Source organism: Zunongwangia sp. HGR-M22 (assembly GCF_027594425.1).
In the GTDB taxonomy this organism is placed as follows: Bacteria; Bacteroidota; Bacteroidia; order Flavobacteriales; family Flavobacteriaceae; genus Zunongwangia.
Genome location: NZ_CP115159.1, coordinates 1,314,045 through 1,429,387, shown reverse-complemented (window position 1 = coordinate 1,429,387; position 115,343 = coordinate 1,314,045). Strand labels below are relative to the sequence as shown.

General features: G+C 34.3%; 89 protein-coding genes (2 of these 89 cut by a window edge). 38 read left to right on the top strand and 51 right to left on the bottom strand.

All coding sequences use genetic code 11. The features are described 5' to 3' along the window. The 15 genes from PBT91_RS06285 to PBT91_RS06215 all read right to left on the bottom strand — a co-directional run. A protein-coding gene (locus PBT91_RS06285; RefSeq protein WP_333474239.1) for a biotin-dependent carboxyltransferase family protein crosses the window boundary here: on the bottom strand, positions 1-293 show its 5' portion. The gene continues 559 nt to the left of window position 1, outside the view; only the first 293 of its 852 coding nucleotides appear in the window; the start codon lies at positions 291-293; the stop codon falls past the left edge of the window. Between the two features lies 1 nt (position 294). Next, on the bottom strand, positions 295-1,029 hold the full coding sequence (gene pxpB, locus PBT91_RS06280; RefSeq protein ID WP_270060923.1) for a 5-oxoprolinase subunit PxpB: 735 nt from the start codon (positions 1,027-1,029) through the stop codon (positions 295-297). Further along, positions 1,026-1,763, bottom strand: a complete 738-nt coding sequence (pxpA, locus tag PBT91_RS06275; RefSeq protein ID WP_270060922.1) for a 5-oxoprolinase subunit PxpA — start codon at positions 1,761-1,763, stop codon at positions 1,026-1,028. The genes pxpB and pxpA overlap by 4 nt, the downstream gene beginning before the upstream one ends. A 105-nt stretch (positions 1,764-1,868) precedes the next feature. Next, complete coding sequence (locus PBT91_RS06270) at positions 1,869-3,080, bottom strand: Nramp family divalent metal transporter (RefSeq protein WP_270060921.1); 1,212 nt, start codon at positions 3,078-3,080, stop codon at positions 1,869-1,871. Positions 3,081-3,084: 4 nt separating this feature from the next. After that, entirely contained in the window at positions 3,085-4,236 is a 1,152-nt protein-coding gene (locus PBT91_RS06265) for a DUF2891 domain-containing protein (RefSeq protein ID WP_270060920.1), read from the bottom strand. An 85-nt stretch (positions 4,237-4,321) separates the two neighbouring features. Then, a complete protein-coding gene (locus PBT91_RS06260; protein ID WP_270060919.1) occupies positions 4,322-5,857 on the bottom strand; it encodes a YifB family Mg chelatase-like AAA ATPase in 1,536 nt (511 codons plus the stop codon). 53 nt (positions 5,858-5,910) lie between these two features. Continuing rightward, positions 5,911-6,768: an N-acetylglucosamine kinase gene (locus PBT91_RS06255; RefSeq protein WP_270060918.1), complete on the bottom strand. Its 858-nt coding sequence runs from the start codon at positions 6,766-6,768 to the stop codon at positions 5,911-5,913. Between the two features lie 97 nt (positions 6,769-6,865). Beyond that, entirely contained in the window at positions 6,866-7,864 is a 999-nt protein-coding gene (gene gap / locus PBT91_RS06250) for a type I glyceraldehyde-3-phosphate dehydrogenase (RefSeq protein ID WP_270060917.1), read from the bottom strand. Positions 7,865-7,881: 17 nt separating this feature from the next. Then, entirely contained in the window at positions 7,882-8,868 is a 987-nt protein-coding gene (pfkA, locus tag PBT91_RS06245; RefSeq protein WP_270060916.1) for a 6-phosphofructokinase, read from the bottom strand. Between the two features lie 324 nt (positions 8,869-9,192). Continuing rightward, complete coding sequence (locus PBT91_RS06240) at positions 9,193-11,043, bottom strand: glycoside hydrolase family 13 protein (RefSeq protein WP_270060915.1); 1,851 nt, start codon at positions 11,041-11,043, stop codon at positions 9,193-9,195. A 173-nt stretch (positions 11,044-11,216) separates the two neighbouring features. Then, the gene (locus PBT91_RS06235) at positions 11,217-13,328 is read right to left on the bottom strand and encodes a glycoside hydrolase family 97 protein (RefSeq protein WP_270060914.1); all 2,112 of its coding nucleotides are present in this window, start codon (positions 13,326-13,328) and stop codon (positions 11,217-11,219) included. 10 nt (positions 13,329-13,338) lie between these two features. Then, positions 13,339-15,630: a glycoside hydrolase family 65 protein gene (locus PBT91_RS06230; RefSeq protein WP_270060913.1), complete on the bottom strand. Its 2,292-nt coding sequence runs from the start codon at positions 15,628-15,630 to the stop codon at positions 13,339-13,341. 8 nt (positions 15,631-15,638) lie between these two features. Beyond that, on the bottom strand, positions 15,639-16,298 hold the full coding sequence (gene pgmB, locus PBT91_RS06225) for a beta-phosphoglucomutase (RefSeq protein ID WP_270060912.1): 660 nt from the start codon (positions 16,296-16,298) through the stop codon (positions 15,639-15,641). 19 nt (positions 16,299-16,317) lie between these two features. Next, positions 16,318-17,688 carry an MFS transporter gene (locus tag PBT91_RS06220; protein WP_270060911.1) on the bottom strand — a complete coding sequence of 457 codons (1,371 nt, stop codon included), beginning with the start codon at positions 17,686-17,688 and terminating at the stop codon, positions 16,318-16,320. A gap of 141 nt (positions 17,689-17,829) precedes the next feature. Beyond that, on the bottom strand, positions 17,830-18,849 hold the full coding sequence (locus PBT91_RS06215) for a LacI family DNA-binding transcriptional regulator (RefSeq protein WP_270060910.1): 1,020 nt from the start codon (positions 18,847-18,849) through the stop codon (positions 17,830-17,832). Positions 18,850-19,084: 235 nt separating this feature from the next. On the opposite strand from PBT91_RS06215, the gene PBT91_RS06210 reads away from it, so the two are divergent. The 7 genes from PBT91_RS06210 (at position 19,085) to PBT91_RS06180 (ending at position 31,539) form a co-directional block, all read left to right on the top strand. Continuing rightward, on the top strand, positions 19,085-22,021 hold the full coding sequence (locus PBT91_RS06210; RefSeq protein ID WP_270060909.1) for a SusC/RagA family TonB-linked outer membrane protein: 2,937 nt from the start codon (positions 19,085-19,087) through the stop codon (positions 22,019-22,021). 9 nt (positions 22,022-22,030) lie between these two features. Then, positions 22,031-23,662 carry a RagB/SusD family nutrient uptake outer membrane protein gene (locus PBT91_RS06205; protein ID WP_270060908.1) on the top strand — a complete coding sequence of 544 codons (1,632 nt, stop codon included), beginning with the start codon at positions 22,031-22,033 and terminating at the stop codon, positions 23,660-23,662. Positions 23,663-23,675: 13 nt separating this feature from the next. Then, the gene (locus PBT91_RS06200) at positions 23,676-24,821 is read left to right on the top strand and encodes a SusF/SusE family outer membrane protein (RefSeq protein WP_270060907.1); all 1,146 of its coding nucleotides are present in this window, start codon (positions 23,676-23,678) and stop codon (positions 24,819-24,821) included. 51 nt (positions 24,822-24,872) lie between these two features. Beyond that, a complete protein-coding gene (locus PBT91_RS06195) occupies positions 24,873-26,312 on the top strand; it encodes an alpha-amylase (protein WP_270060906.1) in 1,440 nt (479 codons plus the stop codon). 357 nt (positions 26,313-26,669) lie between these two features. Continuing rightward, complete coding sequence (locus PBT91_RS06190) at positions 26,670-29,222, top strand: adenosylcobalamin-dependent ribonucleoside-diphosphate reductase (protein ID WP_270060905.1); 2,553 nt, start codon at positions 26,670-26,672, stop codon at positions 29,220-29,222. A 232-nt stretch (positions 29,223-29,454) separates the two neighbouring features. Then, a complete protein-coding gene (locus PBT91_RS06185) occupies positions 29,455-30,561 on the top strand; it encodes a hypothetical protein (RefSeq protein ID WP_270060904.1) in 1,107 nt (368 codons plus the stop codon). 102 nt (positions 30,562-30,663) lie between these two features. Then, on the top strand, positions 30,664-31,539 hold the full coding sequence (locus PBT91_RS06180) for a sterol desaturase family protein (protein ID WP_270060903.1): 876 nt from the start codon (positions 30,664-30,666) through the stop codon (positions 31,537-31,539). Positions 31,540-31,571: 32 nt separating this feature from the next. Here the strand turns inward: PBT91_RS06180 and PBT91_RS06175 are convergent, their stop codons facing one another. Beyond that, a complete protein-coding gene (locus PBT91_RS06175; RefSeq protein WP_270060902.1) occupies positions 31,572-32,459 on the bottom strand; it encodes a hydroxypyruvate isomerase family protein in 888 nt (295 codons plus the stop codon). A 100-nt stretch (positions 32,460-32,559) separates the two neighbouring features. Next, the gene (locus PBT91_RS06170; RefSeq protein ID WP_270060901.1) at positions 32,560-33,264 is read right to left on the bottom strand and encodes an NUDIX hydrolase; all 705 of its coding nucleotides are present in this window, start codon (positions 33,262-33,264) and stop codon (positions 32,560-32,562) included. Between the two features lie 125 nt (positions 33,265-33,389). On the opposite strand from PBT91_RS06170, the gene galK reads away from it, so the two are divergent. Beyond that, a complete protein-coding gene (galK, locus tag PBT91_RS06165) occupies positions 33,390-34,553 on the top strand; it encodes a galactokinase (protein WP_270060900.1) in 1,164 nt (387 codons plus the stop codon). Between the two features lie 21 nt (positions 34,554-34,574). Continuing rightward, positions 34,575-35,615 (top strand): UDP-glucose--hexose-1-phosphate uridylyltransferase, encoded by a 1,041-nt coding sequence (locus PBT91_RS06160; RefSeq protein ID WP_270060899.1) that lies wholly within the window; start codon positions 34,575-34,577, stop codon positions 35,613-35,615. Between the two features lie 278 nt (positions 35,616-35,893). On the opposite strand, the gene PBT91_RS06155 is transcribed toward PBT91_RS06160, so the two are convergent. The 7 genes from PBT91_RS06155 to PBT91_RS06125 all read right to left on the bottom strand — a co-directional run bounded on the left by PBT91_RS06155 (position 35,894) and on the right by PBT91_RS06125 (position 45,928). After that, complete coding sequence (locus PBT91_RS06155; RefSeq protein WP_270060898.1) at positions 35,894-37,576, bottom strand: sodium:solute symporter family transporter; 1,683 nt, start codon at positions 37,574-37,576, stop codon at positions 35,894-35,896. Positions 37,577-37,755: 179 nt separating this feature from the next. After that, a complete protein-coding gene (locus PBT91_RS06150; RefSeq protein ID WP_270060897.1) occupies positions 37,756-38,742 on the bottom strand; it encodes an aldose epimerase family protein in 987 nt (328 codons plus the stop codon). Positions 38,743-38,796: 54 nt separating this feature from the next. After that, positions 38,797-40,617 (bottom strand): DUF885 domain-containing protein, encoded by a 1,821-nt coding sequence (locus tag PBT91_RS06145; protein WP_270060896.1) that lies wholly within the window; start codon positions 40,615-40,617, stop codon positions 38,797-38,799. Positions 40,618-40,623: 6 nt separating this feature from the next. Further along, positions 40,624-42,477, bottom strand: coding sequence for a CocE/NonD family hydrolase (locus tag PBT91_RS06140; RefSeq protein WP_270060895.1), 1,854 nt, complete (start codon positions 42,475-42,477; stop codon positions 40,624-40,626). Between the two features lie 235 nt (positions 42,478-42,712). Beyond that, positions 42,713-44,023 carry a tRNA lysidine(34) synthetase TilS gene (tilS, locus tag PBT91_RS06135; RefSeq protein ID WP_270060894.1) on the bottom strand — a complete coding sequence of 437 codons (1,311 nt, stop codon included), beginning with the start codon at positions 44,021-44,023 and terminating at the stop codon, positions 42,713-42,715. Between the two features lie 61 nt (positions 44,024-44,084). After that, positions 44,085-45,395, bottom strand: coding sequence for an anthranilate synthase component I family protein (locus PBT91_RS06130; protein WP_270060893.1), 1,311 nt, complete (start codon positions 45,393-45,395; stop codon positions 44,085-44,087). Beyond that, entirely contained in the window at positions 45,395-45,928 is a 534-nt protein-coding gene (locus tag PBT91_RS06125; RefSeq protein ID WP_270060892.1) for an NADPH-dependent FMN reductase, read from the bottom strand. Before PBT91_RS06125 ends, PBT91_RS06130 begins: the two co-directional genes overlap by 1 nt. A gap of 159 nt (positions 45,929-46,087) precedes the next feature. Between PBT91_RS06125 and PBT91_RS06120 the strand changes: the two genes are divergently transcribed. Both PBT91_RS06120 and PBT91_RS06115 read left to right on the top strand, forming a co-directional pair. After that, complete coding sequence (locus PBT91_RS06120; protein WP_270060891.1) at positions 46,088-46,960, top strand: aldose 1-epimerase family protein; 873 nt, start codon at positions 46,088-46,090, stop codon at positions 46,958-46,960. A gap of 72 nt (positions 46,961-47,032) precedes the next feature. Continuing rightward, a complete protein-coding gene (locus tag PBT91_RS06115) occupies positions 47,033-48,376 on the top strand; it encodes a DEAD/DEAH box helicase (protein ID WP_270060890.1) in 1,344 nt (447 codons plus the stop codon). A 362-nt stretch (positions 48,377-48,738) separates the two neighbouring features. Here PBT91_RS06115 and PBT91_RS06110 read toward each other — a convergent pair whose 3' ends face one another. Both PBT91_RS06110 and lpdA read right to left on the bottom strand, forming a co-directional pair. Further along, on the bottom strand, positions 48,739-49,947 hold the full coding sequence (locus PBT91_RS06110; protein ID WP_270060889.1) for an alkaline phosphatase family protein: 1,209 nt from the start codon (positions 49,945-49,947) through the stop codon (positions 48,739-48,741). A gap of 132 nt (positions 49,948-50,079) precedes the next feature. Beyond that, the gene (lpdA, locus tag PBT91_RS06105) at positions 50,080-51,486 is read right to left on the bottom strand and encodes a dihydrolipoyl dehydrogenase (RefSeq protein ID WP_270060888.1); all 1,407 of its coding nucleotides are present in this window, start codon (positions 51,484-51,486) and stop codon (positions 50,080-50,082) included. Between the two features lie 317 nt (positions 51,487-51,803). Between lpdA and nhaC the strand changes: the two genes are divergently transcribed. The 13 genes from nhaC to PBT91_RS06040 all read left to right on the top strand — a co-directional run bounded on the left by nhaC (position 51,804) and on the right by PBT91_RS06040 (position 64,241). Next, positions 51,804-53,288 (top strand): Na+/H+ antiporter NhaC, encoded by a 1,485-nt coding sequence (gene nhaC / locus PBT91_RS06100; protein WP_270060887.1) that lies wholly within the window; start codon positions 51,804-51,806, stop codon positions 53,286-53,288. 160 nt (positions 53,289-53,448) lie between these two features. Continuing rightward, positions 53,449-54,087: a peroxiredoxin gene (locus PBT91_RS06095; RefSeq protein WP_270060886.1), complete on the top strand. Its 639-nt coding sequence runs from the start codon at positions 53,449-53,451 to the stop codon at positions 54,085-54,087. A gap of 107 nt (positions 54,088-54,194) precedes the next feature. Further along, positions 54,195-54,509, top strand: coding sequence for a thioredoxin family protein (locus PBT91_RS06090; protein ID WP_270060885.1), 315 nt, complete (start codon positions 54,195-54,197; stop codon positions 54,507-54,509). Then, a complete protein-coding gene (locus tag PBT91_RS06085) occupies positions 54,490-54,741 on the top strand; it encodes a DUF6952 family protein (protein WP_270060884.1) in 252 nt (83 codons plus the stop codon). Before PBT91_RS06090 ends, PBT91_RS06085 begins: the two co-directional genes overlap by 20 nt. Positions 54,742-54,879: 138 nt before the next feature. Then, positions 54,880-55,380: a thiol peroxidase gene (gene tpx / locus PBT91_RS06080; protein WP_270060883.1), complete on the top strand. Its 501-nt coding sequence runs from the start codon at positions 54,880-54,882 to the stop codon at positions 55,378-55,380. 1 nt (position 55,381) lies between these two features. Beyond that, positions 55,382-55,750 carry a diacylglycerol kinase family protein gene (locus PBT91_RS06075; RefSeq protein ID WP_270060882.1) on the top strand — a complete coding sequence of 123 codons (369 nt, stop codon included), beginning with the start codon at positions 55,382-55,384 and terminating at the stop codon, positions 55,748-55,750. A gap of 84 nt (positions 55,751-55,834) precedes the next feature. After that, entirely contained in the window at positions 55,835-56,830 is a 996-nt protein-coding gene (locus PBT91_RS06070) for an alpha/beta fold hydrolase (RefSeq protein ID WP_270060881.1), read from the top strand. A gap of 115 nt (positions 56,831-56,945) precedes the next feature. Further along, entirely contained in the window at positions 56,946-59,360 is a 2,415-nt protein-coding gene (locus PBT91_RS06065; RefSeq protein ID WP_270060880.1) for a DNA translocase FtsK, read from the top strand. Positions 59,361-59,376: 16 nt separating this feature from the next. Further along, positions 59,377-60,018, top strand: a complete 642-nt coding sequence (locus tag PBT91_RS06060; RefSeq protein WP_270060879.1) for a LolA family protein — start codon at positions 59,377-59,379, stop codon at positions 60,016-60,018. Between the two features lie 10 nt (positions 60,019-60,028). Then, on the top strand, positions 60,029-61,474 hold the full coding sequence (locus PBT91_RS06055; RefSeq protein WP_270060878.1) for an LptF/LptG family permease: 1,446 nt from the start codon (positions 60,029-60,031) through the stop codon (positions 61,472-61,474). A 35-nt stretch (positions 61,475-61,509) separates the two neighbouring features. Beyond that, positions 61,510-62,658 carry a 3,4-dihydroxy-2-butanone-4-phosphate synthase gene (ribB, locus tag PBT91_RS06050; protein ID WP_270060877.1) on the top strand — a complete coding sequence of 383 codons (1,149 nt, stop codon included), beginning with the start codon at positions 61,510-61,512 and terminating at the stop codon, positions 62,656-62,658. Between the two features lie 521 nt (positions 62,659-63,179). Beyond that, positions 63,180-63,809 (top strand): SanA/YdcF family protein, encoded by a 630-nt coding sequence (locus PBT91_RS06045; protein WP_270060876.1) that lies wholly within the window; start codon positions 63,180-63,182, stop codon positions 63,807-63,809. Between the two features lie 75 nt (positions 63,810-63,884). After that, on the top strand, positions 63,885-64,241 hold the full coding sequence (locus PBT91_RS06040; RefSeq protein WP_270060875.1) for a phage holin family protein: 357 nt from the start codon (positions 63,885-63,887) through the stop codon (positions 64,239-64,241). A gap of 237 nt (positions 64,242-64,478) precedes the next feature. Here the strand turns inward: PBT91_RS06040 and PBT91_RS06035 are convergent, their stop codons facing one another. After that, entirely contained in the window at positions 64,479-66,935 is a 2,457-nt protein-coding gene (locus tag PBT91_RS06035) for a TonB-dependent receptor (RefSeq protein ID WP_270060874.1), read from the bottom strand. Between the two features lie 209 nt (positions 66,936-67,144). Between PBT91_RS06035 and PBT91_RS06030 the strand changes: the two genes are divergently transcribed. Next, a complete protein-coding gene (locus PBT91_RS06030; RefSeq protein WP_270060873.1) occupies positions 67,145-67,936 on the top strand; it encodes an HAD family hydrolase in 792 nt (263 codons plus the stop codon). Between the two features lie 35 nt (positions 67,937-67,971). Here the strand turns inward: PBT91_RS06030 and PBT91_RS06025 are convergent, their stop codons facing one another. Together PBT91_RS06025 and PBT91_RS06020 are read right to left on the bottom strand one after the other, a co-directional pair. After that, entirely contained in the window at positions 67,972-68,646 is a 675-nt protein-coding gene (locus tag PBT91_RS06025; protein WP_270060872.1) for a hypothetical protein, read from the bottom strand. 112 nt (positions 68,647-68,758) lie between these two features. After that, a complete protein-coding gene (locus tag PBT91_RS06020; RefSeq protein WP_270060871.1) occupies positions 68,759-69,625 on the bottom strand; it encodes a L,D-transpeptidase in 867 nt (288 codons plus the stop codon). 505 nt (positions 69,626-70,130) lie between these two features. Between PBT91_RS06020 and PBT91_RS06015 the strand changes: the two genes are divergently transcribed. Next, positions 70,131-71,069: an oxidoreductase gene (locus PBT91_RS06015; protein ID WP_270060870.1), complete on the top strand. Its 939-nt coding sequence runs from the start codon at positions 70,131-70,133 to the stop codon at positions 71,067-71,069. Between the two features lie 87 nt (positions 71,070-71,156). Here the strand turns inward: PBT91_RS06015 and serA are convergent, their stop codons facing one another. Continuing rightward, positions 71,157-73,049: a phosphoglycerate dehydrogenase gene (gene serA, locus PBT91_RS06010; RefSeq protein ID WP_270060869.1), complete on the bottom strand. Its 1,893-nt coding sequence runs from the start codon at positions 73,047-73,049 to the stop codon at positions 71,157-71,159. A 325-nt stretch (positions 73,050-73,374) separates the two neighbouring features. On the opposite strand from serA, the gene sbcD reads away from it, so the two are divergent. From sbcD to PBT91_RS05995, 3 genes are all read left to right on the top strand, one after another. Then, positions 73,375-74,598 carry an exonuclease subunit SbcD gene (sbcD, locus tag PBT91_RS06005; RefSeq protein WP_270060868.1) on the top strand — a complete coding sequence of 408 codons (1,224 nt, stop codon included), beginning with the start codon at positions 73,375-73,377 and terminating at the stop codon, positions 74,596-74,598. 2 nt (positions 74,599-74,600) lie between these two features. Beyond that, positions 74,601-77,624: an AAA family ATPase gene (locus tag PBT91_RS06000; RefSeq protein WP_270060867.1), complete on the top strand. Its 3,024-nt coding sequence runs from the start codon at positions 74,601-74,603 to the stop codon at positions 77,622-77,624. 124 nt (positions 77,625-77,748) lie between these two features. Beyond that, positions 77,749-79,026, top strand: coding sequence for a carboxypeptidase-like regulatory domain-containing protein (locus PBT91_RS05995; protein WP_270060866.1), 1,278 nt, complete (start codon positions 77,749-77,751; stop codon positions 79,024-79,026). Positions 79,027-79,169: 143 nt separating this feature from the next. Here the strand turns inward: PBT91_RS05995 and trhA are convergent, their stop codons facing one another. After that, positions 79,170-79,841 (bottom strand): PAQR family membrane homeostasis protein TrhA, encoded by a 672-nt coding sequence (trhA, locus tag PBT91_RS05990; RefSeq protein WP_333474238.1) that lies wholly within the window; start codon positions 79,839-79,841, stop codon positions 79,170-79,172. 228 nt (positions 79,842-80,069) lie between these two features. On the opposite strand from trhA, the gene PBT91_RS05985 reads away from it, so the two are divergent. Further along, positions 80,070-80,306, top strand: coding sequence for a hypothetical protein (locus tag PBT91_RS05985; protein WP_270060865.1), 237 nt, complete (start codon positions 80,070-80,072; stop codon positions 80,304-80,306). Positions 80,307-80,354: 48 nt separating this feature from the next. Here the strand turns inward: PBT91_RS05985 and PBT91_RS05980 are convergent, their stop codons facing one another. From PBT91_RS05980 to PBT91_RS05970, 3 genes are read right to left on the bottom strand one after another with little or no spacing between them, the layout of a single operon-like run. Beyond that, positions 80,355-81,623: a glycosyltransferase gene (locus PBT91_RS05980; RefSeq protein ID WP_270060864.1), complete on the bottom strand. Its 1,269-nt coding sequence runs from the start codon at positions 81,621-81,623 to the stop codon at positions 80,355-80,357. A 1-nt stretch (position 81,624) separates the two neighbouring features. Further along, positions 81,625-83,472, bottom strand: a complete 1,848-nt coding sequence (locus PBT91_RS05975) for an ABC transporter ATP-binding protein (RefSeq protein ID WP_270060863.1) — start codon at positions 83,470-83,472, stop codon at positions 81,625-81,627. Positions 83,473-83,504: 32 nt separating this feature from the next. Next, a complete protein-coding gene (locus tag PBT91_RS05970; RefSeq protein WP_270060862.1) occupies positions 83,505-84,617 on the bottom strand; it encodes a glycosyltransferase family 4 protein in 1,113 nt (370 codons plus the stop codon). Between the two features lie 298 nt (positions 84,618-84,915). Between PBT91_RS05970 and PBT91_RS05965 the strand changes: the two genes are divergently transcribed. The 3 genes from PBT91_RS05965 (at position 84,916) to PBT91_RS05955 (ending at position 86,450) form a co-directional block, all read left to right on the top strand. Next, positions 84,916-85,467 carry a hypothetical protein gene (locus PBT91_RS05965; protein WP_270060861.1) on the top strand — a complete coding sequence of 184 codons (552 nt, stop codon included), beginning with the start codon at positions 84,916-84,918 and terminating at the stop codon, positions 85,465-85,467. Then, positions 85,467-85,877, top strand: coding sequence for a hypothetical protein (locus PBT91_RS05960; RefSeq protein WP_270060860.1), 411 nt, complete (start codon positions 85,467-85,469; stop codon positions 85,875-85,877). The genes PBT91_RS05965 and PBT91_RS05960 overlap by 1 nt, the downstream gene beginning before the upstream one ends. Before the next feature lie 120 nt (positions 85,878-85,997). Beyond that, positions 85,998-86,450 carry a hypothetical protein gene (locus tag PBT91_RS05955; protein ID WP_270060859.1) on the top strand — a complete coding sequence of 151 codons (453 nt, stop codon included), beginning with the start codon at positions 85,998-86,000 and terminating at the stop codon, positions 86,448-86,450. A 119-nt stretch (positions 86,451-86,569) separates the two neighbouring features. Here PBT91_RS05955 and PBT91_RS05950 read toward each other — a convergent pair whose 3' ends face one another. Then, entirely contained in the window at positions 86,570-87,673 is a 1,104-nt protein-coding gene (locus PBT91_RS05950) for an SGNH/GDSL hydrolase family protein (RefSeq protein ID WP_270060858.1), read from the bottom strand. Positions 87,674-87,837: 164 nt separating this feature from the next. Here PBT91_RS05950 and PBT91_RS05945 point away from each other — a divergent pair, with 164 nt between their 5' ends. Continuing rightward, on the top strand, positions 87,838-88,590 hold the full coding sequence (locus PBT91_RS05945; protein ID WP_270060857.1) for a hypothetical protein: 753 nt from the start codon (positions 87,838-87,840) through the stop codon (positions 88,588-88,590). 273 nt (positions 88,591-88,863) lie between these two features. Further along, entirely contained in the window at positions 88,864-89,922 is a 1,059-nt protein-coding gene (locus tag PBT91_RS05940; protein WP_270060856.1) for a succinylglutamate desuccinylase/aspartoacylase family protein, read from the top strand. Between the two features lie 83 nt (positions 89,923-90,005). Here the strand turns inward: PBT91_RS05940 and PBT91_RS05935 are convergent, their stop codons facing one another. The 4 genes from PBT91_RS05935 to PBT91_RS05920 are packed head-to-tail and all read right to left on the bottom strand — an operon-like array spanning position 90,006 to position 96,765. Then, on the bottom strand, positions 90,006-91,142 hold the full coding sequence (locus PBT91_RS05935) for a cytochrome-c peroxidase (protein WP_270060855.1): 1,137 nt from the start codon (positions 91,140-91,142) through the stop codon (positions 90,006-90,008). Between the two features lie 3 nt (positions 91,143-91,145). Next, a complete protein-coding gene (locus tag PBT91_RS05930; protein WP_270060854.1) occupies positions 91,146-92,738 on the bottom strand; it encodes a DUF6850 family outer membrane beta-barrel protein in 1,593 nt (530 codons plus the stop codon). Then, on the bottom strand, positions 92,739-94,088 hold the full coding sequence (locus PBT91_RS05925; protein ID WP_270060853.1) for a DUF4876 domain-containing protein: 1,350 nt from the start codon (positions 94,086-94,088) through the stop codon (positions 92,739-92,741). A gap of 16 nt (positions 94,089-94,104) precedes the next feature. Continuing rightward, positions 94,105-96,765, bottom strand: coding sequence for a TonB-dependent receptor (locus tag PBT91_RS05920; protein ID WP_270060852.1), 2,661 nt, complete (start codon positions 96,763-96,765; stop codon positions 94,105-94,107). 213 nt (positions 96,766-96,978) lie between these two features. On the opposite strand from PBT91_RS05920, the gene PBT91_RS05915 reads away from it, so the two are divergent. Beyond that, positions 96,979-98,559 carry a carboxylesterase/lipase family protein gene (locus tag PBT91_RS05915; protein WP_270060851.1) on the top strand — a complete coding sequence of 527 codons (1,581 nt, stop codon included), beginning with the start codon at positions 96,979-96,981 and terminating at the stop codon, positions 98,557-98,559. Between the two features lie 48 nt (positions 98,560-98,607). On the opposite strand, the gene PBT91_RS05910 is transcribed toward PBT91_RS05915, so the two are convergent. From PBT91_RS05910 to PBT91_RS05875, 8 genes are all read right to left on the bottom strand, one after another. Beyond that, the gene (locus PBT91_RS05910; RefSeq protein ID WP_270060850.1) at positions 98,608-99,030 is read right to left on the bottom strand and encodes a hypothetical protein; all 423 of its coding nucleotides are present in this window, start codon (positions 99,028-99,030) and stop codon (positions 98,608-98,610) included. 95 nt (positions 99,031-99,125) lie between these two features. Next, positions 99,126-99,767, bottom strand: a complete 642-nt coding sequence (locus PBT91_RS05905; RefSeq protein ID WP_270060849.1) for a response regulator transcription factor — start codon at positions 99,765-99,767, stop codon at positions 99,126-99,128. After that, complete coding sequence (locus PBT91_RS05900; RefSeq protein ID WP_270060848.1) at positions 99,767-101,668, bottom strand: tetratricopeptide repeat-containing sensor histidine kinase; 1,902 nt, start codon at positions 101,666-101,668, stop codon at positions 99,767-99,769. The genes PBT91_RS05905 and PBT91_RS05900 overlap by 1 nt, the downstream gene beginning before the upstream one ends. Before the next feature lie 475 nt (positions 101,669-102,143). After that, a complete protein-coding gene (locus tag PBT91_RS05895; RefSeq protein WP_270060847.1) occupies positions 102,144-102,812 on the bottom strand; it encodes a potassium channel family protein in 669 nt (222 codons plus the stop codon). A gap of 11 nt (positions 102,813-102,823) precedes the next feature. Beyond that, positions 102,824-104,383: a TrkH family potassium uptake protein gene (locus tag PBT91_RS05890; protein ID WP_270060846.1), complete on the bottom strand. Its 1,560-nt coding sequence runs from the start codon at positions 104,381-104,383 to the stop codon at positions 102,824-102,826. Between the two features lie 95 nt (positions 104,384-104,478). Continuing rightward, complete coding sequence (locus PBT91_RS05885; RefSeq protein ID WP_270060845.1) at positions 104,479-104,745, bottom strand: hypothetical protein; 267 nt, start codon at positions 104,743-104,745, stop codon at positions 104,479-104,481. A 155-nt stretch (positions 104,746-104,900) separates the two neighbouring features. After that, the gene (locus tag PBT91_RS05880; protein WP_270060844.1) at positions 104,901-105,578 is read right to left on the bottom strand and encodes a response regulator; all 678 of its coding nucleotides are present in this window, start codon (positions 105,576-105,578) and stop codon (positions 104,901-104,903) included. Then, positions 105,571-106,653: a sensor histidine kinase gene (locus PBT91_RS05875; protein WP_270060843.1), complete on the bottom strand. Its 1,083-nt coding sequence runs from the start codon at positions 106,651-106,653 to the stop codon at positions 105,571-105,573. Before PBT91_RS05875 ends, PBT91_RS05880 begins: the two co-directional genes overlap by 8 nt. A 472-nt stretch (positions 106,654-107,125) precedes the next feature. On the opposite strand from PBT91_RS05875, the gene PBT91_RS05870 reads away from it, so the two are divergent. Together PBT91_RS05870 and PBT91_RS05865 are read left to right on the top strand one after the other, a co-directional pair. Further along, a complete protein-coding gene (locus tag PBT91_RS05870; RefSeq protein WP_443089644.1) occupies positions 107,126-107,719 on the top strand; it encodes an alpha/beta hydrolase in 594 nt (197 codons plus the stop codon). 103 nt (positions 107,720-107,822) lie between these two features. After that, positions 107,823-108,659, top strand: a complete 837-nt coding sequence (locus tag PBT91_RS05865; protein ID WP_270060841.1) for a class I SAM-dependent methyltransferase — start codon at positions 107,823-107,825, stop codon at positions 108,657-108,659. A gap of 1,410 nt (positions 108,660-110,069) precedes the next feature. On the opposite strand, the gene PBT91_RS05860 is transcribed toward PBT91_RS05865, so the two are convergent. The 4 genes from PBT91_RS05860 to PBT91_RS05845 form a co-directional block, all read right to left on the bottom strand. Continuing rightward, positions 110,070-110,363, bottom strand: a complete 294-nt coding sequence (locus tag PBT91_RS05860) for a hypothetical protein (RefSeq protein ID WP_270060840.1) — start codon at positions 110,361-110,363, stop codon at positions 110,070-110,072. Between the two features lie 279 nt (positions 110,364-110,642). Further along, positions 110,643-112,676, bottom strand: a complete 2,034-nt coding sequence (locus PBT91_RS05855; RefSeq protein ID WP_270060839.1) for an ATP-binding protein — start codon at positions 112,674-112,676, stop codon at positions 110,643-110,645. Then, a complete protein-coding gene (locus PBT91_RS05850) occupies positions 112,669-113,961 on the bottom strand; it encodes an SIR2 family protein (protein WP_270060838.1) in 1,293 nt (430 codons plus the stop codon). The genes PBT91_RS05855 and PBT91_RS05850 overlap by 8 nt, the downstream gene beginning before the upstream one ends. 405 nt (positions 113,962-114,366) lie before the next feature. After that, positions 114,367-115,343 carry the 3' portion of a DUF3732 domain-containing protein gene (locus PBT91_RS05845; RefSeq protein WP_270060837.1) on the bottom strand. The gene runs 955 nt beyond the window's last position, so only the last 977 of its 1,932 coding nucleotides appear in the window; its start codon lies off the right edge, out of view; it ends in the stop codon at positions 114,367-114,369.

Sequence of the window (115,343 nt, the reverse complement as noted above, 5' to 3'; positions counted from 1 at the left end):
ATATCGCCATTAGAAATTTCTATGACTGTATTATTTTCAAGTTCATTATCATTCAATTTCGGACTAAGAAAAGCTCCTGAAATTACGATCTTTGTTGCGGCGGTAAATTCTAGTTTAGGCCCCATCATGGTAATTTCCAAAACTGCATCATTCGCATCATTTCGCAACATAAGGTTAGCAGTTCTTGCAGCATATCGATCCATTACTCCGCTTGCAGGAACGCCATATTTCATGTTCCCAAATCTTCCATAATCCTGAATGCTACTAAAAAGTCCCGGTTGTAAAACTTTCATTTTACCCATTTCGCTCTAGTTTTTTAAGTTGAAAATTCCCGTGTTTAATCTGCTCCTTTATTTGTCTATATTCTTGCTTATCTATACTCTTAAATTTGATGCAATCTCCCGACAAAATTTGCGTAGGAATATCTTCATTTTTATCAAAGAAAGTAAGCGGACAATTACCAATAATTTGCCAACCACCGGGGCTCACTTTTGGGTAAATTCCTGTTTGATTTTCACCGATTCCCACAGCCCCTTTTTCGATCTTCATTCGGGGTTGTGATTTTCTTGAAATCTGAAGTTTTTTATCAAGCCCACCCAGGTATAAAAATCCGGGTAAAAAACCCATAAAATAAACTCGATATTCTGGCTTTGTATGCAGTGAAATTATTTCTGAAACTTCCAGGTTTTTCTCTTTTGCAATAAGTTCAAGGTCGATACCAAAATCAAGATCGTAACACACGGGAATTTCAAAAACACGACTATCTATATTTTTTGTATTATTGTTATGCTGAAAAACCTCTTTAACGGCTTCTAGGTCACTATAAGCATCTTCTATAGCAACAAAGTAATTAATTAATATCGAGTTATATGTATTGATTACTTCAACTTTTTGTTTAACATAAAGCTGCTGAATCAATCTTTTATAAAACAATACTTTTTCTAGTAGTTTCTCGCTTATAATTTGGTCAAACTGAACCAAAATTGCGCTATCGCCTAACAAAGAAATTTGCGGTAATTCCTTACTCATGTGTTTTTAATCTTTATATTTTCTTCGGAAAATTTTTCATGTAAAAATCGTATAATTTCAACTGAATTTTTGGTGTCGCTGTGCAGGCAAAACGTAGTTGCTTTACAGGGCAAAATTTCACCGTTTTTTGCTGTAATTTTTTGCTCCTGAAACATGCCTAAAACATGATTAAAAATAGCCTCTTTTTGTTCGATTACGGCATTCGATTTAGACCTACTTACCAATGAGTAATCGGCTTCATAATTTCGATCTGCAAAAGCTTCAAAAATCATATTTATTTTACCTTTTGCAACTTCAGAAATAACAGAATTAAGTGGTACAAAAAGACTAAAATCAGTATCGATTTCCAGCAAACTTTCCACTACAATTTGTGCTATTTTTTCATCTTTTGCTGCATCATTATAAAGTGCTCCATGAGGTTTTACATGATGTAGTTTCGCTCCTTTTTCTTCAACAATATGTTGTAAAGCAGTGACCTGATCCTGAATACTTTTTTTTAGAGCTTCCGCAGAAATAGCTATCGATCTTCTTCCAAAATTTTTCTTATCAGGATAAGATGGATGTGCACCAATATTAGTTTTATTTGCTATGGCAAGATCTAATGTTTTTTCCATTATACTTAGATCACCAGCGTGGCCACCGCAGGCAATATTACAACTGGAAATTAATGGCATTAACAAATGATCGTAATCGCCACCCTCACCAAGATCGCAATTAATATCTATTTCTTTCATGGTCTTATTTTGCTAGGATTTTAATATAAAGTTTTTTCCGTAGAAAAGTGCAAAAGAAATGATAAGCCTTGAATCTTGCTAAGATTTGAAGTTTATAAGGCTATTTTATAAAACTGTGTAGATTGATTTTGCTCCCAAAAATACAGCTATAGCAATCACGATAAAACCAAAAATGTTTTGAGTAAGTGTATTTTTGTAATCACCTAATACTGAGGTTTTATTCACTACCCAAAATAGGAAAATCGCAATGACCGGAAGTAATATTCCGTTAGCAATTTGTGCAAACTGAATTAATTGTATTGGCTGAATCTTTAAAGACGAGCAAAATACGCCCAAAATGACCACACTTGCCCAGACTACCTTAAATTTACCCGACTTAAGATTAGTTTGCCATCCCAAACAACCTTTTACCACATAAGCGGCCGCAAGTGGCGCTGTGATCGAAGAGGTAATCCCGGCGGATAATAGACCAATAGCCATAAACCAGGAGGCAAAATCTCCAAAAACAGGTTTTAAACCTTCGGCCAGATCTACCGCATTGTTTACGCCTTTTAATCCAGAAGCTCCACCGCAAATTAAGATCGCCATAGAAACGATTCCGCCCAAAACTATCGCAATGATCAATTCGATTTTAGCTGTTTTAAGATACTTTTTTCCTTTCCATTTTTCACTAACCAACGAAGCGTGCAAAAACAAATTGTAAGGCACTACAGTAGTTCCTACCAAAGCGATGACCCCTAAAATTCCGGTAGAAATATTATTAGGTATAAATCCATTTAAAATTTCAGTAATATCAGGTTTTATGAATATAGAGGTAATAATAAATGCGAGGCTCATTAATATGACCAACGCGATAAAAATCTTCTCTAAAACTTTATAACTTCCTACCCAAAGAATTGCAAAAGCTACCGCTCCTATAGCGAGACTCCAAAGATTTACTTCAAAATTTAATAAACTTACATGTTGCTCACCAAAAACGGCCTCTAATCCCAAAACAGCTCCGGTAATATTACCGGCTTCGTAAGCTGCGTTACCAATAACAATTGCTGAAAAAATTAAAGCAAGAGCAAGGAATCGCGATAAAGGATTTTTAATCTCGGCTCGAATATTATCGCTTAATCCTTTTTGAGAAACTACACCCAACCTGGCCGCCATTTCCTGCAAGATGATACATGAAAAAATGGAAAGTAATAATGCCCAAAGTAAAGAATAGCCAAAGTTAACACCTGCCAATGTACAGGCCGTTACAGTTCCTGGTCCTATAAAAGCCGCAGAAACTAAGACTCCCGGACCTAGTTCTTTGAGATAATTCTTCAAATTATTATTTATCTCTGCTTAAAGCATAAATTGCAAAAGTTCCTAACCAGTGTCCACCTTCGTAAGAATCTCCTACCAAATTAGGAAAAGAATAAGATAAATGATTTTCCGCAAGCGAGCTTAAATGCCCAAATTTTTCTGGATAAGTATCGGCTAAACCATTAAAAACCCAGGCGCGACTAAAGTTTAAGCCATCTAAGTGTACAAGCTTACCATCACTCCTATCAGAAACTTCTCCTACTTCAATAGAAAAATCTTTTTCCATCAGTTCTGGCATAAAATCCTCTATCCATAGAAAAAATGCATTTTTAGGCATAATTCTTCTCATAATATCTACCTCTTCCAAACAGGGCGAAAAAAAATCATACCCACTAGGCTCCCAAGCAATGGGGCAATTATCATCTTTCAAATAAAAATCTTTGGCCCTTTTGGAAATAATTTCTTGCAGGTCTCTATTGTTAGCAGCTAACGCATAGTCATAAGCGAAACCTAAACCAAAAGCAGTGTTTGTGTGCTCTCCTACCCTAATTGGATAATTTAATTTTGGTAAAAATTCTAAATATCTTGAAACAATTAAGTCGGTAAGCGGTTGCAAATTTTTGTCGAGTTGAGTTGCCATCGGATCATCCCAGGTTTTTAATTCTTCTGCAAGTTTCAATAACCAAGCCCAGCCGTAAGTACGCTCATAACTCAAAGCCTGAGGTCTTTTAAAGTAATCGACTTCAGCTTTGATATTCTCGGATGTTAATGATGCTTTTAATTTTTCGCGAATTTCGTCTGCTTTATCAAGATTAGGAAAACGTTTTAAAAGTGCCACTAAAGACCAATGTCCATGTACAGAACTATGCCAATCGAAACAACCAAAAAATGCAGGATGCAATTCTTTAGGTTCTCCCATAGCTTCGGCATTTTCCAGCGTTTGGCTTAATTTATTAGGATATTGTGTTTCAACACATTCTAACGGAAGTTCAGCAAGACGATTTGCTTCTTCTAGCGTAAATTCGACAGTAGTTTCAGGGTTTATAGTTTCTGTAATTGCCTCTACATCAATTAAAGAATCAGATGAGGTTTCCTCTTTTTGCTCTGGATCACTAGCTGTTTCTTTTTTGCAGGAAAAAAGACTAAAAGCTGCAAAAACAAGCACTATTTTTTTCATGAATCGAAATGGATTGAAAATTCAGGAACAATTTATCAAAAATTAATTACAAAAATTTAAAGGTCTTGCTAAAAAGAAAAAAGATTTAGCCCAACCAACCCTCTCTATCTAAACTTCGATATTGAATGGCTTCGCTTATGTGCATTGCTTTAATTTCTTCGGAAGCTTCTAAATCGGCTATTGTTCTGGAGACCTTTAATATTCGATCATAAGCTCTTGCAGAAAGATTTAAGCGCTCCATTGCCGATTTTAATAAATCTTTTGAAGCCGAATCCAAACGACAAAATCTTGATATTTGCTTAGTTCCCATTTGCGAATTATAATGTATATTTTCGTACTCTAGAAATCTTTGAGTCTGTAGTTCTCTGGCTTTAGTTACTCGTTTTCTAATATCGATACTGTTTTCTCCTTTTCTTTCTTCGCTAAGTTTATCGAATGGAACCGGAGTAACTTCAATGTGAATGTCTATTCGATCCAAAAGAGGACCGCTTATTTTACTTAAATAGCGTTGCATTTCGGCTGGTGAAGAAGTTACCGGGGCATCTGGATCATTAAAATAACCTCCTGGGCTGGGATTCATACTAGCAACCAACATAAAACTGGAAGGATAAGTTACTGTAAACCTAGCTCTAGAAATGGTAACCTCGCGATCTTCTAAAGGCTGTCGCATCACTTCTAAAACACTACGTTTAAATTCGGGTAATTCATCTAAAAATAAAACTCCGTTATGTGAAAGTGAAATCTCTCCCGGCTGCGGATAAGCGCCACCTCCAACAAGTGCGACATCTGAAATTGTATGATGTGGACTTCTAAAAGGTCGCTGCGCCATTAAACCATGATCTTTTATTTTACCGACAACACTATGGATTTTAGTCGTTTCTAATGCTTCATGTAAAGTCATAGGTGGTAAAATGCTTGGTAATCTTTTAGCAAGCATGGTTTTACCGGCTCCCGGTGGGCCAATTAAAATGATATTGTGCCCTCCGGCTGCGGCAATTTCCATACATCGTTTGATAGATTCCTGTCCTTTTACATCGGCAAAATCATGCTCGGGATGATCTAAGTGATTATAGAACTCTTCTCGAGTGTTGATTGTGGTTTCAGGTAATTCTGTAGCTTTATCAAAGTGATCGCAAACTTCTTTAATATTATTGACGCCAAAGACTTTAATATCTGAAACTATCGCCGCTTCCTTGGCATTTTGCTGCGGTAAGATAAAGTTTTTAAAACCTTCTTGTTTTGCCTTTATGGCAATAGGAAGTGCTCCCTTGATGGGTTGTAAACTTCCATCAAGGGATAATTCTCCCATTATTATGTATTCTGAAATATTTTCGGCTTTAATTTGACCAGAAGCTGCCAAAATACCGATAGCAAAAGTAAGATCGTAAGCCGATCCTTCTTTTCGAAGATCGGCCGGAGCCATATTCACTATAATCTTTTTTCCCGGAAATTTAAATCCGTTATTTTGTAATGCTGCGGCAATTCTAAAACTGCTTTCCTTCACAGCATTATCTGGCAATCCTACTAAATGGTAGCCTATGCCTTTGTCTATATTTACTTCAACTGCAACAGTTGTTGCTTCTACTCCAAAAACAGCACTACCATAAACTTTTACCAGCATTTAAAGAAAGTTTCTTTAAATCTAGTAAAATATTCTTTTTAGCAAACTGTTATTTAAGCAGTTAACACATTTTTACGATAATGTTCTACTAAAGCATCGATAGGACGTCTAACGATATTCCCCACTTCTATACCGTAAGGTTGAAGCACGGCTTTAATAATATCCTCGCTAAAATAAGCGATAGTACCAATAAAATGTACCGGTGTTGTACGACATTCTGGATAACAAAGAACTCTAGAATGTATAAAATCGGTTAATCCTTCGTGTACTAGTTTGTAAAAATATCCATTTCTTTCATTAGCAAAAATGAATTCTGCAAAAGAGGCCAAATAAGTATTTGGATTGTCCTTCTGGTAGATATTTTTCTTAATTTCATCACTGGTTAAGTCAAATTTTTCTTCAAATTTAACCGCCAATTCAGGGGGCATTCTTTTATAGTAATAGTCACGGATCAATCTTTTTCCGAAGTAGTTACCACTAGCTTCATCCATCAAAATGTATCCTAAAGACGCCACAGATTGATGAATATTCTCTCCATCAAAATAACAAGAGTTAGATCCCGTTCCTAGAATACAAACGATACCAGGTTCTGTAGTAGCAGCGTAAACAGCAGCGACCATATCTTCTTTTACCATTACATCATCTGCATTGGTAAAGAAATTACCAATAATTCCTGCTAATAGCGCACTTGGCTTTGCAGTACCACATCCAGCACCAAAAAAGTGAACTCGTTGTACTTTGTCTTTTACTTCCCTTAGGTCTGCATTTTCTTCTATACGTTGTTCTAATACTATTTCTGGAAATACAGCCGGATTTAATCCTTTAGTTCTGGTTTTAAATATCTTTTCTCCGGAAGCGTCCATCAAAATCCAGTCGCACTTTGTAGAGCCACCATCTGCTATTAGTATCATTTGTTTAGGTATTGATTAGAGATAAAAAAGCCTGAAAAACTATGCAAATTCAAAATTCTGAATTAACGCATAACTTTTCAGGCTTAAAATTAGTTAATTATAGAGAAGCTACGTGAGCAGCTAAATCGATAAGTTTTGAAGAGTATCCATACTCATTATCGTACCATGCGATTAACTTGAAGAAGTTATCATTAAGTGCGATACCAGCTTCAGCATCAAAGTTACACGTATGAGCATCTGATACATAATCCTGGCTTACTACAGCCTCATCTGTATAAGAAATCACACCTTTGTAATCTCCATCAGCTGCTTTTTTGAAAGCTGCTTTAATTTCTTCGTAAGAAGTAGCTTTTTCAGTTTTCACTGTAAGATCCACAACAGAAACATCTGTAGTTGGAACTCTAAAAGCCATCCCGGTAAGTTTTCCTTTAAGCGAAGGAATTACTTTAGTTACAGCAACAGCAGCACCAGTAGAACTAGGGATAATGTTAGCCATAGCACTACGGCCTAATCTAAAGTTTTTCTTAGATGGAGAATCTACAGTAAATTGAGTTGAAGTAGATGCGTGTACAGTTGTCATTAATCCTTCTACTAAACCAAACTCATCATCAATCACTTTTGCAAGTGGTGCAAGACAGTTAGTAGTACAAGAAGCGTTAGATACGATATCCTGATCTGCAGTAACTTCGTTGTGATTTACTCCCATTACAAACATTGGAGCAGTTTTAGAAGGTGCAGAAATTACAACTTTTCTAGCGCCTGCTTCAAGGTGAGCTTTTGCGTTATCTAAATCTGTAAAGATACCAGTACAGTCTAAAACAACTTCTACTCCTGCATCTTTCCACTTAAGGTCTGCTGGATTTTTTTCAGAAGTTACTCTAATTGTTTTTCCGTCTACGATAAGACTTCCGTCTTTAACTTCAACAGAGCCTTTAAATTTACCGTGTACAGAATCATATTTTAAAAGATAAGCCAAATGATCTACATCTAATAAATCGTTGATAGCTACTACTTCTACTTTCTCACTTTGAGCTGCTATTCTAAAAGCAATACGCCCTATACGGCCAAAACCGTTAATTCCAATTTTTGTACTCATTTTTCTATTTTTAAAATTTAAACTGAAGTGATGTCTGCCACCCTCCTTAATTCTTTATCATATTTTGCTTCACCGTTGATAGCGGTGGTAAGTGGAACGCGAACAACTTTTTGATGGCTTAAACCAATCATTACCTTAGAGTCGCCGTCTATTAAAGCTTCTACAGCTCCTACTCCTAATTTACTTGCCAGAACACGATCAAAACAACTTGGCCTACCACCTCGCTGAATATGTCCTAAAACAGATACTCTTATGTCGTAACCCTCTAGCTGCTCTTCTACATGTTCTGCGAGCTGAAAAATATTTTTTCCACTCTTTTCACCTTCAGCGACAACGATAATACTAGAAAGTTTGCCGGACATTTTACTTTTTCTAAGCGATTCGAGCATTCGCTCCAAGCCTTCATCTTCTTCAGGAATTAGAATTTCCTCTGCTCCTGCTCCAATTCCACTATTTAGTGCAATATCGCCGGCGTCTCTTCCCATAACTTCGATAAAGAATAATCTATTATGAGAACTTGCTGTATCTCTAATTTTATCTATAGCTTCAACAACAGTATTTAAAGCTGTATCGTAACCTAAAGTAAAATCTGTACCACTTATATCATTATCAATTGTGGCCGGAATACCTACTATTGGAAGATCAAATTCCTGGCTAAAATATATTCCACCAGTAAAAGTACCATCTCCGCCTATAACAACCAAAGCGTCAATGTTATTTTTTGTTAATTGCTCGTAAGCTCGTTTTCTACCCTCTTTGGTTTTAAATTCCATAGAGCGGGCAGATTTAAGGAAAGTACCACCTTTATTTATGACGTTACGTACAGACCTGGCATTCAGCTCTTCGAAGTCTCCTTCCATTAAGCCCTGATAGCCACGATAAACTCCAACGCAGTCAATTTTATAAAAAGAACAAGCTCTAACGACCGCTCGTATTGCGGCGTTCATTCCGGGAGCATCACCTCCAGATGTTAAGACACCAATTTTTTTTATTTTATTTGCCATCACCTCAAATCTATTTTAAATCTTAATTATAACCTAATTTCAATCATAACTAAATCGATTGCGGTTAATAACTAATAAAAATAGTCTCAAAATGAGACTGTTTTTAGGATTTTGTGAATTTTATTATCAGTTTATTAAAATTTTATATTACTAAGGTAAATATCCCATATTATAGGATTTTTTACAATCCGAAAACTTTTTCGCTTTCCAAATATTTAAAATTCTTTGGCAATTATAGTTTGTAAACGTGAGGATTGAGTTTGAAGATTTTCTTTAAAAATTTAATAATTAAACTTATCCTCACTCAATATTGATCCCTATTATTTATTGTAATTGAATTAACATGGCGTCCTGAGCCTTAATGCGTAAAGTTTCATTTAGCTGAATGTTTTCTCCGGAAATAATTTCCTTCCCAGATGTCGAATCTTGGATTCCTTCAGCATAGTTTTTAAGATCTAAAATCTGGTCTTCAGCACTGTTATTGATTATCACCATTACACTGTTTTCATCATTATATCTGAAATATATGTAGACATTTTTTTCAGGTAAGAACTGAAGCATCTTTCCAAATTGCAGCACTTCATTTTCTTTTCTGAAATTCAACAATTTTGAAGTGAAGTCAAAATATCGATTTTGAATTTCTGTTCTTCCTTCCGCAGTAAAAGCAGATTGCTCATCGCCTTCCCAACCACCGGGAAAATCTTGTCGAATCGCACCATCACCTTTAGCTTTATCGCCACGCATTCCTATTTCATCTCCATAATACAATTGCGGCGTCCCTCTTACGGTAGCAATCATTGTTATCGCCATTTTGTATTTCTGGAAATTACCCTCAGAAATTTCATTAAATCTACCGGTATCGTGATTCCCCATAAAAACCATTAAATTATCGGTATCAGCATATAAAAAGTCGTTTACAAAATTCTCGTAAGCCTTTATCATTCCCCGATCCCAGCTGGCGTCTGGTTCATTAAACATCGACGTCATCGCATCATGCAAGGTAAAATCCATTACCGATGGTAAATTAGAATTGTAATCCTGAATCGCACCAATCGGGCTATCTTTTTGCCAGTAACTAATTTGCGCCTGATCGTGCATCCAAACTTCTCCAACAATATTAAAATATGGATATTCATCCATAATCGCTTTTGTCCATTTTGCAATACCTTTTTTATCATTATACGAATAGGTATCTACCCGAAAACCGTCTAATCCTGAATATTCGATCCACCAGATTGCATTCTGAATCAAATAATTTAACACTAACGGATTACTCTGATTCAAATCTGGCATTGTACCGGTAAACCAACCATCCACACAATAGGTAAAATCACGTTCCGACTTATGCGGATCGTATTGTGTGGTGATTCTATAATTTGAGTTTTCGTAACCCGGAAATTGATGTATCCAATCGTAAGTTGGCAAATCTTTAATCATCCAATGCTCGCTGCCCCAGTGGTTGGTTACATAATCCATAATTAACTTCATATCTTTTTGATGAAGTTCATCAGCTAAGCGTTTATAATCTGCATTGGTTCCGTAACGAGGATCGATTTTATAAACATCGCTTTGCGCGTAAGTGTGATATGAATATCCGGCATCATCGTCAGCTAATAAAGGCGTACTCCAAAGTGCTGTAACACCAAGATCATCTAAATAATCTAAATGATCGATAATACCCTGAATATCGCCACCATGGCGCCCACCTTGCTTAGAACGATCGGCTTTTTCCTGCATTTGTACTGAAGAATCATTTTCTGGATTTCCATTAGCAAAACGATCGGGCATAATTAAATAAATCGCATCGCTGGCATCAAAACCTTCTCGCAAAGCTGAACCTTCGGCTCGTTGTTTTAATTCAAAAGTTTTTGTGATGGTTTTTTTTCCTTTTTTACTGAAGGTAAATTCGTAATCTCCAGCAGCAATATCGCCTGAATTGATGGTTACAAACACATAATTTAAATTTTCGGTTTTGCGAATAGTATTGATGACTACTTCATCTTCTGAAGTAACTTCGTACGTACCGATATTTTTTCCGTAGAACATGATCTGAAGTTCTTGCAGCTTCATATCGCTCCACCAAAAAGGTGGTTCCATTTTATCGATTTGCGCTTGTATTACTCCTGAAAATAATAGCAAGAGTGCAACAAGACTAAGGCTTATATTTTTTTTCATTATTTACGTTTTAGCTAGCATTTTTTCTTCCTAAACTTCGGTTTATACATTTAAGCAATTTGTAGATCGTATAAATTCTCTTAAAATAAATCGTTTTTAAAGCACTATCCCGGAGCAAGCCCGGGATAGTATTTTTCTAATTTTATTTTTTGAAAACTTATATTTTAAAAAGACTATTCTTTCTCGAAAATACTTATGGCATAACCTCCGCCCGGTGCAGAAGTCAGTTTTAAAGTAGTTCGGTTGGTCACTGTTTTTTTAGTGATTTTGTAGGCTTGTGGATTGGTTTTATAATGCGCATTCTTAGCATCGGCATAAATAATGGCTTCATATTTTTTACCATTTTCTAAGAAATCAAGTTTGATTTTTGAAGTTCTTGATTCATTTCCATTCACATTTCCTACAAACCAATTTCCGGTTCCTTTTGCTTTCCTAGCAATCGTAATATAATCACCCGGTTCAGCTTCTAAATACAAACTCTTATCCCAATCTACCGCAACATCCTTTATAAACTGGAAAGCATCTGGAAAACGTTTATAATTTTCAGGAAGATCAGCAGCCATTTGTAACGGACTGTACATGGTTACATACAAGGCTAATTGATTGGCAATGGTAGCATTTAAATGAGAATTGTTATCAGGATTTAATTTACTAATATCCATTTCAAAAATACCCGGTGTATAATCCATAGGACCGCCAATTAAACGTGTGAATGGTAAAATAGTAACGTGATTAGGATTAGAACCACCAAAAGCTTGATATTCGGTTCCCCTAGCCGACTCGTTTCCTATTAAATTTGGCCAGGTTCTACGTAATCCGGTAGGTCGAGCAGCTTCGTGGGCATTTACCATAATTTTATAATCAGCTGCTTTTTTAACCGCATACAAATAGTGATTAACCATCCACTGACCGTAATGGAATTCTCCACGTGGGATAATATCGCCTACATAACCGCTTTTAACCGAATTGTATCCATATTTTTTCATAAACTGGTATGCTGTATCTAAATGACGTTCGTAGTTTCTTACCGAACTCGAAGTTTCATGATGCATCATCATTTCTACACCTTTCGATTCAGCGTATTCTTGAATTTCTTCTACATCAAAATCTGGGTATGGGGTTACAAAATCGAATACATAATCTTTCGATTTTCCAAACCAATCTTCCCAACCTTCATTCCATCCTTCAACTAAAACGGCATCAAAACCATTTTCAGCAGCAAAATCTATATATTCTTTTACGTGTTTAGTATTCGCTCCATGAGTTTTATTAGGTTCTACTTTAGAAAAATCGGTTTCTCCTAATTTTACCGATGGCAGCTCATTGGTATAATTCCAACTACTTTTACCGGTAATCATTTCCCACCAAACACCAATATATTTAATCGGTTTTATCCAAGAAGTATCATCAATTTTATTAGGTTCGTTTAAATTTAAGGTAATATTAGATGCTAAAATATCTCGTGCATCATCGCTCACCATAATGGTTCGCCAAGGCGAAACTGCCGGTGCTTGAATATACCCTTTGTTACCTTGTGCGTCTGGAGTTAACCAAGATTCAAAAATTAAATTTTTATCATCTAAGTTTAAACTCATTAACGAATACTCTTTTAAAGCAGCTTCATGTAAATTAATATACAAACCCTCTTTAGTTTTCATCATTAAAGCAGTTTGTACTCCGGTTTTAGAAAACTGTGTTTGCGAAGCATTAGAAGTCACTGCTCCATCAAACTTATCGCGTATTTCGGTTAATTTGGATTTTGTATAATCATACTCCTGCGTATCGTAATCTCCGGGAATCCAAAAAGCGGTATGATCGCCCGTCATAGCAAATTGTGTATGCTCTTCTTTAATCACAAAATACACTAAATTTTCTTGCTGAGGAAATTCATATCGAAAACCTAAACCATCGTTAAATAACCGGAACCGAATAATCATTTTTCGATCTTCTAATGGCTGATTTAACGTCACTGCCAACTCGTTATACTGATTTCGAATTTCAGATTGTTCACCCCAAACCGGTTTCCAGGTTTCATCAAAAGTTGACGTTTCTGTATTGGTAACTTCAAAAGAGTTTACTAATGATGTTTTATCATCTTTAAGTTCTAAACCTAATTTGCTGGGTTTTATAACTTCCTTGCCTTTATAAAAAAGTTGGTAGGTAGGAGAACCATCATCCTTCAAATTAAATTTCATTTTAAAATTATCGTCCGGCGACGATAATTCTTGCGACATCCCTAGCGCCGAGGCCAAAAAAATACTTACTACTACTAAAAAATTTCTCATAATTATATACTTAGGTGTTTTGGACATTTATTTCTTTTCCATTAAGCAAAATGCTTAATGGTTTATTTCCTTCAACCAAAAATGTGGTCTGTTTTTGACCAATATTAATGGTTACAATCTGATTTCTGAAATTCACTTTAAAACTAAAGCTTTTCCATTGTTTCGGCAATTTTGGGGTAAACGATAATTTTCCATCCACAACACGCATTCCTCCAAAACCTTCTACAATACTCATCCAGGTTCCCGCCATGCTCGTAATGTGGCAACCTTCTTTTACTTCGTGATTATAATCGTCTAAATCTAATCGAGAAGTCCGTAAATAAAAAGTATAGGCCTGTTCCATTCTACCCAGTTTTGCGGCCTGAATACTATGTACACAAGGCGATAACGAAGATTCGTGAACAGTAATAGGTTCGTAGAAATCGAAGTGCTTTTCTAGGTTTTCTTCGGAAAAATGATCTTCAAAGAAATAGAATCCCTGAAGCACATCGGCCTGTTTGATGTAGCAACTTCTTAGAATGCGATCCCAACTCCAATTTTGGTTAATTGGACGCTGGTTTTTTGTAAGCTTGCTAACCGGCTCAATTTCTTTATCTAAAAAACCATCTTGTTGAAGATACACGCCAAATTCTTCAGAATACGGGAAATACATATTATCAGCTACATCTTTCCACTTCGCAATTTCTTCTGAATTTAAATTAGTTTTGGCTAAAATTCGAGCATGATCATCCGCATATTCCGCTTTAATTTTCTCGATATTTTCGATACAATATTCGATACACCATTTCGCTAAATAATTAGTGTACCAGTTATTGTTTACATTATTTTCGTATTCGTTTGGTCCGGTAACGCCAAGAATTACATATTTATTTTTGTTTTTACTGAAGTTTGCGCGTTGCTGCCAAAATCTTGCAATCGCGATCATTACTTCCAGCCCCATTTCTGGCACATAACTGTAATCTCCTGTAAATCGAACATAGTTATAAATGGCAAAAACCATGGCTCCGTTACGGTGGATTTCTTCAAAAGTAATTTCCCATTCGTTATGGCTCTCTTCTCCATTCATGGTTACCATCGGGTAAAGCGCCGCTCCATTAGTAAAGCCTAATTTTAGTGCATTTTCTATTGCCTTTTCTAAATGATTGTAGCGATACGTCAACAGGTTTCTAGCCACCTGCTGATCTTTGGTTGCCATATAAAACGGAATACAATACGCCTCGGTATCCCAATAGGTGCTACCGCCATATTTCTCGCCGGTAAATCCTTTAGGACCAATATTTAATCGTTCGTCTTTTCCTAAATAAGTTTGATTTAGTTGAAAAATATTAAACCGAATTCCCTGTTGCGCCTTTACATCACCATCGATGGTGATATCGGCCATTTCCCAGATTCTTGCCCAGGCTTCTTTTTGCTCCTGAAGTAATTTTGCAAAACCTGAAGTTGTCGCTTTTTGCAATACATTTTTTGCCGCTTCAATTAACGAATCTTGCTTATGATTCATATCGGTTACATAACCGGCATATTTTTGAAGCGTAATTTTTTCACCTTTATTTACTTTAACAGAATATGAAATACTTACCTGATCTTCGGCTTTTTCTACTTCACCTTCAATCTGAAGTTTTTCACCATTCAAAGTGATTTCAGATTGCATATAAGTGCCAACATGATATTCGGTTTTTAGGGTTTTAGAGACTACAAACGCCTGATCATTTATAGCCTTAACTTCTAAAGTCTGCCAAAAACGCTCTTCCCAGTTAGCGTCACGGTTGGTGATCCCGCCATCCAGATAAGGCGTAAATTTTACTACCGCATCGGCATTTAGCACCTCAACTTCGTAGTTTATAGCACCTAACTCGTCGTCGACAATAGAAAGGAAACGAGTTGCGATTACTTTTACTTCAAGATCGTTTGGCATCACCGCAACAAAACTTCGTTGGTGATAGCCTTCTTTCATATTTAATTCGCGCACAAAATCTTTTACCGCTTTACAGGTATTAAGATCTAAAGCTTCTTCGTTTATAGCAACATTAATTCCTATCCAATTTGGGGCATTTAAAACCTTAGCAAAATATTCGGGATAGCCGTTTTTCCACCAACCCACTTTTGTTTTATCGGGATAAAAAACACCGGCGATATAATTTCCCTGAAAGGTGTCGCCAGAATATTGCTCTTCAAAATTGGCACGTTGCCCCATGGCGCCGTTACCAATACTGAATAAACTTTCTGAAGATTCGACGCGCGTGGCATCAAAACCCTCTTCTATAATGGACCATGCATCTGGTTTAATATAATCCTGATTCATTCGTTATTTTATTTATTTTGGAGTAGATTTTTTAAAAATTCAATCGAGATCTCTGTAAAATCAATGAAGATATAATCGGCTTCATAAAGTGTTTTTTCTTCGCCAATCCCAATGCTTATCATTTCACCTTTGTTCGCTGCCTGTACTCCGGCCACCGAATCTTCAAAAACGATACAGTTTTGCGGAGCGATATTCAGTTTTTCAGCAGCAATTAAGAAAACTTCAGGATCTGGTTTCGCTTTGCTTACGTCTGTACCATCTACAATTGCAGCAAATCCATCCTTTAAGTCTATTTTTTCTAAAATATGACGTGCATTTTTACTCGCCGATCCTAATGCATACGGAATGTTATTTTCTTCTAAATAATCCAAAACTTTTTGCACTCCCGGGAGCACCTCTCCTTTATCCATCTTATTTACATAAGACAGGTAATTCTCGTTCTTTAACTGCATTTGGCGATTAAACTCTTCTTCTGAAAGTTGTTTATTTCCCCAGTTCAGTATCTTTTTTAGCGAATCTACCCGGCTCACTCCTTTTAATTCTTCATTCTGCTCTTTGGTAAAATCGAAACCCAAATCATTAGCCAGTTTTTTCCAGGCTAAAAAATGGAATTTTGCAGTATCTACGATTACACCATCAAGATCGAATATGATAGCTTTTTCACTCATTTTAATGTTTCTTGAATTCTTAGTTAGTAGCAATATTAGATGAGACTTCTTCGTCATCGTCGTCTATTCTAAGGGTTAGAATCGCGGCAATAATAAAGGCAACACCACTCATCATTAGCGCATAAATAGGATCACCGCCATAAAGGTATTTTACCATTGGACCACCTATAAGCGCATTTATTATCTGCGGCACCACAATAAAGAAGTTAAAAATCCCCATATAAACACCCATTTTTCGAGGTGGTATCGCTCCGGCTAAAATAGCATAAGGCATCGCCAGAATACTAGCCCAGGCAATACCAATACCAACCATGCTTAAGATCACCCAATTTTCATCTGGCATTACATAGATAGAAAGCAAACCTGCTCCACCAATAAGTAATGAAATAATATGTGTTTTTTTACGGCCTACTTTTTTGGCAATTACCGGTAAGAAAAACGCAAAAACTGCAGAAACGGCATTATAAACTCCAAATAAGATACCAACCCAATCCGCTGCATCCTGATACGTCTCACTACTAGAATCTGAAAGTGGCAAACCATAGATATGATGCGCAATTGCCGGGGTAGCAAATACCCACATTCCAAACAATCCAAACCAAGAAAAAAATTGCACCCAGCTTAGCTGACGCATCGTGTGTGGCATTTTTACAAAATCGGTAAAAATATCGGTGATCTTAGATTTCTCTTCATCTGGAACTACTTCATCTGGTTTATCTTCCTGAGCGTGAAAATGCTCTAATTCTTCTGGGCTGTATTCTTTAGTTGTACATACTGTAATTAAGATGCTTACAATTAAAACCACAGCACCAATAATAAAAGATAAAAGAAGATTTAAAGGAATCTCCCCTTCCGCAGCTCTATTTGTAAATCCAAACCAATTGGTTAATACATAAGGTAACCATGAGCCTACTACAGCTCCAATTCCAATTAGTACTGTTTGAATACTAAAACCTAAGGTTCGTTGATCACTTGGAAGGTTATCGGCCACTAATGCTCTAAATGGCTCCATGGCTACGTTAAAAGACGCATCCATTATCATTAACATGCCGGCACCAACCCATAAGGATGGCATAATTGCGGTAAATAAATCGGCATTTGGCATTAAAACCAAACCAATGGCGGCCAATATTCCACCTGTTAAGAAAAACGGTCGGCGTCTACCCAATTTGGTCCAAGTGCGATCGCTATAATAACCAATGATAGGTTGAACGATCAAACCGGTAACAGGAGCGACGATCCAAAACCATGAAAGATGTTCGACCTCTGCACCAAAAACCTGAAGAATACGGCTTGCGTTAGCATTTTGCAATGCAAAGCCCATTTGAATTCCTAGAAAACCGAACGTCATATTCCAAATTTCCCAGAAACTTAATTTGCGTTTCTGCATATCGTAATTTTAAATGGTTACGATAAGCACTAAGACTTATCAAAACTTAATTTAGGTAGGAAGTAAAAATATAAGCTTTGATAAATTAACTAATTTGGGGATAAATATAATTAATAATTTAAAAATTGCTGCATTAAATCACTACTTTGTTGATTCGCGTTCTATTAAACCTGTATCTACGATGATAGTTTTATAACTTTCTTCTTCGTTAGGTGATTTTTCTAATTTTTCAATTAATAATCTTGCTGCTTCCTCTCCCATTCTACTCCCATGCTGACTAATAGTGGTTAAACTGGGAATAAAACGTTTCGACAATTCACCATCAGTAAAACCGATAACCTGAACATCATCAGGAACTTTTTGTCCTTTTTCCTGAACCGCACGTACAGCATCTGCTGCAAAATGTTCGTTTACGGCAAAGAGCGCATCAAAATCTCCTTCTTTTATAAAAGCTGAAATTTCCTGCTCTACCTCTTCCATATTCTCTATTTTCAGAATATTTCTTTCAATTACATCAAATCCATTTTCTTTAAGCGCATCGGTATATCCCTGAGTTCTTAATTTACCCACACTAATATAATCTACGGTAGAGATAATCCCTATATTTTTGGCTCCTTTATCAATAAGACATTGAACTGCCTTTTTCGCTCCTTTTATATCATCAATGATAACCTTGTCTGACGGAATTTGTTCTACCGAACGATCAAAAAGCACTAAAGGCATTCCCTGATTAACCACTTCGGTTAAATGATGATAATCCTCTTTTTGCATGGTTTCTTTAGCCACAGAAACTATAAAACCATCGATACTACCATTGGCCAGCATTTCCATATTCAATACTTCTTTATCAAAACTGTTGTCTGAAAGGCAAATAATAACACTATAACCACGCTCATTTGCCACATGCTCAATTCCGCTAATAACCGTAGTAAAAAAATGATGAATGATCTCTGGAATAACAACACCTATGGTTTTTGTTTTTCGATTTTTAAGACTTAGCGCAATATTATTAGGTTTATAATTATATAATTTGGCAAATGCCTGTACTTTTTTTCTGGTATCTTCCCCAATTTCAGGACTATCCCTTAAGGATTTTGATACGGTTGAAATTGAAACATCTAATTCTCTTGCAATTTGCTTTAAAGTAAGTTTTGGCCTCATAATATTAAATCTACATGATTTGCGCTCTTCCAATATTCCAAAAATACTATAAAATCATAGTTTCTTTTACGATTTAGAGATTTTCCGGGCGTAAAAGAGAAAAGTTTTCAACACTACAACGTTGTAGTGTACTTTCATTGACATATCCTCAAAAAAAGAAGATAAAATTTATATAATTTTAACCACAGGAAGTAAAAATATAAGATCTAACAAGTAAAATTAGATATTGAAATTTATGAAAACGATTACTAAAGGAATACTAGGTTTACTTTGCTTGTTGCCTATCCAGTTTTTTGCTCAGGAGCAAGTCTCGGGAACAGTTACAGAAGCCGCTACAGGAATGCCTGTTCCCGGTGCAAACGTGATAGTGAAAGGAACCTCTAACGGAACGATGACCGATTTTGACGGTTTATACACTATCGAAAACCTTGTAGTTGGAGATACCATTGCCTATTCTTTTCTTGGCTTTGAAACCGAAGAAATTGAATTTACCGGACAGAACGAAATTAACGTGTTACTAAAAGAAAATCAGTCTCAATTAGACGAAGTGGTAGTTGTAGGTTATGGTACCATTCGTAAAAAAGATGCAACTGGGGCGGTGAATCAAATTTCTACTGAAGATTTTAATAAAGGACAGGTTAACACCGCAAGCCAGTTAATAACCGGTAAAATTGCTGGTGTAAATGTAACTTCTGGTGGTGGTGCGCCAGGTGAAGGTCAAAATATTAATATTAGAGGTATTGGTTCTATTTCTTTAAATAGTTCGCCATTATTTGTTGTAGATGGAATTCCATTAAATAATGAAAGCATAGGAGGATCCAGAAATCCATTAGACTTTATAAATCCTAATGATATTGAAAGCATGACGGTTTTAAAAGATGCCTCTGCTACAGCAATCTATGGATCTAGGGCTGCTAACGGTGTAATTATGATTACCACTAAAAAAGGGAAAGGCCAAGAGTTTAAATTCAATTATTCTAGCGCTACTACCTTGTATCGTCCTACCGATTATGTTGATGTTTTAAATGCAGGTGACTTTAGAGAACTTGTAACCCAGATTGGTAGCGAATCGGCTATCGAATTATTAGGAGACGCAAACACAAATTGGCAAGATCAAATTTATAAAGACGCAATAGGTTTTGAGCATAATTTCAGTACTACCGGTAATATAGGTGGTTTTATGCCAACCCGGGCTTCTGTTGGTTATACAGATCAGGATGGAATATTAGATTCTGATAATTTCTCCAGAACAACTGCTTCGTTAAGTTTACGCCCTTCATTTATGGATGGTCACCTAAAAGTAGAAGTAAATGCCAGAGGAATGTATACTGAAAATACTTTTGCAAATAAAGATGCTATTGGTGCTTCAGTAGATTTCGATCCTACTCAGCCAATTTATGACGAAGCTTCTCCATTTGGTGGTTACTATACATGGCTAAACTCTGAAGGTTATCAGCAAAACCTGGCTCCCACCAATCCTGTAGCTTTGTTACGCTTTAAAGACGATACTTCAGAAATTAGAAGATTTATAGGCAATACCAAAGTAGATTATCGTCTTCATTTTTTACCTGAATTAACCGCTACCATAAACATTGGTTTAGATAAAACCAACAGCCATGGTCGCGTAATTACTTCTGAAGAGATGCCATCTTCAAATACCGACTGGGAAGGTTCTTTTACCAATTACGAAAATGAATCTACCAACAAATTATTAGATGCATATCTTACTTACGATAAAGATTTTAACGATAAAAACAATCTTAAATTAGTTGGAGGATACTCTTACCAGAGCTTTGAAACGCATAAATTCGATTATAATAGTTTACGCGAAAAAGACGGATTAAATCCTAATACCATAACTAAATATAAAAGTGTTCTATTATCGTATTTTGGTCGCGCTAATTATAATTATGACGATAAATATCTAGTTACCGCCACTTTACGAGCAGATGCTTCTTCTAAATTAAATCCTGATGACAGATGGGGCTATTTTCCTTCAGTAGCTTTAGCCTGGAATATAAGTAATGAGAACCTTTTCAATACTGAAAAGATCAATCAATTAAAACTGCGCATAGGTTACGGGGAAATTGGGAATGTAAATGGTTTGGGCGATTACAAGTATTTAACTCGTTATAACAAAAGTATTGCCGGGGCCGATTATCAACTAGGTGACAATTATTATCAAACCTATCGACCAGAACCTATCAATAAAAATTTACGTTGGGAAGTAGGAAATACGCTAAATGCCGGGATTGATTATGCTTTTTTTAATAGCCGCATTTCAGGATCTATTAACGCGTATATCAAAACAACTCAAGATTTAATTAGTAATGTAACAGTAGATCCTTTCACTAATTTTTCAAACAGAATTGAAAGCAATATTGGCGACATGGAAAATAAGGGGATTGAATTTGAATTAAATGCCATTCCTATTCAAACTGAAGATTTTACGTGGAATATTGGCTTCAACATGGCTTTAAATAAGAACGAAATTACCAATTTACCAGATCAAGTTGAGGTTGGTGGTATAGATGGCGGTACTGGTAACACGGTTCAACTTCATAAAGAAGGCTATTCACCGTTCAGTTTCTGGGTGTATAAACAAGTTTATAATGAAGACGGGAAACCTATCGAAGGTGCCTATGTAGATCGTAATGGGGACAATCAGATTACAGAAAAAGATAAATACTTATATAAAGATCCGTTTGCAGATATTACCATGGGCTTCAATACCAACCTGAATTACAAAAATTGGGACTTGGCAGTGGTTACAAGAGCTAGTTTAGGAAATTATGCATACAACAACATGGCTTCTAGCCGTGCTTATGAAACGAAAGCCACAATAAATGGAATTTTAAGTAATCTACATCGTGATTATTATTCAACAGGTTTCAAATCCTTAACCGATACTAATTTAAGAAGCGATTACTACGTTCAGGATGCATCCTTCTTTAAGCTCGATAATATTACCCTTGGTTATACTTTCAATCAAATTTTTGAAGATTCTAATCTACGCGTTTATGGTTCTGCTCAAAATGTGCTTACCGTTACCGATTACGATGGTTTGGATCCTGAAATTTATATAGGTGGTGATTTTCCAACCACGGGTATCGATAATAATTTCTACCCAAGACCACGAATATATACTATAGGTGTATCTCTTAATTTTTAAAAAAGACTTATGAAAACGATAAACTTGATAAAAAAATTGATGCTGGCCCTACCTATTACGCTGCTGGTATCCTGTCATGACGATCTGGATCAAGATCCTAAAATAGATCCTAATAATTTTACTGAAAATGATGTTTTCGCAAATGCAGATGAAGCAAGAGGTGCAATAGCCAAATTGTATGCAAGTTTAGCATTAACCGGCCAGGAAGGCCCTTCTGGAAAACCTGATATTACAAGTATCGATGAAGGTACTTCACAATATTCCAGAATGCTTTTTAATCTGAATGAATTAACTACAGATAATGCTGTGGTTAGTTGGGGAGATCCAGGTTTACCAGACCTTCACGCCATGAACTGGGAAGCGGGAAACATTTTTACCACCGCAATGTACTATCGATTAGCACAAGAAGTTTCTTTTTGTAATTCGTTTATTAATAATGCAGAAAGTTTAAGCGATAATAGCGAAGTTGGGTACTACATTGCAGAAGCTCGTTTTTTACGTGCCTTTGCCTATTATAACCTTATTGATTTATATGCGAATATTCCAATAGTAACTGAAGTTTCTACTGCTCTTCCTGCCCAAAATTCTAGAGAAGAGGTGTTTGATTTTGTGGAATCTGAATTATTAGATATTCAAGATCAATTAAAAGAAAGCGGTGCTAACGAATATGGCAGAGTAGATCGCGTTGCAGCATGGGCTTTACTTTCTAAATTATATTTAAATGCTGAAACATGGGTGAATGAAGACAGATATACCGATGCTATAGCTTATGCCAAACAAACCATAAATTCTTCTTACGCTATAAACACAACAGATGCTAACGGAAACGGATCTGCTTATGACGAATTGTTTCTTGCAGACAACAATAGTAATGGCGCCCAAAAAGAATTCATCTTTGTATTGAATTTTGATGGAAATAACTCTAGAACCTATGGCGGCACAAGCTTTTTAGTACATGCTGCTATTGGCGGATCGATGACAGCCTCAGACTATGGTGTTAACGGTGGTTGGGAAGGTTTAAGAACTACTAAAGCATTAGTATCTAAGTTTGATTATGCGATCACCGAGACCGATGAAGATGGTAATCCTATAGCCTGGAACGATAAAAGAGCTATGTTCTATACCGATGGTCAAAACCTTGAAATTAATACCATTGCAAATACTTTTAGTGATGGTTATGCCGTAGTAAAATTCAGCAATATAGACAGCCAGGGAAATAGTGGTAGTGACGAAGCAGGTAATTTCACAGATACCGATCTACCTTTAATTAGATTAGCTGATATTTATTTGGTATATGCTGAAGCTGTTACACGCGGTGGTTCGGGTGGAGATTTACAAACCGCTACTAATTATATTAATGAGTTAAGAGAACGTGCTTTTGGTAATAACACCGGAAATATTTCTTCTTCAGATGTTAATTTAGACCTTATTTTAAACGAAAGAGCTCGAGAATTATATTGGGAAGGACAGCGTAGAACAGATTTAATACGTTTCAATAAATTCACCTCTGCCAATTACTTGTGGCCATTTAAAGGTGGTATTCGCCCGGGAACTTCAGTTTCAGAATATAGAGAAATATTTCCCCTTCCAAGCAATATCATTTCCATAAATCCAAATCTTACACAAAACTCAGGATACTAAAATATTTAAAACTATGAGAAATTTTAAATACCTTTTAATCGCATTTTTAGGAATCTTCACTACTTTTTCTTGCTCAGACGATGATGATTTTACATTTGTCGCAAAAGAAGATCCTAACGGAATTTTATTTACCAATTCCGCTGCTGAAGTTTATACTTTAGAAACAAATAACGCTAACAATCTGGCAGAACGTTTTGTTTGGAATGCAGTAGATTTTGGTGTTCAAACACCTATTAATTATGAACTACAGGGAGCTACTTCTTCTACTTTCGATACCATAGCTGCAATAAGTGATGGTAAAAGTACTAATGCAGCAGTTACGGTTAAAAACATGTTAGAACTGGCAAAAGATGCCGGTTTAGATAACGATCCAGATACAGAAGCACCAAACTCTGGCGAACTTTATTTTAGAGTTCGGGCCTATGCCGGCAGTAATGGTGGCGGCAACTTAGTGGAGCAATATTCAGATACCTTAAGTGTTATGGTAATGCTTCCGGAAAATACTGATGCTTTAGAACTAAAAAGAGAACTTTATTTGGTTGGTGATGCTACTGCTGCAGGATGGAGTAATGACAATAATAACACCCCTCTTTTTAGAGATGCTGAAAATGATGACATCTATTATTTTGAAGGAAGATTCGCAGGAGGTGCCGATGTTGAAGGATTTAAACTTTTAGAAAATTTAGGCCAATGGCAGCCACAATGGGGAATTTCAGAAGAATTAGTAACCAGCAGCGAGGTTTTAGGTGGCGATCCTAATGCATTTAAAGTTAATGAGGATACCTACTATAGTTTAATCGTAAATGTTTCAGATGGCACTTATTCTATGGAAACTCTTGCAACTAATGATGCACCTAGTTACACAAGCATAGGAATCATTGGTGACTCAACACCAGGTGGATGGGATGCCGATACCGATATGACGCAATCTGAATTTAATCCTCATATATGGTATATAAAAGATTTCGTGCTTAACGATGGTGAGTTTAAATTTAGAGCCAACGATGCATGGGATGTAAGTTGGGGTATCGCTTCAGCAGCAATTAGTGGAGAAACTAATTTAGGAGGTGAGAATATTACTGCAGCTCCAGGGACCTATAATATCTGGTTTAATGATCTAGATGGACGCTACTTATTAATTCCACAGGTTGAAGAATAAAAACTACTAATAAAAAGGCTGCGATGGCAGCCTTTTTTAACTTCTTTTCTTATGAAAAAAATTACAAGTATTCCTCTACTCTATTTTCTGATTTTGGCTCTTATATTTAGTTGTTCTTCAGATGATGATATGGTTCTAGATTCAGAAAATGATAACGATGTAGAGCAACCCGAAACAGTTTCAGCATTGAACTTATCAGATTACGATAATGGATCTCGAGTAATGATGCAGGCATTTTACTGGGATGTAGAACCAAGATTTGAATGGTGGAATACCATCGCAGAACAAATTAGCGATTGGTCTGAAAATGGGGTAGATCGTATTTGGTTACCGCCAGCAAGTAAAGGGCAATCAGGCGGATATTCTATGGGCTACGATCCTTCCGATTATTTTGATTTTGGAGAATATAATCAACATAGTACGATACCTACGCGATTTGGAACTCGTGAAGATTTAGAAAGCTTAATTGCTGAAGCGCATGAAAATAATCTGCAAGTAATTGCCGATATCGTTTTAAATCATAATTCTGGTGGTGGTTTAGAATACAATCCTTATCGTGAAAGAGATACATACACGCTTTTCGACGAAACTCATGGCAATGCTTCAGGAATGTTTAATAGAAATTACGAAGATTTTTATCCTAATAGCGTAAGCGAGTACGATCCGCCAAGTTTATTTTATCAAGAAACAAACTTAGATCATCACAGAGAGCGCGTTAAGGACTGGTTATGGAAGAATGAGAATTCTGTTGCTAAATACTATAAAAACGTGATGGGATTTGATGGCTGGCGTTTTGATTATGTGCTAGGTTTTGAACCTTTTGTAATTAAAAACTGGTTAGATGAAGTTGGCGGTTTTGCAGTAAGTGAACTTTGGGACGGCAATCCAGATGTGCTGCGAAAATTTATAGACGAAACTGGCAGTAGTGTATTCGATTTTTCAACATTCTATAAATTAGAAGAAGCATTTGATAGAAATGACGATCTGCAAATTTTAGAGAATGATATGCTATGGAAAACAAATGCCGATAAAGCCGTCACCTTTACTGCAAATCATGATACCGAAAAGGATGATGACGAGAACAACGTAATTGCTGCCGAAAATAAATTGAAAGCCTATGCTTATATTTTAACGCACCCCGGCTATCCTTGTATTTTTTATTCCGATTACAAAAATGAAGCGTTCCAGCAACCTATTCAGGAACTGATTAAAATTCACAATAGCTTAGCCATAGGTGATGTCACAATTTTACATGTAGATGATGACGAGTACATCATGAAACGAAACGGAAATGCAGAAAATCCAGGTCTAATTTTATACATCAACACTAGCGCTAATAATAAGCGCCGAATTGTAGCTTCAGATTGGGAAAATACGATTTTAATGGATTATACCGGCAATTCTGCTTTTCAACCCAAATCAGAAAATTCAGGAAACGTGAGTATAGAAGCTCCTGCAAATTCTTATGCTGTTTGGTCTATTATGAAATAAATTAAAAATTGGCAAAATTTAAAAACTTCAAATTGAAGCTGAAGTAGAAAAAAATCCGACATATTTTAAGTCGGATTTTTTTGTTAAAATTCATAGTATTTTCATTCAAAAAAGTACTTTTGCAATCTCAACATTCGTTAATAACGAATCTATTAAATACCTCCTCTACATAAAGCAAAAAATAGATGTTTTTTGTTCACTTCTCCTTTATTCAAAAACAAATAAATAACTGAAAAACAATTTATTAACAACTTATTTTTGATAACTTTTATCAACCAGAAGAACAAAAAATCCTTAATATTTATTTACTTTTATCGCTCTTAAATTTTAGTTTTTTCATTTAACCGAAGCGATTTTATGCCTGTAGATACAACACCCAAAAAAGCTACTACTTACACTCAAGACGAAGCTTTTAAAGCTTCTCTAGAATATTTTAAAGGAGACGATCTTGCTGCCCGTGTTTGGGTAAACAAATATGCTCTAAAAGATTCTGATGGAAATATTTATGAGCTTACGCCAAACGATATGCATCGCAGAATTGCAAAAGAGATTGCAAGAGTAGAGCAACGCTATCCCAATGCGATGTCTGAAGATGAAGTTTTCGATCTTATAAAAGATTTCAAATATATAGTACCCCAAGGCAGCCCTATGGCCGGTATAGGAAATCCTCACCAAATTGCATCGCTATCAAATTGTTTTGTTATTGGTAATGATGGAAGCTCAGATTCTTATGGCGGAATCATGAAGATAGACCAAGAGCAGGTTCAGCTGATGAAACGCCGTGGTGGTGTAGGCCACGACTTATCGCATATTCGACCAAAAAGTTCACCGGTAAAAAATTCAGCCTTAACTTCAACAGGCATTGTCCCTTTTATGGAACGCTATTCTAATTCTACTCGTGAAGTAGCGCAAGATGGCCGCCGTGGTGCTTTAATGCTTTCCGTATCGATTAATCATCCCGATTCAGAAGATTTTATCGATGCTAAAATGGAACAGGGTAAAGTTACCGGAGCAAATGTTTCTGTGAGAATTGATGATGAATTTATGAAAGCTGTAAAAAATCAAACAGCTTACACTCAAAAATATCCGGTTTTTAGTGAAACGCCTAAATTCAGTAAAGAGATTGAAGCAGAAAAACTTTGGAAAAAAATTGTGCATAATGCCTGGAAATCTGCTGAACCAGGGATTTTATTCTGGGACACGGTAATTAACGAATCGGTACCCGATTGTTATGCCGATCTAGGTTATAAAACTGTTTCGACAAACCCATGTGGCGAAATTCCGCTCTGTCCTTACGATTCTTGCCGATTGTTAGCCATCAATTTATTTTCTTACGTTGAAGATCCATTTACAGAGAAAGCGAAATTTAACTACGAGCTTTTCAAAAAACATATTAGCGCAGCTCAACGAATCATGGACGATATTATCGATCTTGAATTAGAAAAAATTGACGCCATTCTTGAGAAAATTGAAGCCGATCCTGAAAGCGAAGAGGTTAAAGGAGTAGAGCGCAATCTTTGGTTAAATATTAAAAAGAAGGCACAAGAAGGAAGAAGAACTGGTATTGGGATTACTGCTGAAGGTGATATGCTCGCCGGTTTAGGAATAAGATATGGCAGCGAAGAAGGTGTTGCTTTTTCGACCGAAATTCATAAAAATATCGCACTTGCTGCTTATCGTGCTTCTGTAGATGCTGCAAAAGAAAGGGGTGCTTTTACTATTTTCGATTCTGAAAGAGAAAAAGAAAATCCATTTATACTTCGATTAAAAGAAGCTGATGAAAAATTATACTACGATATGTTGGAACATGGTCGTAGAAATATCGCATTGCTAACCATTGCACCAACTGGTACTACTAGTTTAATGACGCAAACAACTTCAGGAATAGAACCTGTTTTCTTACCAGTTTACAAACGCCGAAGAAAAGTAAATCCTAATGATAAGGATTCTCGCGTTGATTTTGTAGATGAAGTTGGCGATAGCTGGGAAGAATATGTGGTTTTTCACCATCGTTTTAAAGAATGGATGAAAATTAATGGGCACGACATTGATAAAAACTATTCTAATACCGAGTTAGATGAATTGGTAAAAGCTTCTCCTTACTACCAAGCTACCAGTAACGACGTAGATTGGTTAAGTAAAGTAAGAATGCAAGGAGCTGTACAAAAATGGGTAGACCATTCAATAAGTGTTACAATTAATTTACCTAATGATGTAAGCGAAGAACTTGTAGGCAAATTATATCTGGAAGCATGGGAAGCGGGATGTAAAGGTGTTACGGTTTATCGTGATGGTTCCCGCTCTGGAGTATTAATTTCTAATGAAGACAAAAAAGAAGAAAAAAATGATACTCAAGGAATATTCCCCACTAAGCGTCCTCAGGTTTTAGAAGCTGACGTTGTACGTTTCCAGAATAATAAAGATAAATGGATCGCCTTTATTGGTTTGATCGATGGCAGACCTTATGAAATTTTTACCGGATTTTCAGATGATGAAGACGGTATTCTTATTCCTCGCTGGGTAAACGAAGGATTAATTATTAAAAATAGAAATGAAGACGGTTCTTCACGCTACGATTTTCAGTATAAAAATAAAAGAGGTTATAAAACAACCATAGAAGGCTTATCACATAAGTTTAATCCAGAATTCTGGAATTATGCAAAACTTATTTCCAGTACACTAAGACATGGTATGGCGATCGATAACGTGGTAAATCTTGTAAATAGCTTGCAGTTGGATACCGAATCTATTAATACCTGGAAAAACGGAGTCGCGAGAGCCTTAAAACGCTTTATCGAAGATGGTACCGTTGCGAAAAAAGAAAAATGTAGCAATTGTAATTCTTCGAATCTTATCTATCAGGAAGGCTGCCTAACCTGTAAAGATTGTGGTTCTTCCAAATGTGGATAAACAACTAAAAAGTTAAGTTATAAAAGAGCTGCCTAATGGCGGCTCTTTTTGTTTTTGGTTCACTCCCCCTAACCTTCTGAAAATTTAATATTTAGCACTTTTTTTTTATAATTGTATATCAAGAAAATTATATACATTTAACCGTTATTTATAAATAATTTTTTATTCATTATTAAATCACAAAATATATCGATTAAACTTACTTTTTGGATTCTGCAATCCATTATCATTAATGAAAATTAAACATTTTTGTATCATCATCTACTTCGCTTTTGTAGGGGTACACAGTCAGGTTTCCAGAAAAGACTGGAATGAAGGAAATTTAACCTGGAATGATTTTCAGGAACGTGAAATTGCTTTTGAACATTCTATTTCAGAATTAAAATATACCATTGGGTATACTACGGAAAAACAGAAACGCAAGGATACGGTAATTTTAAGATTACAATCATTTTGTTACATCGATCCGCAGATATCCTGGGTGCATCCAGATTTTAAAACTGAAGAAAACCTAGAGTACAATCAGATTATATTTGATATTGCTGAATTATACAGAAGAAAATTACAATACGAACTAGATAGATTAGGCTCTTATTATTCAGCTGAAACCGTTTTTCAGAACATTTATCAGAACTTAAATGATGAAGTTGCCATGTTCCAAAAACAAAGTGACTACGGAAGAAACTATGCTGTAATACTACAATGGAAACCCAATATCGAAGACCGGCTGGATATTTACAATAATAATAAATTGCCGGAGTACGAGAAAGCAAACTTCGGACTGGGATTTAACGTAGGCGCGCTCTATAGCTTTCGTAACGGCGAGGTTAAAGAGCATTTCGGTAATTCTATAAGTTTTTTGTTTGGATTCGATTTAGCATTTAAAAATTCGATTTTGAATATTAACGGAGCAATATCTGGAGGACGCGTAGAAGATGAATATCTAGGGAACATTTATTGGGAACAAAGAGAACGATTTTCGGTGGCTTTGATAGATATTTCTTACGGTTACGCCATTATTGACAATTCGAAATTGAAATTAACTCCTTTTGCCGGTTTGGCAATTACAGAATTTTCAGAAATAAATTATGATGGTGAAGAACACGATCTAATTATGACTGATTTTAATTTTCTATTTGGGTTAAGTGCCGATTTTAAACTTAGAACTCATATCAATACCATTCCTAATTTGTTTCTGGGTAGAAAAGATATTTCTTTTAGCGCAATTAGAGCGAAATTATTCGTTTCTAAGAATGATTTTTATGAAGATTTAAATGGATATTCTGTAAATTTATCTATAGGTTATTCTTGGTTTGGAAACATGCTGAAGCCAGATTAGAAGGTACCTTATCGCCAATTGTTAAAATTTAAAAATCTTGTGATTTAAAATTTGTTGATGGGGATAATTTCTATTATCATTCATAAAATAAAAATTACCCCCATGAAAAAGGAAATCACATTAGACAGTGTTGTTTCCAGTGCCCCCGATTTAATTTTATATGCCGCCCCGCTAATGATTGGCTTGGCACTTTTAGAATTTTACTACAGCTGGAAAACAAAGCGAGAATGGTACGAGAAAAAAGACTTTCTCACATCACTAAGTATAGGTTTGGTATATGTCCTACAGGGACTTGTAACCAAATCTATTATGTTTGGATTAGTGCTGTGGGTTTATAATATTGTCCCTTGGAGCATTCCAACAAATTGGTTTACGAGCATTTTATGTTTCGTTATTTTAGACTTCTGCAGATATTGGGCCCATCGCTATGGCCACGAAATAAATTTTTTATGGGCCACCCATGTGACGCATCATAATTCTGAAAAGTATAACTTATCGACTTCTTTTAGATTATCCTGGACGCAACAAATAAAAGTAATATTCTTTATTCCTATTAGTTTTTTAGGATTCAACCCTATTGTGTTTTTTATCTGTCACCAAATTGCAGTGTTATACCAGTTTTGGATTCATACAGAATTAATTGACAGAATGCCTAAATGGTTTAGCTTTTTCTTTGTTACACCTTCTCACCATCGCGTGCACCATGGTCGTAATGAACAATATTTAGATAAAAATTACGGCTCTACATTTATAATTTGGGATCGTTTATTTGGCACTTTTGAGCCTGAAAGAGAGAAATCTATTTACGGAATTATAGATCAGCCTAAACACTTTAATCCAGTGAAGCATGTATTTCATGTTTGGGTAGATATTTTTAGAAATATGCGACATGCAGATAGTTTTAAAGAAGCAGTAAAAATCTTTTTTGGGCCACCAAGCTCTCTAAAAAAGATTCCGAAGCAAACTAATAAAAAATAAATAGTTGAAATATGTGATGTGTGATTGATATATTACACATCACATATTTTGATTCCTTCTTTCAAAGCGGCAAGCTTATCATCATAGGTAGGAACAAATTCTTGAGCAAGATAACCGTCAAAGCCAGTTTCTACAATAGCTTTTACAATCGCAGGATAAAATAATTCTTGAGATTCATTAATCTCATTTCTACCTGGCACTCCGCCGGTATGATAATGATTAATGTATTTGTGATGCTTTTTTATAGTTGCAATAACGTCACCTTCCATAACTTGCATATGGTAAATATCATATAACAATTTAAAATTTGGCATTTCTGTGCGTTTTGCCAGTTCCACACCCCATTCGGTATGATCGCACATGTAATCGGGATGATTTACTTTACTATTTAAAAGCTCCATCACTAAATTTACATTGTATTCTTGAGCAATTTCCAACAATGGTCTTAAACCAATAACACAATTTTTAAATCCGGTTTCATCATCCATTCCTCTACGATTCCCAGAGAAAACAATGACGTTTTTGATACCACGCTTACCCGCCTTTTCAATTAAAGTTTTATAAGATGCTTGTAATTGTTTATGATTTTCAACCTCATTAAATCCGTTTTGAATATCTGCAAAACTATCGGTAGCCATCGAACATTGTAATCCATATTTTTCGACCGTATCCCATTCTTCGGGTCTTAAAAGATCTATTCCTGTTAATCCAATTTCTGCAGCTTTTTTAGCAAACTCATCTAAAGGAATATTCTGGTAGCACCATCGGCATGCTGAATGCTTAATGTTGTTGTTTAAGCGCTTTACATTTAAAGCGGTTCGCTTAGTTTCTGCTTGTAAAGCAGAAAACGAACTTAAACCCAAAGCCCCGGCTCCAAGCGTAATGGTTTTAATAGCTAATCTTCGATTCGTTTTGCTCATTTTATCAAATTTAAAAATCTATGTAAATTAAGAATTCTAAATTAAATCACTTTTAAAAAAATTATATTTATAATGAAATAACCATATAATAGAAAATATATTAAGCAATTTCAAAATTATACCCAGATTTTGCTAATTTTTGGTAATTGGTATAATCAAATTTATAAAGAAAAGCCCCACGCCTAGAACCCGATTTATCTTTCTCATTCAATTTAATTAGCAATCCAAGACTCATCAGTTTTTTCCGAAAATTGCGATCATCAAGCTTTTTCTGATAAATCGCTTCGTATAAACTTTGTAGCTGCGGAATCGTAAATTTTTCAGGAAGTAACTCAAATCCTATAGGTTGATATCTGGCTTTTCGTTTTAATCTGGCCATGGCATCGATAACCATTTGGTTGTGATCGAGCACTAGATCGGGCAATTCTTCTAACTCAAACCAGTGCGCGCCATGCTTTTCGGTTAATTCTTTGTCGTATTCATCGATTCTTATTAGAGCATATTGAGCAATAGAAACACAACGATAACCGGGATCACGATCTGCTAGCCCATAAGCTTTAAGCTGCTCCATAAAAACATTATCTAAACCGGTAATCTCGGTAAGTACACGTTTTGCTGCGTTGCTCACATCCTCTTCCATTTTCACAAAACTTCCTATTAAAGACCAAGTTCCTAGAAATGGAGCAACCCGGCGCTTAAAAACAAGTAGTTTTAATTTGCCTGCATCAAAACCGAAGATAATACAGTCGGTTGCCACATACATTTTGTCTTTTTGAACATATTGATCTTTTAAAGCTGGGGTCATAAGCGTATTTTATACAATTTTTACATAAATATAGGGAAATAGTTGAAAAATAATCTATTAAAAAGATGAATGTAAATTTTACGTTTATTATATTTGATTTATAATTTTCATTAAAAATAAGCATATTGAGTACTTCAGCAAACGCACATAATTTACCAGAAGCTTTTACCAATTTTAAGCCTGAAATTAAAGTCGCTTCACCAGGAAGAATAAATCTAATAGGAGAACATACAGATTATAATAATGGATTTGTAATGCCTACGGCTATCGATAAAAAAATCTATTTCGAATTCAAAGAAAATGGTACCGATAGTACCTGCCGGGTTTTTAGTGCTACATACGATGCCTATCTAGAATTTGATCTTAAAAAGCTAGCTATAAGCAACAAGTCTTGGGAAAATTATGTTTTAGGTGTAACAAATGAGATTATTACCTTAGGAAAATCTTTAAAAGGTTTTGATTGCATTATAAAAAGTGATTTGTCTACAGGTGCAGGAATTAGTTCTTCTGCAGCACTAGAATGTGGTTTTGCCTCAGGCTTAAATGCGCTCTTTAATCTTGAATTAAGCAAAACTGAAATTACCAAATTATCTCAAAAAGCAGAACATAATTTTGTAGGTAATAAATGCGGAATTATGGATCAATATGCTTCAGTAATGAGCAAAAAAGATCATATTATACTTCTGGATTGTGAAAGTTTAGATGCTGAATATATTCCGGCAGATTTTAAATCCTGCAAATTATTATTACTAAATACTAATGTTTCCCACAATCTTGCCGATAGCGAATATAATACCCGTAGACAGGAATGTGAGGCTGCCGTTGAAGTTATTCAGAAAAAATATCCGGAAGTAAAAAGCTTACGTGATGTAAATCTTGAAATGCTCAAAGAATTCAAAGAACAATTACAGGAAAAACAGTATCAAAGAGCTAAATATGTTATCGAAGAAAACGAGCGTGTAATAAATGCCACTACTGCCATAAAAGCTGGTGAACTTAACGAATTTGGTGATTTAATGTATGGATCTCACGACGGACTTCAGTATAATTATGAAGTAAGTTGTCCTGAACTTGATTTTTTGGTTGAATTCTCCAGAGATAAAGATTACATCTATGGTTCCCGCATGATGGGTGGTGGTTTTGGCGGTTGCACCATTAATTTAATTGAAGCAGATAAGATCGACGAATATGTTGCCGAAGCTGCCGAAGCTTACTTTAAAAAATTCAATATAAAATTAGATACTATTGCCGTTTCACCAAGTGAAGGGACAATTGTAGAAAAAGTATAATACTAATAGAAAACTTAAATTATGAGTCAGGATATTAATTCGATTCCTCATAGACGATATAATATTTTAACGGGCGAATGGATACTTTGTTCTCCGCATCGTACAAAACGACCATGGCAGGGAAAAACCGAAAAGGATACTACGCCTAAAAAAGAAACTTACGATCCTAGCTGCTATTTATGCCCGGGGAACACAAGAAGTACAGGGGATAAAAATCCAGATTATAAAGAACCATACACTTTTATTAATGACTTCTCTGCCCTTTTAATCGATAGCCCGGTTGAAACTCACGAAAACGGATTGATGAAGGCTGAAACTGAGGTTGGCATCTGTAAAGTAGTTTGTTTTTCTCCAGATCACTCGCTTACGCTTCCTCTTATGGAAGAAAAAGATATTACCAAAGTGGTGAAAACATGGAAAAAGGAATATGCCGAGTTAGGAAGCCAGGAAAATATCAATTACGTGCAGATCTTTGAAAATAAAGGTGCCATTATGGGTTGTAGTAATCCACATCCACACGGGCAAATCTGGTCGCAAATGTCTATCCCAACTGAAATTGTAAAAAAATCAAAGCATTTTAAAGAATATTGGGATAAGAACAAGAGTAGCTTACTAGGCGATTACATTGCACAGGAATTGGAAGCTAAAGAAAGAATTATTGTTGAAAATGAGCATTTTGTTGCACTTGTTCCGTATTGGGCAGTTTGGCCGTACGAAATTATGATCGCTCCAAAAAAACATCAACAACATATTGGGCAGCTAAACGAAGAAGAAGAAAAAGCTTTTGCTGAAATTCTTAAAAAATTGACCATAAAATATGATAACTTATTTGAAACATCATTCCCCTATTCTAGCGGAATTCATCAAATCCCAACTGATGGATCAGATTATCCAGAATGGCATTGGCATATGAGTTTTTATCCACCGCTTTTACGTTCGGCTACGGTTAAAAAGTTTATGGTAGGTTACGAAATGTTTGCCGGCCCACAACGTGATATCACCGCAGAGCAGGCTGCAAAAACATTACAGAATCTAAGCGAGATACATTATTTAAAACAGTAAACTATCTAAGGACAAACCAATGAGGTAGTTATTAGAATATTTTTTATTATTTCTAGGCAAGCCTCAGAACATTTAATCTCGATTATCGAGTAAATAATAGTTTCCAATTAACCACCAGTAAGTTTCTCCGGGGCAAGCCCACGGAGCATTTTAGCTGAACGCGTTTTCAAACTTTAAAAATTTACTAACGAGACAAGTCTCGGGGTATTTACCCTCCTAGAATAAAAAATCCCGAAGTTTTAAACTTCGGGATTTTTGCTTTTATAATGATCTATTTTTTACCAGAACATAGCATAAAGCATCGCAACAATTAATATGATTACAAAACTTCCAATATTAAATATTGGTCCTGTTTTAAATAATCCTCTAGATAATACAATTGATTTCTCCTGAATTTTACCACCGGTTTCAGCATAAGTGATAATTGCCATGATAACCATGGTAAGAATCCATGTAGCCATCATTTGATGCATAAAAGGCCATGTAATAAATAATGGAGAATCGATCCATCCATTAGGCCCTATTTTGAAATAAAGTGCAATTGGAATAGAAACTAAAACTCCCCAAATTGCAGCATTATTTGTAGTTTTTCTCCAAAATAATCCAAGCATAAATACCGCTAAGATTCCCGGACTAACAACACCGGTATATTCTTGGATATACTGAAATACCTGTCCTAAACTCTTTAATTGCGGTGCCAAAATAATCGCGATGATCAAAGCAATGGTTGCGGTCACCCTACCTACATTTACCAGTCCTTTTTCTGAAGTTCCTGCTTTTTCCTGAAAGAAAGGTTTATAAATATCCATGGTAAAGATCGTAGCGGTCGAGTTTAACATCGAAGCTAAAGAAGAAACAATTGCTGCTGCTAGCGCTGCTAAAACAAGACCTTTTAGACCTGCAGGAACAAATTCTTTAATTAACCATGGCGCTGCATTATCGTTTATTATTTGGCCGTTTTCGCCAAAGAAAGAAGCACTGGTAACACCTTCAGTAATCGCACCACTAGCATCCGTATTCATTACAAAAGCAATAATTCCAGGGATTACAGTGATAAGCGGAATTAAAATTTTCAAAAATCCTGCAAGTACTATACCTCTTTGAGATTCTTTTAAACTTTTTGCCGCCAGCGTTCTCTGAATAATATACTGGTTGAATCCCCAATAGTAAAGGTTAGCAACCCAAAGACCACCAACTAAAACAGCGATTCCTGGTAAATCCCACCATGCATCTTTACCGTTTGGTGTAATAATTTCGCCTTTATCAAGGATCATAGAAAATTTTTCTGGTACCTGCTCAAAAACTTCTGTCATTCCAGTGAAAATATTTCCATCACTAGAAACATGTTCTAACGCAATATAAGTGGTTATTAAACCACCTATTACAAGTAATACTACCTGAACTACATCTGTCCATGCTACAGCAGATAAACCACCATAAAGTGAATATGCGGCTGCAAACAGAGCAAGACCTATAATGCATTCCATAAAAATGGCTCCGTCTCCACTACCAATAATAGTATCTAAAGCCGTTGCTCCTAAATATAGAACCGAGGTAAGGTTAACAAAAATGAATAAGCAAATCCAAAAAATCGCTAAAATCGTCTTTAGATTTTTACTGTAACGAACTTCAATAAATTCTGGAATAGTATACAGCTTCTTTTCTATAAAAATGGGTAAGAAAAATTTACCAACAACAATTAAAGTTATCGCGGCCATCCATTCGTAAGAGGCAATTGCCAGACCCAGCGCAAAACCAGAACCCGACATTCCTATAAATTGTTCTGCGGAAATATTAGCTGCAATTAAGGAAGCTCCAATGGCCCACCATGGCAAAGATTTACTTGCCAAAAAATAATCTTCTGAAGTATCCCCTTTTCCACGAGAAACCCATAATCCTACACCGATTATAAGTAGCGCGTAAGCAACGAATACTATTACATCCAGTAATTCAAATTCCATAAAAATTAGTTTAATTTATTTTTTGAGAAAATATCGAGTGTTATTTATACATCAATGTAATTATCATATTTTAGAAAATCACACCTTAAATCAAATGAAATAAAATTTTCACAATATTATGCTAAAGATATCACTTTTTTAATTTATAAATGTAAAAAATACAGTTATAGTCATTTCTACTATTTTTTTACACTGAATTTAAAGCTAATCCTGTTATAATAATCTTCTCCTGGTTCTAAAACAGCACTTGGGAAATTTCTAAAATTTGGTGCATCAGGAAAGTTTTGCCCTTCAAAACAAATCGATGGAAATTCAGATATTCTTGTTTGATAAGTTAGATCTTCGGGCAAAGCTTCTGGAGCATAAACCACTACGCCGGGCTGATTGGTAGACATATCCAGCTTAATTCCCGTAAGCGGTGCAAAAAGCTGAGCAGCTAACTCGTTTCCGTCACTATTCAATACAAATGTATCGTCAAGATTTCTGTTACCAATCAAACGATTATGACCAAAATCTTTAGCGTGCCCTCTAAGATTATTAAGATTGCCGGTTGGTAGTTGTTTCTCATCTATTTCGAGAATCTTATCGGCATTAATTTTTAGAAAGTGATCACTAACACTACCTTCTCCGTTTAGATTAAAATAGGCATGATTAGTTAGGTTTATTACTGTTTTTTTGTCGGTTTTGGCCTCGTATTCTATTACCAAATTATTATCCTCGTGGAGTGTATAGGTTACAAATACTTCGAGATTACCAGGATATCCTTCTTCGTTATGCTTGCTAAAATATTTTAATTTAACCGATGGATTTTCGTCGTGATTTTCTTCTACAAACTCCCAGTATTTATAGTGAAAACCATTTTCCCCACCGTGAAGATGCACTCCATTTTCCTGATGTAAACTGAATTCTTTTCCGTCCAACTCAAATTTGCCTTCTGTTATTCTTCCGGCATATCTTCCTATAGAAGCACCAAAACATTGATTATGAGCTTTATTTAGGGGCGATGGCAAATCTTCAATTAATGGTGATACAATAACGTTCACCATTTTTTGATTTTTATCGTAAAACTTTATACTACCAATGGCAGCTCCAAAATTTACGATGCTCACTTCGGTATTGGCAGCATTTACCAATTTTACAGTTTTTAACTCGGTCTTATTTTCCAATCCTATTTTATTTAAAGAAAAATCGTTCTACAAACTTGCAGAACGATCTTTTATTTATTTGTTGTTTGCAATCCAGTTATCTATTTTGGTTTCTAACACATTAAGCGGCAAAGCCCCATCTAAAAGCACTGCATCATGAAATTCTTTGATATTAAATTTATCGCCCAAGGAAGCTTTAGCTTTTTCTCTTAAATCCAGGATTTTTTTCATCCCTATTTTGTAAGCAGTGGCCTGTCCCGGCATTACTATATGGCGCTCTACCATTTTAATACAGTCACTTTCGGCATTTGGTGTATTCGCCTTGTAGTATTCGATTCCTTCTTCCCGTGTCCACTTTTTATGATGAATTCCGGTATCTACTACTAATCGACATGCTCTCCATAATTCCATAGCCAAACGACCAAAATCCGAATACGGATCTTTATAAAAACCTATCTCTTTGGGAATATATTCACTGTACAATCCCCAACCTTCTACATAAGCTCCATAACCTCCAAATTTTCTAAATTTTGGAATACTGTCTAATTCCTGAGCAATGGCAATTTGCATGTGATGCCCAGGTATACCCTCGTGATACGCCAGAGCTTCCAATTGATAGGTTGGCATGGCCTGCATATCATACAAATTAACATAGAAAATTCCTGGTCGAGATCCATCTGGTGCTGGTTGTTGATAAAATGCTTTGCCGGCACTTTTTTCACGGAATGTCTCCACCGCTTTTACTTTAATTTTTGCTTTTGGTTTTGTCAAAAACAAATCGTCTAAACGACCACGCATTTTATTGATAATTCCCTTGGCGTCTGACAGATAAGTTTCTTTTGCCTCTGGAGTATTATCATAATAAAATTTCTCGTCGGTTCTCATAAATTCAAAGAAATCTTGTAACGAACCTTCAAATTGAACCTCATCCATGATGTTTTCCATTTCTCCATGAATTCTTGCAACTTCGCTAAGACCGTATTCATGAATTTCGTCTGCAGACATATTAGTGGTTGTCGTTCTTTTAAGCGCTAACTCGTAAAATTGATCTCCTTTCGGAAACTTCCAGGCTCCATTTTGTGTAGTGGCTCGTTTTTGCTGAGTTTCTAATAGATCGATTAAAGACAAATACGCCGGCTGAACATGTTCTACTAAAGCTTTCTCTGCTTCAGTAATCAATTGCTGCTTTTTGCTATTTTCAATTTCTAATTTTTCCAGTTTCTTCTTAAAATCTGCTAAAAGTGTACTGGCATTTTCAGATTTTTCGAAAGGCTTTCCTTTTATGATATTTCGACTATCATCGATAACTTTCTCGAAAACAAACTTGGGGGGAACAATACCATTTTGTTCTCTAATTTTGATCCCGCCAATTACTTCATCAAAAGCTTTTGTAAATCCTTTTAATCTAGAAATATAGGCTTGGGCATCTGCAATCGAATCGATTCTGTGATTATTGATAAGAAAAGCAGGTAGATCGGCATGATAGCCAAACATTTGGTTTACCGGATAATTGTAAAAACGAAATTCGTAATCTTCAATTTCATTTTCTACATTTTGCTTATATAGTTTATAGCTAAGATTGGTCTCTGGATTTAACGAATTTGGATCTATATTATCGATATAATTTTTACGCTCTCTTGCCTGTTTTAATTCATCGGCGTATCGTAAATGAGAAAAATCATCCCACTTGCCATAGTTCGTTTTTCTGCCCAGCTGGGTTTGCATCATTGGGGATTCCTGAACTTCGATCTCAAACTGATCTTCAAAATAGCGATTCAGTTTACTGGATGCTTCTGCGATTTCTTTTTCAGAATAATCTCCCTGTTTCTCGTTATTACAAGAAGTAATCGCTAAGACTAACAAAACAGTTCCTGCAAATCTAAAATTTCTGAACATTGGTTCTTATTTTTTTAATACCGAAAATTTAATAGCTGAATCACCAAAAACAGTATGGGTTTGTTTCTGAAAATCTTCTTTTTCAGCCTTAAAAATATTATCCACGTAAGTTTGAGGATTAAGATCTATTAGTGGGAACCAAGTACTTTGAATCTGAATCTGCATCTTGTGACCTTTCTTAAAGGTATGGTTTACACCCTGAAGCGTAATATTTACATCTGTTTTTTTATTTGGTTCAAATGGTTCTGGCTTAGAGAAATCATTTCTAAAACGACCTCTCATCACTTCGCTACGCACCATCATGTGGTAGTTACTCATTTTTAAATGATCCATAGTTTCAGGATAATTCTCGGCGTCTGGAGGATATACATCGATTACTTTCACCACCCAGTCGGCTGCACTTCCTGTGGTAGCGACCTTTAACATTGCTTCAATTTCACCAACTACAGATAAATCTCCATCTAATACCTCGGTTTCATAAACCAAGACATCCGGTCTTCGAGCAGCAAAACGTTGATCGCCCGTCATATATTCCCTTGGAGTAAAAACCGTTTTAATTTCGTTATTATAAGAAACAGGCTTTTCTGGATCACTTACAAATTCCTGCTTGCTATCTTCAGGTTGGGTAGTTAACTCCTGATTGTCTCCTAAATAAAAAGTTTTTGAAACGGTATTTTTAGGCGGCCATTGATTATAATCTGTCCATTCTCTTTTTCCAGTATCATACATATGCGCTTCAGCTAAGTCTAGCGCACCTTTACCGTTTTGCTTTAAAAAATGATTGAAAAATTTTGTTTCGTAATCTTGCTGAAATCTAGTAGAGATACTATCTCCAAAATATACATTTCCTACTGCTTGTCTTCCACTTTCTCTAGCCCAATCGCCATGACTCCAAGGTCCGTAAACCAAAATATTATAGGTATTGCTGGTTTTCTCTATCTTTTTATATTCATTAAAAGGACCGTAAAGATCTTCGGCATCAAATAAGCCACCAACAACCATTACCGCTGGTTTTACATCTTCCAGGTGCTGAATAATCCCTCTAGATTCCCAAAATTCGTCATAATTAGGATGATCTTTTAGCTGTTGCCAAAATTCGTTGTCTTCCTTATAATATTCATCTAAAGAACTTAGAGGAGTGTGATCCAAGAAAAATTGATATTGATCCTGAGTTCCAAGTCCGGGAAGTTCGTACCAACTTTCTGTAGTTGGCGTGTCTTTTTGATATCCAAAAAGTGCTGTTACTCTCCAATAACTTAATAAGTAAGCGCCATTATGATGAAAATCGTCAAAAAAGAAATCTGAAATTCCTGCTTGTGGAGAAACCGCTTTTAAAGCTGGATGTGAATCCACTAAAGAATATACAGAGTAGAAACCAGGGTAAGAGATTCCCCACATTCCAACGTTTCCGTTATTGTTATCTACATTTTTAACCAACCAATCGATGGTATCGTAAGTATCACTAGATTCGTCAAATTGCTTCCCTTTTTTGTTTGGAATATACGCACGCATATTATCGTACTTTCCTTCGCTCATCCAGCGACCACGAACATCCTGATAAACAATAATATTGCCTTCTTTCATTAAATATTCGTTCGGACCAATCTTAGATCGCATTTGCCCTTCACCATAAGGTCTGGAGCTGTAGGGCGTGCGCTGCATAATCATTGGATATTCCTGAGAAGTATCTTTTGGCGAATAGATAGTGGTGTGAAGTTTGGTACCATCCCGCATGGGAATATCTACTTCAGTTTTTGTATAATGATCTTTAATGTTGTAATCGCTGCTGTTTTGTGCGGTTACATGAAATACAATAAAAAGTAAAAATGTATAAAGCAGTGAACACTGATAGAAATTCATTCGTTAGTTGTTATTTTTTAATCCATAAAGATAGAAATTACACACCAAATCATAAAGGATTTTCTTTCTTAGCTATGTGCTATCAGTAATTACTGCTGATTTTTCGAAGATTATGGTTCTATAGTTATTTCAAAAAATGTTTAATCACTCTAACTTATTCCATATTAATCTTCACATTTGCAATAAATAACAATTGAAATTCACAGCGATTTTTATATCCTCACGCTACTTTTGTTTAGTGCGAAACAATCTTTAAAATTCTTTTACTTTTAGAAGTAATCGCAAAACGATTATCGGCCCGTTGGTTAACAACCCACACAATTTTATCGCCAGAACAAAGAAGCCAGGTGTTTTCTTTTTCAGGTAGAGAAAACTTATTGTCTTTAAAAAAATCGCTAATTTTTTTACGCCCCTTCATTCCAAAAGGATAAAAAACATCACCTTCTTCCCATCGCCTAAGAGTTAATGGATATTGCAATTTTTCTAAATCGACATAAATCGTATGATTATTTTTTTCCAGTATTTTATCAACTTCAGAAAAACTAAAAGAACCAGATGGGATCATAAAATTATCTTCATTCTGCTGAATTTCATAAGTTTTTTTCAGGTGTGATTGGTCGATTTTGGTTAAAATCAGTTCATCGCGATCTTTTACTAAACGATGGGTACTAGAAAACACCATTTTACCCGATTGTGCTTTAAGCAAATGATGTACATCATCCCATTCTGTAAATCCAAAACTTTTTAAAAGCTGATATAAAACTGCTTTATTATTTGGAAGACGCTCTAAAAAAAGTACATCGATAGCATAACCATATGCTACTTTTTTTACTGCTTTTTTATAAATAAGCTCCGTATAATCTTCTACTAAGTTAAGTTGTTGCCTCAGATATTCCTGAGTATTACTGAAACCTTCCAAAAACTTTGGATTCATTTCTTCTAAAAGAGGAATAACCTGATGCCGTATTTTATTCCGTAGATATTTTGTCGAAGCATTACTACTATCTTCTCGCCATAAAATTTTATTTTCTTTGGCATAATTTTCTATCTCTTCCCTACTGAAATTTAATAAGGGGCGTCGTATTTTTTCATTTTCTTCTTTAATACCTGCCAAGCCTTCAGGACCGGTACTTCTAACCAGATTTATTAGAAAAGTTTCCAAAGAATCGTTTGCATGATGTGCCACCAAAATATAATCGGCACCTTCAGAAGATCGTAATTCTTCAAACCATTGATAACGCAACTCTCGCGCTGCCATTTGTATGGAAAGCTTATGTTCTTCAGCAAATGCTTTTGTATTAAAGTTTTGGATATGCACTTTAATATTCAAGTTTTGCACCGCTCTTACCACAAATTCTTCGTCGCTATCACTTTCATTATTTCGCAGATTAAAATTACAATGCGCCACTGAAAAATCAAGTTTGGCTTTTTTACAAAGATGCATTAAAACCATACTATCTACTCCCCCGCTTACCGCAAGAATAAGTTTGGAATTAAATAGATAAGGAAAGTTTAATTTTAGATGATTTTTAAAGGCTTTTTCCATAAATCAAAGATACGAAAATCGATAAGCCAAAATTTTAAAGTTTACTATTTTGGGTCTAATATTAGCTTTGAGATTCTAAAACCTGTCGCATGGCTTTAGCTTTAACCATACATTCATTGTATTCTTTTTCTGGATTAGACTGCGCGGTTATAGCACCGCCTACCGAAAATGACGCATACTTTCGTTCAGCATTATAAAGAATACTTCGAATTACCACATTAAAATCGAAGTCGGATTCAGGCGTAAAATAACCAATTGCGCCACTGTATAAACCACGTTTTGTTTCTTCTAGATCTTCGATAATTTTCATTGCTGAAATTTTAGGAGCACCCGTCATACTACCCATAGGAAATGTAGTTTTTAAAACTTCAACAGCTGGAATCTCTTCTGAAATTTCTGCTGAAATTGTCGAAATTAACTGGTGTACCTGTTTGAATGAATACAATTTACAAAGCTCTTCTACCTTTACACTTCCTCTTGAAGCTGTTTTCGAAAGATCGTTCCGCACTAAATCTGCAATCATGATATTTTCTGAACGTTCCTTATCATCTTCAGAAAGCTTTTGTGCAATTGAAGCATCAATTCTAGGATCGCTATCTCTCGCTGCAGTTCCTTTAATAGGTTGCGAAATAACGTGATTCCCTATTTTCTGAAGGTAACGTTCCGGTGAAGTGCACATTGCGTAGTAATCTTCTAACTTTAGAAAACTAGCAAAAGGCGGATTCGAAATCGCATTTAATTGATTAAAAACCTGAATCGGATTTAAATCTATATTTTCAACATAAAACTCCTGACAAAAATTAGCTTCGTAAATATCACCACGACGGATATGCTTCAGCATCGCTTCTACTTTCTCCAGATAAGCTTCTTTAGAAAGCCTAGATTGAATATTAGCCGATTTTTGTTGATTTTCAGTACCTTTTTCAGCAATTACAATCTCGTTAATTTCAGTAAAATCTAGTTCGATTTCATCATCAACCATTCGTAAATACTGCACTTCAAGCTTATTCCCTTTCAGTAAAAATAACTTTTGAGGCTGAAAAAAGTACAGCTCCGGAAAATGAAGTCCGTCGCTATTCTTACTTTTCAAATATTCCGTATCATTCTTTAAATCGTAAGAAAGGTAACCAAAAATCCAATCGGCCGTGGTTTGCTGGTATTCTTTCAGTTTCTCAAAAGCATTTTGTGTATCGGTCTTTATTGCCGTAAAAGCTTCTACTGCCAAAACTGCATCGTACTGTCGATAGGTATCTGGATAAGCATTGCTGTCTAACCATACCAATTCTTCGCAACAGGATGCCCAAGACAGCAATTGTTGTTTAAATAAAAGAGGATCTGAAATATCAAATATCGCTTTTGTACGCACGCTCATTAAATTTGTTGCGCAAAAGTATTTAATTTTGAAGTAATTTCAGATTCTATTGCAGTATTGGTTATTTCTCCTTCTTTAAAGTTATCGTAAAAGTTTGGAAAACTTAGCGTTGCCACTACATCTCCTCCAAAAATCCCAAAAGCCGTTTTAGCATAGGCCATTGCAGTTGCGGCTCCACTTCCGCCAGGTGATGCTGCTATTAGCAGTATTTTTTTATCGCTCAAAAAACCACGATTATGCCTAGAAACCCAATCGATTAAGTTTTTAAAAACTGCTGAAAGACTTCCGTTATGCTCGTTAATTGCGATTATAACGGCATCGTTCTTTTCGATCTCTGCAGCAAAATCTTGTGCTTTATTAGGAATACCTTTTTCGTTCTCTAGATCTTCTCCATAAAAAGGCAATTCGTAATCACGAATATCAATTTGATTGGTTTCAAAATCAGACGAAAGTCGATTTAATAAATTAGCCACCAATTGTGCATTTATGGATTTACTGCTATTAGATCCTGCGAATCCTAGTATACGTTTCATAATATTGTTTTTCTACCACAAATTTACTTTTAATATAGCACCTGGCGTATTGCTTTTAAAAGAAACATTCTATCCTAATTATAAGAAATATTTATGGTTTTATACTTCTTAATAACCAAATAGAGGTTTTATATTTATCTCCTAAACTAACCAAAGACAATGTATACTTTAAAAAACGATCAATTAATAGTTGGTATTCAGCATAATGGCGTAGAACTTTGCAGCATTAAAAACCTGGAAAACAATAAAGAATATATGTGGCAGGCAGATCCCGAAATTTGGGGAAGCCACGCTCCTAACCTTTTCCCGGTTATTGGTGTTTTGAAAGATGGAAAATATAAATTTCAAGGGAGTTTTTATGATATGCCCAAACATGGCTTTGTAAGAAACAATGACAATCTTGAAGTGAAAAATCAAACTGAAACTTCTATTACTTTTATTTTAAAAAGTTCTGAAGAGCTTGTAAAAATATATCCTTTTAAATTCGAATTTGAGCTGACTTTTACGCTGAACGGTAAAACTATTGAAATTCACCATTTAGTGAAAAATCTAGATAATCAAAAAATCTACTTTCAAGTAGGTGGACATCCTGCTTTTAACGCACCTCTTTTTGAAAATGAAGCTTACGAAGATTACTATCTAGAGTTCGACCAAGATTTAAATCTGGAATCTTACATTTTAGGAAAAAGCGGACTGGTAAGCGATCAAACCAAAACGATTACCGAAAACGATAATAAAATTCAGCTAACCAAAGATCTTTTTAATGAAGATGCTTTAATTTTTAAGAATATAGCTTCTAAAAAAGTAAGATTAAAAAGTAGTAATCACGGTGAAATTTTAAGCGTTTCGTATAGCGACTTTAAAAATCTGGGAGTTTGGGCAAAACCTGGCGCTCCTTATGTTTGTATCGAACCCTGGTTAGGAGTTGCAGATATAGAAGGTACCGATCAAAACATCGAAACTAAGGAAGGAATTATAGCGCTTGATGCCGAAAAGGAGTTTAACGCGACCTATAAAATTAACATTGCATAATATTTATACTGCAAAAGGGGCTAAAACTTTGGGATTCATAACCTACCTTTGCAAAAAATTAAACCTCTCGTTGTGAGTTTTCAAGATCTTAATTTAAATACACCTTTACGTAATGCGCTGGAAGATTTAAACTTCCAAAAGCCTACGCCAATCCAAGAACAGGCATTCGCACCTATTATGTCTGGAAAAGATGTGGTTGGTATCGCGCAAACCGGAACCGGAAAGACCTTTGCGTATCTTTTGCCTATGCTAAGAATGCTAAAGTTTTCTACACAAAAGAATCCGCGTATCCTAATAATGGTACCAACGCGAGAACTGGTTGTGCAGGTTGTAGAAGAAATTGAGAAGTTAACCGCTTACATTAATGTAAGAGTTGCTGGTATTTACGGTGGCGTAAATATCAATACACAACAACAGGAGTTAATGCGCGGCCTGGATATAGTAGTCGCCACACCTCGTAGACTTTACGATTTGGTTCTACGAAGAGCGGTGCAGTTAAAATCTATTCAGCGATTTGTGATAGACGAAGTTGATGTAATGTTGGATCTTGGATTCAAATTTCAGGTAAATAATATTGTAGAATTACTTCCTGCCAATCGCCAAAGTATTATGTTTTCGGCAACGATGACGGAAACTGTAGAGCAGATGATCAGCGAAAATTTTAAATCTCCTGAGAAAATTTCGATAGCCGTTAGTGGTACTCCGCTTGAAAATATCGATCAGCAAAAATATCTTATTCCAAATTTTAATACAAAAGCAAATCTTTTAAAACATTTACTTGCCGATAAAGAAACCTATAAGAAAATTTTGATTTTCATCTCTGATAAGCGAATTGCAGATCGACTTTTTGAAAGTTTGGGACAAAAATTTGCGGGAGAGGTAAGCTTGGTACATACCGGGAAAAGTCAGAATTACCGACTTAAAAACGTAAGTGATTTTAATGAAGGTTTAAGCCGAATAATGATTGCAACCGATGTTATGGCCCGTGGTCTCGATATCGAAGATGTTTCTCAGGTAATAAATTTCGACACACCAAATTATCCTGAAAACTATATGCACAGGATTGGTAGAACGGGAAGAGCTGAAAAAAAGGGACAAGCCATTTTATTTACTACGGAAAAAGAATTGGATTCTTTAAAAGCCATCGAAGATTTAATGAACATGGAAATTCCTAGCATGGAAATTCCTGCTGAAGTTAAAATTTCTAATGAATTAATTCCTGAAGAACGTCCACGAGAAATTGAGATTAACAATCCTAACAAACAAATTGATGAAGCTGGACCCGCATTTCACGAGAAAAAAGAGAAAAATAAAAAAGTAAACCTTGGGGGTTCCTACAGAAGAGAAATTGCTAAAAAATATAAAAAGCCTAAAACTCGTGGCGATAAAAATGCCAACAGAAGAAGAAAAAAATAGAAAAAGGAGCAAATTTGCTCCTTTTTATTTTTAGAGATGAAATTATTGTTTCTAACCTACTAACTTCTGTTTTTCTTCTTCGCAGCTTTTGCCGCTCTCTTTTCTTTTAGACTCAAAACCGGTTCTTTTTTTGCCGAATTTTTTGAGGGTGACTTTTCTTTTGCCATAATTTCTAATCATTAGAATGAATAGCTAAAAGTAGTATATGTTATCTTATAAAAATCATAATTTTTCAATTAAAAAACTTAGAAATAAACTGGTATTCTAAACAAGAAGAATAGAGATCTTGAAGTTGATTTCTATTTGGATCGCAACGAAGAAAAAGATTTTAAAAAACGGCTAAGATTAGCTTAAAGCATTTTCTATTCTGACTTATAGAAATCTTTAATATTCTCAAATTCGCCATCGATTTCTGGATTTTCAAAACCCAGAATTTTAGTGATTAACGGGTATATATTCACGTTTTCTAAAGATTCAGTTTTTATGCCTTTCGTTATATGCGGTCCTTGAGCATATAAAATTCCATGCATTTCTTTAGATTTTGAAGGATCATAACCATGCACACCGCCAGTTTTTACCAAATTGCGATTATTAAATATAAAACCTGGATCGGTAAGAATCACCAAGTCTCCGATTCTATAATGATCGTCATAGTGCCAAATTTTCGGCATTTCGCCTTTTTTATAAACTTTAAAATGAGATTCTAACCTCTTCAATTTCGAATAGGTTACTTGTATTTTAATTTTAGGTAAATAAATTTGAGTAATAATTTGGCCTGGTACCACTGTAGCCTCTTCTGGAATCAATTTAAGTAAATGTTGAGGATCAACACTATTTGTTTTTGGCTTCACTTCTTTCATTCCGTGATCTGAAGTAATTATTACATCCACTGGAAGATCTATTTCTTCTAATTTATTCATCAAAAAACCAACAAGCTTATCGGCTTCTTTCACCTTCCTAGCCAAGGCCTTAGAATTCGGTCCGCTGTGATGCCCTTCAGAATCTACTAGAGAAAAATATAAAGAAATAAAATGTGGCCGCTCCTGCTCTGGCAACTCAAGCCATTTTACAACCTGTCTTATTCGTTTTTTATTGGGAACTTTACCATCATAGGTGAAATAATAATCCGGAAAACTTCCTTTTATTGGCGCCTCAGAGCCAACCCAAAAATAAGAAGCTGCTTTATAACCGTTTTGTTGAGTTAATTGCCAAAGTGGTGTGCCTCTATAATAAAATGGATCTTCTACTAGTTCTCGTTTTCCTATTTTGTAGGTTGTATTTTTAATACTGTCATAAAAAGAATTGGCTACCAAACCATGATTTCCAGGATATAAACCGGTAACAATACTGTAATGATTGGGAAACGTTTTACTGGGGAAACCAGGAATTAGACTTTCGGCTGCGGCACCTTTCTTAATAAATTCCTTCAGATTCTTTGCATCATATTTTTCTACATAATCATGCCTAAATCCATCAAAGGAGACCAATAGAACATAACCCGGCTCTGCCTGCTGGCCAAAACCACTTAAAAAGTTTAATATTAAAATGCCAAAGATTAAAACTGACTTCATTATATAGGCTTTGATACTTGCAAAATTAAAATTACATTTAAACATGTAGCTTATCAAATTATTAATTTATGCCAATAAAAAAGCCGCTACCTAAAATTTTAGATAGCGGCTTTTTTATATAGAATTTAAGTTTTACACGTGTAAAGCTCGATTATCTGTAGCGGCAAGTGCAGCTTCTTTTACAGCTTCAGCAAAAGTTGGATGCGCATGACTCATTCTTGCGATATCCTCGGCAGAAGCACGATATTCCATAGCGGTTACAGCTTCAGCAATAAGATCGGCTGTACGTGCACCTATCATATGTACGCCAAGAACCTCATCGGTTTTCTCGTCAGCCAGAATTTTTACCATTCCGTCTAAATCTCCACTGGCTCTAGATCGACCAAGTGCGCGCATTGGGAATTTTCCTTCTTTATACTTTACGCCTTCTTCCTTCAGTTGTTCTTCAGTTTTACCTACAGATGCAACTTCTGGCCATGTATACACAACCCCCGGAATCAGGTTATAATTAATATGCGGTTTTTGCCCAGCGATAGTTTCAGCAACAAAAGTTCCTTCTTCTTCGGCTTTGTGAGCTAACATCACTCCTTTTACGACATCACCAATAGCGTAAATGTTATCAACGTTAGTCTTTAAATGATCGTCTACTTTTATACGACCTTTGTCGTCTACTTCTACTCCTGCAGCATCAGCATTTAAACCGTCGGTGAAAGGACGGCGACCCACAGAAACTAAACAGTAATCCCCTTTTAGTTCTACTTCTTTGTCTTTTTTATCATCTGCTTTAACGATAACCTCATCGCCATCGCGCTCTACAGATTTTACTTTAGTACTGGTATAGAATTTAACACCTTGTTTTTTAAGAACTTTAGCAAGCTCTTTAGAGAGCGCGCTATCCATAGTAGGAATAATTCTATCCATATATTCTACGACAGAGACATCTGCTCCAAGACGTTTGTACACCTGCCCTAATTCTAGACCAATGATACCGCCACCGATAACCACTAAATGCTTCGGAATTTCTTTTAACTTTAAAGCTTCGGTAGAAGTAATAATTCGTTCTTTATCAATATCAATAAAAGGTAAGTTTGCCGGCTTTGATCCAGTGGCTATTATGATATTTTTAGCTTCGATAGTTTCATTATCGCCTTCAGACTTTTCAATATTGATATGTGTTTTATCCTTAAAAGAACCAATTCCCTCAAAAACATCAATCTTGTTTTTATCCATCAAAAACTTTACTCCATCACAGGTCTGGCTAACAACAGAAGATTTTCGTTCCATCATTTTTTCAAGATTCATTTTCACTTCTCCTGAAATTTCTATTCCGTGATCTTCAAAATGTTTTATTGCATCATGATAATGGTGCGAAGAATCTAGAAGTGCTTTACTTGGGATACATCCTACATTTAAACATGTCCCACCAAGAGTAGAATATTTTTCTATGATAGCAGTTTTCATTCCCAGTTGAGCGCAGCGTATGGCTGCCACGTATCCACCGGGGCCAGAACCTATAACTGCAACATCATATGTACTCATAACAATAAGTTTTTATGTTGAATTTTTAACAATACTTACAAAAGTACGACTATTCTCTTAACCACCAATAGCCCGCAAACGCCTTTCTAAATTTTTAATAAAAGTAAAATTTCAAACGTTATTGTTAATAATTGTTAGTGATTATCCAATTTTCACCAAATTATATTCGATTTAATTTAGCGGTGTGATGTAGAAACCTTGCATGTTTTTATCTAAAATCGTAACATTACAAACCAAAATTTAATTTAGACCTAACTTTTACTTTATCTAAAAAACATCTTTTTGATTTTTTAGAAAAATAAACTCTCTCAAACTGAATGGAAAACCAATCTACCCCGCCCGAAGAAAGCTTAGAAAAAAAAGAAATAAGTATAGGAGCTGCGCTAATTCCGGTATTTGCACTTATCCTTATGCTTGGTTTTAATGTTTTGGTAGTTTATGGAGATCTTGCTTTAGATGGTTCTAACCAATTTATTTTACTGCTTGGCGGCGCTGTGGCAGCGATTGTTGGATACTTTCATAAAGTGAAATTTGATACCATGATCGATGAGGTTGCTAAAAACATACAAAGTACAGCGGGGGCTATTCTTATACTTTTAATGGTAGGAGCCTTAGCCGGTACCTGGTTAATTAGCGGTATTATTCCTACAATGATTTATTATGGTTTACAAATTTTAAACCCAACGATTTTTCTCGCAGCAACAGTGGTTATATGTTCTTTAATTTCTGTTGCTACAGGTAGTAGCTGGACAACTTCAGCAACAGTTGGTATAGCTCTGGTAGGTATAGCAGATGCTCTGGGAATACCCTTAGGAATGACAGCTGGTGCAATTTTATCTGGAGCCTATTTTGGAGATAAAATGTCTCCCTTAAGCGACACCACAAATCTTGCTCCTGCTATGGCTGGTACAGATCTTTTTACACACATAAGATATATGGCCATCACTACAGTACCTACCATTGTGGTAACTATAATAATATTCATCATCATTGGCTTAAATTTAGATACCAATGGTACTACAGATACTTCGGTAATTTTGCATGCGATTAGTACTTCTTTTAATATTAGTCCTTGGTTGTTTATTGTACCTGTATTAGTAATTTTTCTAATCGTACGAAAGACTTCACCATTAATTGCATTACTTATAGGAACACTTTTAGGAGCTGCAGCTGCGATTATTTTTCAGCCAGATATTGTTCTTGAAATTAGCGGAAGTGAAGAGCTAAATTTTGTTAGTGCTTACCGCGGAATTATGGATGCCATTACCGTAGATACAGCCATAGAAACAGAATCTGAAGCCTTAAATGACCTTTTTGCTTCTAGTGGTATGGCGGGAATGCTTGGCACCATTTGGCTAATTATTTGTGCAATGGTTTTTGGAGGAATAATGGATGCCATAGGAGCTTTAGCGAGAATTAGTAAAGCCTTACTAAATCTTTTTGATAGCGTTTTTGGTCTTTTTGCAAGTACAGTGGTTAGTTGTCTTGCACTTAACATAACTGCATCAGACCAATATTTAGCTATTGTTGTGCCAGGAAAAATGTTTGCAAAAGCATATAAAGACAAAGGTCTCGCTCCAGAAAATTTAAGTAGAACTTTGGAAGATTCTGGTACGGTAACTTCAGTGTTAATACCATGGAATACTTGTGGTGCCTACCATAGCGGTGTTTTAGGTGTGCCTGTTGTATCTTATATTGGTTATAGTTTCTTTAATTATCTGAGTCCGTTTATGACTCTGCTATTTGCTGCCTTCAGAATAAAAATAAAAGAACTTTCTGCGAGTAACCCTCATAAGGCTTAAGCGCATCAAAAATAGGATAACCTTATAGCATAATTCTACTACAATAATCAAATTCTATCACAGTATAAAAATTAAGAATTTCAAATTTATGGCTTCGCGCTAATCATAGCTTATATTTGCAATAGAATTTTGAATAAAGTAAATCCAAAAACAACAACATATGTCTATTGTAGGTAAAAAATTTCCAAACCTAAACGTAAACGCTATGAACGATTTAGGTGACACATTTAAATTGAATGTATTAGAAGAAGCTCAAAAGAATGATAAAAAAGTATTATTGTTTTGGTATCCAAAGGATTTCACATTTGTTTGTCCTACTGAATTACATGCATTCCAATCTGCTTTAGAAGAGTTTGAAAAAAGAAATGTAATGATAGTAGGAGCATCTTGTGATACTCCAGAGGTACATTTTGCATGGTTAAATACTCCAAAAGACGACGGTGGTATTGAAGGTGTAACTTATCCAATTATCGCAGATTCAAATCGTAACCTAAGTTCTCGCCTAGGGATTCTTGACATTACTGGTGAGTCTTATGATGAAGAAACTGGAGATATAACTCTAGAAGGAGATAATGTAACTTACAGAGCTACATACCTTATCGATGAAGAAGGAACTGTATTTCACGAAGGTGTAAACCACATGCCACTAGGACGTAACGTACAAGAATTCATTAGATTAATCGATGCTTATACTCACGTTCAGAAAAACGGAGAAGTTTGTCCTGCAAACTGGGAAGAAGGAAAAGACGCTATGAAAGCCGATAGAAAAGGTGTAGCTGATTACTTAAGCTTAAACTAATATTCCGGTGTCTCAGTTTCTTGAGATATTCTATAAAATTTAGAAAAATATTTTCATCCCCGGAAGCGACTTCCGGGGTGTTAATCCTCACAAAAGAAAAAATTGCTATGATGAAGACACTAGATCAAGATAATTTAAGTGAAATTGTATCCAATAATGAAACTGTAGTAGTACAGTATATGGCTGGATGGTGCGGTAATTGCCGACTTATGAAGCCAAAATTTAAGAAGCTTTCAGGAGAAAATGAAAATGCTGAATTTATTTTGGTTGATGCTGAGAAATATCCAGAAAGCAGAAAATTGGCAAATGTAAATAACCTTCCAACTTTCGCTACATTCAAAAATGGAGAATTTGTAAATCAAGCTCAAACCAATAAGTTTGACGTTCTAAAAGACTTAGTAAATGAAGTTACCAGTAATTAAACACTTACAGCGCAATAATGAAGCTGAAAAACTTCAGGCGACTGTAGACGTTTTAGAAAGTTTTACCGAACATAGATCTGTTTCAGAAGAAGAAATGGATGTGATTGGTGAATTAATAACTAATATTTGTGGTGCTATTGAAGTTCACAGATTAGTAGATGAAGAAGGAATGAAAGATACCGATGCTGCAAACGCATTCGTAAAAAAAGTTTTAGGGTCTATAGATCAATAAAACTTAACTCTACAATATCCAAAATCGGGTTAACTGTTAATTCAGCTAACCCGATTTTTGTTTTATGATAATTTTAGTATCACTCCATTGCAAATAGTCTAAATTTATCTGGACTAATTTTTATTCAAATCTACTACTATGTCTGAAATATCGTTTAAAGGCGAAAGAGTGATCACATACGGAGATCTGCCGGCGATTGGTGAAAAAGCACCTTATTTTGATCTTATAAAAACCGACCTATCAAATGCTAAACTTGAAGATTTTAAGGGAAAAAGAGTGATCTTAAATATCTTTCCAAGTATCGATACCGGAGTTTGTGCGACTTCTGTAAAAAATTTTAACGAAAGAGCTACAGAATTAGAAAACACGGTAGTTCTATGTATATCTAGAGATCTACCATTTGCACAAAAAAGATTTGTAAACGATGCAGATTTGAAAAATGTTATTAACTTGTCTGACTTTAAAGAACGAAATTTTGGGAAAGATTATGGGGTAGAAATGATTACCGGGCCATTAGAAGGTCTTCTTTCTCGAGTTGTGATCGTTCTGGATGAAAATTTAAATGTAATCCATACTCAGCAAGTACCAGATATTGCACAAGAACCAAATTACCTTGCTGCGTTAAAAACGCTTTTATAAGATGAAGAATAGTTTCCTAGGGAAACGAATAAAAGGTGGTGGCTATGCCCTAAAAGGTGCATGGCTACTTTTAAAAAACGAACCCAGCATACAGGTACAATTTGCCATTTCTATCCTTGTAACTGTAGCCGGGTTTTATTTTGATATTAGTAGGACAGAATGGATGTTTCAATGTATCGCCGTGGGAATGGTAATGAGTGCGGAAGGTCTAAATACTGCTATTGAAGCCATTGCCGATTTTATACATCCCGATTTTCATCATAAAATAGGACATATTAAAGATGTAGCCGCAGGAGCAGTTTGTATTGCTGCTTTTATCGCCATCATAATAGGTTGTATTATTTACATCCCCTACTTTTCTGCACTATAATTTTCTACGTTAAATTTATTTTAAAGTAGTTTATAAAACCTTCATCAGGCTGATATCTTCTTACATTTCAGCTAAAAGACTTTTATGAAAAAACTATCTTCAGTATTTATTTTCCTTTTTTCAGTATTTACAACTTTACAGGCACAAGAAATTGAAGAGCATGGTTTAATGCTCGAAGATTATGAATATCCTTACCCGGTTTCATTTTATCATTTTAATGCGCAACAGCATGAATATAAAATGGCATATATGTACATTAAGCCAAAAAATGACAATGGAAAAACAGTTACTCTCCTTCATGGTAAAAACTTCAACGGGGCGTATTGGGAAACAACTATTAATGCGTTAACAAAAGAAGGCTTTAATGTCCTGGTACCCGATCAAATAGGTTTTGGTAAATCTAGTAAGCCAGAATATTTTCAGTACACATTTCTGCAATTAGCCGAAAACACAAAAGGTTTAATCGATTCTTTAGGCATTAAAGAAACAACAATCCTTGGACATTCTATGGGCGGGATGTTAGCAACTCGTTTTACACTTATGTATCCGGAAGTTACTAAAAACCTAGTGTTAGTTAATCCAATTGGGTTGGAAGATTGGAAACTAAAGGTCCCTTACCAAAGCGTAGACGACTGGTACAAAAATGAAATCGGCAAAACCTACGAAGACATTAAAAGTTACCAGAAAGAAAGTTATTATGCCGGTGAATGGAACGAAGATTATGCAAAATGGGCTAAACTTTTAGCAGGTTGGACACTCAACGAAGATTACGAGCGCATTGCATGGAATGCTGCATTAACCTACGACATGGTTTTTACGCAACCTGTAGTTTATGAATTTAGCCAAATTAGGGTGCCTACGCTATTAATTATCGGAACAAGAGATCGCACCGCTCTGGGAAAAAATCTGGTTTCTAAAGAAGTTAAGGCAGGAATGGGCTTATACGATCAACTGGGCAAAACCACCCAAAAGAAAATACCGAATGCCAAACTTGTAGAAATCCGAAATACCGGACATTTACCACATATAGAAGTTTTCGAGAAATTTATAAATCCGCTACTTGATTACCTTAAAAAATAAAGCGGAAAATTGTACGTTTTTACATAAAGTTAGCCTCTTTTAAAATTGAATTTTATTTTCTTTATTTTAGAAGAGGCTAATTTGTATTTTTGCCAAAATTTCCGAAAAACCGCACATGGCCAAAAAGAAAACCAGAACTAAGAAAACTACTAAAAACAAGAGAAAATTCTCGTTAGCGCTTAACAGACACCAAAAGGTGGTATTGGGCAGTTTTCTTATGCTATTTGGAATAGCCTTAACGGTTGCTTTTATTTCCTTTTTGTTTAATTGGAAGGCCGATCAAAGCACACTTCAGGAATTTGGCGATCGCAGTATCGAAGCTAAAAACTGGCTCAGTAAATTTGGCGCTTTAATTAGCGATTTCTTTATTTATCAGGGATTTGGTATAGCGTCATTTTCTATAGCTTCGCTGGTAACACTTTCAGGCATATATCTCTTTTTTGGAATGCCCGGTAAAAAGCTCGCATCTTACTGGTTTTGGGGTATTTTAGTAATGATCTGGTTATCCATCACATTAGGTTTCTTCACTAATCATGCTATTCTTGGAGGTACCGTTGGTTTCGAAATGAATGACTTTCTACAAGATTACCTGGGATTTTTTGGAACTGTACTTTTACTCTTCTTCCTTTTTATCGCCTACGTGGCACTACGACTTAAGCTAACTCCAGAGATGATTGGCTCTTTCGTAAAAACAAAAAAGGATAATATTAATGCTGAATTTAAAGCGGCGAAAGAAGCTTCTGCCAGTAAAATGACGGCCAATGAAACCGATGAGGAGCAAGAATGGAAAGAACAAACAGCAATTACCGAAGAAGAAAAGCCAAAAGACGAATCGGCGCCAGAAATAAGCTTTGAAAACAACCTTTCTGAAGTAAATAAAAATAACGAAACCGCACATACTGTTAAACCTGCACCAAAAGAAAAGCAAGAAGAACCCGAAGAGCTTGCCATGGAGGTAGAAACTGCCCCTGAAGAGGAGGAGGTTGATGAAGACAAACTAAGCAAAAAATTAGTCAGCGATTTTGGCGAATTTGATCCAACATTAGAATTGGGGAATTACAAATTCCCAACTTTAGAACTATTACAGGATTATGGTGGTGGTATTACAATAAATCAAAAAGAACTTGAGGAAAATAAGAACAAGATTGTAGATACCCTCAAAAATTATAAAATTGAAATTGCACAAATTAAAGCCACTGTTGGCCCAACGGTAACACTATATGAAATAGTTCCAGAAGCCGGAATTAGAATTTCCAAGATCAAAAATCTGGAAGATGATATCGCACTTTCGCTAGCAGCACTAGGAATTCGGATCATTGCCCCAATTCCTGGAAAAGGGACTATAGGTATTGAAGTTCCAAATAAAAACTCTACCATTGTTTCAATGCGATCGGTAATTGCTTCGCCTAAATTCCAAAATGCTGAAATGGAACTTCCAATGGCACTAGGAAAAACAATTAGCAACGAAACTTTTGTGGTCGATCTTGCCAAAATGCCACACATGCTTATGGCAGGTGCAACAGGGCAAGGTAAATCTGTTGGGTTAAATGCCATTCTTACTTCCCTACTCTATTCTAAACATCCTGCGGAAGTTAAATTTGTACTGGTAGATCCTAAGAAGGTAGAATTAACGCTTTTCAATAAAATTGAACGTCATTATTTAGCAAAATTGCCAGATACCGATGATGCTATTATCACAGATAATGCAAAAGTAATTAATACGCTTAATTCACTTTGTATTGAAATGGACGATCGTTACGAACTTCTTAAGGATGCGATGGTACGTAACATCAAAGAATACAACGTAAAATTTAAGAATCGCAAACTAAACCCGGAGAACGGTCATAAATTCTTACCGTATATTATTCTAGTTGTAGATGAATTTGCAGATTTAATTATGACTGCCGGTAAAGAGGTTGAAGCTCCTATCGCACGTTTAGCCCAGCTTGCTCGTGCCATTGGTATACATTTGATTATTGCCACGCAACGTCCTTCGGTTAATGTAATCACTGGGATTATAAAAGCTAACTTCCCCGCTCGTATCGCCTTTAGAGTAACTTCTAAAATTGACTCTAGAACTATTCTTGATGGCCCAGGAGCCGATCAATTAATTGGTCGCGGAGATATGTTATTTACTCAGGGAAGTTCAATGAAACGATTACAATGTGCGTTTGTGGATACGCCTGAAGTTGATAAAATAACCGAGTTTATTGGATCTCAAAAAGCTTATCCAGATGCCCACCAACTGCCAGCCTACGAAGGCGAGGAAAGTGGCACAGGACTTGATATAGATGTAAGCGAGCGCGATAAGCTATTTAGAGAAGCCGCTGAAGTAATCGTAACCGCACAACAAGGTTCGGCTTCACTACTACAGCGAAAATTAAAACTTGGGTATAACAGGGCTGGTAGAATTATAGATCAATTAGAAGCTGCCGGAATTGTTGGCCAATTTGAGGGAAGTAAAGCCCGACAAGTTTTAGTGCCAGACCTTTTAGCTTTAGACCAATTACTTAATGAAGAACCTAAATAAAGATTTAATAGAACTAATGAAAAAAATAGCATTTCTTATAATTGCATGTTTAAGCCTTGGAATACAGGCTCAAAATTCTCAAAAAGCAGAACAACTTTTAAATGAGGTTTCAAAAAAAGTGAGCGATTACAATAACATGGTGATCGACTTTAAATATGCTCTGGAAAATACTTCAGAAAATATTCACCAAGAGACACGCGGTGATGCGAGTATTCAGGGTGATAAGTATGTATTAAACTTTATGGGAACTACACAACTCTTTGATGGAAAAAAGGTCTACACTATTATTCCCGAAGATGAAGAAATAAATATTTCAAATTACGTTCCTGAAGATGAAAATAACATTACGCCTTCTAAAATGTTTACCTTTTATCAAGATGGTTATAATTTCGCTTGGGATATTACTCAGAATGTCAACGGCAGGACAATTCAATATGTAAAATTAACACCTAAAGATAGCGAAGCTGAAGTGAAAAATATTTTGTTAGGAATAGATAAAGAGACTAAGAATATTTACAATCTTATCCAGACTCAGCCTAACGGAACCAAAATAACAATTACCGTAAAGAGTTTTAAAACCAACCAATCTCTAGCCAAAAACTTATTTACTTTTGACGAGAGCCGATACAGTAATTATTATATTAATCGCTTAGATTAATCCTACACTTTTGAAAATATTAGACAGGTACATACTCGTAAGCTATTTACAAACATTCTTTACCGTCTTTGTTATATTGATGTTCATTTTTGTACTTCAGGCTATCTGGCTGTACATAGGTGAGCTAGCTGGTAAAGATTTAGATGTTGCTATAATCCTGAAGTTTTTATTGTTTACAACACCTAAATTAGTTCCTATGGTGTTACCGCTTACCATATTGCTTACTTCGATTATGGTATTTGGTAATTTTGCTGAAAATTATGAGTTTGCCGCCATGAAATCTTCCGGGATTTCTTTGCAAAGAGCAATGCGCAGTCTTACGCTATTCATTCTTTTAGTAAGTGTAACAGGATTTGTATTTGCCAATAATGTTATTCCTGCGGCTGAATTCAAAATACTTAATTTGCGTAAGAATATTGCTAAGATGAAACCTGCTATGGCAATATCTGCAGGTGTTTTTAATGATGTTGGTAATATTAATATAAAAGTAGATAAAAAGACAGGTGATAACGATCAATACTTGCATAATGTTATTATCCATATGGGTACTGAACGTGGTGGTGATTATACGGTCATAAAATCTAAAGAAGGGGAATTAGTAAGTAGTGAAAAATCTAATGTTTTATCTCTAATACTTACCGATGGGAATTATTATAGAGAAGTAGAACCTAGTGATTATTCTAAAAGAGATCACAAACCTTTTGCTAAAAGCCATTTTAGTGAGTATACAATGAACATCGATCTTTCTTCCTTAAATCAGGTAGATATGGAAGACGAAAGTTATACCTCCCAAAGTATGCTTAGAATTGGGGAACTCACAAAAAGTATCGATAGTTTCTCTACTGCTTTAAATGAGCGTAAGGAAGCATTTGCAGCCTCCATGTACGGGAGAACAGGAGTTGAAACATTGGATAGAAATTTTAATCCTGTAGATTCTGTTACCCCTAAGGAAATTAAGAATTCCATTTTAGACGAATATGATACACAGCAATCTCTAAGAATGATTGATGATGCTATTAGAACTACGAATGCTGCAGTTTCTCACCTATCGATTAAAAAACAAGAATTTAAACAAAGTGTTAGACGTCTAAATAAATATGAAATCGCCTTGCATGAAAAATATGTACTAGCAGTTGCGTGTATCGTTTTATTTTTTGTGGGAGCTCCGTTAGGCGCTATTATTAGGAAAGGAGGAATGGGTTTACCTATGGTCATCGCCATAATCATTTTTCTTACCTATCACTTTATAGGTATTTTTGCCAAAAACAGTGCAGAAGATGGTAGTGTAAGCCCCTTTATAGCGACATGGCTAAGTACATTAATTATGCTGCCATTGGGAATCTATTTCACCTATCGAGCAACTACCGATCAAGGGCTGTTTTCATTTGATTCTATTACCAGACCAATTTCGAAGTTCCTGAAAAAGATGGCACTGATAAAGCATAAAGATAAATAGATTAAATACCTTTGTTAACCTAAAAAAATTGCAAGATGTCAGTAAATAATGAAGGTCATAAGTCTTTCAAATTAAATACTATAAAAGAGGCCATTGAGGATATAAAAGCTGGAAAAATAATAATCGTTGTAGATGATGAAGATCGTGAAAATGAAGGCGATTTTATAGCTGCAGCAGAGAAAGTTACTCCAGAGATGATTAACTTTATGGCCACTCACGGGCGCGGATTAATTTGTGCTCCAATTACCGAAGATCGTTCTAAGGAACTTGGATTAAATTTAATGGTGAATGAAAATACTGTACTTCATAACACACAATTTACCGTTTCTATAGATTTGATAGGGCATGGTTGTACCACAGGAATTTCTGTACATGATCGTGCTAAAACCATTAAAGCATTAACTGAAAGTGATACTAAGCCGGAAGATTTAGGACGACCAGGACATATTTTCCCTTTACGTTCTAAAAATGGCGGAGTTTTAAGAAGAACAGGACATACAGAAGCCTCTATAGATTTAGCTAGACTCGCAGGACTTCAGTCAGCAGGTATTTTAGTTGAAATTCTAAATGATGATGGTACTATGGCTAGACTTCCTCAATTAATGGAAGTAGCTAAAAAATTTGATCTGAAAATTATTTCTATTGAAGATCTTGTTGCTTATCGTATGCAGCATGATTCCTTAATTATAAAAGAAGAGGATTTTCAAATTCAAACCAGATTTGGAGAATTTAGACTTCGCGCTTTCAAACAAACTACCAATAATCAAGTTCACATTGCTTTAACCAAAGGATCGTGGTCTAAGGATGAGGAAATTCTTGTTCGAATGAATTCTACATTGGTAAATAATGATATTCTAGGCACTTTAACTAACGATGCCGATAAGAAGTTAGACAACATGTTTAGAGCTTTAGAAAAAGAAGGTAAAGGAGCTATTGTTTTTATAAATCCTGCTACAAAACCGCTAAGTTTACTTAATAGACTAGCTGAGTTGAAAGAAAGCCAAAAAGAAGGCGAGATGAAAGCTCCAAGCACTTCTATGGATCATAAAGATTTTGGTATAGGCGCTCAAATTTTACATGATTTGGGGATACATAAGATAAAACTTCTTTCTAATTCCAAACAAACGAAACGTGTAGGTATGATTGGTTATGGTTTAGAAATAGTAGATTATGTAAATTACTAAAACATATCATTTCTTACTCGATAATCGAGATTACAAGCTCCAAAGATTGATTAAGAAGATAAAATATTTTCTACTAAATAGCTTTTGAGCTTTTTGCAGCTATAATTTTCTCAAATTTTAATTGGTATTTATAAATTACAAGGATTTATGATGATATCTTCTTCTGTCCGTATTACTTTTTCATGACAAGGGAGATATCATTTTCATTTGTAAATAACACTTAGACATTATTAAGTTCATGTAACTTTATAATTCTTAAAGTTTCCCAAGTAAAAAAACCTAAGTTGTAACGCGTAAATTTTGAACATTTCCAACTAGATTAGCAATTTTTCTAGCAATACATTACACCTTTTTTCTTTATAACTTTTTTAAGATCAAGATTTATAATCTTTAAAAATATGGCTTAATTTCTTCTATTTTGAACAATGCATATTGCAATTGTTACGTTAATAAATAGAAATAGGTTATTCATCTAATAATATTAGTTATATTCGATTTTTATATAAAAAAGGGAAGAATGCATGCGGCTTATTAAGAAATCTATTCTATATACGGTAATTATTATCGTTCTAGGTATTTTGATAACTCTGGGTTTAGAAGCTTATATAAAACAAGATACATCTAGTCGCATTTATACTGAAATTAGGAACGTCCCTAATACTAAAACTGCTATTGTATTAGGTGCTAGCGTTTATTCTAGTGGCAAACTCTCTCCTATTCTTAAAGACAGAGTAGATAGTACAATCGATCTTTTTAAAAACCAAAAAGTAAACCAAATATTAATAAGTGGAGATCACGGTAGCGATGACTACAACGAGGTAGATGCTATCGCAAACTACTTAATTAATCATGGTATCCCTAAAAATAATCTAATTTTGGATCATGCAGGTTTTAATACTTACGATAGTATGTATAGGGCTTCTAAAGTATTTCAAATAGAAGATGCCATCGTCGTAACTCAGGATTTTCACTTGCCGCGAGCCATGTTTATAGCAAAACATCTTGGCTTGGATTATTATGGATACCAGGCAAAAGAACGCGCTTTTAGAATAGAAACAAAAATTATGAAGCGCGAAAAACTGGCAAATTTTAAGGCCTTATTTGAAGTTGTTTTTAAAACAACCCCTAGCCTTTCCAAAAAGAAAGTTTAGTTAAGCTTTTTTTAAATAGCAGATTTCTATGTTTTTGGTTTTGTATTTTTCAGAAAACAACCAAAAAAAATTTTTATGTTATCAGCAATACTTCATATCTTATTAGATGCCGTAATCTTAATGATTGCTGCAAAGTTTCTAAATAAAGTTCATCTAAAAGGTTTTAAAACTGCACTTTTAGTGGCGTTATTAATTGGCGTCTTAAGCTTTTTCTTAAGCTGGTTATTAACGGCAGTTCTTAATATTGCAACTTTAGGAATCTTTTATTTCCTTGGACTTGGCTTTATAACCAGAATCGTCGCTTACGCTATCATTATTGAAATTGCAGATCAAGTAAGTAGTGATTTTAAAACCGAGGGTTTCTTACCTTCTCTTTGGTTGGCTGTGATATTGGCTTTATTTGGAAGTATTTTAGATGCTATGATTTTCTAACATTCTTTGTTTCGATACTTAATTTTTAAATTTTCATCCTAACATCGTGAATCCTCCTATTGCTAAGCTATTAGAATATTAGTTACAAATGGATTATTTGGTTAGCTCTTGCGGCTATAAGCTTTTTAGCATAAACTAAAGATGTTGCAAGCGAGCATTATAAAAAGAAAAAGCCGGATGCTATAAAAAGCATCCGACTTTAACACAAACTAACTAGAATAAACTTTTTATATGCTTTTAGAATTTATAAGTAAAATTAGCTGCTAGATTTCTTCCGATTTGTGGATTTATCGTAGACCAACCATTATAATATTCTTCGTCGTTTAAGTTATTCAGCTTTAAAGTAATTCCAAATTTATCGGTCTGGTAAAATAAAGAAGCGTTTAAAACAGTATAATCATCTAAAGTAAAAGCACCGGTAATATTTCGGTTCAAAATCATATTTTCACTACCGTAATTTCCGCCAAAACCAGCTCCAAATCCATTTAAAATATTCCCAGAGAACTTATAGGTTGCCCAAAGGTTAGCAAGATTTTGAGGACCTGCACTTTCTGGACGAAGTCCAACATAATTTGCATCACCCTCAGTAAGTTCACTTTCGTTATAGCTGTAATTTGCATTAATATTTAATCCTTTTACAGGAGATGCGGTAATGCTGGCTTCAAATCCGCGGCTGTATAATTCACCACCCTGAGTATATACCTGTGGTGCAATGGTCATTACCGTATTGGTTACCTTAATATCGTAATAAGATAAGGTAGCTGCTAATTTATTATTAAGTAGATTAAGTTTAACCCCTCCTTCCAGCTGGGCTGCATGTTCTGGATCAAATTCATAGTTTACAGAATTTCCATCCGAATCTTCACCTATTTGTGGTGATACATTACTAAACCCATCCTGATAGTTTGCAAAAAGAGAAACTTTATCTAAAATGGGCTGATACACTACACCAAATTTTGGTGACCATGCCGTCTGGCTATTGCTTTCGCTTTCAAAACGGTCTACACGTAAACTGGCCATGATCGATAATGCTTCGATGGGATTAAAAATATCTGAAACATAAGCACTATAAATTTCCTGTCTAGAAATTGATGGAGTGATATCAGAATCTGCAAAAAGTGCATCTACACCAGGCTCAGATAAATTTCCGTTATCGTAATTGCTTAGGTAAGCATTTGGATCTGTAATCCCATAAACACTGGCATTTACATTATCTACACTGGCATCACCAATATAGATTAAACCATTACGAAGATAACCCGTTCCATTATTTCTAACCTCTTGATTGTAATAATCCAATCCGGCGACAATACGATTTCTCATTTCACCAATCTCAAAATCTCCAATAAAATTTTGCTGAATATCGCTTGTTAGCGTTGTAGAGTTCTGGTGATTCATTTGTCGTCCAAAAACCACTCCGTCTTCTAACACAATTCCGTTAGCCGGGTTATCTCCTTTAAAAGCTGAAGTACCTTCATACAAATAAGAATAATACCCTTTTGCTTTTGCTGAACTTTGAGAGAAGGCCGTTTGCGAAGTCCAACTATCAGATAATTTATAATTCATCTGCGCTTGTATGCTGTACATTGGGTTTTCGATTCCTAAATCATCAGAAGTGTATGATTTCTTATTATCATAGCCTAATTCATCCAGGTTATTTACCGCTAATTCGTTTCCTCGATCTAAGAAAAGCATAGTTTGATTTGTACTTTCTACCTGATAAATTTCAGTATTAATCAAAAATGAAAGACGATCGTTTACTTGATACGATAAAGATGGTGCAAAGAAAAAAGATTTTCTAAATCCTGCATCCTGAAAACTTTCTTGAGTGTGATAAGCTGAATTTACTCTTAAATTCACACCTTCACTTAAAGGTAAATTAACATCTGCCGTTAATCGATTTAAACCATAGCTTCCTGAAGTATAAGAAATATTACCTCCAAAATGATTATATGGCTTCTTGGTAACCACATTAATTAGACCACCGTAAGAAATTACAGAGCTACCATACAAAGTTCCAGATGGTCCCTTTATAATTTCTAAAGCTTCGATATTCTGTGGATCTGGGCTACCATTTGTTAAAGCTGGTAAGCCATTCGTTAAACTTGGTTGCACAGCAAAACCTCTTAAAGAATAATAACCTGCACCATCAGAACCTCTACCAGTAGATTCCCATAATTTGGTAATTCCTGCCGCATTTTTAAGTGCATCATCAAAGTTTGTTACTACCTGACTTTGCAATAACTCTGCAGAAATAGAATTATAAACCTGTGGATTTTCCATTCTGGAAAGTGGTAATTTCGATACATACACACTAGAGCTTTTAGTAAACTCATTTACTTTATTATCGGCATTAAGAAGTACTTCTCCCAATTGTTCTTCGCTACCTACTAATACAACTGGTGCAGCTTCAGTAATAACTCCGCCTTCTACATTAATATTTATTTCTGAAGATTTGTAACCTACATAAGAAAATTTAATGGTATACGTTCCGGGGGCTACGTTACGCAATTCATAAAAACCATTGTTATTGGTTTCAGTTCCTCTAGAAGTACCCACCAAAGAGACATTCACATTAAAGATAGGTTCACTAGCACTATTAATCACCTGACCCTTAAGCGTTCCCGAATTCTGGGCAAATCCGAGCGAACAAATAAATAAAGACAAAAATAATAAAAGATGTTTCTGTGACATTTGTTACAAATATGTTTATTTAGACTTTTTTTAAATAACCCCGCAAATGTATAAATGCTTATCCACTTGAAAAAAATTATTAAGAATTATTTTAAATAAAAATCACTTCTATTTTTTGCAAAATCGCTTCTTAAAGAAACAATAAATTCATACTCCCCTGCTCCAATTCTGCATATAAACAGCTATATTTAAGTTTTTAAAATATGGATATGATCAAACTAATTATAACAGATATGGATGGTACATTGCTTAATGATGAGCATAAAATCCATCCAGAATTTTGGGAAGTAGAGAAAAAACTGAGAGATAAAGGCATTATGTTTTCTGTAGCCAGCGGTCGCCAATACTATAATCTAGCGTCCAAATTTGAGCAATTAAAAGGGCATATGATGTTTTTTGCTGAAAACGGAAGTTATGTAGTGCATAAGGATAAAGAATTATACACCGATACCATGGATCGTGAGCAGGCTAATGAATTTATTAAGCTTGGTCGCGAAGCCGAGAATTGTAATTTGGTCTTATGTGGCGTAAATTCTGCTTACGCGGAAAGCGAAGATGATGAATTTATCAATGAAGTAAGTAAATACTATAAACGATTGGAAATAGTTGAAGATCTTACCAAAGTCGATGATAAAGTTTTGAAAGTTACGCTCTGTAATTTTGAGGGTGTAGAGGAGAACACATATCCAAAATTCGAAAAATTTAAGGATAATTATAAGGTAGCCATTGCTTCGAGAATTTTTATAGACATCATGTCGAATACCGCCAATAAAGGGAATGCAATAAAAGGCGTACAAAAAGAATTAAATATCTCTCCTGAAGAAACAATGGTTTTTGGTGATTATTTAAACGATCTAGAAATGATGCAAAATGCTAAATATAGCTATGCCATGAAGAATGCACATCCAGAAATTATTAAAGTAAGTAATTATATTACTAAATACGATAATAATGAAAATGGCGTGGTAGAAACTATACGTGAAATGGGTCTTTTAGATTAAAGTAGCAATCAAAAAATCCCGTTATTACGGGATTTTTAGTTAATTATAATATTGGTTTTATCTACCCCGGTATTTCCTGTTTTAGCGTCAAAAGCGTAAACAGTAATTGAATAATTTCCTTTTTGTAAATCGATATTACCAGAAAATGTACTTGATTTTTCAGTCTGCTTTAATTCAATTTCCTTAAAAAATCCTTCAGACTCTACTACAGCATTTATTTCGAAGTCATTTGCATCCCAAAGCCCGCCTTCTTCAACAGGACAACCGCACATCATTACAATATTCGCCTTAATTTCCGTAGAAATTTCGCCAGGAATACGCTCGTGGGTTTGCGGACTCAAAATATCAATCACAAATCCCGGAATTTCAAGAATAACGCCGTCTCCCATAATATCTTTCCCCGGCATCACCCAAAGTTGAGTAGTAGATTTTATCGCTGCCTGTTTTTTATTGATCGGTGCGTAAGCTTCAATTTCGACAAAAGTAGGCTCTGAAATATCTAATTTAGCTAAAAATCCAGCGGTATTATTATCTGAAATTTTCTGATAACGCAACCTTGGTTGCTTCATTATCTTTTCTGAATTGCCCGTGCTTCCGGAGGTAACACCTTCAGATAAAATCTTTTTCGTTAGCACCTCTCGTATTATAACTTTAGCGCCGCCAATAGATGTTCCTATAAATTTGGCATCCTTTGCTTTGGCACGTACCATGATATTGGTTTGCGCAAAATTATTAATTGAAATGAAAAGAATTATAAGAGTTATCAGCCGAAGATGTTTCATCGTGGTTATATTTAATGGAAATATAAAAAACTTTAATTTACTACGTCAGCGGTTTTTCTAATTCCTCTATTGTAACAAAGTTTTTAGCATCTTTTTTGTAAGATTTCACGTATTCCCCTAAAATTTTAATTTCATCTTCGGTAAAATCATTACTTTCTACGCTATCGGCTAGCTGTAACCATGGTTTCTTTGCTTTATAATCGTAGGCACTAAAAACGATAAATGGTGTGCCATTAGCTTTAATGCGGTTACCCTCTAGTGTCCACATATTTGCCCAATCATAGATAAAATTAGCATCGTCCATATATAACCTTACACAGGCATGACTGGCAGGATAGCCAGGCAAAGAGTATTGGTGAGTACCTACACCCTCAAAGTTCATAAAATTGAAATAATAAGGTAAAATCCAATCCTTGTTCACAGAGCTCACTTTACGTTTAGCTTTATAATTACCATAGTGTAAACCGTTTGGTGTTGGTGTCGACTTTTTACCACTACTTACCGGGCCCCATTTAATCAAATTTCCGCTTTCGTAAAGGCCAAAAGCCTGAATTCTTTGAGAGATTAAAACAAGTTTGGGTATAGTATCTACCATCCCTAATTTTTTTGGGAACGGGCTGTAATCCATGATATCGTTACTTACAGAATCTGGAATAACAATTTCTTTCCCAGTCCAGAGTTTTCGTTTATCAATTCGATTTATAGCATAAATTGTTTTGCGCTGCTCTTCTGTATATCGAGTATTGAAACTATCTAAAGCGGTTTTTGATTTTAGCGAATCTATCGTATAAACTACATCCAGTCGCTCTAATGGTGGTTCTATCTTTAAAGTATCTAAAACTTTCTCTGGAACTTCAACAATTTTGGTAGATTTCTCCTCCTTATTACAAGCTATCAGACAGCTCAAAATACAAAATAAAATAAGCGAATTTTTAGTAAATTTCGTCATCATATAAAACAAATCCTCACAATAAGGGATTATTATTGTGATTCACAAATGTAGAGGATTACATCTCTCAAAATTACTAAGATCGAGTTAATTATTTGTTGAATTCTTATTAAGAGATTTAATCAAAAAACAAATTGTTAGCATTTCATTTTTCCAGAGGAAGGAATTAATGTAGCGATAATAATAATTTAAAACACAAATATTATCAATTCATTTAATTTGAAGGCTATAAATTCTTTAATCTGTAATTATACTTCGTTTAACAAAATAATCAAATTTTCAGTTTTACATTTATAGCTAGATCTCTTAAAAATTCAATTATTATAATCCGAAAGATGGAGAAAATTAACCTATAATGATCCTATTCAACTTTGAAAGATAGCGAACTTTTCTCCGTTTACCTGAACACTAAATTGAGTGCTTCAACCAAAAAATCTGAATCAAATCCTCAAACAATTCTTCTATGAACTTTTGGTCTTTAAATAAAGCTAAAGATAAAACGGGTAAGATAGCCATTGTTACTGGTGCCAATGTAGGCATAGGTTACGAAACCACTAAAGGTTTGGCTAGTTTAGGCATCGAAGTTATTATGGCATGCCGTGATCTTAAAAAAGCAGAAAACGCAAAGCAGAAAATAATAAAGCTAAATCCTAAGGCTAAATTGAAGTTAATGGAAATTAATCTAGCAAGTCTGGATTCTGTACGATCTTTTGCTGACCAGTTTAAATCCCAGTACGATAAGTTAGACATCCTGGTAAACAATGCGGGTATAATGATGACTTCTTTCCAAAAAACCGATGATGATCTGGAATTGCAAATGGCAACCAATTATTTTGGACATTTTTTACTTACCGGTTTATTAATTCCCGTTTTAGAAAATTCGTTTAGATCTCGTGTAGTGAGTCTTAGTAGTCTCGCTCATAAATGGGGAGACATTCGTTTTGACAATCTTAATGCAGAAAAAGGTTATGACAGGCGCCAATTCTATGCGCAAAGTAAACTAGCCTGCTTAATTTTTGCTTATCATTTAGATAAAAAATTGGTTAAAAAAGGATATGATATTCATTCTTATGCCGCACATCCGGGGGTTTCTAACACCAACCTTATGCAAAATTTACCTAAATGGCTTAAATTTTTATCTCCAATTTTAATGCCTGTATTGTCTCAGTCTGCAGAAAAAGGAGCTTTACCTGTTTTAAGGGCTTGTTTAGATGAAACTTTAAATGGTGGAGAATATATTGGTCCTTCAGGAAGAAAACAATATAAAGGCCACCCTGTAATTGTAGATTCAGATTATAATTCAAAAGAAAAAGATAAGGCGAAAAAACTTTGGAAGGTTTCTGAAGAAATTGTGAACTTTAAATATTTCCAGAAATCGCAGGATAAAGCTCAGGCCTCATAATCTTATTAAATTCATAATAATATGAAAAACTAAAAAGCAGCATCAAAATGATGCTGCTTTTTATTCACATATAATAAAAAGAAAATCCTAGTAAAGAACTCTAAATCTAATTGTTCCCTCTATTCCTTTTAATTCTTTGATCACATCGTTATCATATTCTTTATCAATATCTGTGATCACATAACCTATAGTTTCGTTAGTTTTTAGATGTTGGCCAACCACATTAATATCGTTAGCTGCCAAAATTCTGTTCATATGCGCTATAATTCCCGGCTTATTATGATGAATATGAATTAGCCTATGTGCATTTTCCAATCTTGGCAACTGTAAATTAGGGAAATTTACACTATTGGTTGTTCCTCCTGTGTTTATATATTCTATAATTTTACCAGGAACGAAGTTTCCAATATTTTCTTGAGCTTCCTCTGTACTTCCACCGATATGTGGTGTAAGAATTACGTTTGGTAAACCTTTTAGTTTAGAAACAAATTCTTCGTTATTGGTTTTTGGTTCTTTTGGAAATACATCTACTCCTGCTCCTTTTATTTTCCCGGAAGAAATATGCTTATGCAAGGCTTCTATATCGATAACCGATCCACGACTTAAATTAAGTAAATACGAACCGTCTTTCATTAAAGAAAGTTCACGATCTCCAATGATATTCTTATTTTCTTTTCTACCGTCTACATGAAAGGTAACAATATCTACGGTTTGTAATAGTTCGTCTAAAGAACTGCACTTGGTTGCATTTCCTAAAGCTAAACGCTCTACAAGGTCATAGTAGTAAACATCAAAACCTATACTCTCTGCCATTACAGAAAGTTGCGCTCCAATATTACCATAACCAACGATACCTAGTTTTTTTCCTCGAACTTCAAAACTACCAGTGGCAGATTTATTCCAAATTCCCTTATGCATTTCAGCAATACGATCAGACAGATTACGCATCAAGAAAATAATTTCTCCAATGGCTAGTTCTACAACAGATCGCGTATTGCTATATGGCGCATTAAAAACGGCTACACCTTTATCGAGACAAGCTTCCAAATCGATTTGATTGGTACCAATACAAAACGCACCAACTGCCATTAAACGATTGGCATTTTCTAATACTTTTTTAGTGAGTTGCGTTTTAGAACGTATTCCTAAAACATGAACATCTTTAATTTGCTCACTTAATTCTTCTTCGTCTAAAGCACCAGCAATTGTTTGTACATTATATCCTTCTTCCTTCATTATCGCCACGGCATCGGCATGTACATTCTCAAGTAATAATACTTTTATTCTATTCTTTGGATACGAAATCGCTTTATTCATTTTGTGTAGATATAAAAATTCGTCGAAACTTGGAGTGATGTGATCGGCATTTTCAGTTACCTTATCACGTTCTACATTTTCGGTAAAGGCGTAAAATTTATTAGCAAGGCCGGCAGCTTTAATTTCATAATCTGTATAACCGTCGCCTATCACGTAAACATCGCCTTTAAGATCTAATGATTTTAATTGTTTTACCTTCCCATTGTTACTGCTTAAGACATTATCGGTATTAAAACCTACAATTTTGCGGTTCTCATCGAATACAAAATCATTGGCAAAAACATGTTCGGCTTTAACCCCTAATTCAGCCACAATAGGAATAATAAATTCTTTAAATCCATTAGACATAATATAAATATTATCACTATTTTCTCTAAAGAACTCTTCGTTGCGTCTAAAGGATTTAGAAATTCGGGTTTTTAGATTTTCAATAAGCGGGTCAAGATGCTTTTCTTCGGCTTCCAAAATATCAAGTCGCTCTCTAAGCGAATCTCTAAAAGCCAATTTCCCTTCCATTCCACGGTCGGTTAAAGATTTAAGCTCGGCTAGCTTAGCTTCCTTATCTTTGGCGCCTGCCAGGGAAATCTCTCCCAAAACGTCCAAAGCTTCTACTTGCGTAAAAGTACTGTCGAAATCTATTACGTAATTTCTCTTAGTTTCCATTAGTTAATGTCGTTACTCTTTAATAATGAGTTTCCCAAAACTACTATTTTTAGTAGAGTTTACAGCTTTTTAATTCGTAAAAATCTAGTTAAATCCCAAGCAATCAAAGATTTTAAAAAGTCTTTATTTTTTAATCTGTTCAAAGATTTTTTGTAGATAAAAATCAAGGTTTTCAGGATTTTATTCAAAATACAATAATTTAAAAGAACAATTTATTTTTAGCAAAGCTTAGCTAAATGGTATTAGTCATTTTCAAATTGGATTTTTATTTAAATACCTTTGCTATTGTAAGCCTAACTTTTCTTTTTTAAACCTAAATTTCAGCATGAAAATTCTTCATACGGCCGATTGGCATATTGGTAAAAAACTGCATAAACATGATCTTTTTGCAGATTTTGATTTGTTTATCGACTGGCTTTGCCAACTCATTTCCGAAGAAAATATAGAAGTTTTATTAATTTCCGGCGACATTTTCGATCTTGCCAATCCTTCGTCTGATGCTCGTAAACAGTATTACCAGTCATTAATAAAATTGCAAAAATTAAACTGTAAGATTATTGCTACGGGTGGCAATCACGACTCGCCGGCCATGCTAGATGCGCCAAAAGAAATTTTAAGCGAATTGGATATTACTATAATTGGTGGATTACCAGAAAATTTGGAAGACACTATTATCCCTATTTTTAATGCTGAAAATAAAGCTGAATTAATAATTGCAGCAATTCCTTTTTTACGCGACGCAGATTTGAGAACAGCCAATGAAGGTATAACGTATGAAGACCGAATTGAAGCGATTCGAAACGGAATTCAGCATACTTTTGAAAAAGCAGCTGAAATTTGCCAAAATAAGTTTGCAGACGTGCCTTCGATTGCCATGGGCCATCTATTTGCGGCCGGCATCGAAACTTCAGAAAGTGAGCGCGATATTCAGATAGGAAATCAGGCGGCTTTTAATGCATCTCAATTTGGCGATTTTTTCAAATACGTGGCTTTAGGCCATATCCATAAACCGCAACGCGTTTCAGCAGAAATCCCAGTTTTCTATAGCGGCTCCCCTATTCCACTTTCGTTTAGCGAACGAAAAGATGATAAGAGAATCTTGATTTTGGATACTGAAATTTCTTGGGAACCTAAAAGTGTGACCGTTCCAAATTTTAGAAAATTACTAAAAATTAGTGGCGATATTAACGAAATTGAATTGAAATTGAATACGTTGGAAGAACACGAACATCTGGATTATTTGATTGAAGTCGATTTGGTTGAAGAACAATATGACGCCCAAAAGATCTACGCTCTCGATGTCTTGGTAAACGGATTAAAAAAACCGGGATACGAAATTGTAAAGCAGCGTGCACAATTTAAAAATAAGTTAAAAGGAACAGCCGAGCTTTATGCGGAATCCCAGCAGCTAGAAGATCTAAAACCTACCGATGTTTTTGCTGAATTAATGGGCGCACACGAATATGAAGAGGAAACTGAAAAAGAAATTTGGAGCGCTTTCAACGAAATATTAGAAGAAATTCACCAATCTGAAAATCCTGCCGACTAAGCATGAAAATCTTAAAAATAGAATTCGAAAATATCAATTCTTTACGCGGGCCGCAAAAGATAGATTTTACTGACAAACCTTTTTCTGCCAGTTCACTTTTTGCCATCACCGGGCCAACAGGGAGCGGAAAGAGCACGATTTTAGATGTAATTTGCCTAGCCCTTTTTAACCACGTGCCACGTCTTGGTAAGATCACTAAAAATGAAATTATTGCCAAAGGTGCGATTCTTACCCGCAATCAAAAACATGCTTCCGCTCAGGTCACTTATAGTTGCAAGTCAGGTATTTTCACTTCAAAATGGTCAATTTCAACCAATCGTAATGATAATCTAAGAGATTACGAAATGGAGATCGCCGATTTGGCGACCAATAAATTAATCGACCTTAAAAAGTCTGATGTTCCTGCGAAAAACGAAGCTTTGATCGGTTTAAATTATAATCAGTTTATCAAGGCGGTTTTGCTGGCCCAGGGAGAATTTGCACAGTTTTTAAAAGTAAACAAAGCCGAGCGTGGTGAGTTATTGGAAAAAATAACGGGAACCGGAATTTACCGTGAACTGGGAAAAAAAGCATACGAAAAAAATAAAGACGCTGGTAAAGCCATTTTACAGCAACAGCAGGAAATCGAAATTATTCAAAAATCATTGCTGAATGACGAAGATTATGCTGAAATTTCTGAGACTTATAAAACTCAGCAAGCCGCTTGTGAACCACTGGAAAAAGAGATTCAGCGTTTATCGAAATTCGTTGAGCTGAAGCAGGAAATTAAAAATCAACAGGAAAATATCTCCAAGATTGCTTCGGAAAAAAAGCAGGCTGAAGAAAGTCTGAAGCAATTCAACGAGAATAACGGTAAATCACTCAGCGCACACGAAAATTTACAAGAACACGCCGGCGATTTGCGAAACTGGAAACAAGGCAAAGAAAACGAAGCTTCGACCGCAAAAGAAATCACTGAAATAGAAGCCAAGATTGGAAAAAATAAGCAAGCATTTTCAGGATTACTTTCTGAAGTTTCGCAGTTGGTAAACACTGAAGTTTCAGCAAATGATTTTGAAATGAAGCTGAATGAATTTACAGAGAAAATTCAGCATTTTGAAGAAGAACGCAAGGAAAAAGGCCGCGAATACAAGAAACTGATGGATGAATTTAAGCTGAAAACTGCCGATCTACCCATCAATTTCAGTAAAAATCCAGAGGAAAATAGTAAACAATTACAAGCGATTGGCAATTCAGCGGCGAATCGCATTAAAAATTATGAGATTGAATTATCGAATTTCGATCTTAGCGATACTGAAGCTTTAAAATTTCAGCTAAAAGAACAAACTGAAAAAACACGGGCGGCACAAAGAGCGAACGCAAAAATCGATGAAAGCGACAGAGAATTAAAACGAATTGCTTCAGAAAAAACAACTATAGAAAAGCAAAGCGAAGCGCTTCCGCAGCAAATAAAAGATTTGAGTACAAAAGTTCAGTTTCAACAAAAAGATCTTGAAAATTTACAATTACAGCAAAAAAATCAGTTGCTCGAAGCGAGATTAGAAGATTTACGCCATACATTAATTGATAATGAACCTTGCCCGCTTTGTGGCGCCAAGCACCATCCTTTTGCAGATCAAGCTCCTGAAAAAGACAGCGCATTAGAAGAAAAAATTGCATTGCTTCAGCAGGAATTGCAGCTAAATTTATCAAATCTGGCTAAACTTCAGGCGAATTTCGAAAGTTTTGATGAGCGACTGAAGTCGCTTCAAAAAGAAGAAAATCTATGGAAAAGCGCTTCCGAAGAAAAAAGGAAAGCCTTTAAAACCAACTTTAAAAATTTTGATTTTGCTAACGAAGATGTTTGGGAACAAAATATTGCAAAGCTAAATGAGCAATTTGAACTGATTGAAAAGTGGGAAAAAGAACAAAAACAATTTGAGATTGCTCAAAATGCCATTCCAGATCAGCAAAAAGCGCAGGAACTGCTAAGTGATGCTTTTAAAATTAAAGCTGAACAAGAGAAGTTGTTTAAAGGGGACGATATTTTGGATAAAAATCGACTGTATCATCGCCAGTTTACAACGCTAAAACAAGAGAAAAAGTCTTTTGAGGAACAGTTGAAAATTTTAAAAAGCCGACATCAAAAATTAGCTTCAGAATTATCGATTTTAGAGCGTGAACTTTCGTCAGTTTTAAAAGAAAAAGGCTACGAAAATTTACAGCAGGCACTAAAGAATTTAATGCCAGAAAAAGAATACTTACAGCTTAGGGAACAGCGCGAAAAAATTCAGCAAAAATTATCAGAATTAAATACTTCCTATAATTTACTAAAGCAGCAATTACAGGAGAAGCAAAAGCTAGATATCCACGAAACCTCAGCTGAACTACAGGAGCAATTGGCCGAAAAACGCCAAAAGTTAAAAGACATTAGCGAAGTTTGTAAAGGACTTTATAGACAGTTAGAAAACCAAAAAGATAACCTGCAAAAACTGGGTGAAATTAGAGAAGGAATTGCCGAAAAAGAGCAAAAAATAAAGCGCTGGCGATTGCTAAATGAATTAATTGGTGATGCGACCGGAAGAAAATTTAATGAATTTGCTCAGGATTTAACGCTCACGCAACTTATTGCTTTGGCCAACAAGCGACTTGCCGATCTTAGCGATCGTTACATTATAGATAAACCTTTAGATGAAGAAGATGATGGTTTGGTGGCCATTGATGAACACATGGGCGGGCAACGACGATCGGTAAAAACGCTCTCTGGCGGTGAAACATTTATTTTGAGTTTATCGATGGCATTGGCGCTATCTGATCTTGCATCCAAAAACGTAGAGATTAATAGTTTGTTTATCGACGAAGGTTTTGGAACGCTAGATCCTGAAACTTTAGACCAGACACTAGACACTTTAGAAAAATTACAGGCCGAATCGTCTAAAACCATTGGAATTATTAGTCATGTAGATTCGTTGAAAGAGCGCATTGCAACGCAGGTAATGCTTACCAGAAATGGGCAAGGCTATAGTTCTATCACAATTAAGGATTAATATTTATAATTTCGTATTCGTAAAAGGTTTTAGTTACTGATTTAACATTTAAAATGTTATAAATTAGATATTTATCAATATATTTAGACATACTTAACAAGTATTTAATTAAAACCATACAGTAATGGAAGCAAAAATTAATACTCTACAAGGTTTTTGTTTTTCTGTTTGGTTACTGACTTTCCTAATGGTAAGTCCGGTTACGGCGAAAAGCCTACCTACAGAAAATAGCGATCCTTATCAATCTTTTAAAGGACAAGTAATAAATGCCTTTACAGAAGATCCAATTCAGTCTGCGCACATCAATGTAAAAGGCACCACGATTTCTACAATTTCAAATTCGGATGGCGAGTTTTCGTTGAAGCTGCCAGAAGATATGACAGATGCTCTAATTAGCATTTCTGCACTTGGCTATCAAACTAAAGAGCTTCAGTTAGATTATTTTAAGCGTGCAAATGTGATTATAGCCATGCAGGAAAGCGTGCAGGAATTAGACGAAGTTAGTGTTTACACTAAGGGAGATGCAACGGAATTGGTTAGAAATATGATGTATAATCGTGATGAAAATTATGTAAGTGACAAAGCTTTAATGACTGCATTTTATAGAGAAACTATAAAAAAAGGAAACCGAAATATTTCTTTATCTGAAGCAGTTACAGAATTGCATAAACAACCATATCTTTCTAGCAAGGATGATGATATTTCTATTTTAAAAGCAAGAAAAAGCACCGATTATAAGCGTCTGGATACGGTTGCTTTAAAATTACGTGGCGGGCCTTTTAATGCACTCTATATTGATGTGATGAAGTATCCTCAATTTCTTTTTGATATTGATAAATTAGATAAGTACAGTTTTACCTACGATAAACCTACTAAGATTGGTGAGCGAAGATTGCATGTAGTAAATTTTAAACAAAATGAAAGGGACAGACCATGGTATTTTGGCAAACTATTTATCGATAGTGAAAGTTTCACTTTGGTAAAAGCGGTTTATAGTTTAAATACCGATAATCGCAGGGTAGCAAGTAGAATGTTTACCAGCAAAAAACCGAACGGTGTAAGAGTACATCCAGATAACATCCAATATCAAGTAGACTATCGTGAAAAAGATGGTAAATGGTTTTATAGTTACGGAAAAGCAGATCTGGAATTTGTAGTTAACTGGAAACATAAAATCTTTAATTCTCGCTACAAAGTACATAGTGAGATGGCCATAACAGAATGGGAAAAATCGAATATCATTATTTCACAAAACAAAGATTTTATAAAACCTGCTATTGTTATGGTAGATGATATTGATGGATTTGCTGATGTAAATTTTTGGGGCAGTAACAATATTATAGAACCCGATAAAAGTATACAGAATGCTATAGAAAAAATTCAGAGAAAAATAATAGATTAAAAATATTGCTTCTTTTGGAAAATTCCTGAAGAACTAAAGATGGTTTAAGTTGTTTGGATTGAATAACGGGATGAGACCCAATTTTATGGTCTTATCCCGTTATTTTTTTTGAAATTAGATCTGCTAATTGGAGAAAATAATTTTTAATTGTTGGGGATTACATGATAATAAATAGCCCAAAAATGACAAAATGTACCGAACAATACAAAGAAATGAAAAATCGCATGGTTGAATTTTAATCGATCGATGCTAAAAATTATTGCTCCGACGGTATAAGAAATTCCGCCTGCAAAAAGCCAAAACAAACCATCTCCAGACAGATTATCCAGCAAAGGTTTTACGGCAAACACTATAATCCATCCCATCGCCACATACATAATTGTGCTTAAGGTTTGAAATTTGCCGATAAAAAAGAATTTTAAAATGACTCCGGTTACCGCAAGTCCCCAAATAACTCCAAATATTATCCAACCTATAGTTCCTCTTAGCGTTACAAGCGCAAAGGGTGTGTACGTTCCCGCAATAAGAATATAAATTGAAGCATGATCTAAAATATTAAGTTTATACCGAAGTTTACGCTCTCTAACACTATGATAAAGTGTAGAGGCGGTATAAAGAATGATCATACTACAACCAAAAATCCAAAAGCTTATTTTTAATATGGTACCACCAAGTTCTGCCGACTTAATTATAAGTATAATTGACCCAAAAATACTCAACAGCAAACCTAGAGCATGCGAAATTATATTAACCCGCTCTTCAGATTTGGTGTAATATTTAATTCTATCGCGATCCCTCATTCTAATTATATTCACTTCAAAAATAAGTATTTTAAAGATTAATTTTTTACGTAGAAATATTTTGGTTTAAGGTTATTCTTCTACAACTTTCAAAATCATAAAAATTTGGTTTCTTTTTTCTGCCTAGACAAACTCAACAAATTATAAGTTTTATTTACCGTAAGTTAATATAGAAATACTTCCATTTAAAATTCAGCTAACTTAGTAAAGGCAAGCAGAAATTAATTTTGAAAAAAAATAATTATGATTTCAGAAGAGAAAAAAGCACTGCTAGATACTATTAACTTTCCAGTGAATTACGAGCAGAACGGACAATCGATAAAAGATGCAAACGGACTTTTTGTTTGTGATGTAAGAGGTTGGGGGAAAATTCAATTTATGGATAAAGCAGAAGAACGACATGATGCTATTGGATCTATTATCGCAGAACTTTTAAATGATTTTAAAACTTCTGAACAGACCAGTGCGAATGAAAAATAATATTTAAATATTCATTTCAAAATTAGTAATCTTAATAAGATAAAAACTTTAAGCGGCTCTAAAACTATTTTTAATCATTCGTGTTTTATTTTTCAAGAATAAAATAAACCGAATAATCAGGTTTTTCTTCATTCTCTTAATTTCTCTTTGCAGATGTGCATTTTCAGCTTTTACAAACTGTAGTTGATTAAGAAGATATGCATTTTGAGTTGAGATAAGATCGCCGCTAGCTTTATAAATATCATCCAGCCTATATTGCATAATTTGGCCTATGTTTTTAAACGAAAACTCCCTTTCCATATAAGCTTTAGCTTTATATGCTTTAAAATCTCTACATGATTTATTAAAGTAGGCTTCTTTTAATTTTGCAATTGCATCTTCTAAAAGAGGATGTCCCCAGATGGTATTCGAACAAAAATTCTTATCTACCTTCTCAATTGATCCTAATTTATAATCTACCAAAAAACTATTCTCTGCATTCATAAACTGCGTATTACCCGAATAATTGGTAGCGATGGTTGGCTTCCCTAAATACATAGCTTCAGCAAGGGTTAAACCGAAACCTTCTGAATGATGCATAGAAACATAACAATCGCAATCATTAATTAAGTGATTTATACCATCTTTTTCTAAATCGACATCATATATTTTAATGTTCTTATGCGAGGATGCTATTTTCAGTAATTGAGTATTTTCTTTTCTAAAAGCCATTGCTCCAGATGTTTTAATAACCAATTCTACAGGGTCATTCTCAGAGAACGCTCTGTTAAATGCATCAATAAGGAAAATTGGATTTTTCCTTTCCATCGAACTGTGATAACTGAAAATAAATAGAAAACTGAATTTAGTAGGATCAAAAAAGTTACGACCGATTTTCTTACCAATACCATTTAATTTAAATGCCACTGGATGCGGAACGATTGTGATTGGATTGTTATAAACCCTTTTAAATATCGATTTACAAAAAGAGGAAGCTGTCCAAATTTCGTTAAATAAACTTAGATTTTCGGAATGTTCTGGTGGCAGATATTCCGACTCCCACATTAAAAATAAGATGGTATATCTAAATTTGAATAATTCTGGATCTATAATTCTGAAAAAATTATCTAAATCTCTCAAAGAAATTTGAACTAAACTTACCGAATATTTGAACTCAACAATAAGATCTGGATTTTTCTTGATCTTTTCATAATCGATCAAATGAAGTGGTATAGCCTGACTTTTCGCTGCTTTAATATTTAATCGTACAGCTTCTCCCAAACCAAATTCGCCATCTATATATCCAATGATGTTTAAACCTTTATTCTTTGTATTCATATTAATTTGCTAAAACAGGAGCGGTATTTAATGATTGTAGAAAAACAAGATTTTTATACGTACCATTTTGTGCTAATAGTTCGTGATGTGTTCCTTTTTCGATAATCACTCCGTTCTTCATTACTACAATTAAATCGGCATTTTGAATTGTTGAGAGTCGGTGTGCGATTACAATAGATGTTCTATTTTCCATCATATTCTCCAAAGCATCCTGCACCAGTTTTTCCGATTCTGTATCTAAAGCTGAAGTTGCTTCATCAAGAATCATAATTGGAGGATTTTTCATGACTGCTCTGGCAATCGCTATTCGTTGTCTTTGCCCCCCTGATAATTGATATCCTCCATCCCCTACGCTGTATTGATAGCCCTTAGGGAAAGAACTTATAAAATTATGGGCGTTAGCAATTTTTGCAGATTCAATGATTTTACTTTCTTCAGGATTTTCTATACCTAAAGAAATATTGTTAGCGATAGTATCATTAAATAATATTGAATCTTGCGCCACAATCCCCATTTGATTTCTTAAAGAAGCTGCAGTTACATTTTTAATATCAACACCATCAAATGTTATACTGCCCTCGGTAACATCATAAAAACGAGTTAGTAAATTGGCTAATGTTGATTTCCCACTTCCCGATTCTCCTACCAAAGCCACAACCTTACCTTTTGGAACGGTCAGATTAAAATTCTTTAAAACATAATCATCTTTATATTTAAAAGAAACATTAGTAAATTTTATTTCTTTATTAAAACCTTTGATAACCTTCGCATCCGGTTTTTCTTCTAATGGATCTACTGCATCCAGAATTAAAGCGACCCTTTCGTAAGCAGCGTTCCCACCCATTAATGCATGATTTGCTTTGGTTATTGCTTTAGCCGGCGTTAAGATCTGATAGGCTAATCCCATATACGCAATAAAAGCACCTCCGCTTAAAGACTGATCGACCAAAACTAAAGATCCACCATAAATTAGCAGAATTGAAATGGCTAAAATCCCAAGAAATTCACTAGCCGGTGCAGCAAGGCTCATGGTTTTACCTATCGAATTATTCAGATTGTTTATATTGTCTGTAAATTCAAAAAACTTTTTAGAAAAAAAACGTTCAGAATTAAAGTTTTTGATAATTTTTATTCCGCCTAAAGTTTCTTCGATATTCGATAAAAGCTCACCTTCCATTGCAAAAATATTCCCTGATTGACTTTTTATTCCTTTTGTAATTTTAGTAATAAGAAAACCGGAAATGGGAATAAAAAAGAAAACGAAAATGGTCAATTTCCAACTAATTGCTATCATTCCTAGTAGTGTAAATAGAATCGTTAATGGTTCTCTAACCATCATTAAAACACTCATAAAAGAGACTTTAATGGTATTAATATCAGACGTCATTCTCGCAATTAAATCTCCTTTTCTTTCATTTGAAAAAAAAGCTACGTTTAAGCCTATAACTTTATTGTAAACATCTTGTCTTAAATCTTTTAAGATTCCATTGTTTAAATAGGTCATGTATAAGATAGAAAGATAATTGAACAGGTTTTTTAGCAGAAAGGTACTTAACACAAATCCCACTACGATAATTAAAGTAAATAAAGGCCCTTTAGTAATTTGTGTTGTGGTTATAAAGTAATTTAGATAATCCTCGAAATAATGAAGATCAAAATCCCTAATACCTTGGTAAACTGGCTTTACCGTTAATTTTTCGCCATCTTCAAACAGCACCTTTATCATTGGTAATAAGGATAACATGGATAGTGAAGAAAAGAGCGCATATAAAATATTGAAAACAACACTTAAAATCTGATAATTTCTATATGGAATAAGATATTTGAGAAATCTTTTAAAATTTTTCATTGGTAGTGAGGTAAATAGATGAAATTCTAAATTTATGCTTCAAGAATACTCTTGTACACATTAATGTATTCTTTAGCCGCTTTTGTCCAAGAGAAACTTTTGGCACGTTCAGCATAAATTGAGGTATAGTTCTCTCGATTATCTTCGTATGTCGACATTCCCTCTTCAAATATATTAGCCATATATTGTGGATCGAAGTTTTCCCAATAAAAAGAATGTTCCCCTCCTATTTCAGGCAAAGAAGAAAGACTGGAAAGAAATACAGGTTTACCAAACGTCATTGCTTCTATCACCGGTAATCCAAAACCCTCTCTTAAAGAAGGAAAAGCAAATGCTAAACAGTTTTTATAATAGAAAATTTTATCGGCTTCACTAATATGGCCGGCTAAGAATACTCTGTTTTCTAGTTTATCTTCTTTGATTTTTAATTTCAATTTTTCAGCATATTCGCTTTTTACTCCTCCTGCAATAATGAGGTTTATACCTTTAAGATATTTGATCATTTCCACCAGTGTATGAAAATTCTTTTTTTCATCTACCTGTCCTATGCAAAAAATAAAAGGCCTTAAAGATTCATTTTTACCGGCGGCAACATCGGTTATCGCTAAGCTGCCTGCCATAGAATTGCCATTATAAATTATATGTTCTGGCACTTTGGGTACATTAAAATATTGATGTGTTTGATTTTTAGTGTATTCTGAAATATATACTAAAGCCGAGCTTCTGTCTAATTTTTCTTTAAATAGCTTAATTCTGGTTTCTAAGCGTTTACCTTTATCCTCTTCCATAAAATTTATATCATGTATCGTGAGCAGATAAGGAATTTGATTTGAAAAAGGTTCGATCTTTGTATTTTGATTTACAGAATGCCATAAATTAAACTTACGCTTAATTCGAAAAAATGGATACCTGGTAATCTGATGATAAGTATGATAACGTAGATTATTCCCAATTTTACGTTTCGCAACAGTATTATTACAGTTTAAGGTTATCTCGTGTTCTGTTAAAAATTCACTTTCATCGCTTAGGGATTTAGCCAAATTCAAATTGAATTGCCCAAAACCGGAATAAAGATTTTGAATGTTGTGAGTTTCTAAGAACACCTTCTTCAAGCATTTCGAGTCTTTACCAAAAAGTGTTTGCATAGGTTTTCAAATTAGATAATAGGGGTTAGATTTTTAGTAAGCCTACATTTTCAAGATGAATAAACTCTAATTTGGTTGCGTTAAATAGGAATTTTGGTATATTATTTTTTGTCTAGAGCAAATAATTAAATGATTACCAAATATTTGAATTGTGATTTTTTTTTAAAAAAAACTGAATACACTTTCTTAGCGAAGTAGTCATGTTTATTTAAAGCAGTAATTTCTAATTAATAATTATACTTCAATTTTTCAATTTTGATTTCATTCTAATCTCAATATCTTTGTTGAAAATTTAGCTTTGAAAAAGATTTTTAGAACCATTTCTTTCTTTTTATTCATCGGGTGTCACCTTGCATTCCTTACTTCCGTTTTGTTTGAAAAGGTCAATAATCTTTGGCTAATATTAGGAGTGCTTTGTGCTAGCATACTTATAACTTATGCCTACTACCATAAAAGCATACAAGAGGAAGAGCATTTTCTGGATGATCTTCAAGATATCGTATATATTAGCTTTGGAGGTTTATTAACCTATTTTATTAGCACCAATTTAGAATTTGGAGCGGTAATCGCTGCTGGTTTTACAGGAACGCTTGCGTCTTACTTACCTTCGTTTTCTAAAAATTCGAAATGGCTTAAAAGAACTCCGGTTCCGCTTTACTGCGGTGCTTTTGTTGGGATGACGGCACCTAGCGTCTCATCTGGATATACCTTTATTATTTTCACCTGTTTTCTAACCGGTGTACTATTTATTTCAGCAAAAAATGTTTTTAATGGATTTGGAGGGAAACTAGGCACAATAGCTTTTGGTGGTGTAGCTTTATCCTCGTTAATCATTTATCTTCTTTTCTAATGGAAACGATATTGCTAACCTTAACCGGAATTTTTGGAAGTTTACTTACCTGGTTTATCAATAATCATAAAGCACAAGGAGCCGTTAGAGCTTCAGCACTCCCCTCTTTAGTAGTTGGATTATTTTTCTATATTTTTCCTAATGTCGTTTCTGACTATCTTACAAAAAATGTTCCGCTTGTTTTTATTGGTGCTTCGTTTGTGGGCATGGTTTCCATTAATATTATCTCAAAATGGTTTTACGTAGCTATTTCAGGATTAATTTTTAGCATTATTTATCTTAATACCGGTAAGTTTTTTAATGGATTTGGTGGCGCACTGGGCACCACGGCATGTATTTCGGTTTTAGTCGCTATTGGCCTGGCCAGGATTATCGAGCATCGCGGCATTAAAAAGAAAAGAAATCTTTGATCATTAACGATGGTTTTGAAAATTAAGCTATGCCTGGTCGTACCAAAGATTTCAATAAATAGAAAATTCACATTCGGAAATTAATTTTTCTATTTTTGTTTTAAATTGAACTTAATTCTTATGGAATTAAAAAGTATAAAGCCAAGAGCTGATATTGCACAAAACAAAAAGGCTTATAAGACTTTTTCGCAATTTATGGGTTTCACGGAAGTGATCAAACAACAAGAACTTACCGATCCTGTAATAGAAAAACTTAATGTTGAAATTGATAAAGCCAACGAAGCTCCCATCAAAAAACTGAAAAACCAGATAAGGAAAAGTCAGTTAAAAATGCTACAAATTATTGAAAAGGATTTAAAATTAGTTCCTAAAAACTACTATCAAAATACCTGGATTGCTATTGGTATTTCTGCAATTGGTATTCCTTTAGGGACTGTTTTCGGCTTAGTGCTAGATAATATGGCATATTTGGGACTTGGTATTCCTATTGGTTTAGCCATAGGCTTTGCAATTGGTTCCCAAAAAGACAAAAAAGCCAAAAAGGAAAACCGACAAATGAATATGGAGGTGTAATACTTCAAATTTGATAAATCCGAGACAATTTTCGGTAAATAAATCTTCAGCAAAATTGTATAAAAAAAGCCAGAAATATTTACAATTCTGGCTTTTCTAGTTTAATTTCTTCGGAAGAATTATTTTTTTGATTCCAAAATATCTCGATAAAATGGCACAATTTGATCTGCCATCATTTTATCTTCTTCAATAGATGGATGCGCACCACAACCAGTTTCAGAAATCGGTTCAAAATCAAAAACATGTATTTTCTTCCCTTCTCCTTCAAAATAACTAGCTACGCTATCTAAGCATCTGTGTAAAATTTCTTCTCGTTCTCCAGACACCATAGGGCTATCCAGTATGGCAATTTCTGGATTATCTCTTGTATCTATCAAATGCTTTACAAATTTGATATAAGCACCAACGTAATCATCTTCGCTAAACGGTAAACGTTCATGTTTACCATCTCCATCTGATAAATCGTTAGTTCCTAAATTGATACTTATTAAATCTGGATTAAAATCTTTGGAAGTATAACTTTTTGAACTATCCTCATTAAGATAAAGGTTGTCATAAACATCTGGCACTGTTGGCCCAGGAACATCCCAGTTTCTATACATTCCCCAACCTGAAATTGAAGATAATACAAAATCGGCTTCTAATCTATTGGCAGCAAGGGTAGCATAAGAATAGTACGCGTTGTGAGAATCAAACCAACCGCCCTGGTCACATGGATACTCTTTATTATCATTCCCAAAACCAGAGGTAATCGAATTTCCTATAAATTCAATTTTGGCTTCCGGTTTAGCAGGCGCTTTTGCAAGACTTTTAGCTTTAATACCGCTTAACACTAAATTACCCGTACTGGCTTCTGTAGCTTTATACAACTCTACTATCGTATCGTTTTTACTAACCGGGATTTTCATTGAATTTATCGTATCTCCCTCTACAATGGTTTTACCTTTATATTCACCATTTACTGCAACCGCCCAAAATGCATGTTGCTTAGGATCGTCGGTTTTAGAATACACTACGATGGTATCTTCTATTGTATTTTTAAAAGTAACTTTAGAGGCAGGACTAATCATTACCAAAGAAGAATCTCTTTGATCTGTTCTTCCAGAGATCGCAAAATATTTAGAGTCTTGTGGTGAATGTAATTTAGCCTGATGCTCTTCTTTTGTTTGCTTACAACTTAATAAGCTAGATATGGCAGCTAGGGTAAGTAAAATTTTCTTCATATAAAAATGATGTTCTAATAATTACAAATTCTAATTGAAGTAAAAATAAACTTAATTTTAGAACCTTAAATATTTCCTGTCTTTTTTAATTGATTCGATAAAAAAATTGTAATCTCGCGTTTGTAATCAACAAGCCCTTTAAATCTATAAACTTTCATTTCTGTATGAATAAGTCGCTAAAAATAATTTCGTTTAGTATTCTGCTTTTAACTCTTATTTTGAGTTGTAAGACTTTAAATGTGGGCTCTAACACTAATTTTTGTGTTTTAAAATGGGGAATGTTAGGTATGATAAAGCAAGATATTATTAGATTTTATGAGGTTGAAGCAGATCAATGGCAACAATGTGATACGCCAGATTTTAAGATTCCAGAAAATGATGATCTTCTTTTTGTAGGTGTAGGAAAAATTGGAGTCATTAAAGATCAGGATATTTCGTTTTATTCAGTGAATAATGAGGGAAATTGGGGAAAGAACTCAACGCCGGCTTTTCATTTAAAGAAACATCAAAAAGCGATGTCTGTTGGTTTAGGAACAATTGGTATTATTGAAAATAAAAAGATTAGGTTTTACGATACGAAAGAAGGTGCATGGACAGAAATTGATGATAAAGTTAGTGATTTTGATCTTCCAGAAAATGGTAAAATTGTCCCGCTAATGCTAGATCCTTTAGGCATAGCCTCTATTGGAATTGTCAATAATCAGGATTTAAAGATTTATCACTACAATACTAATTCCAAAACCTGGATTTTAAGTGATCTAGATTTTACGCTACCAAAATACGATGAAATTGTCTCAGTTGGTTTTGGCAATATTGGTATAGCAAATGGAGAGAAAATAAAATTTTTTCCGCTAGAAGCTATAATGAATAATAAGCTAATTCGCGATAAAATTCCAGAGATTCCAGACTTTAAATAATCCCCAAAAAATATCTTATTTTCCTTAAAAATTGAGCTGACAATAATCTTATTGATCATTTCTTCGGGAATTACTATTGAATAAAACCAGCATAGATTTTATCATTTAGTCTGAAAACTTTCAGCACTTTATCTTTATTTCCAGTCGTAAGAACTTATTTGATTTTTTTGAAATAATTCTCTGGTTTTTGTCAATTTTTGAAATATAAAACGACACAGTATTTTAATATTGCTTACTATTGAAGCATAATAATGATTCACAAAATTTAATCTAATGAATATCATTAAATCTAATTTGAGTAGAGTTCTGATTGTACTCTTTATATGCATTTGTAATGCTGGTTTCTCGCAACAAAAGAATTTTGAATTTGCAGAACGTTCGGTAGAACCAGGTACTAAAACCGAATTTTTATTACCGGTTAAGACCCATACTGATAGTTCTGTGATTCCGGTTACTGTATTTCATGGACAAAAAGAAGGTCCTGTACTTGGTATTGTTGCCGGTGTACATGGTACCGAATTTGTTCCAATTCTAGCTGCACAACAGTTAGCCAAAGACATTGATCCTAAAAACTTATCAGGTACGATTATTTTGGTACATATAGCAAATGTTGAAGGTTTTTTAAATCGTTCATTTCGCGTAAATCCTATCGATCAGAAAAATTTAAATCGTGTATTTCCCGGAGAACAAAATGGTAGCATGACCGAGCGCCTTGCCTGGACGATTTCTAATACGATAATTCCTGTTTGTGATTTTTATATCGACGTACACGCAGGCGATTATAATAACGATTTGCGTGCGTATGCTGGTTACTATAATTACTTTGATAAACCTGAAATTTCGAATAAAGCAAAAGACATTGCAGTTGCTATGGGATTTCCTTTTATTGTTCAATTTGGGAATCAGGAAACCCTAAAAGATAAAGCAATTTACACCTCTCGCGAAGCATTTATACAAGACATACCTGCAGTAGATATAGAGTGTGGCCGAATGGGAATTGTTGAAGAAAAATTTGTACAAAGAATTCAGCAAGCTCTATGGAATGTAATAGGACATCTTAATATGGCAGATGTTAAAGTTCCTGAAAATAAGACAGCAGTATTTATAGGACAACGCACAACAATTAATAGCGAAGAAACCGGCTTTTTCTACAGTGATTTTACCAGCGGTGACTACGTAAAAAAAGGAATGAAATTGGGCTATATCACCGATCTTTTTGGAAATCATCTTAAAGATGTACACTGCCCGGTAGATGGAATGATACTCTATAAAACATTTAATCCTCCAATTAAAAAAGGAGATGGTTTGTTTAGTATTGGTCACATCGATTAGTAAACCAATTAATTTTATAAAACAGCAAAACCCCCAAAATCTATTGGGGTTTTTGCTGTTTTTAAAGAACTCGGGGTATAAAATTATTCAGGAAGCTCTGGTGGCGTTTCCCGATGATTTACCGATTCTAAAGTTTTTAAAAATGCCACTAACGCATATTTCTCTTCTTTAGTTAAGTGTAATTTTTTCAGTAAAGGGGAAGTTGTTGGGAATAACGTATCGTTTACTTGATGATCTTTTCGTTTTGGTTGTGGCATTCCGGCGCTATATAAATTTACAATTCCGTATAAATTTTGAAATAACCCATTATGCATATAAGGCCCGGTTCTACTAATTTCTCGTAAAGTTGAAGTTTTAAATTTCCCAACATCTTCTTTATTACCGGTAACTTCATAACGCCCTAAATCTTCAAAAGGTCGCCCGTAATACGTTAAACCGGTATTATGAAATTTATTATCTGAAAAATATCCGGTATTATGGCAGTTGATACATCGAGCTTTGGTTCTAAATAAATGCATTCCTAGTACTTGCTGATCGGTAAAGCGCTCGCTTTCGCCTTTTATAAAACGATCAAACCTTGTTCGGCCACTAACAACAGTACGCTCGTAAGTAGCTATGGCTTTTTGAATGCGTTCTTTATTAACTGTTTTATCTCCAAAAGCGGCTTCAAATAAAGGTTCATAACCTCTTATTTCAGCAATTTTATCAGATGCTAAATTAATATGGAAATTCATTTCTAGCGTATCCTGAATAGGAAATTGCGCCTGATCTTCTAACGAACTAGCGCGACCATCCCAAAACAGAGTTTCAGCATAAGCCGAATTTAAAATCGTCATTGAATTCCGTCTACCTTCTCGTCTCAAATGCCCAAAACTATGCCGGCGGCCATCGCCCCAACCTAATTCAGAATCATGACAACTGGCACAAGCAATTTGTCCGCTAGACGATAAACGCGGATCAAAAAACAAGCTTTTTCCTAAGTCTTTTTTAGCTTCTGAATACGGATTATCTACCGGAAATTGAACGTCAGGTAAACTTCCTATATCTTTAAAATCAGCCTTATTAATTGTAGAATCTAAGCTAGGTTTTGGCCAGGTTGAAGAATCACCACTGCTATAAATTTCACGTAACCGATCTATATTATATTCTTGGTAAGCTTTAAAACCAAAAAAACTTATAATTATCGTAAAAATTAAAATTTTAAATAACGTGTGTCGCATGTTTTAATAATATACTTTTAAACTTGCTGAAACCGTCCACCTATTTGGAGTGATATTATCGAAATACTGTAAATTATTGAAGCTTTCTTGATAGCCTCCACCAATGGTAAAATAAGTATCGAGGTTTTTGAAAGAATTAAAATTGAATCCTAAATCTATAGATGTCTGCCAATTTGAAGCTGAAAATAATTCACTATTGGGAAGGGTCACTTCCTCATAAAAAAGCTTTTGTGTTAAACCGAAAAAATCTTTATCTTCAATAGAATCGAAATAAGAGGCATTTGGGTAATTAAATTGATGGTTTAAAGAAATGTTTACTTGTCCACTTATTTTGGGTAAAAAATCTAAATTAGGACTTATTTTATATCGCTTCATCGCATAAATTTTAGGCTGTAAAAAGGAAAACTCTAAACGAGATTGCTCTAAAACATCCTTCTGTTTAGAATTTGTAAATCCAAGGCCTAAACCTAGATCTGTTCTAGACTTTTCTTGTTTTGTTTTTAAATATCCAAAAATTAAGTTGGCTTTTGTAACCGAAGCTGAATAAGATTGCCCGCCTTTATTAGTAAGCGTATTTCCCGCTTTGGTATGCAATCCTGAAAACTGAAGTTTTAAATGACTATTTTCAGTTTGCTTTTTTAGCAGTAAGGCATCCAAAGAATAGGTTTTAGGCTCGTATTCTGCAAAAAACTCTTCTTCTTTGTGTTTATTAACTACGTTATTTTTCTTATAAGTGTCTTGTTTTTTCTGAAGATACCCAACATCTATATTTATAGTGTAAATTTCATTCTCCAGTGTATATCCAAGAGTAATACCTGCCTGATGATAATTACGCATGGTAGATGTCCAAAATGGATTTGAAAATGAACCATAGCCTGTTATCCACTTAATATACTGTCTATAATTTTTTGGTGAATCGTTACCGCTATTGGTATAATTTGTTTTATTGCTTACATCGGTAGCCCCATAAATTGCCTTTAGACTTAAATATTGAGATGGAGTAATTTGATAATTAAGCCCTGCATTAAAAACTAATTCATTAAAAGTTATCTGATCACGAGGATCTCTATCGTTCCTGTATTTATTAAAGAGATGGTAATTTACTTCAGCTAACGCATGCCATTTATTATTTATAGGAAATACAATTCCTCCATTAATATCGTAATCTTGATTACTCCAATTACCGGGTCTGGCCACCCCAAAATAATGCGGATCTTCCATAAGTCCGTTTTCCGGAAGCTGGTAACTTAAGTTCCATTTCAAGTTTTTATAGTACGATTTGGTTATCGATAAATCACCATAAAATAAAATTCCGCTTTCATTCTTAAAAATCCCTTGAGTTTGTAAACCAAAATCCTGCATTTGGGAAGGGATTCTAGCATCTTTAAAATCCCCTCCTTCTGCAGTATAGAATAATCCTGTTTCGGTATAGTTTTTTACCGGCAAATACAAATAATTAAATGGATTAACTTTTTCAGCAGTTAAAATATCAGAAAAAAAAGTATTTCCCGCCGGTGTAAATTCTTGAGCGCTAAGCGTTCCTAGATTTACACAACACATTACTATACATATTCGTAAAAAACGATACCGTTTCATTTAAAAAGTGGTTGTAATTTCTACAATTGGTTTTTCTGATACTTCAAAATCGTTACTACTGTTATTCGTGTCTTGATAGAATACTTTTCCATCCTTTTCAGATTTCACCTTACGGATTACCGATTCTGAAGAGTATTTTCCGCTAATCGTTGCTATTTGCCCTGCATCTACACTATTTGGCAATCTTGGTGGTTTTGGTTTAGCAGGATCTGTATTTTGTATTTCTACCCCGTCTAAAACATATTCTACAGGTATTTGCATATATGTTGAAGTTTCTTCATCAAATCCATCATCATTTACAGAAGGTAATGGCACGGTATTAATTGCTTGGTATTCATCATCGTTAGCTCGAAAAATCACCAATGCTTCACGACCAAAAACATCTAATATTAGATCATTCCCTTTAAAAGTTTTAAAAACGATATTTAAATTTGTTGAGTTTGGATTATCAATATCAGAGTCGATTCCATTTCCGCCGGTAGAGGCAAAATAATCCTGATAAAAAGCTTCAAAAGGAGCCTGACTTAAATCTACCGTTAATGATGGATCTTCTACTTCATAAGTTACCGGTTCTCCATCACTGTCGACTGTATTTAATGGTGCTTTATGATTTACTGCAGTAGCTGCAATAATTACACTTTGTCCTGATGCTAATGGATATTCTTCTCCACTACCCGGAATTTGTAATACTTCTTCAGCATATACATAAGCTGTGTTCGCATTGTCAGGATCTTGTTGGTTAATAGATTGGCTCCAATCGTACTGTCCATTAGGCAAGTTATAATCTCGAATAGTAGAACTAATACTATTTTGTCCTTTTACCTGAGCAAAATACAAACCATCTAAATAAATAGTTTTATTAGAATTATTATGAATTTCTACAAACTGATCACGGTATAAAGCGCCTCTTTTTACATCTGATCCCGAAAAGTAGATTTGCTTAAACACTAAATCTCCAATTTGTCCCGTCACTAAAGAAATTTCGGTAGTGGTGTTTGTTTCTGAAATACTTACATTAGATAAACTACCATTAAATATTACCTCGTTAGTAACTTCTTTGCCAGAAAATGCTTCATATTCTGCTGCCGTATACTGCTTACTTACATTGACATTATAAGTTCCCGGAACTACTTCTATTGTAGCATTTCCTGAAGCATTAGTTGTTATATTATAAGTTTTGCCATCTTCTACGTTTTCTAAAGAAATTGTAGCTTCTTCTGCCGGTTTATTATCTTCATCTGTACCAAGGTCTACGGTAAATTGATGTGAAACGACATTTATGAAATTATCGTCGTCACTACACGATAAAAAGAACAGACCAATAAGGCCTAACAAATAAAACTTTCTCATTGATTATATATTTAGATTAGAATTGATAATTAATTTGCGCTCCGAAACTTATAGGTTCATTTTGTAAGCCCTCATGATTTCCAGTAGCTACCAGGGGTTGATAATTTAAAAAGTTGGTAACATACATCGATAGACTTAAATTGTTTTCAAATTCTTTTGTAAGTCTTAAATGAAAATTATGATAAAGATGCGTGACTCTATCTCTAGAATCTGATGGGTTTTTAAGTAAACCTTCAAACTCTTGATTATCTCGATTCGCGTCTGTTATAGGAATACGATCTCCATTCCCATTTATATAAGCAAACGGATAAATTGATTCTATTGTAGCATAAGTGGTTCTTCGCGTAAACTGTTCTGCCGTTAGCGAAATTAACAAGCCTAATTCAGATAGATGATAACTTGCGGTACCTCGTAATTTCAAATCGTCTGATTTAGAAGGAAAACTTTTAAAAAGGCCAAATGGAACAGCCGTATTTGCTTGATCTGAATTAGAGGTTATGATTTCATCGAAAGAGTTATTTTCGGTATATACATATCTTCCTGAAAAACTAAACGAGGTATTGATCGCTTCAATTTTCTTGAAGGTTGCAAAAAACTCTATCCCAGCATCTGTTGTTTCTTGAGAATTTTGTGGCAAACTATAAGTTTCTACCCGATTAGAATACCCTGTTACATTATAGTCTGGAGCGTTATTATCTTCGGGATACGTAAATTCGACTTCAGGATAATCAAAATTTACTAATTGCTTAACCCCAACAATACCATCAAAAGTTCGATTGTAATAAGCGGTTAGACTGAAATTAGCAAAATTAGCGTTGTAATTAGTTCCCAGCTCGTACTTCCAAATTTTAGAAGGTTCTAAATCTAATTTGTCAATAGCAATTTTATAGGTTTGTATTAAATTAAACGCATAATCATTGGTTCGGATATCTCTAATTAAATAATCGTAGTATTTATCACTTGGGAAAATTTGTGAAAGTGATGGTGCTTTAGAAGCGAAACCTATACCGCCTCTTATACTCCACTTTCTAGATAATTCGTACCCGAAATTTATACGCGGGCTAATACTTGAGAATCCATTTTGATTATCATACCGTAAACCAATATTGGCAAATAAATCGTGCCCATTTGCAAAAGTATAGGTGCTGTTATCTTGAAAATATACTCCGTAATTCTTCCGTGGAGTCACTAAATTTCTATAAGAAGCTGGTCTAAAACCTACATCTCCAGTACCTCCATTTTCAATAGTAAGATCAGAATAAGCTTCGTCGGGATCAAAACTTGATCCTTTACCTTTATTATCACTATAACTAAAATTGAAACCTGCCGATAAATTATGACTTAATCTTTTGTTACTAAAAGATTTCCTAAGCGATACTTTAGTATTTAAATTTAGCGGTTGGCCAAAAACTTCTTTAACAGACAAATAAGAAACAGGAGTATAATTACCAGTATATAAACTAGTTTCTAAAGCAGTAGGTATAACCTTCCCTCCGTTATTTAAAAAAAATTGTTTATAAGAATGTTGCTTAGCATAAGAAAATCCAGTATTAAATTCAATATTATCGATTATAGCTGTATTCGCATTCCAAAACAAACGGTTACTGAGTCGGATACCCCTATCCTTTTTAAACTTAGCTTCTCTTTTTCCGGTATCATTTTCTTTATCGTACGTAACATCATTTAGATTATCATGAAAATTAAGAGAAAATGTATTTCGAAGTTTTTTGTCGTGAGAATTAACGGTCCAAATAGCAGAGGCCGTTAACCGATCATAACTATCTAACTGATCGGTAGGACTATTATTCGCATTTAAATAATTGATAGAGAAACTTAAGTTTCCGGCGTTTTCTCCTAAACTATATCCTTTATCTAAACTTACCTGAGTAGTCCCTTGCCGTAAACTAGCCATTACCCGATAAGGGCTTATCCCGGCTTTTCGATCGATTTTAATTAAGCCGGTAGTTAAATTTCCATATTCCGCATCGGGTATTCCGGCAATAACTTCTATTTTTTCAATATTAGAAGCCGGTATGGTATTTAAATCTAAACCATTAGAAGGATTATCTAATTTGGTTAGCCCTTTATTGCTACCCCCATCATAGGTTTGCATATTTTCATCATTAGAAATTTGCAAGCCATCAATCATATACGCAATTCCAAAAGCATTAGTGTTACTAACTCCTGCTGTTCTTAAATTAAGAATTTTAGTTTCAGTGAAATTTGGTGGTTGTATTTCTTGCCCTAGTAATTGCTGTAAAATATCAGAAAGGCTAAACGACTGGCGTTGATTTACGGCATAATCATCCAAAACTACTGCAGATCCCACTTTACTTCTTTTAGGTACTGCGGTGACGGTAACATCGTCTAATTTTAAGTTGTCGTCTTGCAACCGAACAGTAAGGATTTGGCCAAAATCTTTAATATCATCTTGGGTAATTTGCTGTTCTTTTTTCCCGAGTATTTTAAAATTCAACTCAAAACGCTGAGGATTACTTATTTTTATTGAAAAATATCCCTTAGCATTGGTAATTGTCCACGCATTACTTTCTTCGTCACTAATTAAAACACCTTCTAAAACCTGATCATTTTCATCACTTATAACTCGACCGGAAAGACGTGATTGGCTATACGAGAATGTACAGCTTAATATAAATAACAAAGTAATAAATCGCATATAGTAGGGATTTGCGGCTGCAAATATATACTTATTTAGATTTAATACAAATAAAATTAATTGAATATCAATTAGGCCTTTATACTATTTTCTTAGAAGATAATTCAGTTTTTAAATTTAATGCGCCAATCGATTTATTTGTAAATTTAATACCGATTATTAAGTGTTATTTTTCATCAATCATAAAAAAAACAATAAAAAATTAAAAAATATATGAAGCAGTTATTATTTTTTACTTTAATATTTTGTAATGTATTTGTTAGCGCTCAAAACTCTACTGAAATTAAAGTTGAAGGCGGATTCATTAAAGGCTACAACGAAAACAATTTAACTATTTTTAAAGGTATTCCGTTCGCAGCTCCTCCAGTTGATGAATTACGTTGGAAAGCTCCACAACCCGTAAAAAAATGGGAAGGTATAAAAAACACTACTAATTTTGCGCATTCTCCCTTTCAGCCCGGAAATCCTGTTGCGGGAAAAAGTGAAGATTGCCTTTATTTGAATGTTTGGACACCTGCCAAAAGTAATGACGAAAATTTACCGGTTATGGTATGGATTTATGGAGGAGGTTTTAGTTTTGGAAGTAGTGCAGAACCTGTGTGCGATGGTTCTTCTCTTGCAAAAAAGGGAGTGATTGTAGTATCTATAGCTTATAGAGTAGGCCCGTTAGGATTTTTAGCTCACCCTGAATTAAGCAAAGAAACTCAATCCAACATCTCTGGAAATTATGGGTTATTAGATCAAATCGCCGGATTAAAATGGGTTCAAAATAATATTAAAAGTTTTGGTGGAAACCCGAATAATGTCACCATTTTCGGAGAGTCTGCCGGAGGTATTTCTGTTAGTATGTTATGTGCCTCTCCCTTAGCTAAAGGCTTATTTAAAGGAGCTATTTCACAAAGTGGAGGTTCGTTTGGTCCTACTCGAAAAACTACGTATCCGGGTGAAAATATGAAAACGCTTAAACAAGCAGAAGCGGATGGAGTTGAATACTTGAAAAAAGCAGATGTATCTTCTATTGAAAAACTTCGAGAATTACCCGCAGACGATTTACCTATGGGAATGGGTATGGGAAGTAACTGGCCCATAGTTGATGGTTATGTTATTCCGGATGCTCAATATGAATTATATAAAGAAGGAGACTTTAATGATGTTCCGGTTTTAATTGGTTATAATTCTGATGAAGGAGCTTCATTTTCAAGAGAAAAAACTCCGCAACAGTATATAGAAAACGTTCAAACTCGATATGGTAAATTTTCAGATAAACTTATTGAAGCTTATCCGGTTTCTGAAAATAAAGTTCCTAAAACAGCTAGAGATTTAACACGTGACGCCGCTTTTGGTTGGCATACTTGGAAGTGGGCCAATTTGCAATCTCAAAAAGGGAATACCAATGTATTTTATTATTATTTCGATAAACATCCGGAGTATCCAAAAGATTCTCCACAATATGGATATGGCTCTCCTCACGGGCAAGATATAGCTTATGCTTTTATGAATTTAGAGGTGGTAAATAAGGGAGACATTTCAGCTTCAGATAAAAAATTAGCTGAACTCATGGGAACCTATTGGACCAACTTTGCAAAATACGGGAATCCGAATAGCCCATCGGTTCCAGAATGGCCTAGCTTCAGTAAAAATAATCCAAAAGTGATGTATTTGGATGCTAATCCGCATTTAGGACCTGTACCAAGTGAAAATTCGTTAAAAGTTTTAGATGACTATTTTGAATGGAGATATACTCCTGAAGGAAAAATTTGGGGAGAAATCACTAAAATAAATAAACGCTGGTAAAATTTAAAAACAATTCTACCAGCGTTTTTAATAGTTATTTAGAGTACTTTATACTGCAAATAAAAAGGAAGCAATAATCATCCAGCTACCTACAATCAAGCCTAAAATTCCTAATTTTCCTTGTTTGGGAGCTATTTTCTCTCTTAAAGTAGCTGCTTTTTCTTGTGCCGCGGCATTATTTTTAAGCAACAGACTATTAATAAGTGCAAAACCAAGCATAAAACCTAAACCAGCTTCTACAACACTACCTGCTAATAACGTTGCCCACCAGATAGGAGCTGAAGTTAACCATCCTAAATTAAGGATAGCTGAAATAATTCCCCAAGCTCCAAAGATGCAAAATACCAGCCCAATCCAGCCCTGATAAGGAGCTACTTTAGCCAACAATTCTTCGGCGTTTGGCTTTTTTGAAAGAATTAAGGATGGCACTGCGATGATGCTTAATAAAATGAGAGTGATACCGTAAATCATAATTTGTATTTTTTATTTTTTACAAAGATGCAACGAAGTACTGCTTCATTTATAACCCGTATATTGGGAAAAAATACACCCTGTTTTCAGGGAGCTTATTCTAAAATACCATTCTCAAGCGCATAACGAGTTAAACCTGCTAAGTTACGCACCTGTAATTTTGATATTAGATTTTTACGATAACTTTCTATAGTATGCTTGCTTAAAAAAAGTTCATCTGCAATTTCTTGAGTAGTATATTCTTTGGCTATTAATTTTAAAACCTCTTTTTCTCTTTTGGTTAATTTCACCACTGGTTTTTTACGAGTTTCAAGCATTGTATCCATCAAAACTTGTTTAATACGTGCCGAGAAATAAGTCCCTCCATCTAAAATGGTTGTAATTGCGTTTAATAATTCTCGCTTTTCAGAATTTTTAGAAATATATCCCTCTAAACCTGTTTCGGTAAGTTGCTTTATTGTTTCTCCATCTTCCGACATACTAACGACCAAGGTTTTCACATTCGGGAATTCCTTTTTAATTGCTGAATTTAATGCGATACCATCCATTCCTGGCATACTAAGATCTGTAATTACTAAATCTATTGCTTCATCTGTATTTATCTGTAAATACTTCAACACCTGTTCGCCATTAGTAGCGGTAAGTTTTACATCTATATTTTCTTCGTCGTTTAAAATACTTTTTACACCATCAATAAACATGGCATGATCGTCGGCAATAATTATAGTATATTTCATTATTCTTCAGTAAATTTTATTTTGGGAAATTCAATGCTTATGACAGTCCCCCTATTTTTAGCACTATCTATAGCAATTGTTCCATTATATTCTTGAACACGCTGAGTAATATTTCTAAAACCGATGCCTTTAAAATTACCTTCAGTATTAAATCCAACCCCATCATCATCATATAATAAAGAAAGGCTATACTCTTCTTCAGGCATAATTATCTGTATACTAACCAAACTAGCTTCAGAATGCTTTATTGCATTTGTTACTAACTCTTTACAAATATTAAAAAGCGTAACCTGCATTTTTTCAGGAACTTTATTAATTCTTGCTTCGGGATATGCGCTAAATTCGATATCCAGACTTTCGGTTCCCCTTAGTTTATCTAAGTAACTTTTAATAAGACTGCTAAATGCTTGTTCCTCAAACTCTTTTGGAATTAGGCTATGCGAGATTTCGCGTACTTGTTGGTAGGTAGCATCTAATTGACCTATAATAGTTAGTTCTTTTGAAGAGCTATTTCCATTATTCATCTGTAATTTTATGGCCGCAAGATTACCACCAATGCTATCATGTAATTCTCTAGCTATTCGATTACGTTCTTCATTTTGCGCCTTAATGCTTGTTTTGGTTAAATCTAATTCTTGTTTTTGCAATAAGGCTTGTACTTCTTTTTTATTTAAATCTTCTTGTTTTTTGTTTAACAAGCTTTGTGTCTGTAATTTCTGATAATACACAATTAACAAGAGTATTATTGGTATTAAAATCACCAGAAATCCAATTAAAAAAGCATTTTTTGTAGTTCTTTGATGATCAATTTCTGCTTCTTTTTTTAATTGCTCTTTTTGCAATTTATTAATCTCTTGCTCTTTTTTTAAGGTTTCATATTTAAGCTCGATATCTCTAACTAAACGTTGATTTTGCTTTTTAGCTATGGAGCGAGTAATCGATTCTTTTTGCGTCATTAAACTATATGCATTTTTATAGTTATCACGAGCCTTATACAATACCACTAATAAATTAATTATATCGCGTTGTAATTCTAACCGATTCCAATTTATAGTATTGGCGTAGGCTGTACTCAATGCAAATTCTGCCATTTGGTAATCTTCCATTCGGATGTAAAGACTACCTTCTGCTAAAACACTTTTTATATATAAATCGTACAAACTAAATTCTAGAGCTTTCTGTTTAGTTTGTTGGAACATTTGTATTGCTTTTTCCTGATTACCGGTTAAAGACGTAATTTGTGCATTTGCAATTTCAACCCGTAACTGTAAGGCTAAAAAATTGTTGATTTTTTTATGCTGAAGCACTTCTAACACTAATTTTTGTGCTTCATCAAAGTCTTTATCGAGAATGGCTACATCTATCTTTAAAGCATCTATAGAAAATGCTAGCTTTAAATTTTGTGAAGGATTTTTTATCTGATTTAAATATAAAACCGTTTTATCACGATCTCTTTTTAAAAAATAGGTTTCAGCCAAGCCTAATTTTAAAAAAGCATTAATTTCAGCTTCTCCTGAAATTTCCATTCCTTTTATAAAACTGGCTATAGCCTCGTCTAAAAGGCCAATATCTCTTTTGCCAATAGCTTCATAATACAGTCCTAACTGCTCAAATTTATTCTGAAGTGACGAGTTATTTAATAATTTAGATTCTTGTTGTATTTTTTGCCCATAAACTAATAATGAATCTACGCTTCCTGAAATTTTGAAAATCTGAGAAATAGTATCTAGGTAAAATAATCTGTTTAACGGATTTTTTGCGGTTTTTAAATGGTTATAATACTTAATAGGTACACCACTGGGTAAATTTGAAAAAGACCGGAAATTAATATCTTCATCTTGGGCATGGAGTTGAAAAAGTATTCCAAAAAATAGCCAAAAAAAGATTTTCTTAAAGCTCATACCCCTTTAGATTGCTACAAAATTACTTTATAATTTTAAAATTGAATCTTAAAATCTTCATTATTATTAGCCAATAATGGAGGTGATTTTTAGCAGCGAAGGTATAAGTTTTATTAAAATAAAATTTCACGGAAAACAGGGGTAAATTGGATGACAAAAAGATGGTTTGGATTTATTAGATTTCCCTTTATTATTATTTACTCAAATCCAACCAACCTTGATTGATCCCGATATAAGTCATATTGCTAACCAAGTAGCATTTAATCTGCCTGGGATAAAATTTCTATTAAGTAAATCTAACTGGTGGATCTGCATCTCCCTGTGATTCAATTGAACCTATTAGAAATCTTCAAGATCTTTAGATAAAAGAAAAACAATCTTAATTTAAGCTGATATTTTTCAGGTCAGGAAATTCTGAAATTTTCGTTTGTTTCTATTTATCCTGAATAATTTGATTCCGTTTATGTTTAAACGATTAGGAGCTATGTCCAAATATTCTTGAAATTTCGGCTACAACATTTTTTCTGGATAGCACCACAAGGATATCGTTTACAAATATTCTTGTATCTCCTTCAGGTATAATAACCTGATTGTTTCGCTTTATTAAAACTACTAAGGAATCTGATGGTAAGATTTTTTCTTTGGATAAGGATTTAATGTACTGATTAGAAATTTTTGAGTTTTTTTCGACCATCATTTCTAATAGCTCATATCCATCTCCTAAATCTAAGAATTCTTTCACATTTGGCCCAAGCATTGCGCGATAAAGATATTTGCCATTTAAACGGTAAGGACTCTCTACGGTATCAATACCTAATTGGTCAAAAACAGGTAGAAGATCATCATTATTAACTGAACTTACCAATCGTTTAATTCCCATTTTTTTAGCAAGCAAAATTACCAGTGAATTTACAGCATCATCATTAGTAGTTACAATTATTGCATTAGCTTCTTCAGCTTTTGCTTCTTTTAATGTATCTGGATTGGTAGCATCGGCATTAATCACCACACAGTCATAATTAGTAGCCGCACGATTAGCAATTGATTCATCTTTTTCAATAACATATACATTTTGCCGATCTTTTAAAGCTGCTTCAATTACATGTTTTCCTGTTTTTCCAGCCCCAACTATTATAATATTCATTTTTTTAAGTTTTATATGTTTCTAATTTTTGTTCCATAAAATAATACCCTTACTAAGACCAGAATTGGTATAATTTCAATTCTTCCTGCCCACATTTGTACGATATAAATTAATTCTAGTATTGGATTCATGGATGGATCTGAAATTCCAGTAGAAAGACCAACCGTTCCCTGAGCCGAAGCCGATTCGAATATGGCATCTACCAGTGTATATCCATCTCCCATCCAATAAACGGTAAAGCACGTTGAAAAAAATACGAATAATAAATAGATAAGGGTAAATACTCCTGCCTTGGCCAATTCTTCATTCATTTCAGAAGGAAGCATATAACGATTATTAAATTTGACTTTTTTTATAGTATTTTCAGAAGCAAATATTTTATTGATATGCCAGCGCAGTCCCTTCTGAATTAATAATGCTCTTATGATTTTTACACCTCCTACTGTACCTCCTGCAGAGCCTCCAATAATCATAGCTCCTGCTACCATAAATAAGACTGGTAAATCATCCCATTGACTAATATTAGATGTTTGCCATCCTGTGGTAGATAAACCACTTATAAATTGAAAAATCCCTTCACGAACAGGATCAGACACGCCATTGGAACTTGCTAATAACAGTGCAAGAAGCCCCCCTCCAATTACAGAAGCTATAATAAATGCACGGGTTTGAATATCTTTCCATAACAGCTTATAATTTTGAAGTAAGGTGAATCTGTATAAAAAAGGAATAGATAAACCTCCAACTAACATAGGAAGCAAAAATAGAATATCCATTTTTGCTGATTTATAAGTTGCAATACTATCATCTAGCGTACTAAAACCTCCTGTAGATTGTCCTGCCATTGCATGGTTTATAGCATCGAAAATATTTTCTGAAAGCGGATAGTCTGGCAATATAAAAAACGTACCTATAAACAAATACACAGCCATCAAAAATGTAATAAAAACATATATTTTCCATATGGAACGTGCAGTTTGAATGACATTGGTTTTTAATTTTGTTCCGCTAGCTTCAGAACCGTATAAAAGTAAGGCAGATTGCCCTGGAATTTGTTTAAAGATGGCAAGCGCCATTACAATAAATCCTGCTCCCCCAATCCATTGCGAAAAGCAACGATAGAACAGTAAAGATTTTCCTATTGAAGGTTCGTGGTAAGACATGGTAAGCCCAGTGGTGGTGAAAGCACTGGTACTTTCAAACAAACAGTGCAGCGGATTGCGAAAATTCATTAAGCTGGACTCATAATCAAATCCTTTTGGGACAAAAGACTGCATAACTGTTACGGGAGTAATCTGAGCAATAATAAAGTAAGGTATACTTCCCATAATTATTATCATTAACCAACCTGAAGCTGCTATCATTAAAGATTGTTGATGTTTTGGTTCTTCTACATTTTTTAAAGATTTATAGGAAAAATATGCAATTCCTGATACTATAACCGAAGAAATACCAAATCCTAGTAATGAATACCATTCTGCGTAAATGATAGCTGTGAAGCTAGGAATTAGCATTACTCCTCCCAGAATAAATTGCAAAATTGCAATCTGTTTAAGAATTGTTTTCAACATTTATATAAAGAATTAGAATCTATAAACAGGTTATTTTCTTCAGTGAACTTTCAATCTTTAGTAATTCTTTTTTACTTTAGATAGATTAGAAAATTTCAATTTATCTTTATTGGTGTATAATAGTACAAGGCTTTGTGTACTTGATTGTACATCTTGAAGCTTACTTCTAAAATCTGAAGCAGATTCAGCACAGATAAGCGCATCAACCTTTTTTCGATAAGAAAATCACTTTGAAGTAAATTGCTTAAATCCTGTAAATTTTGAAGTGCTAATTTTCTTTTTAAATCCTTAATAGATAAATAAATATCAGTAAAAACCTGAGGATTTTTAATTTCTAAGAAATTCTTTTTATGCGCATTCATAACGTATTTTTGAATCAATTAGACATCTTACTTATGCCCAACTTTATTACGTTACAAATGTCGGTGAGAAATTCATTGACCAAAATCAAGATTTGATCGCAAAGTATAAAGATTTTATAAAGATCTTCAGACTATATTTTTGTTCGCATTTTAAATTACTGAAATCGGTATCCAATACCACTTTCAGTTATAATATGCTTTGGATGATTTGGATTAGCTTCAATTTTTTTACGCAGACTACCCATAAATACTCTTAAATATTGTGTTTGTAATTGAAAACTTTGACCCCATACTTTTTTTAATAAATATTGATGCGTTAAAACTTTACCTTCATTTTTAGCCAAAAGAAAAAGTAAATCATATTCAGTTGAAGTCAGTTTAACTAAACTCTCTCGAACCTTTACAGTTCTGGATACAAAATCTATAAAAATATCGCCCGTTGTTACTGTCGTATTATTATCGCTAGTATGATTATTACGAATTGCAGAACGTATACGAGCTAATAGCTCTCCCGTACGGAAAGGTTTGGTTAAATAATCGGTCGCTCCATTGTCTAATGCTCCAACAATATCATTTTCGCTATCCTGAACGGAAAGAATTAATATAGGATTATTAAACCACTGCCTTAGTTCCTGTAGTACCTGATGTCCTGATTTATCTGGTAAACCTATGTCTAATAATATTAAATCTGGCAAATGATGCGCCGCCATCAACAATCCTTCTTTAGCCGTATTTGCCTGCAAAACTTTATAGTCATTACTTTCTAAGTTTATTTGCAACAATCTACGAATTTGAGGTTCGTCATCTATGATTAAAATTGCAGCATTATTCATTTTCTTCCATTTCTAGGGTTGATCTTTGGGCAGGTATTTCAATATGAAAATGTGCACCACCTATTTGTATATTTTCTAAGATAATTTTTCCATTCAGCGCTTCTGTAAATCCTTTCACTATAGAAAGGCCTAAACCTGTACCCCCTGTCGCCGTACCACTTATTTTATAAAACTTATCAAATACCCGATTAATTTCATCTTTAGGAAAACCAAATCCGTTATCAGAAATATCAATAATTAACCTACCATCGTTGTAATTACTTAAAACAAGAATATTTGAATTTTTAGGTGTGTGCCGAATAGCATTATGGATAAGGTTATACAATATCATTTCCAGAAAACCGCCATCAATTAAAACCAAATCAACATTTTCGTTGGCCTCGAAAAAAACTTGTGGATCATCTGGTTTTTCTGTATTTTCATTAATTACTTTAAAAATAAGTTCATTTACATCTACCCAGTCAAAAGTTGGTTTTAACATTCCTGCATCCAAGCGGCTCATATTGAGTAAATTTTCAACTTGACGATTTAACCGATGTCCCGCTGTTGCGATTTCATCATATAGCGATTGGATAATTTCTTTAGATAATTTTTCTTCATTTATGACTATAGTATCTACCGAACCTATTATGGTTGATATCGGAGTTCTAAGCTCATGAGATAAAGAATTGAGCAAGGTATTGTAAAGTGCTATTGTTTTCTCTTTTTCTTCTTCATCTCTTTTTTTATCCTCGAATTGTCTAATTTTAATTGTGAGCACACCGTTAATCATGGCTATAAGGAGGTACATTATAAATAACAATAAATCTTCAGCCGAATTGATTTTAAAAGTATAAAAGGGAGGAATGAAGAAAAAATTTAGGATAAGTGCACTCAGCAATGCACAAACCAATACCGGAAATATACTAAAAATTACAGCCGTAAGCGAAACAGCCAATAATAGTATAAGAGCTACCACTTTGTAGCCCATGAAATCTTGAAAAAAGTATGACGTAAAAAACGCTAATAGTATTATCGAAATACCGATAACATATTGCTGATTGAGACTGATTTTTTTACTATAAACCGAACGCACCTTTTGTTTGTAAATTTAGGTATTAACTTATAAAGATTTTATAAAGATTTATAAATAAACTTTGAAGGAATAATTGCGATAACACAGAGCACAATGTTGTAAGCACTCATTGTTATCGAGATTCGCAATTTTTGAATTTTAATGTAAAAGGTTTAAATGGATTTTTACATAAAAACTCCGGAAACCTCCATAAACATGCAATTCTTCACAGTAAATTTCACAGAAAAATGAAGTTTGAGGCATAAGAACGATTCTAGCCATATGCCCTTTTATTACGCTGAAGGCATAAGGCAGAATGAAATCGCTAAATAGAACTAAGTATTTTTTTGTTTTCTTGTATTGCATAAATACCTCTTAATTAAAATTTTAGTGCTATTTTTATAAGTCACGATTTAGTAATTAAGATATAATTCATCCTCTATAGTGCTAAAAATTGAAGAGATTCCTTCTATTCTTATTACTTAATTCTACAATGACTATTTATGGAAATGAACAAAATAGATACTTGTTTTTTCTTCACAATAGATTTTTAGAAGAACATGAATTAAATGATATTCATCCAGAATATGGAAAAACGGAATATAAAGCTATATTAAACGAGTTTAGGAGTTCCGGATTAAGAGTTTTTAGTGAGAAAAGAAATGGTCGTGTAAATGCTCGGGAATATGCATTACTAATAGTTGAACAGATAGATAGTTTGTTAGCAATAGGTGTAAATGCCAATAAAATTACCATTGTAGGAACTTCTAAAGGAGGCTACATAGCGCAGTATGTTTCAACACTGGCGAATAATCCAGATTTAAATTTTGTTTTTATAGCTTGCTTTCGTGAGAGTGATTTGGTTAATATTCCTGAAATTAATTTTTGCGGTAATATTCTGACGATTTATGAAAGAACAGATCCATTTGGGGTTTCTGCATTAGAAAGAAGGAAGAATTCCACATGTAACATATCACATTTTAAAGAAATTGAGATAGATACAGGCTTGAATCATGGTTTCCTTTTCAGGCCTTTAAAAGAATGGATCTTACCTACTATAAAATGGGCGAAGGGTAATTATAATTAATTTGTAAAGAAATTCAGTTCGTTATTTCAATGAAATGATTTTAATCTAAATTACTATTTTTTTAATTTAGACCAATAAGATTTTATCAAAAACATCAATCAAAATGGAACATCCAAAAAACATCGGGGTTCATGAAACCGCCTTTGTGACTTCCGCTTTCCGAGCAACCGATAAAAATTTGAGTCAGGATAATTTTGCCCAACTATGGCAAAATTCTAAAACTGATAAATGGATCGCCGAATATCTTAAACAAGTCTCTTCAGAAGAGCCTTTTACTCACTGTTTAAGGAATAGATATTTTCTGGATGAAATTAATGCATTAGTACAAAAGAATGAAATTGATGTACTGATCAATTTTGGAAGCGGCTTCAGTATGTATCCTTTTTTACTTGATAAGAAACTATTGCATATTGAAATCGATAAGCCTGAAATAGTAACTTATAAAAAGCAAAAACTAGAACATTGGCAACAAAAGGATGTATTACCAAAACGGAATATTCATTTTATCGGTGTCGATTTCACTTCAGAATATAAGTCAGGTTTAATTACAAAACTAAATACCATTAAAGGAAATAGGCCTTGTTTTATCTTAATAGAAGGGGTGCTTTTCTTTTTAAACAGAGCGGAAACCAATGGCCTGTTTCAGTTATTTAATACGATTCAAAACTCTGGCGACTATATTGGTAGTGCTTCTTTTCAGGAAACGATAAAGGATACCCAAGCTTTTAAAAATCTCTTGCGCTTTTTCAATTTAAAAGTTGAAAAAATAAGTGAAGATGATTACCAAACTATTGATGATCGCTATTATACCTCTGTACCTAATTATACCTTAATAGACCAACAGGATTATTTTAGTCTTTCGGAAAAATATCACCATAAAGTCATTGAAGAAAAAACACTGATTTTGAATGAAAACTTTTATTTGTTGAAGAAAATTTGAGCTGTTTTATATTTTAAGAGTTTTCCTCTTTCAAAGTTTTTAATTGTACTATTTCCATGATTTATTACAAAACTCTGATATTATGGCGTGAACTAACGGTCTTAATTGAAAAGAGAATTCCGAGTTTATGTAAATGATTTATTTCAGAAAAAACGTATTCCAAAACTTACGGCATTTTTCATAGTGTTTCGTTTTCAAATTAGACAAAAAGGCGTGAAAACGAAAGTCAAATCAATATGAGCTACAATATACTTAAAAAAAGGTCACCGAATAGGTCACCGAATCGGACTCATTTTTAATGATTGCAAATGATATGATAAAGTACCTTAAAAGTAAAAAAACCTTGAAAATCAATAGATTAACAAGGTTTTTGATGCCATTTATATATGGCCTAAGTCGGGATGACAGGACGCTTGTAACATTCTGTAATCCGCAGTATTCATACGGTTTACCATGGTTTCCTATTCCGAAACTCACGATTAACTCACATTATAATCAGAACATATTATTGAAGTCGTTTTGGTACTTCATTTCTACAAATTTAAAGAAAAGTATACTATTAAGATTAAGTTTTAAACAGTATAATTTATAAGAAGCTTTTATGTGGTTTCAATAAACTCTAAAAGATAATTTATGATTTTTCTTCAAATGGTTTTTTATTTTTTGTATTTAGTCGGTGAAAAAGTAAAAATGGCGCCTTCACTTTCTATATTTTTAAACCAGTAAAAGAAAAGAGCTACCAACGGATTTTGTGACTAAACTAGAAATCCGTTGGTAATCCTTTATGTTGAGCTATAGATAGTAATTCCCAATAGTCAAGTCCTTTATTTTTCAGGTAAACTTTTGCTCTTCTTCCATTGCATAAATTTAATTTTATCATTTTGATCTAAAAATTCTTTTCTTCTTTCTTTTGGTATTATTTTCTATGTAGAATCTCTTTGACCACGAAATTTTTAATAATTCAATCTATATTTTTTTAAATTAATTCGTGCCAATGTTCTATCGATTTTAATTTGATTCCTAACATTGTTTAAAATTAATGTTAACGGTTTGGATATGGCTTTTGAAGGTATTGAGGCACTTTCCTGCACCATCTAATCAACGCTGGCTATGGAGCAAAATCCTGATGATAGCAATTACATATTTTGAGTTATATGTATTGTTATGCGCTTTATTTGATATTTCTTCCAAACCAAGATAGATTTAATTCATCAGAAAAGGTTTGGCTATCATAAATGTCTGTATACTCAATTCTTAAATTCCAATTTTGAAAAGTATCTCGAATATTACTTTTTGTTTCTGAAATCTGAGATTCGGTCTTTTCGAAATCGGTTTCGAGTGTCCAACGTATTAGTTCTAAATTTTGACCTGCTGGAATTGTCCGATTAAAATAATTCCCTGTAAAATTTTTCAGCTGATGTTATTTCTTCTACTGTTTGGTATACTTTCAATTAACATTTTATTTGCAGGGATTTTAACTCCATTTAAAAACAGTTTTTGAAAAATAAGAGGACCAATGCCCGAATTATCAATTCTGATGTATATATTACTTTCATAGTCCCCAATTCGTATTTTACCGATTGGTATTATAGATTTTATGTTGTGCTTTTTTTGAATGTATAGAGTTCTCCAAGTAAATACAACAGCAACTGTCGCTATTGGAAGAATTATATCTTTAAGTAAAATTAAATTTTCTAATTCCATACACATAGTTTATTTTTATTGTTCATAACGGCAGGAATCTGCGTATTGCGGTATTTCGAAGCACTGCACTATCAAAACGTTACAATGTTTTTAAATGCTTTAATATTCAGATTTATCAGATCGCCCCTTATTAAGTATATTTTTTGTAGATTGTCGTGATTTTTTTCTTCAGTCTATCCGCGCTTGGGACAGCCATACTTTTTGCCAAGTTTCGATTGGTCTATTAGTTTCTTTGAGCGACCTGGTAATTTGTATGGTTGTGAATGATAAGCTTAAAAATTATTCATATTTCTCCTGCCAATCATCAGCAATTGTTTTCCAATCTATATTTCTTTTCACTTTCTTTCCATCGCTATCTTCTCCAGACCAGACATCCCAAAAATCAGGGTCGTCAGATTGAGGACGTTGTTCTTTCTCTAAATCACGAATTTTTAATAGTATTGGTAATTCAGATGCCCAACCCAAAAGAATTGCTCTTTGCGAAGGCAGTGATGGTAATTCTTTTAAAAGTCCTTTAAAATTGTCAGGTAATAACTTTCCAACTAACTCTTGGTCTCTGTCGTTACTAATCCTGTGCATGATAAAACTATTACACTGCGAAAGAACTGTTGGGGATAATTCCGAAGGTCTCTGAGAAGAGAGAACTAAGCCCAATCCGAATTTCCTTCCTTCTCTAGCAATTTTCTCAAATACTTTAGTACATGTAGATGAAGAGTTACCTTCATTATTATCATTATATCTGGTAATAAAAGAATGAGCTTCCTCCATTACAAGCACAGAAGGTAAACTTTTACCATTTATTTTTCTGTAGCGTTGTAATGCCTCAAAAACAATTCTAGAAATAACAGCTGTTGTTACATGGACTATTTCTGATGGAACTAATGATAGGTCAATTATCGTAAAAGATGTTTTTTTGTCTGAACCAAGATATTTTTCCAACCATTTGTCTAACTCAATGTCAGTTTTATTACCAATTATTGAATCCATTCTTGAATCTGCCAACATTGTTTTTATTCTGGCGATTAAAAATTCAAGGTATTGTTCATTACCTGTTTGCTGAGCAAGAGCAGAAAGATAGCTTACAAAAACATCCCCATCAAATGGTATCGGAATATCCTCATTTCGAGGTAATAATTCATTTTCATTACCTCCCAAAGCTTCATATGCTTCAACAAGCGAATCAATCATATCATCAACTTCTTGTAGATTAGAATTAAAATTCGCGTATTGTTTTGTACGTTCAGGTTCATTAAGAAATCCATCTAAACACTCAATAAATTCATCTAACTCTTCTATATCATCCTCAATTGAGGATTTTATATGGTCAAATCCTGTTTTCCAGCTTATAACAAGTTCATAGAAATGCTTTGGTTTTGGAAAATTCCCCCATGGAGAACCATTACTTTTTTCATGTCTAAGAGCTGTCAAAACTGTTCCAGCGTATCTTTTAGCAACAATTAAATTATCCTCAGAAGGTTCAAGTTGTTCATTTCTCATTGCCCTTAAAGCACGCTTAAGTAATGGTAATTGAGCTTTAGTACTAGCCTGTGTAAAAGAACTCCATTCTGAACTATTCCACAACCACAGCGGAACGTTCAACCCATTTTCTTCATCTCCAACTTTTAAAACAGTGGCTTTATCTTTAAACGCCTTAGAATACTCGCCATTAGGGTCTAAAATAATAAAACGGGCATTCGTGTTATCTCCCTGACCAGTAGCTTCGATAGACCACTGAATTAAACCTGCCACAGTACAAGATTTACCACTACCAGTGTTACCTAGAACTGCCAAATGTCTTCCAAATAACCTGTCTGGGTCTATTTTCACTTCTGCATTTGCTGTCAGTGAGCTATTACCGATATAAACTCTACGGTTAGAGCCTGATTCAACTATAGATTTTAATTGCAAATCTGTTGGTATTAATACAGGAGAACCAATGCTTGGGAATGAATGTACACCTCTTTGGAATTTAAAACTATCCTTTGTTGGCATTTTAAGGATTCCTAAAGGGGCTAATTTCATTTTCCTAATCGGAAATGGCAAATCTATTAAACCATAATCTTGATATCCTTTTCTCTTTGGGAAAGGTGAGCGTTCAACAGCAATCCATTCAACTTGACAAACTATACTTCCTCCCTCGTTCGGAATTAAAACATAGCTATTTATACGTGGAAATTCTCTTGGAACACCTGCATTTGCAGAAATTCCATCTGGAGCATCTAAATCCAATTGAACTTTTATTTCGTCAGGAGATACAAACTCAACAACTCCAACTCTAAGTGAAGCATGATTCTCTATTGGCGTCCTACTCATCTTCATCTTCTTTATTCTGGTTCACTATTGGAGCTACGGTTCCACGTGCCTTTAGCAAATCAGCCATTTTGTAGGTTGTTCTATCTATTGCTGGTTTTGGCAAGTAATTATCAACTAATGTTTTTAAATCACCAAAATGATAACCTAATAACAATGTTATTTGGACTGGTCGTTTAGCTTTGGAGTAAAACTTCTTTATCCTATCTCCAATATCATCAAATCCTATAATTACCAAATGAGTAGAAGGTATTGTTAGCATATCAATCAATACCCTATTTATATGGTCGTCTCCAAAACTATAACCATATGTTACAACAGTAGAATTAGGTCTAATAATGGAGCTTGCTAAATCTCTAAATAGTTCAACATATGGGTATTCTGATGTTTCCCTATCTTTCGAAGAGTTGGGATAAATCATTAGACTTCCTTCTTGGCTGTAATCTTTAATGCTTTCAGCGCCATAAGGTAATGCAAAACGCCTGACAAGATTGTTTTTTTCTATCCAATCTAATGAGCCATGTAGTTTTGTGAAATTTACTACTCCTTCTAAATATCTAGGCTCTCCTCGAATTCCAGGAGGATTATAATGTATATCAATGTTTAATCTAGAAGAACGAAAGATTGGAGAAATACTCCCAACAAACCTATCAATTAAGTGCAGCCCTGCAAGTTCTGCACCGAATTCTGTAATTCTATCATAATTAGTAGTAAATAAGTTTAAGCGTTCTCTTGTAGCTATTCTACTTGCAAAACTTAGTATGAAGTTCATTAAATATTCTGCAGGTTCATCTTTATCAGAAGTAACAACATTGCGTTCCGATTCTAAAACTGTATTTGCAAAATTTGTAATCCCATCTTCTAAATCGACTTTTAGTGCTTTAAGTTTATTAGTTTCTTCACTATCACCAACAAGGTCTAAAGATGAAATTATTTCTAAGCCTCTAATTAATTCATTCAAGGTTCGAATTTCATCTTCAATATTTGCTTCACCTCTTCCTGATTTTTTAGCTGATTCCTCTGAGATATGTTTTATTTCGTCAGCAAATGCAGAAAGTTTCATATTGCCCATTCCTGCACCTGCTGTTCCTGTTGCCATATAATGAACAGCAGAAGAAATTCCTGCACCTGTTAGAAGAGATAAATGCTCACTTTGAAACAAAGCAGTCAACCATGGTTCAACTACATTTCTTAATTCATCAGAATCTGGGTCTTCAATAACTGTCGGTTCTTTATAATCCCTAAGTTTTAATATGTGTTTACCTCTCCAGTTTTCATCTACTGTCATAATAGCTATTTTTACTGCTTTGTACTGATTATCATATATCTATACATTTCAAACTCCTTTATATCTCATGACTTAAGAATGTAATTACTTTTAAGTATAACTATATCGTCTGGCATATCAAAAAACATCATAATTTAAAATCATTAAGTTTTTCTACGGTTTAATATTCAGTATTCTCCACTCTTTTACCCCCATTGCGTATCTTCTGAATTATATTTTGACTTATTTCTTATTTTACATACATTGACTGTATCTCTCTTCGCATGAAATGTTACGGTTTTGTATAAGTAAAGTAACGGATTTTAAGCACTGAGTTTTCGGATTATAGTCAACCTTTAATTTATTCATATTCTTTCTATTAAGCTATTAAATCACTGTTTTTATATAAGTTATTGTATGCCGTTTTTATATTAATCCCCCACCTTCACTTTTTATCCAATCTCTAATTATATATTCCTTAAAATCATTTTCCTTAGCGTGTTCTAATACTATAATTTGAGGTTTAACTTTTGTATTTTTATATATTAATTGGATTTCCTCATTTAAAACAGTAAATATGTTGATTACTTGTTTAATGTTTTCATCATAATTTTCCACGTCTTCAGAGTCTAATTCACTTTTTTTAGCAGTTCTTGGAAAATATACTTGGCTTGGTTGATCTATCATTAAAAATGACGGAATTATAGATTTAGAATTGCTACAAGATAAATGCAAGAAAGATAAGAACAAAGAAAGATGACAGGCTAACCAATTTGCTCCACTTCCCATTTCATATAATCTTATTTTATCTGATTTGTGTTTATGATAAAAACTAAAATCATCAATATTAAAGTGAAAATCAATAGGTTTAAGTTCTTCTTCAAAATCTAGTTTACTTGCAATTCTATCCATTTGTTCTTTTATAAATAGTTCAGTTTCTGCTTTGAATTGCTTGATGTTCTTGTATTTTGAAATTCTTTTATTGTACTCTTTTAATTGTTCTTTTAAAGCCTTTAAATCACCATTGAACTTAGATAAATCGTTAGATTCTAAAAGATGTTTTATTGTCGTTTCTAACACACCTTTTTGGTGTATTATTGATTCTCTTTTTCCTTTTATTTTTTCGATATCAACATTTTCTTTTGTAAGTATTTCAATGTTGCTGGATATTGATTTTATTTTGGTTATTATATCTTTTCTATCTTTTCTAAATTTCTCAATGATCTGGGTACTGTCTTTTGAAAATGTATTAACTTTAGTTAGTTCTTCAATTAATTTACTTTTTGATTCATTTAAATTTTTAATATTCTCACTTATATCTGAAACTGAATTGTTGCACAAAGGGCAAGCTAGTTCATCAATTGAAGTATTGTATTTTTGCTTAGCATTGGTTTGTTTTAGAT

Coding starts and splice junctions, on each gene's coding strand:
- PBT91_RS06125 (WP_270060892.1), bottom strand. CDS start 45,928: ATGAAACGTATACTAGGATTCGCAGGATCTAATAGCAGTAAATCCATA.
- PBT91_RS06090 (WP_270060885.1), top strand. CDS start 54,195: ATGATGAAGACACTAGATCAAGATAATTTAAGTGAAATTGTATCCAAT.
- PBT91_RS05860 (WP_270060840.1), bottom strand. CDS start 110,363: ATGGAATTAGAAAATTTAATTTTACTTAAAGATATAATTCTTCCAATA.
- PBT91_RS05955 (WP_270060859.1), top strand. CDS start 85,998: ATGGAATTAAAAAGTATAAAGCCAAGAGCTGATATTGCACAAAACAAA.
- PBT91_RS06235 (WP_270060914.1), bottom strand. CDS start 13,328: ATGAGAAATTTTTTAGTAGTAGTAAGTATTTTTTTGGCCTCGGCGCTA.
- PBT91_RS05855 (WP_270060839.1), bottom strand. CDS start 112,676: ATGAGTAGGACGCCAATAGAGAATCATGCTTCACTTAGAGTTGGAGTT.
- PBT91_RS06065 (WP_270060880.1), top strand. CDS start 56,946: ATGGCCAAAAAGAAAACCAGAACTAAGAAAACTACTAAAAACAAGAGA.
- PBT91_RS05985 (WP_270060865.1), top strand. CDS start 80,070: ATGATTTCAGAAGAGAAAAAAGCACTGCTAGATACTATTAACTTTCCA.
- PBT91_RS05935 (WP_270060855.1), bottom strand. CDS start 91,142: ATGCGACACACGTTATTTAAAATTTTAATTTTTACGATAATTATAAGT.
- nhaC (WP_270060887.1), top strand. CDS start 51,804: ATGGAAAACCAATCTACCCCGCCCGAAGAAAGCTTAGAAAAAAAAGAA.
- PBT91_RS06175 (WP_270060902.1), bottom strand. CDS start 32,459: ATGAGCAAAACGAATCGAAGATTAGCTATTAAAACCATTACGCTTGGA.
- PBT91_RS06215 (WP_270060910.1), bottom strand. CDS start 18,849: ATGAGGCCAAAACTTACTTTAAAGCAAATTGCAAGAGAATTAGATGTT.
- PBT91_RS05930 (WP_270060854.1), bottom strand. CDS start 92,738: ATGAAACGGTATCGTTTTTTACGAATATGTATAGTAATGTGTTGTGTA.
- gap (WP_270060917.1), bottom strand. CDS start 7,864: ATGAGTACAAAAATTGGAATTAACGGTTTTGGCCGTATAGGGCGTATT.
- PBT91_RS05995 (WP_270060866.1), top strand. CDS start 77,749: ATGGAAGCAAAAATTAATACTCTACAAGGTTTTTGTTTTTCTGTTTGG.
- PBT91_RS06210 (WP_270060909.1), top strand. CDS start 19,085: ATGAAAACGATTACTAAAGGAATACTAGGTTTACTTTGCTTGTTGCCT.
- PBT91_RS06195 (WP_270060906.1), top strand. CDS start 24,873: ATGAAAAAAATTACAAGTATTCCTCTACTCTATTTTCTGATTTTGGCT.
- PBT91_RS06000 (WP_270060867.1), top strand. CDS start 74,601: ATGAAAATCTTAAAAATAGAATTCGAAAATATCAATTCTTTACGCGGG.
- PBT91_RS06255 (WP_270060918.1), bottom strand. CDS start 6,768: ATGATACTAATAGCAGATGGTGGCTCTACAAAGTGCGACTGGATTTTG.
- PBT91_RS05885 (WP_270060845.1), bottom strand. CDS start 104,745: ATGAATGCGCATAAAAAGAATTTCTTAGAAATTAAAAATCCTCAGGTT.
- PBT91_RS05850 (WP_270060838.1), bottom strand. CDS start 113,961: ATGACAGTAGATGAAAACTGGAGAGGTAAACACATATTAAAACTTAGG.
- PBT91_RS06095 (WP_270060886.1), top strand. CDS start 53,449: ATGTCTATTGTAGGTAAAAAATTTCCAAACCTAAACGTAAACGCTATG.
- PBT91_RS05910 (WP_270060850.1), bottom strand. CDS start 99,030: ATGATTTACGGTATCACTCTCATTTTATTAAGCATCATCGCAGTGCCA.
- PBT91_RS06190 (WP_270060905.1), top strand. CDS start 26,670: ATGCCTGTAGATACAACACCCAAAAAAGCTACTACTTACACTCAAGAC.
- PBT91_RS06130 (WP_270060893.1), bottom strand. CDS start 45,395: ATGAGCGTGCGTACAAAAGCGATATTTGATATTTCAGATCCTCTTTTA.
- PBT91_RS06060 (WP_270060879.1), top strand. CDS start 59,377: ATGAAAAAAATAGCATTTCTTATAATTGCATGTTTAAGCCTTGGAATA.
- PBT91_RS06110 (WP_270060889.1), bottom strand. CDS start 49,947: ATGAAGTCAGTTTTAATCTTTGGCATTTTAATATTAAACTTTTTAAGT.
- PBT91_RS06070 (WP_270060881.1), top strand. CDS start 55,835: ATGAAAAAACTATCTTCAGTATTTATTTTCCTTTTTTCAGTATTTACA.
- PBT91_RS06200 (WP_270060907.1), top strand. CDS start 23,676: ATGAGAAATTTTAAATACCTTTTAATCGCATTTTTAGGAATCTTCACT.
- PBT91_RS05960 (WP_270060860.1), top strand. CDS start 85,467: ATGGAAACGATATTGCTAACCTTAACCGGAATTTTTGGAAGTTTACTT.
- PBT91_RS06220 (WP_270060911.1), bottom strand. CDS start 17,688: ATGCAGAAACGCAAATTAAGTTTCTGGGAAATTTGGAATATGACGTTC.
- PBT91_RS05915 (WP_270060851.1), top strand. CDS start 96,979: ATGAAGCAGTTATTATTTTTTACTTTAATATTTTGTAATGTATTTGTT.
- PBT91_RS06085 (WP_270060884.1), top strand. CDS start 54,490: ATGAAGTTACCAGTAATTAAACACTTACAGCGCAATAATGAAGCTGAA.
- PBT91_RS06075 (WP_270060882.1), top strand. CDS start 55,382: ATGAAGAATAGTTTCCTAGGGAAACGAATAAAAGGTGGTGGCTATGCC.
- PBT91_RS06160 (WP_270060899.1), top strand. CDS start 34,575: ATGAGTCAGGATATTAATTCGATTCCTCATAGACGATATAATATTTTA.
- PBT91_RS06045 (WP_270060876.1), top strand. CDS start 63,180: ATGCGGCTTATTAAGAAATCTATTCTATATACGGTAATTATTATCGTT.
- serA (WP_270060869.1), bottom strand. CDS start 73,049: ATGGAAACTAAGAGAAATTACGTAATAGATTTCGACAGTACTTTTACG.
- PBT91_RS06230 (WP_270060913.1), bottom strand. CDS start 15,630: ATGAATCAGGATTATATTAAACCAGATGCATGGTCCATTATAGAAGAG.
- tilS (WP_270060894.1), bottom strand. CDS start 44,023: ATGGAAAAAGCCTTTAAAAATCATCTAAAATTAAACTTTCCTTATCTA.
- PBT91_RS05950 (WP_270060858.1), bottom strand. CDS start 87,673: ATGAAGAAAATTTTACTTACCCTAGCTGCCATATCTAGCTTATTAAGT.
- PBT91_RS05980 (WP_270060864.1), bottom strand. CDS start 81,623: ATGAATACAAAGAATAAAGGTTTAAACATCATTGGATATATAGATGGC.
- PBT91_RS06025 (WP_270060872.1), bottom strand. CDS start 68,646: ATGGTACGTGCCAAAGCAAAGGATGCCAAATTTATAGGAACATCTATT.
- PBT91_RS05940 (WP_270060856.1), top strand. CDS start 88,864: ATGAATATCATTAAATCTAATTTGAGTAGAGTTCTGATTGTACTCTTT.
- PBT91_RS05865 (WP_270060841.1), top strand. CDS start 107,823: ATGGAACATCCAAAAAACATCGGGGTTCATGAAACCGCCTTTGTGACT.
- PBT91_RS05900 (WP_270060848.1), bottom strand. CDS start 101,668: ATGAGCTTTAAGAAAATCTTTTTTTGGCTATTTTTTGGAATACTTTTT.
- PBT91_RS05925 (WP_270060853.1), bottom strand. CDS start 94,088: ATGAGAAAGTTTTATTTGTTAGGCCTTATTGGTCTGTTCTTTTTATCG.
- ribB (WP_270060877.1), top strand. CDS start 61,510: ATGTCAGTAAATAATGAAGGTCATAAGTCTTTCAAATTAAATACTATA.
- sbcD (WP_270060868.1), top strand. CDS start 73,375: ATGAAAATTCTTCATACGGCCGATTGGCATATTGGTAAAAAACTGCAT.
- pxpA (WP_270060922.1), bottom strand. CDS start 1,763: ATGAAAGAAATAGATATTAATTGCGATCTTGGTGAGGGTGGCGATTAC.
- PBT91_RS05970 (WP_270060862.1), bottom strand. CDS start 84,617: ATGCAAACACTTTTTGGTAAAGACTCGAAATGCTTGAAGAAGGTGTTC.
- PBT91_RS06145 (WP_270060896.1), bottom strand. CDS start 40,617: ATGTTCAGAAATTTTAGATTTGCAGGAACTGTTTTGTTAGTCTTAGCG.
- PBT91_RS06040 (WP_270060875.1), top strand. CDS start 63,885: ATGTTATCAGCAATACTTCATATCTTATTAGATGCCGTAATCTTAATG.
- PBT91_RS06260 (WP_270060919.1), bottom strand. CDS start 5,857: ATGCTGGTAAAAGTTTATGGTAGTGCTGTTTTTGGAGTAGAAGCAACA.
- PBT91_RS06180 (WP_270060903.1), top strand. CDS start 30,664: ATGAAAAAGGAAATCACATTAGACAGTGTTGTTTCCAGTGCCCCCGAT.
- PBT91_RS05945 (WP_270060857.1), top strand. CDS start 87,838: ATGAATAAGTCGCTAAAAATAATTTCGTTTAGTATTCTGCTTTTAACT.
- pfkA (WP_270060916.1), bottom strand. CDS start 8,868: ATGGCAAATAAAATAAAAAAAATTGGTGTCTTAACATCTGGAGGTGAT.
- PBT91_RS06205 (WP_270060908.1), top strand. CDS start 22,031: ATGAAAACGATAAACTTGATAAAAAAATTGATGCTGGCCCTACCTATT.
- PBT91_RS06015 (WP_270060870.1), top strand. CDS start 70,131: ATGAACTTTTGGTCTTTAAATAAAGCTAAAGATAAAACGGGTAAGATA.
- PBT91_RS05895 (WP_270060847.1), bottom strand. CDS start 102,812: ATGAATATTATAATAGTTGGGGCTGGAAAAACAGGAAAACATGTAATT.
- PBT91_RS05920 (WP_270060852.1), bottom strand. CDS start 96,765: ATGCGATTTATTACTTTGTTATTTATATTAAGCTGTACATTCTCGTAT.
- PBT91_RS05975 (WP_270060863.1), bottom strand. CDS start 83,472: ATGAAAAATTTTAAAAGATTTCTCAAATATCTTATTCCATATAGAAAT.
- PBT91_RS06030 (WP_270060873.1), top strand. CDS start 67,145: ATGATCAAACTAATTATAACAGATATGGATGGTACATTGCTTAATGAT.
- PBT91_RS06185 (WP_270060904.1), top strand. CDS start 29,455: ATGAAAATTAAACATTTTTGTATCATCATCTACTTCGCTTTTGTAGGG.
- PBT91_RS05905 (WP_270060849.1), bottom strand. CDS start 99,767: ATGAAATATACTATAATTATTGCCGACGATCATGCCATGTTTATTGAT.
- tpx (WP_270060883.1), top strand. CDS start 54,880: ATGTCTGAAATATCGTTTAAAGGCGAAAGAGTGATCACATACGGAGAT.
- PBT91_RS06240 (WP_270060915.1), bottom strand. CDS start 11,043: ATGAAAAAAAATATAAGCCTTAGTCTTGTTGCACTCTTGCTATTATTT.
- PBT91_RS06035 (WP_270060874.1), bottom strand. CDS start 66,935: ATGTCACAGAAACATCTTTTATTATTTTTGTCTTTATTTATTTGTTCG.
- PBT91_RS06170 (WP_270060901.1), bottom strand. CDS start 33,264: ATGACCCCAGCTTTAAAAGATCAATATGTTCAAAAAGACAAAATGTAT.
- PBT91_RS05880 (WP_270060844.1), bottom strand. CDS start 105,578: ATGAATAATGCTGCAATTTTAATCATAGATGACGAACCTCAAATTCGT.
- pgmB (WP_270060912.1), bottom strand. CDS start 16,298: ATGAGTGAAAAAGCTATCATATTCGATCTTGATGGTGTAATCGTAGAT.
- PBT91_RS06265 (WP_270060920.1), bottom strand. CDS start 4,236: ATGAAAAAAATAGTGCTTGTTTTTGCAGCTTTTAGTCTTTTTTCCTGC.
- PBT91_RS05890 (WP_270060846.1), bottom strand. CDS start 104,383: ATGTTGAAAACAATTCTTAAACAGATTGCAATTTTGCAATTTATTCTG.
- PBT91_RS05870 (WP_443089644.1), top strand. CDS start 107,126: ATGACTATTTATGGAAATGAACAAAATAGATACTTGTTTTTTCTTCAC.
- PBT91_RS06155 (WP_270060898.1), bottom strand. CDS start 37,576: ATGGAATTTGAATTACTGGATGTAATAGTATTCGTTGCTTACGCGCTA.
- pxpB (WP_270060923.1), bottom strand. CDS start 1,029: ATGAGTAAGGAATTACCGCAAATTTCTTTGTTAGGCGATAGCGCAATT.
- PBT91_RS06140 (WP_270060895.1), bottom strand. CDS start 42,477: ATGAATTTCTATCAGTGTTCACTGCTTTATACATTTTTACTTTTTATT.
- lpdA (WP_270060888.1), bottom strand. CDS start 51,486: ATGAGTACATATGATGTTGCAGTTATAGGTTCTGGCCCCGGTGGATAC.
- PBT91_RS06120 (WP_270060891.1), top strand. CDS start 46,088: ATGTATACTTTAAAAAACGATCAATTAATAGTTGGTATTCAGCATAAT.